Source organism: Bacillus cereus group sp. Bc010, from assembly GCF_027716745.1.
In the GTDB taxonomy this organism is placed as follows: domain Bacteria; phylum Bacillota; class Bacilli; order Bacillales; family Bacillaceae_G; genus Bacillus_A; species Bacillus_A pacificus.
Window position 1 is genome coordinate 403699 of record NZ_JAQFUY010000001.1, and the last position, 115343, is coordinate 519041.

The following is a 115343-nucleotide window of genomic DNA, read 5'->3' on the forward strand; positions in this document are numbered from 1 at the left end:
GGAACGTAATCAGTAGATGATGTTTCAGCACTTGAAGTATTCGTGTTAAAGAAGAAACCACCAATAATAAATGATAAAACAGATAGGAAAACAATGATTTTGTTTTTCAAAAGATTTTTCCTCCCTTTTCTTGGATGAGTTTTTCAGCGACACTTTAATGTCGCATTCCTTTTCAACTATATAGTTAGACCATACGATTTATGACATTTATGTGAAAAACTTTTAGTGGAATAAAAAAGAGAAAGATTTATATAAATATATTTTTAATGATATTTACTGAGTAAGAAAACGAAAAAAGGAATGCTCATTATGTATGAGTCATTCCTTTTTTTAGATTAACTTGCTTGTTTTTTATGGTTTTCTTTCAATTTCTCTGCTTGTAAAAAGCGATTCGTTTCAGCAACAACAATACCACTTAACCCAATAAGACCAATTAAGTTTGGAATCGCCATAAGTCCATTTGCAATATCCGCAAATGTCCATACGATGCCTAATTTTAAATTCGCACCAATAGCAATCATGACAATAAAGATTGCTTTATAATATTTAACGGCATTTTCTCCAAATAAATAAGCTACACATTTCTCACCGTAATACGACCAGCCTAAAATAGTAGAGTAGGCGAATAAAATAATGGCGATACCAAGAATCATACTACCAGCAGTACCGAATACAGATTGGAACGCAAGTGTTGTAGCTTCAACCCCAGTTTTACCAGACTTCCATGCGCCTGTAGTAATTAAAACTAGTCCTGTAATTGTACATACAATAAACGTATCTAGAAAAGTACCAGTCATTGAAACTAAAGCTTGCTTTGCAGGGGAATCAGTTTTTGCAGCCGCCGCGGCAATAGGGGCACTCCCTAAACCAGCTTCGTTTGCAAATACGCCGCGCGCCATTCCAATTTGAATAGCTGATGCAACTGTTGCACCGATAAAACCACCAGCAGCTGCAGTACCATTAAACGCACCAGAAAAAATAAGTGAAAATGCTTCAGGAATTTGATCGTAGTGATAGAAAATAATGATAAGACCAGCAATGATATAAAAGAAAGCTTTAATAGGAACAACATATCCTGTTACTTTCCCGATTTTTTTTACACCGCCTAAAATAACGATAGCGATTAAAAATGACATTACTATACCAGTTAAAGCAGGAGGGAAAGAGAAATTAATTCGCATTGCCTCTGCAACTGAATTAGATTGCACCATATTCCCGATACCGAAAGAAGCAGTTGTACCGAATATAGCAAATAAAACTGCAAGCCATTTCTTACCTAAACCACGTTCTAAATAGTACATTGGCCCACCTGAATATTCACCATTTTCATTACTAACACGGTATTTCACCGCAAGAATTGCTTCGGCATATTTTGTTGCCATACCGAATAAAGCAGTAATCCACATCCAAAAGATTGCACCAGGCCCACCAATCGTCACAGCAGTTGCAACACCAGCTATATTTCCCATACCGATCGTTGCCGCCATAGCTGTCATAAGTGCTTGGAAGTGGCTAATATCTCCGGAGGAAGATGTATCTTCTGATTTTTTAAAAGCTAGTTTGTGAGCGTATAATAGTTTACTAAACTGTAAACCTTTTAAACGCACTGTGAGAATGATACCAGTACCAACGAGTAACAACAACGTTGGTAATCCCCACACATAGTGATTGATTTGTTCTAATACTTTACTTACTGTCTCCATCTTTATTCTCCTTTTTTAGAAAAAATAAAAACCACTTCAAGTAAATGAAATGGTCTCTGGAGAAACAAGGGATAGAAAAATAAACCGATACAAATCGGCATTTTCTTTCGCTTGTCTCTGTCCTTTTACCTGAGAGATTATCCGCTATAGTAGCGGATTTGCTCCTTCGGTGCTCGTTTTCCTCTACGCTATATAAAGCGAGAGGGAGTCTCTCCAGAGATTCGTCCCCATGCAGTTCTACTTGTAAACAAGACCTGAGAGTTTCAAAGTCGGTTAACAACTTTTTGCCCCGTCGGTAGATCAATAGACCTTCTCCTGAATGGTTCATCCGAATTATAAAATTAATAACCTATACGCATTGAATGTGTATAAGATCAATAAAAATATTATAGATATACAATTAGTGAAATGCAATCATTTTTTATTTTAAAATAGTAAAGAATTCTATTTTTTCGAAAGTCCTAATTTCTCTTCAACTTCAGTTAAAGTAGATAAAGCAATAACAATATGTTGATCCGCAAGCCCTAAAGCATGTTTCGTATTTTCAATTGTTGCACTGTTTAGAGTAGAGTTAGTGGCTCCATCTATAATTAAATCTGCCGCGTTTTTCATAAATTTAGAAGCAGCCTTAAATTCAGTTGTGAAATAAAGAAGTTGTTCTTGTATTTGTACTTCCGATATATTTTCTTTAATTTTCAAAATGTCTATTTCATTCATAATGTTTTCATATTGTTTGGAAACAGCATTCATTGTAACTAATAGTTTATCTCTGTCTACTGAATCACCGTTCGTGTTAATCTCTTCCCAGGCAGGCAACCAATCCTTTTCGATGATATCATTATAATTAGTAGTCAATTCATTAATTTTAGGCTGTAATTTTGTTTTGAAAGTTTTTGTATCCGCTGTTTCTACAAGGGCTTTTTCGGTGTTATTTTTACCATTCGTAACGTAGAAAATTGTACCGAAAATGATGAGAATAGAAATAACAACTGTCCATTTAGTAAAAAGTAATTTTTGCAATATGTAACGCCTCCAAAATTTAAAAACTTATAATTATAATATATAACAATAATGTTGTTTAAAGTAGAGAAAATAGGTTAGAAATGATTTAAATTATATCTTTTCTATACACGGAGGGTGATTATAAAAATATTATGTGAACTAATTATTGTGAGAAGAAGATAAATTATATGCTAAAGGGGAAATTAAAAATGTTGCTAAAAACAATCTATTGTAAAGTAGAAGAAGAGAAAAAAGAGTTATTTTCAATGGCACAAGAAAAATGGCGTGATATACAGCATCTAGATGGATTTCATTGGCAATTTGGTGGATGGAATGAAGATGAGGCGTGTGTATTTACTTTATGGGAAGATAAAAGTGCATATCAATCATTTATGAATGGTGCCCACGATACAATTTATTTAAATAGTAATCAAGAGGATACGTTTCTTTCATGTGAAATTGAATTATTTCAAACTTTGTATGATATAACTGATACGCCTCTGAAAGACGTTGTTACAGAGGGATCATTCGTAAGAGTTGCTATATGTGATATTAAAGTGGAAAAAGAAAAGTATTTTTTACATAAACAAGAAACAATTTGGAATAAAGGGATGGAAAAAGCAAAAGGAATGTTAGCTGGCGTTGTTGGGAAGTCTTTAAAAAATGAAAATCATTACATAGTGTTAACTTATTGGAAAGATGGAATGGCGCATCAAAATTATGTAGAAGAGATTTTCCCTGAGTTGTATAAACTAGCTAATATTCATGAAGATATAGAAGATATAAGAGGTAAACAAGCTATATGTAAGGAAGAATGGCTTGTATATTAAGCACAGAAAAAGTGCATAAATGAATGTATAATAAAGATAATTTCTTATAAACAAGAAATTAATAGAAGACGTTATATACCCTTTCATGTTAATATATTTAAGTTATAATAGGAGGCTTACCCTTTTGTATTGTACGGTAGAAGCAGTGTGAGCTTGAAATTTTTTTAGAAAAGGATGTGCCTAATTTGCGTATCAATAAATTTATTAGTGAAGCTGGAAAAGCGTCTCGACGCGGAGCAGATAAATTAATTAATGAGAGAAGAGTAATTATTAACGGTAAGGTTGCAAAAATTGGTGACCAAGTGAATCCAGGTGATGATGTACGCGTAAATGGAGAGCAACTTCGTATTGCTCGAGATCACGTATATATCGCTTTAAATAAACCAGTAGGTATTACATGTACAAGTGAAAAATCAGTAAAAGGTAATATTATCGATTTAGTGAATCACCCTTTACGAATTAGCCATATTGGACGTCTTGATAAAGACTCAGATGGTTTAATTTTGTTAACGAATGATGGTGATATCGTTAATGAAATTTTACGTGCTGAAAACAAACATGAGAAAGAATATATCGTTTCAGTAGATAAGCCAATTACACCTGATTTCTTAGAAAAAATGGCAGCGGGTGTTAAAATTCTAGGTACAAAAACACTTCCTTGTGAGATCACACAGTTATCAAAATATGAGTTCAAAATTATTTTAACACAAGGGTTGAATCGCCAAATTCGTCGTATGTGTGAAGCTTTAGGTTATCAAGTATACACGTTAAAACGTACGAGAATTATGAATATCGAATTGAATAATTTACCTGTTGGACAGTGGAGAGATTTAACGAAGAAAGAGAAACGACGTCTATTTGCAGACTTAAATTACGAACCACAAGATTGGTAAAATTGAGAAGGAGAAACCAAAAACATTTTTTGGTTTCTTTTTTTATTAAATAAAAAATCTTTTCCAAACACTTGCAAAAATAAAATGAATAAGATATAGTAAATAACAATTAATGGATGTATTTAAAAAAAGCAAAGAAAAGGACACGAGTTATTTTCCCCGGTTATACAGAGAAGGAAGGAAAGCTGAGAACTTCCTAACGCAGAAAAATAACTTACCACCTTAGAGCTGCACTGGGGAAACGAAGTATCTAGTGCCGTGTAAGCGACGTTATCGCAAAAGAAGCCATTATGTTTTTTGTAATGGGAATCTGGGTGGAACCACGAATATAAGCATATTCGTCCCTAATTTTTAGGGATGAATATGCTTTTTTGCATTCAATTTCATAATAAGCGAAGAAAAGGACACGAGTTATTTTCCCCGGTTATACAGAGAAGGAAGGAAAGCTGAGAACTTCCTAACGCAGAAAAATAACTTACCACCTTAGAGCTGCACTGGGGAAATGAAGTATCTAGTGCCGTGTAAACGACGTTACCGTAAATGAAGCCATTATGTTTTTTATGATGGGAATCTGGGTGGAACCACGGGTATAAGCACGCTCGTCCCTATTTTAGGGATGAGTGTGCTTTTTATTATGAAATGGAGAGATGAAAAATGAAAGAACAAATGATTGAAATTAAATTTCCAGATGGTAGTGTGAAAGAATTTGTAAAAGGAATTACTTTAGAAGAAATTGCGGGATCCATTAGCAATAGTTTAAAAAAGAAAGCAGTTGCGGGGAAAGTAAATGATGGGTTATATGATTTACGCCGAAATATTGAAGAAAATGCGGAAGTAGAAATCATTACTATAGATTCAGATGAAGGTGTAGAAATTGCAAGACACTCCGCGGCACATATTTTAGCGCAAGCTGTAAAAAGATTGTATGGTGATATAAATCTTGGAGTAGGGCCTGTTATTGAAAATGGATTTTATTATGATATGGATCTTCCAAGTAGTGTAAACATAGAAGATTTACGGAAAATCGAAAAAGAAATGAAAAAAATCATAAATGAAAATATAAAGATAGAACGAGTTGAGGTTTCTCGAGAAGAAGCAGCTAAACTGTTTCAAGAAATGAATGACCGTTTGAAATTAGAACTTTTAGAAGCAATTCCTAGTGGGAAAAGTGTAACACTATATAAACAAGGTGAATTTGTAGATTTATGTAGAGGACCACATTTACCATCTACAGGTTATTTGAAAGCATTTCAATTAACTCACGTTTCCGGTGCATATTGGCGAGGTGATAGTAATAACCAAGTGCTTCAGCGCATATATGGTGTTGCGTTCGCTTCTCAAAAAGAATTAGAAGAGTATTTACATTTCGTTGAAGAAGCAGCAAAAAGAAATCATCGTAAATTAGGTAGTGAGCTTGAGTTATTTATGTTTTCTGAAGAGGCTCCGGGAATGCCGTTTTATTTACCGAAAGGTCAAATTATCCGAAATGAGTTAGAAGCATTTTTAAGAGAAATTCAAAAAGAGTATAAGTATCAAGAAGTACGTACTCCGTTTATGATGAACCAAGAGTTGTGGGAGAAATCAGGACACTGGGGACATTACAAGGACAACATGTATTTCTCAGAAGTAGATAATAAGAGCTTTGCATTAAAGCCAATGAACTGTCCTGGTCATATGTTAATGTTCAAAAATAAATTACACTCTTATCGCGAATTGCCAATCCGTATGTGTGAGTTCGGTCAAGTGCATCGACATGAATTTAGCGGTGCATTAAATGGACTATTAAGAGTTCGTACTTTTTGCCAAGATGATGCTCATTTATTTGTAACTCCAGAACAAATTGAAGATGAAATTAAATCCGTAATGGCGCAAATTGATTACGTATATAAAACTTTTGGATTCCAGTATGAAGTAGAGCTTTCTACACGTCCAGAAGATTCAATGGGCGATGATAAGTTGTGGGAACAAGCAGAATCGGCGTTAGCAAATGTATTACATTCATTGAATTATAAATATAGACTAAATGAAGGTGACGGTGCATTTTACGGACCAAAAATTGACTTCCATATTAAAGATGCTTTAAATAGAAGTCACCAGTGCGGAACAATCCAGCTTGATTTCCAAATGCCAGAGAAATTTGATTTAAATTATATAGATGAGAAGAATGAAAAGAAAAGACCAGTTGTCATTCATAGGGCAGTATTAGGATCTTTAGATCGTTTCTTAGCAATATTAATTGAGCACTTTGGAGGTGCATTCCCGGCATGGGTGGCGCCAGTTCAAGTGAAGGTCATTCCAGTTTCGAATGCAGTCCATGTACAATACGCAGATGAGGTTGCGGATAAATTAGCACAAGCTGGTGTTCGTGTCGAACGAGATGTACGAGATGAAAAATTAGGATATAAAATTAGAGAAGCACAAATGCAAAAAATTCCTTATGTACTTGTTATTGGGGATAAGGAACTGGAGAACGGAGCTGTGAATGTACGTAAATATGGAGGAGAGAAGTCAGAAGTTGTTGCGCTAGATGTATTTGTCTCAAGTATTGAAGAGGAAATAAAGAATAGAGGATATTGAGTGTAAAGAAAACACACCATTAAAAATTGGTGTGTTTTCTTGTTTACCTTACAAAAATGTAAGGTAAATGTAAGCGAAATCGAAGGAACGAGTTGTAGAAAGATGAGAATATGAAGTAGGAAATAGGTTCATGTTATCTGTATAACCTTTTTAGTTAGAATAATTAAAAAATATTAAGAATTTACATGAGAAAAAGATAAGAAATGTGTGAGAAATTAAATTTATACAAAAGGGATGGAGTGAAAGAGATGTCAACAAATGTAGTTACTGTAGAAAGTGTAGAAAAAACGTATGGGAAAAGAAATGAGAATCAGTCAAAAGCATTAAGGGGTGTGTCATTAAATATTAAAGAAGGGGAATTTGTCGGGATTATGGGTCCTTCTGGATCTGGAAAAACAACTTTATTGAATGTGATTAGTACATTGGATCAAGCGACAGGTGGTAGTGTGACAATAGCTGGTACAAATATTACTTCTATGAAGGGGAATGCATTATCAGATTTTCGATCTCAAAAATTAGGGTTCATCTTTCAAGATTTTAACTTACTAGAAAACTTATCAATTTATGAAAATATTGCTTTACCACTTTCTCTGCAAGGTGTACCTTCAAGTGAGATTACTGGAAAGGTAAATGAGGTGGCGAAGAAATTAGGAATTACTGAAATTTTAACAAAATATCCAACTGCTGTTTCTGGTGGGCAAAAGCAAAGAACAGCGGCAGCTCGAGCTTTAGTACATAATCCAGCAATCGTTTTAGCAGATGAACCGACAGGAGCGCTTGATAGTAAAAATGCAAAAAGCTTATTAGAAGCGATGCAAGATTTACATGAAAATCACAATGTAAGTATTTTGATGGTAACACACGATGCATTTAGTGCAAGTTATTGTGAGCGTATATTATTTATTCAAGATGGTCTTCTATATAAAGAGTTAAAGCGTCAAGGAACGCGAGAAGATTTCTATCAAGATATATTAGGTGTGCTTGCTCATATGGGCTCAGCTGCAGAGTCTAAGTAGGGGGCGAGACTATGTTATTCAAATTATCACGTCATAGTATGAAAAAGATGTTAAAAGATTATATGGTTTTACTTATCGGTCTCGTTATTAGCATTAGTATTTTTTACATGTTCCAAACGATGGCGATGAATAGTGAATTTACGAAAGATAATAGTCTCATTAGTAGTATTAGACTCGTATTTTGGGTAGGTGCCATACTATTATCTTTCATTACTGTATTTTATATTATATATGCCAATTCTTTCTTACTCACATTAAGAAGAAAAGAACTCGGTATGTACATGATGCTCGGAGCGAAAAAGAAAAAAGTAGCACAGTTATTATTTATTGAAACATTCGGTATGGGTATTGTTAGTATTATTATAGGAATTTTAGTAGGGATGTTACTTGCAAGTGTAGCAGGAAATTTTTTAATGAATGGTATGGAAATTTCAGCAAAAGGTAGTTATTCATCTGTATATACACCAGCAATCTTAGTTACAGCTATTTTCTTCGTAATACTATTTTTTATTACTGGTTTAATGAATAGTATCCGTTTATTACGAAAAACAGAACTAGAATTAATACGTGAAGATGAAACACTAGATGAAGTGAAGAAAAGTAAAACTCGCATTATTATAATGACTGTACCTGGTGTATTACTAGTAAGTACAGGATACTATTTTATGATAAATATAAAAACGTTTGCTGAACTCGGTTTTATAATAGCAACAATCGTTACAACACTTGGAACATATTTTATCTTTAGTTCATTGCTCCCATTTTTTGTGATGAAAATTAAAGGGAATAAAAAACGAAATGAAACGGGCTTAAATAGTTTTACATATGCACAGCTACGTTTCCGAGTGAATAGCTTATCGAGAGTACTAGGTACTGTAGCAATGTTAATTGCATTGGGCGCAGGTGCGATGACTGCAGGTATGGCATTCCAAAAAAATGTAGGTATTATGACAGACTTCTCACGTGTATATGATGTCGTAATTCATGATCCAAATGAACAAGATACAGCTGCATTAAAAGAAATGGAAATTGTTGAAGAAAGCCAGTACAAGTATAAAGTTGATGGAGAAGCGGTTTATTACTTACGTAACGATTTAACTGCGAAACCACCACTTGTTTCAGACCACTTTGATACAAAAACTTTAAAAGAGCCTGTTCGTAAACGTGTGACTGAACCTTTAACTGAACCAGTATATTCTGCTTTAGAGTCTCCTGAATTAGCAAAATTTCCTCGTATGCCGAGAGATTGGGAAGATGCAATTGTAAGAGAAATACAAATTACACATAATCAATTTAACGGAAAACCTGTAAGAATTGCAGATGAAGCACATTATAAAGGAATTCAAGGAACAGAACACACTGTAACATTAGCAAAAGTAGACGATATGAAAAAATATAAACCGTTGTTGATTGATATAGATAAGAGACAAAAAGAACAAATTGAAAAAGCAACAGGTGTAAAAGTAGACTTATTTACGAAAATGACAATTTATCAATTTATGAACAGCTTCATGAGCGGAACAATGTTTATGGGATTTTTCCTCGGAATTGCATTTTTAGCAATGATGGCAAGTTCCCTTATGTTCAAAATATTAACAGGTGCTTCTCGTGACGTACGACGTTATGAAATGTTACGAAAAATTGGTGTGAGACGTAGTATGTTAACAAAAAGTATATATAAAGAAATTTCATATTTATTTATCTTCCCAGCGGTTATTGGAATTTCCCACGTGTTAGTAGGGCTAAACTTATTTAGCTTCATATTAGTTGACCCGTTTGTAAAAGTGTGGGTGCCAATTGGGATTTTCTTAGTCATTTATTTCATCTATTACTGGATAACTGTTCAACTTTATAAAGGTATGGTAATGCCGAAAGAAGAGGTAGCTAAGTAGTTTATGAAAAGAGTCCTTGTTTGAAAACAAGGGCTTTTTTTTCTATATTTGTAATACCAGTGATCAAGTTTTTCTACGATTAATGTATTGAAAATTAAGAAAATATTAAGGGTTTATATAGCGGAATGTTAAGAAGTGTATAGGATATTAATAATGTAGTTTTATAGAATTAAATTGTTATTTTTACAAATTTATAAGAAAGGATGCGTCTTATGAAGAAGATAAAAAAATTAATAACATTTATTGGAGTCATAACTACACTAACACTAATGGTAGCGCTAGTATTTCCTACATGGACCTCGCAAATAAATAGGGAAAATAGTATAAGTACATTAGAGCAAGTAGAGATAAATGGAAGTGGTCATGAAATTATGATACGCGGCAAAGATAAGAACAATCCGGTAATTATTTTTGTACATGGTGGACCAGGTACTTCAGAAATACCATATGCTCAAAAGTATCAAAAATTATTGGAAGAGAAATTCACCGTAGTTAATTATGATCAAAGAGGAAGCGGGAAATCGTATCATTTCTTTGAGGACTATTCAAATCTTACATCAGATCTTCTTGTAGAGGATTTATTAGCTATGACAGAATATATTTCAAAACGTATGGGAAAAGAAAAGGTAATATTAATTGGTCATTCTTACGGTACATATATCGGAATGCAAGCTGCTAATAAAGCACCTGAAAAATACGAAGCGTATGTTGGGATAGGGCAGATGAGTGATACAGTAGAAAGTGAAATGGATAGTTTAAACTATGTAATTGAACAGGCACAAAATGCTGGGAATACAGATGAAGTTTCCTATTTTAATGGATTGACTGAAAAAATTAAAAATGGCGATACATACACTCCGCGAAATTATGTTGCGAAATATGGTGGAACATCAAGACTCATTGAAAACCCAGATGGTGATAACATCGGAATGTTACTCAGTAATGAATATAACTTGTTTGACGTAATTCGTTATAACGTTGGATTATCAAAATCTCAAACAATCTTATTAGAAAAGGATTTAAAGAATCCATTGCCTACTAAGGTGACGAAACTGAAGCTACCGTTTTATTTCCTTATGGGGAAATATGACTATAACACTTCATCTCATGCAGCAAAAACATATTTTAATACAATTGAAGCAGAGAAAAAAGAATTTATTACTTTTGAAAAATCCGCGCATTATCCGCAATTTGAAGAGAAGGAAAAGTTTTATGAGTGGATGTCCGATACATTTGTAAAATAAATAAAGTGTATCCGAACTATAGAGAATTAAAAAAAGCGAAGTTAAATAAAAAAGACTCTTCTATAAAAAAACAAGAGTCTTTTTATAATGTTCTCTATATAGAAGGAAAAGATTGGATAATAGTCGAAAAATATAATATAACTTCTGAGAAATGACTAAAATAATACTATTTTGTCGAGAGAAAGGATACGAAGTATGAAAGAAATGTTACAGTTATTTCGCAACAAAGTGTATGCGCGTTTTTTTCTAGCGAATATTTTAGAGCGACTCGGTTCTATGATTGCTGGAGTTTCTTTAATGTTTTATTTGCTAGATCAATATGGAAAACAACCAGTTTACGCAACGATGACACAAATTATGATGGCATTACCTGCATTAATCTTTTTTCTATTAGTAGGGACAGTAGTGGATCGTTTTGATAGACAGCGTATTTGTACGGTAAGTAACATATGCTGTTCGTTCTGTAATATTGGAATTCTAATTTCGCTTTATTACGGGATGATTATACTTGTCTTCATATTTTTATTTTTGGAAAATGCATGTATACAATTTTTCTCTCCATCAGAACAGTCGATGATACAGGGTGTAGTTGAATCAGACCAATACGGTGCAGCAGCAGGTGTGAATCAAATGGTAAATAGTTTGTATGCTTTGTTTGGTGTAGGAATTGCAACGATGGTGTACTGGACTTTTGGAATTTACGGGAGCATTTTAGTAAATACGCTCACTTTTATTATGAGTGGTATTTTAATTCAAACGATCTCCATTCCAGAAAAAGTTCGTTTACCAAATGGGAGAACAAAATGGAAAGAAGTTAATTTGAAGATGTTAATAACAGAGTTTCAAGGAGGGATCAAGTATATATATCGAAATGAAACTTTAAAAAAATTACTTTTAGGATTTATCGTGTTTGGACTATTAAATGGTATTTTAAGCGTATCTACTACTTACATATTAAAATACAAATTGGCACCAGCAACTTATGAAAGTTTAGCGATGGTGGGCGGTGCAGTTGGAGGGATTTCATTACTAATTGGAAGTATAGTAGCAACAAGTGTAGGTAAGAAATATGCACCCAAACCTATTATTGTATTTGGTATGGCGGGCTCAGGGGTCTTTTTCGGTATGTGTTACTTTGTAAACCACGTATGGTCTTTTTACGTATGTATCGCTTTTGCGACATTCTTTTTACCGTTTATTAATGTTGCAATCATGGGCTGGATGTATGAAATTGTAGAAGAGTCATTCATGGGGCGTGTACAAAGCTTACTTAGTCCATTAACGACAGGATTCCAGCTTTTATCTCTCGGTGCGATAGCAATGTTATTCCCAAAATGGATTCGTGCAGATACATTGTATATTATTTTATTTGGTTTATTATTATTTGTTACATGTTTATATCAAGCTATTCTACCTAGTGGGCAAAAGCGAGTACATGCTGTAGCTGAAGAGATGTGATATATTTAGTTTTTGTTTCTGAATATTCTATCGAACGGTAAGGGGAAATCGTTATGTTGATGAGAATGGTTAAGTGGTGTGGGATTACTTGTTTACAACTAGTAGCTGCAATTTTATGTATAATCTGCCTAGGAGTAAGGATAAAGAAGTAAAGGAAGAGAAACAAGTACAATCTACTGTGAATGATTTTTCTTTCTATAGAGATATACAAAAATAAAAAAGATAGCTGAAGACAAATCGTTTTCAGCTATCTTTTTTGTTTATAGTGGAGGTAAATCAATCTTACCTTCTTCAAATAATTCTTTTATCATATGCTTCGTATAACCAGCTGCTTGACCAAATGTGATTTTTGCTGGCATTGGTGCTTCATTAGCATCTACAACTACATCGATAATACATGGTCTACTTTGTTTTACCGCACTTTCGAAAGCAGGAAGTAGTTCATCTAAATTTTCAACGCGGTATCCAATACCTCCGCACGCCTCTGCGTATTTTGCAAAATCAGGGTTTGTTAAGTCTGTACCAAATTCGATATTCCCCATAACTTCTTGTTCGAATTTGATCATGGCGATTTTATTATTGTTTAAAACGACGACAACGATTGGTAGTTTATATTTAACAGCTGTTACGAAATCGTTCATTGTCATTCCAAAACCACCGTCTCCACAAACCGCAAATACTTGTTTATCCGGGAAAGCAATTTTTCCAGCGAGTGCACCAGGTAAACCGCAGCCAAGAGTTGCAAGCCAGCTAGAAATGATAAATTGTTGATTTGTCATACGGAAGTGCCTTGCTGTCCATACTGTTACATTTCCGACATCGACTGATAATATTGCGTCATCTTGAGCTACGTGTTGCAGTGCATGCATAACGCGTTGTGGCTTAATAGGAGTAGAAGAATCGTCTTCTTGATTGTGTAATTTTTCTTCCCACTTTTTCATCATTTCTTGATGATGCTCTAAGAAGGAATGGTCCTCATGTTTTTCTACATTTTCAAGTAACCATTTTAATGTTTTATCAGCATCACCAGCTAAGCCGATATCTGTTACATACCGTTTTCCGATTTGGGCTGGATCGGTATCGATATGGAGTGTTTTTGCTTTTTCAGGTAAGAAACCAGTGAACGGATAGGAAGTACCAACCATAATTAAAGTATCTGCATGTTTCATTGCTTCATAAGAAGGTTTCGTGCCAATTAATCCTAATCCACCAATACAAAGAGGGTGTTCATCAGGAATAATTCCTTTAGCTGGCAATGTAAGTACGATTGGAGCACCAATATGTTCTGCCAATGCAAGTAAAGATTCTCTCGCATGTTTCGTACCTTTTCCAGCTAAAATCACAGGCTTTTTCGCTTCATTTATTGCGAGTTTCGCTGCATCTAAATCTTCTTTTTGCGGAAATAATTCAGGTAAAGTAAAAGAAGTGTTTGTAACACGAGCACCATTTTTTACTTCAAATTTTGGAACATCATCTGGAATCGTAAGAACAGATACACCTTTTTTCGTATAAGCCATTCGAATTGCTTGATTCACGACAGCTGGTAGTTGTTCTGCTGACATAATGCGCTGATTATAAACCGCGACATCATCGAACATTCTTTCCAAGTTTACTTCTTGGAAAAAATCCGTTCCGAGTAAATCAGTTTCTACTTGACCTGAAATTGCTAGCACAGGAGCCTTATCGAGTTTCGCATCATATAAACCATTTAATAAATGAATAGCTCCAGGTCCTGCAATTGCCATACAAACACCAAGTTTCCCTGTTAATTTCGCATAAGCAGCAGCTGCTAATGCGCCAGCCTCTTCGTGGCGAACTTGAATAAATTTGATTTTATCTTGTTTTTTTCTTAAAGCTTCAATAATAGAGTTGATAGAATCTCCAGGCATTCCGTATATGTGTTCTACTCCCCAGTCAATTAACAAATCAACTAGTGCTTCACCGGCCGTTTTCCCAAACATAATTGTTCCTCCTTATAGTAGGTAGATAACATTATGTTTTGGAGAAACAGGAAAAATATACAAATGATTATATTTTTAACTTTAATGATGGCCAGTAAATAGTGTAAATACTGTTATTAATAAAAATCCACTAGTTGCCCACATTAAAAATGTAAGGAAAGAAAGCTGTTTCTTTGCCTTCCAAAGCATTTCATGAATTGTAACATAGCCAAGGGAACCGATAGCACTCCCCATAATGAGTCCTTGTAAATGAAGCGCTTTTCCTTCCATTAAAATACCAAAAACCGTACCGGTACCGAGAATAAGAGAAAGTAATAAAGTTGTTAATAAAAATGAAATATATTTATGTTTTGTAAAGAGAAAGGGGATGATTAATGCTAAGCCTTCAGGAATATGGTGAACGACGATCGCTATTAAAAAAGGTATGGCAGAGTCAGCATGATTAATAAAAGCAGTACCTAAAGCAAAGCCACTCGGCAAATTATGAATAAATATAGCAAAAGAAAGAAAAAGGAAAGTTTGCCATGCTTGTTGATCTTTTTTATGTATGGTTGGATGGTGACAATAGTTATCTAATAAGCTCATAACTAAAATACCAATAGCTATACCAAGTATAGGCCCAATTATTTCATAGCTTGCAAATGTTTCAGGAATAATTTCAAGGGATAAAAGACCAAGCAAAATTCCACCACATAATGCATATAAACGATGCATTTTTTCTTCAATTAGCTGGCGCGTAGCAATGCCAACAGCACCGCCTAATAATAAGCCACCAAATGAAAAAAATGTAACTATCATAGGAATCCATAATCGTTCCATATTATCACACTCCGATTCTTCCACCTTATTTTTAGCTTACGAAAAGGAAAGTTAGATTAGTCCAAGTAATTATGTTTGATTATAGAGAAAAAACTAATAATTCGTTATAATTTATATATTAAATTTAAGTGGAAATATGAAATGGGGAGTAAATTTTGCAAACAAAGTGGAGTCTATCGGAATATGAAAATCCAAAACGATATGATATAGAAAATAAAAGTTTATCAGATTTTCCGTTTTTACTATCATGGGCACAAAAACTACATATACAAATGAATGGATTCCAGCATTTCCTTACGAATACAGATCAAGATCAGTTATTAACATCTATTCATCACGTATTAGCTGAGAATGGTATATTCATATTCGATACACGTTTCCCTTCAAAAGAAGAATTAATACAGCCATCTGCAGAAGAATATTGGACAACTATTAGTGATGAAAAGGGAAGAAAATGTGATTTATATACTGAAATGATATACGATTCAATTCAGCAAATACAGCATTACATAACAACAAGAAGGTTTTATGAGGACGATGTACTAGTAGAAGAACTGAAAACAACGATAGATCTTCGCTATACGTACCCGCAGGAGTTAGAAAGATTATTAGTAGCGAATGGTTTTGAATTATTACATATATATAATGATTGGGAAGGCAATGAGTTAGGGGAAGATTGCTATTCTATGGTAGTAGTTTGCCGGAAGAAAAAATAGTATTATTTTAAAAGTATGAGTGTAAAAAGCCTTTAAGGAGAGAAAAAGATGTCTTGGTACTTAGATAATGTTTATGAAATAAATAAAGAAGCGCCCTATACATTCTATCTTCCTAGCTCAGAAGTGTTGGAGAAATTAAAGATTGGAGATTTGGTAAAGCTAATTTTTGTATCTAAAAATGAGGAAGAAGATGGATTTAATGGTGAAAGAATGTGGGTTGAAATCATTGAAAGAAATGAGAAGAAGTTTGTAGGGGAACTGAGCAATGAACCATATCGCTTAGATTTAAAAATAGGTGATAAAATTTCATTTGGAATTGAAAATATATGTGATACGGAATATAACGACCCATCTTCAAAAGATTGGGATTTTTATTTTGATACGAAGGTAATTGTTAGTAATGATGTACTTGAAAGAAGAGAATTTAACTTTATGCTTAAGGAGGATTCGAGAGAAGAAGGCGACTCTGGTTGGTCAATTTTAAGTGGCTATGAAAGTGATGACTATGTGAATGATCCTAAAAACTTTCAAATTATTTCAATTGGAGTCATATTGAATATAGATGATACTATTTTGAAATTTCTTGAGGAACCACCATTATGTGCATATGAAAGAAATGATGAAGGTAGATTCTATAAAATTGAAGACTACGATTGGGATGCATATTTAAATGGATAGAAAAATTTACTATGTTTTAAAGAAAAGTATATTTTGTTTCGGAATCGTATTTATGTTTTTATTAAGCGGATGTATTAGTTTTGGTAAAGAAACTACAGATACTATATACTTAATTCCTGAAGAGTACGAAGGGGATTTGATTGTTGTGTACAACGTACCTGGTGCTAAGTTGTTACCGAAGGAAGAGGAGTTTAGTATTGTCACTTTTGCAGCCGACGGGACTGCTTTGACATCTACAAAAAATATGAAATATGGCACGGTAAACGATTTATATTACACAGTAAATAAAGAAGGTCAGCGTACAAAAATTGATTCGAGCTGTATACACTTTGCTTCAACTGGAAGTAGAAGCGAAAATTCGTGGGAATTTCCAGTTGCAAACTTAGAAGTAACTCGTACAGCATGTTCTCAAAAATTTTCAGCAAATGGCAGAGAGGTACCAGAGAATCAAGAACATCCTGCTGAAAAGAAGATGAGAGATTTAATGCAGCATGTACAAGAACAGTATATGAATAAAGTGAAATAGTTATTATGTTAGATTGCAGAAATTTAAAGTGGTGGAAATTGAAGAGAGTAGTAGTAAATGGAGGGTTTTGTAATGCAACAAATTAAAAAAATAGGAAACTCATTTTGGTATATGACACCAGTTTCTGAAACAGATAGACCTATATTAGGAATGGTCGTTGGAAAAGAAAAAACTTTAATGATCGATGGAGGGAATTCAGAGGAACATGCACAATTATTTTTAGAAATGTTAAAAGAAAAAAATGTATCGAATCCTGATTTTGTAGCACTAACGCATTGGCATTGGGATCATATTTTTGGATTATCTGTATTACAGAATGCATTAACTATTTCGCACGCTGAAACGAAAAAAGAAATGCAGTCAATAGTATCTTATGAATGGACAGATGAAGCGTTGGATGCACGCGTGAAAGAGGGTACTGAAATTGTATTTTGTGCGGATTGCATTAAAAAAGAGTTTGAAGAAAAAGCGAGAAATATTAAAATTATTCTTCCAACCTTAACGTTCCAGGATCAAATTGAATTAGACCTTGGTGGGGTGACATGTGTGTTAAAACATGTGGGCGGAGATCATGCACATGATTCAGTTGTTATTTACGTGAAAGAAGAAAAGATATTATTTTTAGGAGACTGTATATATGCAGATATCTTTTCTTCAAAGTGGAACTATACGACGAAAAGAACGTTTGCATTAATAGATGAATTAGAAAAATTTGATGCTGAAACCTATATCCTTTCTCATGGGACAGCTATAAATCGGGAGGAGTTTTTACAAGAAATGCGTTTACTAAAAACAGTAGGAACTTATACTGAAATACATAAAGGCGATGAAGAGAAGATAAAGGAAGCGTATAAACGAGACATAGATAGAGAATTAAATGAAGATGAATTAGAAACAATAACGTTTTTTGTAAATGGTTATGAAATGAATAATCTGTAAAATACAAATCTAATCAAATAGCATTAAATTACACAAAAAGAGTATTGAGAGTAAGTGCAATACTCTTTTTGAAATTAAATTTGAAGTTATGAAAAGTCATCAATAATCTCGACTACTTCAATTTCGCCATTAATGAGTAGCTCAGGGAGTTCGTTATTCACATTTCCTTTCCAATATTCTCTAGCTTGTTCCATTTTTTGAGAAAAAGGAATAGCATCTTCTTTCGGTAAAAGATTCCCGTCACCTTCAAAAGAATTTCCGATTACTCGTAGTTTAACAATCTGCAAAACTTCTCGATTGTAAGAATCAAATAATGCTTTCCATTTTAAAGCATCTTCATAGCTTTTAGCAGCATATAAACAAGACAATCTTGACGGATAATTAGGATATTCTTGCAGTCTAATCATTTCCACAATCGTTTCTCTAATGGCTCTAATTGTTTGATCCATGTAATTCATAACTACTGTAGCATTTTCATTCTTTATATGTAATTCTTCATTTGTATAATGCTCTTTTAAAATTTGCATAGAATCTTTACCACTAGAATTTAAATGTTCTCTTTCAAAAAAGAAGTGGAATAGGGTATTTGTTTGATTTTTATTAAATTGAATGATCTGTCCGATCTTCATTTTCTTCCTTGTTACGATATGATATACGAAAAATCCTTGTTCATTCATGGTTCTCCTCCTAGTAGTAATGTTTCAATGTAGTAATTCAACATTGAAATATATAAAACCTTTATAAGTAAAATTGAGAATTTGGGATGAAAGTAAAGGGAAAATGTGAAAGCGTTTTAAATTTGTTCACAAAATGTTCACTTACGAAGGGGTTTCCAATATCGATATAATGACAAAGACTCAAAGAGAAAGGATGATGAATTTTGCCAACAACAAGAAAGGAAAACCTCCAATTTGGTATGATGATGTGCCTTGGGATGGTTATCGTAATGACGTTTTACAATTTACTAATGAATGGATCAGGAGGGCCAATTCATATTAAGGAGATCGCATTAGAACTATTAATCGGATTCATTATTGCACTATTAATTGAAATGTGTATCGTTGGACCTTGTGCGAAAAAAATTGTATTCATGTTACCGTTTGATAAATCGAAGAAAATAAATATTATTATTGCAATGGCGACAGCAATGGTAATTGGAATGGTGTTCTTTATGTCATTTTTCGGTATGGCTATGATGTATTTACATAATGGGCTACATGGTGACTCATTCGTTTCAATGTATTTCTCAATTTTTATTAAAAACTTTATGATGGCGTATCCGTTGTAATTAATTATTATGGGGCCACTTGTGCGTTTCTTATTTGCAAAGTTTGTTTTAAAGAATAAAGTTGTAAAAGTAGTGTAAAATGATTCCTGTTATTCGATTATAAAAATTTAATAATATTAATATACTCTGTGGCATGCAAAAAGAGGGTTGCAAATGCAACCTTCTTTTTACGTTTCTATAAGCTATACCGTGCCAAGGAATATAATATATATATAAGAATATGTGCATTGATAGGATTATTGTTTGGATTGAACCAAATCAAAAAAGGATTGTACGTTTTGAGGGCTTGAAAAATTGTCAAATACAATAAAATCATCTCCATGGTTCATAGTTATTTTTTTGATAAAGGGGATCGCAGACATCTCTAATACAACTCCATCCGTATGACTGAAATCTTCTATTTCAGTGTATTCGAATTCCCATTTTAGCCCTTTTCCAAACATGGCATCAGAGCAGAACAATAATTTTTTATTTGTAGCAGCTAAAATACCAGATCTGCTCATATAACCAAAATGTATTACGCAGTAGAGAGTAGAAAGAATATCTTCCTCACTGTTTAAGTGTTCTTTTATTGTTCCTAGATTCGCCTTCATGATCAGGCCTCCTTATTGTTGAAAGTAAAGTGTAAAGTTTTCATATCTATTTTATCATATATTAATCTTTTTTGATTTCACATCCTATAATCAAAAAATCCCTTTAGAATGGAAATATGTAGTGCTGATTTTTATGTAAGGAATGAAAAGAGAGGGAAGCCTTCTAGTTTTTGTACAATAAAAAGTAAGGGGTAGTGGTGTATGTGTGTGTACCATAATGCAAAGATATTTTAGTTAGAAGCGATGAAGTTTGCGGAACATGTTACAAATAAAATTAGCTGAGCCTTTCTATGACAAATTCGTTGGTAGTTATAAGGAACTTTGAACTGAGAAAAGCCCCCACTCTATTAAGCTCGTTAAGAGATACTAAGTGGGGGAGTTGACTATATAAGGTATTAATATGTTACTTCTCAAACCGCAAATGAACAAACTTCAACATCTTTATTAAGTTTACAATTTGTATCATTATACGCGTACTTCCATCCCAACCTTTATTTGTAGGTATATTTTTAAAGAAAGGGGAGCAGCTTAATACTTTTATGTTTGGAGACCATTTTTCTAATGTCTTTGGATTATTTATATAAAAATACATTAGAGCGCCATTATTACCAGATTTTTTTACTGTAGCATTTGAAAGATTTAGGGCAAATTTTGATTCAGCGTCAAAGTATAACTCGCCTCCAGGAAAACGTTTTGACATAGCAACTACAATCTTTTTTAAATCTTCTTCTTTAAAGTAATAAAACACGCCTGCTGATATGAACAGAATACCGTCATTTGGATCATATTTTATATCGTCAAACCAAGAAGTATCAAAAAATGATTTAGCTATACTAGTATTCCTCGATGTATCTTCAATTAAAGTTTTGCGAAAGGAAATGGCATCGGGCAAATCTAGATTATACCAATGTATCGTTCCATTATCAATTCTAGAAAAAGTAGTGTCTAGTCCGGAACCGATATTTACTATAGTAGCATTAGGGTGTTTTGTTATGAATTGTTTTATCGTATCGTCAATTTTTCGTGCACGGGTAATGTAAGTAATACATCCGTATTCGCCAAATGTATTTTCTATTGTTGAAAAGTCAAAATCAAATTCTTTAATAATTCGAATTGCTTCTGTATCATCTAAAATATTCTTATTTTTCTCACTACCGTATGCCCGTCCCCATAAGGGAATAAGCATCGTACCTTGTACTGATTGTAAATTTAATTTTTTAATCATAAAACATCCTCCGTTTAATAATAAACAATATATTTAGTCGTTATTTAACATTTTTGATAGCAGCATATTTGTTTTATATAGTCCGTAAGTTAAATCCCGCTGATCTTCTTCACTTAGTTTTTCAAGATTGTGAGTGAAATTATTATATATTTGTTTCCATCTCTCATAATGTACTTTTTCAGCTTTTTCTGTCAGAGAGATTAATATAGCTCTTTTGTCCACCGTATCTTGCTTTTTTACAATGTATCTGTTTTGTTCTAAGTTACGTACTGTTACGCTTAATTGCTGTTTAGGTATGTTTAAATAACTAGCAATCATTTTTAAATTTACAGGCACCTTTTGCTGGGCGATATACTCTACTACGTGTTGCTCTAAATGTGTAAATTCAGAGGATTTCACCGATAGTAATTTGAAAGTACTCGACATATTTAATAATAAATTCATGTATTCATTTAATAATTCATTTTGGGTCATTGTTTCACTTCCTTTATGCGTTTAGTAAATATTTTATTACTATTTTTGTTTTTGAAACTAAATGAATTAAAATAAAAGAGCATAAGGGATGCTTTTAGGGGAGGAGAATATGAACGGAAACAAAATATTACTAAATACATATAACTAATGAATCCAATGTCTTTTTCAGTTATTATGTTGTAAATCATTTTATGATAAAATCTTTTACATAATTTAATAAAGGGGTAGTATTCAATGGGTTATTTCTCAAATGGTTTATTGGTTTTGTTTGTGCTAATCGTATGCAGTTGTATAATTTTTGGTTAATAATATAATGAGAGTCTTATATAAAAGAAGTTATCTCTAGTGAGATAACTTCTTTTTATTTTATCACGCTTTAATGGGCAGTAAGAACCCCCTCAAAATTCAGCGAAAGCAAAGAAGTTAGGTGGGGGTGGGGCTGCCCGTAAAAGTCCGATTGTTGAGGGTTGATTAAAGTTTCACTATATGTTGAGAAGGAATTCTATCTTTCTTATTGAAGTTTGTTCTAGTTATTTTCATGCCAATCGCAATTTTCATAAGAGGAATTTTACTGAATATTAACAAAATATAGAATAAGGGAGTGTTTACATGAAAAATAGTATACACTATACAAGTGAACATCCTACAAATTTTACTGAATTATTAGATTTATATGAATCTTTAGGATGGAATTCTCTTAAATTAACAGTGAATGAATTAGAACAAATGTGTAAACAAAGTTGGTATGCAATTTATGTATTTGATGATAAAAAGTTAGTAGGAATGGGGCGTATTATATCAGATGGTGTAATAACAGGCGTTATTTGTGGTGTTTGCGTGTTGCCAGAGTATCAATCTAAAATGGTAGGGCGGTTAATCCAGCGGTGTGAACAAAGAAAAGTTATTCCTCAACTTATCTGTGTAGAATCGTTACAATCTTACTATGAATCTATAGGATTTGAGGCATTCTCGATTGGGATGACAAAACATATTAAACGATAGCGGTATTAGAAAGGAGAATATAAAGATTCAACTTAAAAATTTGTAAAAGTTGAAGATAATATTTGTTTGATAATAGATGCTAAAGTGTAGTCTAATTGTTGACATATAAATAAAACACTTAAATGATAAAAAAGCATGTTTGAAAAAATTCAAACATGCCCTTTTATTAAAGGAAAGCAGTTTAATATTAGTGAACTAGACCGTTCCAATAAAACGAAACGATTTCTTCTGCTAATTCATCTATATTTACAATAATAGGATTGTCATTTTCATCTTTAAAATTTCCAATTGATAATAAAGATACGAATGCATGAGCAGTGAATTTAGCATTTCTTTTCGGTATTTCTCCAAGTTGCATTGCATTATCGAGTGCTTTTTCTAATACTTCATACATGTTGTCTTCAGCATGTTTTAATTGTTTTAATTGTTCTTCAGATAAAGATAGTTTTGCATCTTTCATAAAATTCTTCATATCAATATCCATCGTTGCGTGTAAGTATACTTTAGCGAAGTCCAATAATCTTTCTTTTAAAGTCTTATTTGTAGAAAGGATTTGAGACATATTCTCGCGTATACGTACCATCATTTGAATCATGGTAGCGGTAAATAAATCTGCTTTTGTTGAATAGTAATAGTAGACGGTTGCTTTCGTAACACCACAAACTTTTGCGACTTCATCCATGGAAACGACTTGATAATTTTGAGTAAGAAATAACCGAGTTGCCACTTCTAAAATGGTTTCTTTTGTAGATTTTGTATTTTTATTTTGACGAGGCCTTCCGAGAGGACGTTGTTTTTGTTCCAAATCTATTCGCTCCTGACATGTATGATTGAGATAATTATAACATAATTTTTATTCATTCTTGATTAATTAACCAACCAGTATATATAATTAATAGTGGAGGAAAAAAGGAAGGTGGGTTTTTTATGAAAAAGCACCCGTTACATATGTTAGGGAGGCTTGTAGCAGGGAAAAATACGCAATGGATCACTTTATCGGTATGGATTCTTATTACATTATTACTTTCATTTACGTTACCACAAGTAAATAGTACGAAAGAACCGAACCCGAAAAATTTACCCGAAACAGCTATGTCGCAGCAAGCGGAAGCACTTTTGAAAAAAGAGTTTCCGAATAATGCGGGGAATCCTTTGTTAGTAGTATGGTATAGGGATGGTGGATTACAGTCGCAGGATTATAAACTCATACAAGACGTTTATAAAGAGTTAAAAGCTAGTCCTTTAAAGGAGCAATCAACATTACCACCATTTGATACAATCCCGGAACAAGTATTATCAAAAAGTGCATCAAAAGATGGTACATCATTTGTTACACCAGTATTCTTCAACAAGTCGGCTGGAACAGATATATTAAAAGGAAATCTTGAAGATTTAAGAAAGCTAGTGAATAGTAGGGTCGATGAAGATCCATTTAAACAAAAAATAAGTGATTCTGGATTACATGTTCGATTATCTGGACCAGTAGGTATTCAAACAGATGCAGTTAGTTTATTTAGTCAAGCAGATGTAAAATTATTAGTTGCTACTGTATTACTCGTATTAGTCCTATTAATTTTGCTATACCGTTCACCAATTTTAGCAATTTTACCTTTACTTGTTGTTGGCTTTGCATACGGTATTATTAGTCCTACACTCGGTTTTTTAGCTGATCACGGATGGATTAAAGTCGATGCCCAAGCGATATCAATCATGACAGTGTTATTGTTTGGTGCTGGGACGGATTATTGTCTATTTTTAATTTCGAGATATCGAGAATACTTGCTAGAAGAAGAAAGTAAATATAAGGCATTGCAACTTGCAATTAAAGCTTCTGGCGGGGCAATAATAATGAGTGCGTTAACTGTTGTACTTGGATTAGGAACATTATTACTTGCTCAGTATGGTGCCTTTCATCGATTTGCAGTACCATTTAGTGTTGCTGTATTCATTATGGGAATCGCTGCTTTAACAATTTTACCAGCGTTATTATTAATTTTCGGTAGAGCTGCATTCTTCCCATTTATACCGAGAACAACTTCGATGGATGAGGAATTAGCAAGAAGGAAAAAGAAAGTAGTAAAAGTAAAAAAATCAAAAGGCGCCTTTAGTAAAAAACTTGGAGATGTAGTAGTACGAAGACCGTGGACAATAATTATGCTCACTGTATTTGTATTAGGTGGATTGGCTTCATTTGTACCACGTATTCAATACACATATGACCTATTAGAATCGTTTCCAAAGGATATGCCTTCACGCGAAGGATTTACGTTAATTAGTGATCATTTTTCAGCTGGTGAACTAGCGCCAGTAAAAGTTGTTGTTGATACGAAAGGAAAAGATCTTCCTATTAAACAAGAACTCGAGAAGTTTTCTTTCGTAAAAACAGTGAAAGATCCAAAAGAGGGGAAAGAAAATAAGCAAATACAAATGTATGAGGTTTCTTTAGCTGAAAATCCATACTCCATTGAAGCGTTAGATCAAATCCCTAAATTGAAAAACAGTGTAGAAAAAGTATTAAAAGATGCTGGGATTAGTAATGCAGAAGATCAACTATGGATTGGCGGAGAAACAGCTTCATTATATGATACTAAGCAAATTACGGAACGTGATGAAGCAGTTATTATTCCAGTAATGATTAGTATTATAGCTTTATTATTACTTGTTTACTTACGATCAATTGTTGCAATGATTTATTTAATTGTAACTGTTGTATTATCATTTTTCTCTGCATTAGGAGCAGGGTGGCTATTACTTCATTATGGTATGGGAGCGCCGGCCATTCAAGGTGCGATACCGTTATACGCATTCGTATTTTTAGTTGCTTTAGGTGAAGATTATAATATCTTTATGGTTTCAGAAATATGGAAAAACAGAAAGACACAAAATCATTTGGATGCAGTAAAAAATGGCGTTATACAAACAGGTAGTGTCATTACATCAGCAGGTTTAATTTTAGCTGGAACTTTTGCTGTGTTAGGAACACTTCCAATTCAAGTGCTTGTTCAATTTGGTATCGTAACAGCAATTGGTGTATTACTAGATACGTTCATTGTAAGACCACTACTTGTACCGGCAATCACAGTCGTTTTAGGTCGCTTTGCTTTTTGGCCAGGGAAACTTTTAAGAAAGAATGAAGAGATACAAAAAGTGGATGCCTAGTTGGAAAAGCCAAGGATATTTTCCTTGGCTTTTTTCAATGTAATTCATTTTTTGAAGTTAAATCGTCAGATGCAGTATGATCAGCATCTTCAATATCGGTTTCTGGCATTCCATATAAGCCGTTCATTGCTTGTTCTTCGATAGTAAGATTTGCAGTATTATTATTTTGAATAGGTGTAGCGTTTTCGATAACATTTTCTTTTTTATTTACATTTTTGTTATTCATGTATGAATCCTCCAAATTTCATTTGATTTATTTATAGTATGTGGATGGCTTTCCAGAAATATGTGAATGGATTCTTATAGATGTAATATAATTAAATAAACAATTAGGGTGAAATGTAAACTGTTAGGAGTGAACAATTATGGTGAAAGCAAGGAAATTAGCCTTCTAAAATAAAAAGAAAATTTTAGGAGGCTATTAAAATGACGTTTCACGTAATTGATAGAGAAAATTGGAATAGAGAGCAGTATTTTGAACATTATTTAGAATTAAAATGTACGTTTAGTATGACAGTGAATGTTGATATTACGCTTCTGATAGAGAAAGTACATCAAAAGGGAATTAAATTTTATCCGACTTTTATTTATATAATTTCGAGAATAATAAATAAACATAAAAGAATTTCGAACATGTTTTAATGAAGAAGGAGTTTTGGGCTATTGGGAGGAAATGATACCGAGTTATACAATCTTTCATAAAGATGATAAGTCTTTTTCAAGTATATGTACGGATTATTCAAGTGATTTCCGCACTTTCTATAAAAATTATGAAGACGATATGAGATGTTATGCTAATGTTCATGGTCTTTTCACGAAAGAAAATATTCCGCCTAATGTATTTCCGATTTCTAGCATACCTTGGACTAGTTTTACTGGATTTAATATTAATAATGATGCTGATTATCTATTACCTATTATAACTTGTGGGAAATATTTTAATGAAAAAAATAAGGTTATGCTACCAGTTTCATTGCAAGTTCATCATTCGGTTTGTGATGGATATCATGCAAGTCGATTTATAGAGGATTTACAGGCGTTAAGTAATAGTTGCAACGAGGAGTGGCTGAAATAAAAACTAATTTTTAATTATATACAAGTGAAAATAAATAATAGAAGAGATCATGTTTATATTGCATGGTCTCTTTTTTATTTATCTAAAGAACAGTGGAAAATATAGGTTAATTTGTAGTTTAATAATAAGTAGAGTGATTAATTTTAATTTTCTTTATTTTATAACTGTATTGTTTACAAAAAAATATTATCTTGTAATAATAAAGGAGAAAACAAAAATGACAATAATATCTATAGAAAAAGCTACAATTTTAGATGCAGAAAAGTTAACAGAAATAATGACAAGAACATTTGATGAAGAAGCAAAACGATGGTTTTGTGGTCAAGGTGATGTTATTGACTATAACATCCAACCACCAGGGTATTCTTCAGTAGAAATGATGAGATATTCAATCGAAGAATTGGATTCTTATAAAGTAATAATGGATGGAAAAATAATCGGGGGAATTATAGTTACGATCTCAGGTAAGTCATATGGCCGGATTGATCGTATTTTTGTAGAGCCTGTTTATCAAGGGAAAGGAATTGGATCGAATGTTATTAAATTAATAGAAGAGGAATATCCAAGCATAAGGATTTGGGATCTTGAAACATCGAGTAGACAAATTAATAATCACCATTTTTATAAAAAGATGGGCTACCAAACAATTTTTGAATCAGAAGATGAGTATTGTTACGTGAAAAGAATAGGGACGAGCTCAAACAAAGAAATTGTATTTAAAAATAAAGACATGAAAAATAGCCAATACGAAAACTGTAACTTGGAAAATACAGAGTATTATCAAGTAAATTTAAAAAATAGTGCATTTGTTGGTAGTAATATAATGCATATGAATATGAGTAATTGTAATGTAAGTAAATCTAAGTTTAGAAATATAAACTTTAAAAGATCTTTATTTGCAGATTTAAATCTTTCCGGTAGTAAATTTAATTTTGTGACATTAGGTGGAGTGCAATTCAAAAATACAAGTCTTAGAGATGAGAAGGAATCTATTTTATTCGATAGTTGTGATTTGGAAGGTACTGTAATACATAATAGTAATTTGAAAAATATTGAAATAGAAAATTGTGATATAACCGGTATGAAAATAAATGGTATTCCAATTGAAAAACTGCTTGCGTTATATAATAAAGTAAAAAGTTAATGAATGTAGATAAGGAGTTTGTAAATCTAATATTATTCCGGAATAATTATGTAAAAATAACATAAAGAAATCCAGAAGAGAAGGGGTTTCATACAGGAGGATAGAATGTATTATTGTAAATATGGAGGAGGGGAAATATGGCGATCATAGTAAGAGCGGTAGAAATACAAGATGCTAGAGCGATTCACCGTATATGCATACAAGATGACGTTTTACCTTATATGGTTTTCTTACCTAGCATGCGTGTAGATGCGATGGAAAATAGAATTCGAAATTTAGCTTCAAATCAATTTGAATTTGTTGCAGAATATAATGGGGAAGTTGTAGGATTTGTTGGGTTAACCCAAAGCCCTGGACGTAGATCTCATTCGGGTGATTTGTTTATAGGGGTAGATAGTGAATATCATAATAAAGGCATTGGAAAAGCTCTTCTTACAAAAATGATTGATTTAGCGGATAATTGGTTAATGTTAGAGAGAGTAGAACTAGGTGTTTTAGAAACGAATCCGAAAGCGAAATCTCTATATGAAAAATTAGGATTTGTAGAAGAGGGAGTAAAGATAGGAAATTTGAAGGCTCACGGAAAGTTTATTAATGAAATTATGATGAGTCGTTTTAGACCTGACGGTTTAATCGTACATAATGGATAGTGAAAGCATGACAGTATAATGTCATGCTTTTTTATTAGAATTTGGTTGTAATAAAAATAATGCAAGACCAATAAAAATAACTGTAATGCCTAGTCCTTGTTGTAAAGAAATAGTCTCATTTAATATAAAGTACGCTAGTATACAAGTCCCAATTGTTTCTCCTAAAATGCTCATGGAGATTACAGTAGCACTCATCCATTTTAATAACCAATTAAAAATCGTTTGCCCTAAAATCGTAGCAATAAACGCCAAACCAATAAAGCATAGCCAAGTTTGTGTAGAGTAATGGATAAAAGATTCGTGTTTCATATAAGAAAATATACCAAGAAAACAGGCGCTACTTCCATAACTAATGAGCGAATACGGTATAAGTGACAAATCTTTACGAACATGTTGGCTAATGAAAAAATAAGCAGTAATAATTCCTGCCGCAATAAATGCTAAAATATCTCCGTATAAGGCTTCCCCGCTCATTTGGAAATCTTGCCAGCCAATGATGATACTTCCTGAAATAGCAATGAGACAACCGATAACCGCGCCTCTCGCAAACTTCTCCTTGAATAAAAAATAACCACCAATCATTGAGAATAAAGGTTGTAACGTTACGATAACAGTAGAGCTTGCTACAGAAGTATATTGTAACGATTCAAACCATAGTACATAATGTACAGCTAAAAATAGCCCAGAAATGAATCCGAATGTCCATTGTTTTTTCGTTAAAGTTTTTAGCTCATTTCGACTATTTTTACTAAATAGTAATAACGGTAACAGAATTAGTGTGGCAAAGAATAATCGGTAAAAAGCAATGATTGTCGCAGGAGCATCTGCCAATTTTACAAAAATCGCTGAAGTTGATAAGGCGAATACACCGAAAAATAAGATGCAATATGAAAGAATAGGTGATTTCAAAGTTTGTCCCTCCGATAGATTGTCTATTATAATGAACTAAATACGATAAAATGTACAAAGGTAAGTATATAAGTCTCGGAGACGATAGAAAAGGATTATTTGCCTTTGTTTAGTAAGTCAGCACAAAAGCGATGAAATATATATTATGATGGACGAAGGAAGGATTTACTATGATACATGATAGACTTGGACAAACTGTATTAAGTTATCGTAAGAAAAATAAAATGACTATTCGCGAATTTGCGGATTATGCAGGGATTAGTACTTCATTAATTAGCCAAATTGAACGAGGACATGCGAATCCCTCGTTAAGTGTATTGGAATTAATAGCGAAAGCATTAAATGTACCGCTATTTACACTGTTTATTAATGAGATTGATACAGATTCGCTCATTTCTAAGAAGAAAGATAGAAAGAAAGTATATCGAGAAAATAGCGATCACATAGTTTACGATGTATTAACACCAGATTTTATGAAAGCGCGTATTGAAATGTTAATGATGGACCTAAATAAACAAGCAAATACAACGGAAAATCACTATTCACATGAAGATAAAGAAGAAATTGCTGTTGTTATGAAAGGAGAAGTTTATGTGGAGTTAGAAGGCAAAGAGTACTTCTTAGAAGAAGGAGATGTTGTACGTATCCCGCCAAATGTGAAACATCGTTTTTTGAATAAGAGTGATGAATCCAATCATATTTTATTTGTATTGACGCCATCTTTAGGATGAGTAAAAAGTGGTTTTTTACGGGGGATAGAAAGATGGAAAATAAAACTGTTTTAAAAGGTGGCTTGTCAATTATTTCTCAATGTAAAAAAGAAACAAATGATATTTGGCATGCACATTTCGGAGCAGCTGCAATTGCTAGTTACTTTTTCATGAAAGATATCAATATGGAAGAAGAGATAGCTCGAAGTATGTTTTCTCAAACTAAAATGATGCTAAGCAAGCAAAACTTAGGTGAAATCATCGATCATAAAGAAGAAATTGATTTTCAAAGTGCTGAAAAAATGATTATAAGATCATTAGAGCATACAATTGATGAACTTCATTGGGTCGGACATAATGTCATTTATGCTGCATTAAGTTTATTAGCTATGAAAGAGTTACAAAAATGGGGCGATAATCAAGCAATTGAAGGGATTACGAACCTTATATTATCGTTTCGAAAAACAATTCCAGGTAGATCGTGGATTGGTTTTACGACGAAGGAAGTAAAACAATTAAGTATAAAAGATGAGATAGAAAGTGAATTGAAAAATCCGAAACAACTATCAAAGTTTATTTTAAAGGAGCTATCGCAATTTAATATTATTTATAGAGCGGAATCTCATCATGATTTAATTGGTCATTTACTTACATTTTCTCATGCAATTAATATTATGTATGACTTAGGGCATATAGATATATTCCATCGAGGGATACGTCCACTATTAAAACTAGTATACGTGTTACGTGCTAGTCAAAATCTAACGTCAAATAGTGAAATAACTCTACACTCACCGATAGATTGTTTACCTTTAATCGAAACGAAACGTGCTCATATTTTACCAACAGAAAATCAGTTTTGGCTAAAAGACTACAGTACATTTGATTGGGATTTTGGACATGTCTTTAAATTCTCATATAGTTACTTTGATCATATTAAGAGGGCTCCAAAATATAAAGATATAACTTTAGAGAAATTCCGATTTGTTATGAATACGTAATGAAGCCTAATGGTCTGTATTAAGGTACAAAAATATAAATTTATTTGTTGTTAGTATATTATTTTAAAATATGTAAGATTTTACATGAGTATTTTACTTTTACTAATTATGTAAATAGGCTATACTAAAATACATATATTTTAGTATTGGAGAGAGAAGTAAAACGACATGGAATTAGTGAAATTGGAAAAAGTAATTGAAATAAAGAAAGAAGAACTTTTATATTTAGTATCAGATTACGGAATTCAACATGAAAAAGTATTGGCATTAAGTCAAGAAATAGACAAATTAATTAATTACTTTATGTTTTTAAAATAGGAAGAACTATGACATGATGTGAAAATGTTATAGTTCTTTTTTATTTGGAAATTTAGATGTATATTCTATATACTAATAATAGATGGAATATTCTGTTTTATGAGAGGGGAATATATGATATTACATGCACACATTTCAGGTGAAGGAGAACCAATTGTACTTTTACACTCTGGAGGTATGACAGGTTTAGTAGAATATGAAGAGCAGGCAGCACTTTTTGGAGAACAAAATTATCAAGTCATTCGCCCTGATTTAAGAGGACATGGAAAATCAGGGGGGACATTGGAGAATTATTTCCTACGTTCTGTAAAGGATTTATATGATACGTTAGAGCATTTACAAATTGATAGATGTCATATCGCTGGTGTTTCACTAGGAGGATTAGTCGCTTTATTATTTGCAAAAAAGTATCCAGAGAAAGTGAGAACATTAACTTTTTCAGGTATATTTCCGGTTAAGAGGGATAATTGGGAAGAGTCGTTGGAGTATGAAGCGAAGTGTCATCAGCAATTGATGGAAAATGAAGAAGTTGTAACTTATATGAATCAAATTCATGAAAAAAGTGATTGGAAAGCATTGCTTGAATCGTGGCAAGTTAAAGATTGGTACCCTTACGATGAAACTGGTGAAGTAGCGAATCTTCAAATACCTACACTTTGTATTGCTGGGGGAGATTCAGAAGATGAAGTTACAGCTGCTACAACGTTCAAACAATTAAACAAAAATATTTATATTGCCGTTATTCCGTTTGCTGGTCACTTAGTGCATAGTGATCAACCAAAAATTTATTCGAATATATTGTCTAATTTCTTACAGAACGCGCAAGTTGCTAGTCGAATATAAGGACTTTTGGGTATAATAATAAAGGAATTATTAATTGTATCGGTTAGGAGCGCAATACATATGAAAACAGTTGTTGTCATCGGTGGAGGTATAACGGGACTTTCTACTATGTTTTATTTAGAAAAATTAAAAAAGGATTATAATATAGATTTAAATTTAATCCTTGTAGAAAAAGAAGAGTACTTAGGTGGGAAAATCCATAGTATAGAAGAAAAGGATTTTATTATGGAATCCGGAGCAGATTCTATCGTTGCTCGTAATGAACATGTCATGCCGCTTATAAAGGATTTAAATTTAGAAGAAGAAATGGTGTATAACGAAACGGGTATTTCTTACATATATTCTGATAATACTTTACATCCAATTCCTTCTGATACTATATTTGGGATACCGATGAGTGTCCAGTCGTTGTTTAGCAGTACGCTAGTATCAACGAAAGGGAAAATTGTTGCTTTAAAAGATTTCATAACGAAAAATAAAGAGTTTACAAAAGATACTTCTCTTGCTGTATTTTTAGAAAGCTTTTTAGGGAAAGAGTTAGTAGAAAGACAAATTGCTCCGGTGCTTTCAGGTGTATATTCTGGTAAATTGAATGAGCTTACTATGGCGTCTACACTACCGTATTTATTGGATTATAAAAATAAATATGGAAGTATTATTAAAGGTTTTGAAGAGAATAAAAAACAGTTTCAATCAGCAGGAAATAAAAAGTTCGTATCATTTAAAGGTGGATTATCTACGATTATTGATCGTTTAGAAAAAGTGCTGACTGAGACTGTTATTAAGAAGGGGGCTGTAACGACCGCTGTAAGCAAACAAGGTAATCGCTATGAAGTCTCCTTTGCAAATCACGAATCAATCCAAGCTGATTATGTTGTTTTAGCAACTCCGCATGATATCGCAGAAAGTTTATTACAGTCTAATGAGTTAAACGAGCAGTTTCATACATTTAAAAATTCATCACTTATAAGTATTTACTTAGGATTTGACATACTAGATGAACAATTACCAGCGGACGGCACAGGATTTATCGTAACAGAAAACAGTGATTTACATTGTGATGCTTGTACATGGACAAGCCGGAAGTGGAAACATACATCTGGAAACCAAAAGCTATTAGTGAGAATGTTTTATAAGAGTACGAATCCGGTATATGAAACGATTAAAAATTATAATGAAGAAGAATTAGTACGAGTCGCTTTATATGATATTGAAAAGAGTCTCAGAATTAAAGGTGAACCAGAAGTAGTTGAAGTGACAAATTGGAAAGATTTAATGCCGAAATATCATTTAGAACATAATCAAGCAGTTCAAACATTACAAGAAAAAATGACGGATCTATATCCTAATGTATACTTAGCGGGTGCCTCATATTACGGTGTCGGAATTGGTGCGTGTATTGGAAATGGAAAGAACACTGCGGATGAAATCATTGCAACATTAAATGAACCGGCAAATTAATATAGCATATATAAATAAAATGTCCCTCCGTTATATTGGAGGGACATTTTATTTATTTTACTTGAATTGAGATCTTTTTATTCGTTGTATGATTTTCAGTAATCGTTAATGTTATGTTACCGGATTCTTTAAATGAATATGATGAGAGTTGATAAAGCTCTTTTATACCATGTTTCTCTTTTAATTTATTGACAGGAAGTAATGTTATGTTCGGTTTCCATGTTTCCTGTTTACCGGAAGGATAGCTTACTATTATTTCTGGATTATTTAATTGCATTGGTTTCCAAGAGGCAAAATGTAGCTTAACTTCTGTATCTTTTTTTAGTAATTCTTCTGAGAAATATCCAAGCTCTCCAATGTTACCGAAAACCGTAAAGTTTTGATTTTGTAATGTGATGTCTAAATGTTTAGGTTGATATGTTGCTGCGTGATAGATTCCATATGAAAGAGAAAGAGTAGCGGCGATTAAAATGCTGATTGAAAATGTCTTAAAGCTATTACCTTTAAAACTAGTGATCATGAATGAGTTTGGGGCGAACTTTTTTGCAAATAAAAATATGAGTAATATGAGTAAGAGGGATAAGCTGATGAATATATACAAAGGAAATTTACACCTCCACAATAAAATAATGTATTGACTATATTTTACCATAAATGTATGGGGTAGGGTGTTGTTTTAGAAGGGAAAAGTGAGTATGGAATCGAAATGGTAAGGTATATCAATTCGAACGGAGTGATGGCAATGAGAATAATACAATTACTTTTTAAAAATGAAGATAAGAACAGGATAATAGGAGGGAATGTGATTGTTACGTACTGTTGAAGCAACGCAAAAATTATTTGACGAATGGGCAAAAACTTACGATGAAAATTTACAAGAAGCAACAGGTCCATTATATGGATATAACAATAGTTTGATTGAAGCGGAAGAAATGATTCAACTATATAAGAAAGAAAAAATTATTGATATTGGAATTGGAACAGGTGCATTCGCTTCATTAGTGAGTGAAAATAATGAGAGTGTAGTAGGGGTGGATGTATCAGAAAAGATGTTAGAAACATGTAAAGAGAAATATCCAATGTATCATTTAGAGGTAGGATCATTTACAAATACGAATCAAGCAGATGAAGCTTTTGATATAGTTATTTCCAGTTTTTGTTTTCATGAGGTGTTACCTTCAGAGAGGAAAAAAGCTTGTGAAGAGGTTTATAGAATAGTGAAGAAAGAAGGGAAATTTCTTCTTTTAGATATTATGTTCATATCTGATTTTGCATTAAATGAAGCGCGAGAACGAATTGGGAGGAAGTGGGATAGTACAGAAGTATATCCATTTGTGAATGAGTTAGATACACTTCTTAGAGAAACTGGTTTTTCAAGTATAAATTGGAGACAAACAGCTCCATGTCATTGGGCATTAGTTGCAAATAAATAGGGAATAAAGAGATGATCAGTGTACTATGATCATCTCTTTATTTTTCGCATCATGTAAATGCAAGAAGGGTTACTCTTAGTTCGTATTGAATTAAGAGGGTAGGCTACTCTTGAAATATTTGATTAATGGGACATTGAGGACTTTCCTAATTATAAATATTTTTTCTGCTATAATGAATATGTAGAAAGAAAGGAGTGATCCTATGGCATTTCCTATATTAGAAACAGAACGTTTGCGTTTAGTTGAAATAGAACAATCTTATTGTCAAAAAATATATGAAATCTTTTCATTGGATGAGGTAACATGTTATTACGGTATGAATTCTTTTACGGAGTTTGGACAAGCTTCACGTATGATTGAATCTTTTTCAAAAAATTACTTTGAGAAAAAGGCAATACGATGGGGGATTGTATTAAAAGAAACGAATACTTTAATAGGTACAATTGGATTAAATAATTTACAATTATGGAGTAAACGATCTGAAATTGGATATGACTTACATCCTCGTTATTGGGGGAATGGTTATGCGTCAGAAGCGGCTAGGGAAATTATTCATTATGGATTTCAAGATTTAGGTTTATTTAGAATTGGTGCTATTACATACCCTGAAAATGTTACTTCTTGTAAAATGTTATCTAAAATAGGCTTTCATAAAGAAGGATTATTACGTGGATATATTCATCAAGGAAATAAGCAACATGATGCATTATTGTATTCTATAGTTCGAACGGATGTTGAACATATAAATTTATAATAAAAAACCCCTCTTAAATAAGAGGGGTTAAGCTAAAAATTAACCTAACTTAGGTAATAAACGTTCTCCGCTTTTCATGCTACTTTTACATAAAGGGCATTTAGGCTCTTCTTCAAATGAAAAGTTCTTTCTCATCCATCCTAAACAATCCTCTGCTTCACATTCCCAGACAGGGGTTTGTTCTGGTGGTACTTCTGCTACATCGTTCTTTCGATTGCGATACATGTAACCACTCCTTTTATGTAAAAAATTTTAGTTATATATTAAAAAGGTTGTTAACCGTGCTGGTAACAACCTTTTTATTGTTTGAATTATAGCTTTACAACGTTTTTAGCTTGAGGTCCACGGTTACCGTCTTCAACTTCGAAGCTAACTTCTTGACCTTCGTCAAGAGATTTGAAGCCGTCGCCAGTGATAGCTGAGAAGTGAACGAATACGTCGTTGCCACCTTCAACTTCGATGAAACCGAAACCTTTTTCGCTGTTAAACCATTTTACTTTACCTGTTAATGTCATGGTAATGCCTCCTAAAAATTAAAAAGATTACAATATGTTCGGCCTTATTTGAATGAAAAATAAAATTTCACATATTATCAAAAACCCATAAGGAATATAAAATGTTCCTCATTGATACTTGATAATATGCAAAGAAAATATACTGTTAAATTGACCTTAATTACTATCTTACAACAAATGGTGGGAAATAGCAAGTGCTGGTAATACCAGTGTGAAATAGGATGGTAAAAGACACAAAAACATCTCTTTTATTTATATATTATTCCTAATTTTGGTTTATGCTAAACTAAGAACATTTTTATTAGGAATTTGTATTAGTAAATCGATATATAGTATAAGAATAGTGTTGATGTATTTGTTAAGGAGGCGAGAATATTGCAGTCTAATCAATTTAAAATAATTGAAGCAGCCAAAGAAGGAAGAAGAAAAGTTCATCCAGTATTCGCTGTTATACTTGCAATTGTATTTTTAACTTTAGGTGAATTGTTCATGTTATTTATGTTGTTTTTACCGAAAGCAGAAACGCTTTTAATGAAAGCAATTTATAGTGATATTGAAATGATATTGACGTTTGGCGGAGCTATATTTTTTGTTTTTTTATGGATTAGATTTGTAGAGAAAAGATCAATTTCATCCATTGGGTTTTGGAGAAATCAGTGGATAAGAAAATATTTAAGAGGTGCATTAATAGGTTTTGTTTTTATTTCAATACCAGTCATGCTACTTTTATTAAATGGAAATGTACAACTACAAATGCAACACATTACACCAACCGCTATACTTGGAATTTTGGGATCTTTAGTTGCTTTTTTGGTACAAGGTGCAACAGAAGAAATTGTTGTTCGGGGTTGGTTATTTCCAGTTCTTTCTGTTAGAAGCCGTATATGGATCGGTATTGTTGTAACTTCATTTTTATTTGGTTTTCTTCATTTACTAAATCCAGGTATTACAATTCTTTCAATATCGAATATAATATTAGTTGGTGTGTTTGCAGCTTTTTACGTTTTGAAAGACAGTAGTCTTTGGGGGATATGCGCATGGCATTCCATTTGGAATTGGGCACAATATAACGTATTTGGTTTTGCGGTTAGTGGAATGACAATGTATTCTACACCACTTTTTAAACCTGTAACAAGTGGATCGGAATTCCTTCATGGAGGCTCGTTCGGAATTGAAGGGAGTATCATTACAACTATAATGCTCTCCATCGCTTCAATTGTTTTATGGAAACAGTTATGGGGGAGAAAAACGAAACAAAGAGATTTTAGTTAATGAAAGAGGGAGAAACTATGGGGATTATAGCGTTTGAGGGAGCGAGTGCGGTTGGTAAGAGCACAACGTGTCGTGAGTTAGAAAAGAATTATGGTGCTTATATTATACCTGAAGTGAATTTATTATTTGAAAGACCAAAAAATGAACATAGAACATGGTATTTTGAAAAGCAAGTAGAGCGCTGGAAAATAGCAGTGCAGAAGTCAGAGCAATATAAATTAATAATACTTGATGGAGACATTTATCAGCCACTTAGCTATAATTGGTGTTTCCATTTTGAAATATTTGATCAGCCATTATCTTTAATAGAAAACTTTTATAAAGATAAGCTGGTTAATAGGGAAATTGGTTTTCCAGATCAATATTTTTATTTATATACAAATGATGAAGAACTTAGAAAACGGAAAGAATCTGACGAGACTAAAAGAAGAAGAAATTTTGAAAAACATTTATATATATCAAAATCGTTTCAACGTTATTATGAAAATTTAAATAACGTTACAGACGGGTATTGTAAAATAATTGAAGCGAAAAGTGTGAAAACGAATGAACTAGAAATTGTAAATAACTTAAACAGTTTACATGTGTGTGAAGAGAGTCGTTTTGATGTTTCGAGATTAGATGCGATTACGAAGTGGTTAAAAGAAAATCGCGCATAAAAAGAACGAGTACCTTATAAGGTACTCGTTCTTTTTATGCATATTGAATATGTAAGTTCGTTTCATAAATTGTTTTTAAAATTTGTAAGTTTGCTTGTTCATTTTTATGGATAGCATTTTTATATTTAGGTAAGAAAAGTTGAGAAGGATAAACTGGGAGTTCACCGCAAATATCAATACCATAGATAGATTTATTCATAATTAGAGAATGAATAAATTGTAAAAGTCTAGATAATTTCATGTGCCCTTGATCCCAATTGGTAATAGTAACTTTTGGATCTAACACATCTTTATCAATGCTTACATATATTGTTTCTGTATGAATATGTGAAAGTATTGTATGTATGGATACTTCATGTGATATATCAATTGGAAAAATTTCTACGTATGGACAATCATTAGAATGAATTGTAAGAGAAGAAGGCCCAATAATGATTACCTTCTTTAAATTATCATTATTTCGAAGAGAAAATGATACCCAAGATCCACAGGAAATAAGAGTCTGTTCATTCGCTCCCTGTAAGTTCATATCAGTATGATGATCAAATAGTATAAGGGTAAAAGGCTTGTCCATTTCTTCTAATAGTAAATAAGATACATAATGATAATTCCCAGAACCTATAAAAGTAATCCCCTTATTTTTTCTACGATTTAATGCTCTTTTTATTTGCATTAAAGAAGTGTTTTCGCAATATAGATTTGTGTGTGTTAAATGAGTAAAATCAATATCTTCATGTGAATAAGAATGTAGTTTATTTTGTAATAAATACGTATCATCAAAGTTTAAAAAAGTTAAACCGTTATGCAATAAACTCATATTTATTCATCTCCTTTATAGGTAGGCTAGCACATATTTTTATAAAATTAAAATGAAATGCTTAGAGGTGAAGTTGCATTTGAAAAAGATGGTTTTTTTTGACAGAATAATCTTTCAATTTGTAAAAGAAAGAAATATAATATAAGGAAATACATATGTGGTTTAGGGAATAGAAAATATGAAATGAGATATGCGGGAGGAAACAAGCAAGATGAAAACATTCTTTAAAATAATTGGAATTATAGCTGGCATGGCGGTAATCGGAGTAGGTTTAACATATGGTATGCTGTATTATTTGAATAATAGTAAACCAGCTGCGAAAAAGGCATCACCAGCTGCTCCAGCAGCAGAAGTGCTGGCTGATAGTAATGTAAAAGCTGAAGATGCAAAGCTTTTAGAAAATGGCAATCATTCATTACCGAATAGCGGTTTTAATAAAAATTTTAAATGGACAGATGAGAACATACAGACAGCGTTACATGAAATGGCACATCAAAAAACGAAGGCTGATCAAAAATGGGGTTATATTTTTATTACACAAGAACGAATTGAAAGTTTGCTTGATATTGTAAAAAGTAATGATCTAGTACAAGGAACTACATATGCAGACATTTTAGAGAGATGGAAACAAGGAAAATATGAAAAGATGGATGAGGATCATAATAAGATTTGGAAATTACAAAGCGGGAATTTAGGAGAAGGAAAAGGAGTAATGTCAGAAGCGGAACAAAAAGAGTTAATTAATCAAGTGTTTATGCAAAAAGGTACATATTCAGGTAGTAAATTAATTGCAGGTGGAGAACAGACTAATAAATAAGAAGTATGTTGATTTTGAAACACCTTTGTTGTTATACATACAAAGGTGTTTTTGTTGACACAAGAAATAAATGGCTTTCCGTTTTCTTCTTTAGGAATAATGTGTGCAATTGCTAGTTTACTCGTCCTTCCAATTATATTTGTTCTAGTTAAAGGAAAAGCATTATCTAATAAAAAGAAGGTGACTATATAAGTAGTATGAAAGAAAACGTGGATTGATATTTTTCAAAGGATTTCAATTCATGTTTTCTTTCATATTCTTTTTATACTTTCATCACTTTTAAGAGTGAAAGAAACGACTGTACTACAGGGGAAATCCATCTAGATTTATGATAGATTATATGACTTTGAATAACAGTTGACGTTTCGATAGGCTGAAAACAGAGTTGCTCTTTTTGACAACTTTCTTGTACAACGATGTAAGGAAGAATTGAAATTCCTAACTCACACATAACGGATTGTTTAATAACTTCAACGTTGGAAGTTTCAAATGTTTTAGCTGGAATATTCCCGCTTTGACGTAAAAAACGATCTACCATTGGTCTATAACCGCAGCTTTGTTCAGTAAAAATAAACTGAGTATCCTTTAATAAACAAAACGGATTAGATTGTGTAGAATAATGAGGTGGTAAAATCCATCCAAATGTTTCATTACTAAATGTACGCGTAATAAAATCATTATGTTCTATACATTCTCCAATTATGAAGACAATGTCTGTTTCTCCTTCACGTAATTTTTGTAATGCTTGTTCATTTGTATTTGTTTCAAGTACGATATTTACTTTCGGATTTTTCTGTTTGTAAGTACGTAATAATTGTGGTAAACGGTACACTGCTAATGATTCGTTTGATGTAATACTTAATGTACCTTCTAATTGATCGGTATTTTGAGGGATTTCTTGCGCTTTTTCATAAATTGCAAGTAATTCTAAAGCATAAGGATGAAATTGATGACCTGCTTTTGTAAGAAGTATTTTTTTCCCTAATCGATCAAAAAGAGGGAGGTGTAAATCGTTTTCTAATGCTTTCATATGCGCTGTTACAGTAGATTGCGCATAACCTAACGCGTGAGCAGCTTTAGAAAAGCTACCATACTTAACGATGGCACAAAAAGTTTTAACATGTCTCATTTCCATAAAAAATCCCTCTTTTATTATCATGATTTGTGAATGATTATATCACGTATTTCAATTTTCCAAATGATTAAATTCCTTATAAAATGAAATTGTAGAAATATTTATTCATTTAACATTGGAGGAGAAAAGATGAGTGAAAAGGGCTATCATGTAGCTGTTGTTGGGGCTACGGGTGCAGTAGGTCAGAAAATTATTGAACTGTTAGAAAAAGAAACAAAGTTTAATATAGCTGAAGTTACGTTACTTTCGTCAAAAAGATCGGCTGGTAAGACAGTACAATTTAAAGGGCGAGAGATCATTATACAAGAAGCAAAAATAAATAGCTTTGAAGGGGTAGATATTGCCTTTTTTAGCGCTGGAGGAGAAGTTTCTAGACAATTTGTAAATCAAGCTGTCTCTAGCGGTGCAATCGTAATTGACAACACTAGTGAATACCGAATGGCACCTGATGTACCGCTTGTTGTTCCGGAAGTAAATGCGCACACTTTAAAGGAACATAAAGGTATAATAGCAGTTCTGAATTGTTCAGCATTACAGATGGTAACAGCTCTTCAGCCAATACGAAAAGTATTCGGATTAGAACGAATTATCGTTTCAACTTATCAAGCTGTATCGGGTTCTGGTATTCATGCGATTCAAGAATTAAAAGAACAGGCTAGGTCAATACTTGCAGGTGAAGAAGTGGAGAGTACCTTATTACCAGCGAAAAAAGATAAAAAACATTATCCAATTGCATTTAATGTACTTCCTCAAGTAGATATATTTACGGATAATGATTTCACCTTTGAAGAAGTAAAGATGATTCAAGAAACAAAGAAGATTTTAGAAGACCCCAACTTGAAAATGGCAGCTACTTGTGTGCGCGTTCCGGTTGTATCAGGTCATTCAGAAGCGGTTTATATAGAACTTGAAAAAGAAGTAACTGTTGCAGAAATTAAAGAAGTACTGCTTGATGCACCAGGTGTTATTTTGCAAGATAACCCTAGTGAACAGCTGTATCCAATGCCATTATATGCAGAAGGGAAAATAGATACATTTGTCGGAAGAATTAGAAAAGATCCTGATATGCCAAACGGATTCCATCTTTGGATTGTCTCCGATAATTTATTAAAAGGTGCGGCGTGGAACTCGGTTCAAATTGCAGAAACGATGGTGGAAGAGGGAATCATTTAGTATTAAAAAACTAGGGAACTGTTAAAGGTTACAGTTTCCTAGTTTTTATTTTATAACTGTTCGCTTTATTCCAATCGCATTTGATTTGAAAGCCAGTAGTAAGTGGTTTACAATGTTTTGCAGTAATTCGACTGTTGTTGGAGAAAGTCTTTTGAAAAGCGTATAAGTGGAGAAGAAATTAATACGAAGGAAAGACTTGAAGGGAAAAAATAATAAAAAATATTTTTTTATAAATGGTGTATTTCTATGAGTAAAAACGAAGTAGAAAGCACTATTTTTCTATAATAAACTCATTAATATTCAAAAATCCTAATATTGTTTTATTCGACTTATTTTCGAATAGTCAAAACATAAAATTAATTAGACTCTTTTTTTATATTTTATGATAGTATATTGATTGGTAAGACCTATTACTTTAAGGACAGGTCCTACAACTATATCTAATTGGACGGAATTAACGTATGGAGGGACAACATGGGGAATGTTGAAATTTTTGAAAAACTTCTTTTAGAAGAACCGAAAAGAGAGCAGTTATTTCCTTTATTTGAAGAAGTGTTTGGAATTACAATTCAAACATTGAATGATTTCTCAGAGAGAGGTTATTGGGATGATACATACAAAGCTTTATCCTTTTTACATGACGATAAAGCGGTTGCAAATGTTGCGGCATTCTCGCTACCATTGCTAGTAAATGGTGAAAGAATAAATGCAGCGGGCATTCAATCGGTAATGACACACCCTAATTTTCGTGGACAAGGACTCATGACGCAATTAATGAGTAAAATGATAGAAGAAATCGATAAAACATGTGAATGTACATTATTGTTTACGGAAAAACCTGAACTATATGCATCATTTGGTTTTAAAGTTGTGCAGGAATATTTGATGACTATTCCATATGATAAAAAGAATAATAATGATTTCTCACTTAGAGAGCTAGATTATTATATGGAAGAGGATAGAAAGCTAATACATGAGACTATAGATAGTAGCCAAAGACTTTCAAATAATTTTTCAACATTAAACTTCCGCCCTTCGTTTTATTTGAATATGTATGATTCGGAATGGAGTGGAAAATTGTATTATTCAGAGAAGCTAGATGCTCTAATTGTGTATGAAGTAGATAATGAAAAGTTGAAATTATATGGAGTGTTTGCACCAGTAATTCCAGTTTTAGATGAAATATGTGGGGAGATCGCTGAAAGATTTACAGAAATCAAATTTTACTTCTCTCCAGATCAATTAGGGGTTGAGGATGTACAGTTTACAGAATTACAATCAAGTAAGTATTTAATGGTTCGAAGTAATAGAGAGTTGGATTTGAAAGGTTATAAATTCCCAGTATTAGTAGAATTTTAAATGTGCATATAGATGCTTTATTATGGAGGAACTATGAAAATATCACATATACCAGAACATATTGAGCAACTTACTATAATGAATGTACCTGAGTATTATAAGCTTAATAACAATCATGCGCTTATTGTCCGCTCGAAAGCCGAAACAGATTTTTGGCTTAAAACACATTATGGATTCGAAGTAATGAATGGTCATGTATTTTATACAGAGACGATGACAGATTTTCAAGCTGAAGTTCAATTGCGTATGAATCCAAATTCAAAATTCGATCAAGCTGGTCTTTTTGTTATGGTTTCGGAAAAGTGTTGGCTGAAAACTTCATTAGAATATATTCCAGATGGTCCATCTCATTTAGGAGCTGTCGTAACGAATAATGGATATTCCGATTGGTCCACGCAAGACTTTCCGACAGAATTAGCTAACGAGCAACTTCGTTTTCGAATTGTTCGTAAACGTGGTGATTATACAATATATGTAAAGAAAATCCACCAATGGGAACAAATCAGAATCGCTCATTTGATGGAAGATATAGGGGATAAGCCTATTAAAATAGGTTTTTACACGTGTAGTCCTTCTAAAAATAATGGATTTGAGACTGAGTTTTTAGATTTCACAACTGAAAAAATATAGATGAAAAACCGTATTCTTTTCATTGAGAATGCGGTTTTTATTTTTATATAATACAAAGCACATTTATTGACCGAAAAGTCATTCATGCTTATCATTTAATAATGTTAAATATTAATTTACATAATATAATAAAAGTAAGAAAGAAATTACAAACTATATCACTTAAATAAGGGGGGATATGAATTATTCATTGGTAATTTCATAGAAAAAGGAGATTATGTATGAAATCATTTCGCAAATTATTACAGTATTTAAAACCATACATGTTCTTCGCTATTATTGGACCACTATTTATGGTACTTGAGGTTGCGATGGACTTAATTCAACCGACTATTATGCAACATATTATTGATGTTGGGATAGCAAATCGGGATATGAATTATGTAATAAAAATGGGACTTCTTATGATAGGAGCTGCAGCACTCGGTTTAGTTGGAGGACTTGGGTGTATGATGTATTCTACAAAAGCAGCTGTTAATTTCGCTACTGACATACGAAAAGATGTGTTTGCGAAAATAGAAACATTTTCTAGTGAAAATCGTGATTCGTTTGGAACGGGAAAGTTATTAACAATTGTTACAAATGATATTACTTCTATTCAATCGGCGATGACGATGACATTACGTGTTCTTGTTCGTGGACCTTTGTTATTTATCGGAAGTATAATCATTGTTTTTATGACAGCGCGTGAGTTATTTCCTATATTACTCGTAGTCGTTCCAATTTTATTACTTGCAATTATATTCATTGCGAGTAAAGCAAGCGGGACGTTCAGAAAAGTGCAAGAAGCATTAGATAAAGTGAATACAAAGTTACAAGAAAATTTATCTGGAGTACGTGTGATTAAAGCGTATGTAAGACAAAAATATGAAATTAATCAGTTTGGAAATGTTAATACAAATTTAACGAAGATAAATATTCGAGCGGTGCAGCTTATTTCCTTAATGATGCCAATCATTATGTTAGTTGTAAGTGGCGGAATTGTCGCAACATTATGGGTTGGTGGAGAGAAAGTATTTAATGGAACCCTTCAAGTAGGGGCTATATTAGCGTTTATAAACTATTTGAATATTATTTTAATGTCACTTATGTCTATAAGTATGGTATTTATGCAAATCGCGCGAGCATTTCCGTCAGCGGATCGTGTACAGCAAGTTTTAAATACTGACGTTGATATTATGACCCCAAAAAATGCGCTTGCACCTAAGCAAATTGAGGGACAAATTGAATTTAAAAATGTTAGTTATAGTTACACGAAAAATAATGAATATGTTTTAAAAGATATTTCATTTCGCATAAGTAAAGGTGAAAAAATCGGGATTATTGGTTCTACAGGGAGTGGTAAATCTACTTTAGCAAAATTATTACCACGCTTATATGATGTTGATCAAGGGGAAATATGCATTGATGGAATAAATGTTAAGGCGTATGATTTACAAAAACTTCGTGCGTCAATCGGTTTTGTACCTCAAAAGGCATTGTTGTTTTCTGGTAGCATAGAAGAGAACTTACGTTACGGTAAAGAAGATGCATCAAATGACGAATTAGAAGTAGCAGCTTCATCAGCTTGTGCGACTGAGTTTATTAACAAGCTGGAAGATTCATATCAATATCATTTAACACAAGGTGCGACGAATTTGTCAGGTGGCCAAAAACAACGTGTATCAATTGCAAGGGCGCTTGTGAGAAAGCCATCTATTCTTATATTAGATGATTCTACATCAGCAGTGGATGCAAAATCAGAATCTAACATTCAATCGGCATTAAGAACACAATATAAAGGAACAACAACCTTATTAATCGCTTCTAAAATCTCATCTATAATAGATGCTGATAAAATTCTCGTTTTAGATAACGGTGAATTAGTTGGTGATGGTACACATGAAGAACTGTTAGAACAATGTGAGGTATATAAAGAAATCTATCTTTCCCAAGGTGGTAATTTATATAAAAAAGGTGGGAAAGAACATGCGTAATTTTCAAGGACAATTTGCTAATAAAGGTGGGCGTAACGCATCAAAGATGGGGAAGGCTAAAAATACGAAAGGAACTGTGATGAGAGTATGGAACTATATGGGCTACCAAAAGGCTGCCCTTACGTTCGTTATATTCTTAGTGTTTGTTACGACGTTACTTGGGTTATTAGGTCCGTATTTAATGGGAGTAATTATCGATCAATATATTGTACCGAAAGATTTAAGCGGTACGGCGAGAATGTGTTTGGTACTTATCGCGATTTATGGTGTAACAGTATTATTAACTTGGTTACAAACATTTGTAATGGTTAATGTTGCATTAAAAACGATACAAAAAATACGACAAGATATTTTTGAGAAAATCCAAACGCTTTCTTTACGGTTCTTTGATGTACGTTCTCAAGGGGATTTAATGAGTCGTGTAACAAATGATATAGATAATTTGAATCAAGCGTTGACACAAAGTGTTGTACAAATTATTTCATCAGCGCTAACTTTTATAGGTGTGACGATTGCGATGTTCGCATTAGATTGGATTTTAGCGATTGTTACTTTAATTACAGTACCTATTATGTTTTTCGTTACAAAAAAACTAGTTGCTTATAGTGGTAAAAACTTTGCAAAGCGTCAAAAAGATTTAGGAGAGTTAAATGGATTTATTGAGGAAGCTATAACAGGTGCGGATGTTACAACGTTATATGGGAAAGAAAAAGAAACCGTACAAAATTTCAATAAAATTAATGAACAGCTAAGAGTTTCTGCAACGAAGGCGGATACATTTTCAGCTTTTATTTTTCCGAGTATGAACTTTATTAACAACTTAGGTATGGGACTTGTAATTGGGACTGGGTCAGTAATGGTTTTAAATGGAATGACAACAGTAGGTGTCATTGCAGCATTTATTAATTATTCTCGTCAATTCTCAAGACCACTCAGTCAATTCGCAACTTTAATGAATACGATTCAAGCGGCAGTGGCTGGTGGGGAACGTGTCTTTGAAATTATGGATGAAGTACCGGAAATCAAAAATAAAAAAGATGCATTCGTTGTACAAAATTTACAAGGACATGTTGCACTCGAGAATGTTTCATTTGGGTATGAGGAAAATAAAACGATTTTAAAAGAAGTGAGTTTTAAAGCGCGGCCAGGGGAGACAATTGCTTTAGTAGGTCCAACTGGATCGGGCAAAACAACAATCATTAATTTGCTAACGCGCTTTTACGATATACAGCAAGGGCAAATTCATATTGATGGAAAAAACATAAAAGAATATGATATGAATTCGTTGCGAAGTAAAATAGGAGTAGTTTTACAAGATACGTATTTATTTGCTGGGACGATTATGGATAATATACGTTATGGTCGATTAGATGCTAGTGATGAAGAGGTAATCAATGCAGCTAAGGCAGCATCTGCACATTCTTTTATAAAACATTTACCGAATCAATATGAAACGAAAATTGCTTCAGAAGGATCGAATTTAAGTCAAGGACAAAAACAACTTCTTGCGATTGCACGGGCAATTTTAGCAGATGCAGATATATTAATTCTCGACGAAGCAACATCTAATATTGATACGAGAACAGAATTACAAATACAAGAAGGACTAAACAATTTAATGAGAGGTCGAACAAGTTTCGTAATCGCTCATCGACTGAAAACGATTGAAAAAGCAGATCAAATCCTTGTTATAAAAGATGGAAGTATTTTGGAAAAAGGGAACCATGAATCTCTCATGGAAGATAGAGGATTTTACTTTGATCTGTATACGAGTCAGTTTAAAATTTAATAAGAATTTTTGATAGGGTGCGGTTTCTCTAGAAAGGAGAACCGCATTTTTATATTTATCCTTTTCGGCAAGAAAACTCCATCTGATTTGTGTTACGGGTGAAACCCAACAATTCAGGTGGAGATGAATTGCCGTCAGAAGGTAGGCTGAACTCTGTTGTTTCGCTCATAGTAATTTTCCCAGTGCTAATGTTTTTTTCGTTTTACGATATAATCTGCGTAGATAAGGAGGGAATGGATTGTAAGACAACGAAATTAAATAATGATAATAATTATCATTATCATTATCATTTATCTACTTGAGTCAAAAGGAATTACGATGAAGAACATGTTCGCATGTTGTTTCATTTCGTTCCCAATATTGATTTATCAAAAGTAATGAACTCTCTAAGAAAGGTGGTGAAAACAATGGCTAGAAAGAAAGCAGTGAAAGTATTACGGAAACAAAAGAAAAGAGAAAACATGCAACGATTCACGCAGAAACAGAATATTGGACGAGCTTGTCTGACTACAAAAGAATTTCGTTTACTGCAACGTATGTCGCATAGTTCAAAAGCGTTGCGAAATGTTGGCTTGTACACGATGAAACAAAGTTACTTGAATCATAACAGGATGGCTACTGTCAAAGAAGTGGACACTGCCATGCAAAATGATATGAACTACTCGGGCATTCAATCAAACTCTGTTCAAGCGATTCGTAGATCCTTATTTACAGAAGTGAAGAGCTTTTTTAAGGCATTGGAACAAATGAAGAAACCATCCACGACTACGAGTAACGCTTTGAGTTGCGATTTAGGTGTAGACAGATTGTTAAGTTGCGTAACCAATACAGGTGATACTTTCTTAATTGATGGAAAAAAACTAAAATCCATAAATCAATACTTCAACAAAATGATAGGTAACCTCCAACAGAAAAATATGGACAATGGAATTTCAAAACGTATTGTAACGAATAAAATGGCCGCACTTTGGCATAAACGAGAAAGACAAATAAACGGTTACATTGCACAAACAGTAGGTCTGTTGTTCAAAAAAGTGAAAGAATTCGATATAGATACGATTATTGTAGGGTATAACGCTGGTTGGAAACAAAACTCTCATATGGGGAAAAAGAATAATCAAAAGTTTGTTCAAATCCCATTTCAGAAATTGATTGCAGCGATTGAGAATAAATGTGTAAAAGAAGGCATTCGTTTTTTAAAACAAGAAGAAAGCTATACTTCAAAAGCTAGTTTTCTTGATAAAGATCCGGTTCCAGTTTGGTCTAAGGATGATAAGACGGCGTATCGCTTTAGCGGCAAACGAATTACTCGTGGTTTGTACCAAAGTAAAGCAGGAACATGTATCCATGCTGATATGAATGGTGCGCTGAATACATTGAAAAAATCAGGAGTTGTAGAATTGGATGACAATCTCAAAGTGAAAACGCCGATTCTATTAGAAGTGCAAAAACGTAAGGCTATTGCCTCACGCATAGCTTAGTGGGTGTGTCAACCATCCATGTGTACGCGACTTGTCGGGGCAAGTGGGGAAACAATCGTTCGTTGTCAGTACCAACCAAAAACAGACTTGGGGTGTTACCATAAGGTAGCATGAATGCTAGAGCGTCAACCTGTCTAGCGATAGACGAAAAGACCTAGTGTTCGAACTCAAGCTCCCACTGAAAGGCTTTATCTCAGTGGGGGTAGTTGACAAAGATAATTAGAAATATAGACTTGAATTTTTTTAGATACACGAATTGCTAGCAAAGACTAGCAACTTCAGTGCCAGACGGGAACAATAATTTACGAGGTATTGTAATAATCTCAAGAGCCATCTGGGCTGAATGGAGAAGTATTGGAGTTAACTCTAAAGCGTGTGTTAATAATAATATAAAGCTTGTTAGGATTGCAAAGCTTCCCCAAAAGAAACTTTTTGAAGTGTTACGGAAATCTTTTATTAAGGAAAAGAAAGAAAAAAATGCTGTAACAACAAGAATTAAAAATTTATACTTATCAGCCATTAAACCCCTCCTAAAGAACAATAATTTATATTATAGCGTATTTTTCTGCATTATTATAAAGAGATTTTAAAATGAATGATAAAAAGTAGAGGCCGCAACTTAAAGGAATGACGGATTACCTTGAGCGTAGAGGCTGGTGGTATGAAGTTAAGTAAAGATTTTATTTTAGTGAAACAGAAAAATCACTCGGCCTAAAAAAGAGGATACTTTTATTGAGTAATCCTCTTTTTTTTAATAAAGGAAATTTAATTGGTTATAATGGAAAGCGCACTGAAAACTAATAAAACGGCCATAATGATGTTAAATGATTTAGTATGCTTCAACAAAAGTTTTTGAAACATGGAACCGAATAATGTCCAACTAAATGTGCTCATTAATCCAACTACACCTAGAAATAATGAAAAAAGTAGATAACTTGAATATGAATTGTAGTAAGGAAGAATAAAAGTTGATACTACAGTTAGTCCGAATAGTATTCCTTTAGGGTTAATAAACTGAAGGAAAATCCCAACTGTAAATAAATTTTTATTATATTTTTCATCGGGATTTGTGCTAGTTTTACTTGTGAGTATTTTAAGAGCTAAATATAGCATATATGCTACACCTAAGATTTTTAAAGGAAATTCGATTATGGGTAGGATTTTAATTAGTACAATATTAAAGAAACTACATAAGGAAGTTAGGATGAAAAAACCGAAAGCTACTCCGAAGCAAAATGGCATACTCCTTTTTAAACCATGTTGATTAGCGTATGTCATAGCTAAAAAATTGTTAGGTCCGGGTGTGAAGCTACTTATAAAAACAAATAACAAAAAAGAAAATATAGGCATTTCAAAACCCCCCTAATTATTTTGTATGTTATAATGACTGAAAAGAACAATATAACGTGTGCTTTTTATTATACATAACGGTCGTTATATTGTATATAGTGTAGGAGTGTTTCTTATGGAAGAAATTCAACTTATTCTGGCGAAAAATTTAAAAACAATTCGAGAAAAAGAAAAATTAAGTTTAGAAAAGGCTTCCCAATTAACAGGGGTGAGTAAAACAATGATTGGACAAATTGAACGTGGAGAATCAAGTCCAACATTAACAACGATATGGAAAATTGCGAATGGTTTGAAAGTGTCTTTTACTTCTTTAATCAATAATCCGCAATCAGATACGAAAGTTGTTTTACGAAATGATGTTCAAGTATTATCAGAAGACAATGGAAGATATAAAGTGTATCCTTCGTTTCCTTTTCAAGATGATAGGAACTTTGAAATCTATACGGTTGAAATTGAAACAGAAGGAAAATTAAATTCGGAAGGTCATAAAGAAGGGACTGAAGAATTTATAACGGTGTTTGAAGGGGAATTGACAATTGAAATAAATGATTGTCAATATAAATTAAATAGTGGGGATTCAATTCGCTTTAAGGCGGATAGACCACACTCTTATCATAATTTCGGAAGAACGCTAACTAGGTTAAGTATGACCATATATTATTCGGTTATATAAATTTACTATTGCATGAAGAATATAAAGAAAAGTGCGTTGATAAACCATCTATAAAAGATGGTTTTATTTTTGAAATTCATAAAAAAGGACACTCGTTTGAGTGTCAACATAGTATTGCTCTCGCGTATAGGATTGGAGTTTGTTTCTCATATACGTATTGAGATGGTTCGCATTTGAGAAACTACCTTCACCTTTAATGTAACATTGGCAGAGAGCAGTGTAAATTGATAATGTATATACGGAAAATTTAGTATAGATACTTTGTACTATGAATATAGTACAAAGTGTTTCTTATTGCAAAATCACTGTCGTGAAGTTATTAATATATAAGCTTAAGGAATGATGTAACAGTTACTATTTTAGCATTTAAGAATGATTATTATAAAAAAGAACGAATCATTTTTTAATCGATTCGTATAATTGTTAAAGAGGCACCTGTTAAACCACCCCAAACTAAATTAACTATGGATAATACGCCGAATAGTTGAAGTGAAATTGTATTACCAGCAATTAAATTGATTATTAAATTATTATTATAATTTGAAGTTGATATTGCGGGTGAAAAGATAGATCCGGAAAGTGGAGTCGAAGAGTTTAATAGTAGCGATTTAGTATTTTGGAATGGAACTATCATTTTATTATATTAATACTACTAGTTATAGTAACGGTAAAAAGTTTACTTTGTGTAAAATCATTTGAGTATGAAAAAGTAGTTATGGAATTGTACTAAAATGATAGAGGTTTTATTTTGTTAATCAGTAAACAAAATGTGGAATGAGGTAGTAAATTGAACAGTAATGAAAAATTATCTTTGAATAAAGGGATGGTAAGACCAGAGAATATTGGACCTACTTTTCCGGTTCTTCCGCCAATTTATATTCCAACAGGAGCAACAGGAGCGACAGGAGCAACGGGTCCAGCAGGGACTGGAGGAGGAGCAACAGGAGCAACAGGAGCAACAGGAGCAACAGGAGCAACGGGAGCAACAGGCCCAACAGGAGCAACGGGAGCAGCAGGCCCAACAGGTCCAACGGGAGACACAGGTCTAGCAGGAGCAACGGGAGCAACAGGTCCAACAGGAGCAACAGGAGCAGCAGGCCCAACAGGTCCAACGGGAGACACAGGTCTAGCAGGAGCAACGGGAGCAACAGGAGCAACAGGAGCAACAGGCCCGACAGGAGCAACAGGCCCGACAGGCCCAACAGGTCCAACGGGAGCAACAGGTCTAGCAGGAGCAACCGGTCCAACGGGAGCAACAGGCCCGACAGGAGCAACAGGTCCAACGGGAGCAACAGGTCTAACAGGAGCAACAGGAGCAACTGGTGGTGGAGCTATTATTCCATTCGCTTCAGGTACAACGCCAGCTGCGTTAGTTAATGCAATAGCAGCTAATACAGGAACTCTCCTTGGATTTGGTTTTAGTCAGCCTGGCGTAGCTTTAACTGGCGGAACAAGTATCACATTAGCGTTAGCAGTAGGTGATTATGCATTTGTAGCGCCACGTGCAGGGACTATCACGTCATTAGCTGGTTTCTTCAGTGCAACAGCTGCATTAGCTCCATTAGCACCTGTTCAAGTACAGATACAAATATTAACTGCACCTGCAGCAAGTAATACGTTTACAGTTCAAGGAGCACCTCTATTATTAACACCAGCATTTACTACAATCGCTCTATTTGACACAGCATCAGGAATCATACCTGAAGCTATTCCAGTAGCAGCTGGAGATAAAATATTAGTATATGTTTCCTTAACAGCAGCAAGTCCAGTAGCTGCGGTAGCTGGATTTGTAAGTGCAGGTATTAATATCGTCTAACTTGTAACAATGTCTGTTTGAAATTTGAACTGACATTTGTATATAGCCCTTCCTAATTTTATTAGGAAGGGCTATATTTTTTTGCGGGAAATGGGTAATAAATCAATTGAACAAATATGTTTTATAATTTTATGAAATAAGTTAATGAGCTTTCAATATTCCACATACATAAGAAAGGCTGAACTCTATTAAAAATAGAATTCAGCCTTATACTAGGGGAGTAAACAGTTTATTGTGAGTGATGAAATTTCATTGCCAAAATAACTATTTGTTTTTATTACAGTTACATCCTTTTTTCTTTACATAGCCTTGATTGGTTAAATCTCTTTGCGATTGAGAATTCGAAGACTGAGAGGATGCTGATGAACTACTATTTTTATTATGAGAGTAGTTTTTTCGGTAATTATAATTACTCATAGTACTATCACCTCCAATTAAATATATAAATATTATATGTATGAACTCTATTAATTGTTACGATAATAAATAGGAATGAGGATTATTCAATAAAAAATCTCCTACGTATTTTCCGAGGAGATAAATAATTGTCTATTAATGATATAAATTAATATCCCCAGTAAAGAGGGAAATAGTATGAATCTTGGTAATATAAATCTTGTTGTAGATTAGGAGGTTGAGTTGCAGGGTTTGTCGTTCCGCGGTTTTTATTACAATTTGCTGGAGGGCCAATTACTGTAGTGGATTGAATAGGGGATACCGCTTGTTTCCATTGTTGTTCATCGAGACAGTAAGTATGAGCCATTATATTAGCAGGAGTTAATCGTAAAATATCAGAACCAAAAATAACTTCTGGCGTTGGGGCGTCGAAAATAGCTAATAAATGGGTACCATCTGCTGTCGCAATTTCATAATGCCACCAAGCTTTTGGAATGTTGGCAACTTGCCCTGGTTTTATCGGTAAGTTTAATATTTGATTTGTAAAAGGATTCAGTAAAGAAACAACAGCAGATCCTGAAATACAGTAAACAAGTTCAGCTGCATTTTGATGTATGTGCGGCTCTACAACATTTCCTGTACTTAAATAGATATCTAATAAAGAAGTATTTTCTAACGTATTTAATTGATTCACGCCAAGTACGTTTATATAATTTTGAGCATCTTTCTGAAAAAAATTACTTCTATTTAAATCATGAGTGAAGTTAGTTGAGGGGGAAGTGTAATCGATATTAGAGGTCATTTGTATTACCCGCCTTTCTATTAGTAAGTAAGGTTACAAAATTAGGATATGTGTCTAGTGTTTGTTATGTGCAGTTGTTGGTATCATAATAAATTTGCCTATTCCATACGAAATATGGGTTATTTAAGATATTTTTTGCTGAATAATTAATTGTGCTTTAGCGGTATTGGCATAATTGGGTCACTCTAATACCAAGTTTTGTTTTAAATCAAAATGGATTTCTATGACATCAAAATGAGATACCTTTTTTAAGTGGAACAGGTATACCATTTATTTCGCTTTTTTCATGTTATGTGCAATGTTTGGAAATGCAGAGAAAGTAAAATCACTAATTGTAGCACCATCTGGTAAATAAATAGGGTGTAAATCTGAAGTATAAGCCGTTAGGGTATTTTCAAATAGTTCATACGATACTAGATTTTGGAACGCAATTGGATCTGTAGTTAATAAACTGTTATTCACAATTGTATCATTCATTATTTTATATGATGGTTAATCCGGAAAAACTTATACGCTTAAATATAATAGTATAAAAAAAGACGCATTTCTTTAGAAGTGCGTCTTTTTCATTATTTCTCTAACATTTCAAGAGGTACGTCTTTTTCGCCAGCTACCTCAAATTTAATTTCCCCGTCTTCTTCATAAATACGTGAAATAATCGGTATAGTAATCATTAATTTTTTATGCTGCTTTCGCTTTCGAGCGGCATCTAAGCTAATCACGTTCATTATAAGCATCCTTTCTTCTAAAAATATATAAACAAAAGAAAATGCGTCCGGAAAGGGCGCTTAATTGAATTTGAAATACCGATTCATTTAAATGAGGGTTATATGATTTAACAACTGCAATTGAATTAAAAATAGTATGAATGGAATAATTGCACGTAGAAATTAACTTTACCAAAAAACGAAACAATATGCTATAAAAAATTTCAAATCTTTATCATATAACGAGAAAAAGGTTTTCGTTTCGCATATAATGAAAGTAGACGGGCAACGAGAGCTTTTTCATCATATTGCTGTGGAAAGGCGATGAAAAGAATGGATACGTTAGATTCATTATTATTTCAACTTGAACAATATGGAGAAGAGCATGATCGAAATAAAAAAACACGGGAAGAAAAATTACGGAATATTTCTCGTGAGATGGGGCAATTTTTATCAATTTTAGTAAAAGGGTGTAGTGCAAAAAATATTTTGGAAATTGGAACTTCTAATGGTTATTCTACATTGTGGTTAGCTAATGCAGTAGAAGAAACAAATGGAAATGTAACAACTGTAGAACTTTCTTCAGAACGAGTGGGAGAGGCACTTGCCAATTTTGAAAAGGCAAATCTTTTACAAAGGATTGATGTTCACAATCAAGAAGCAGGGGCATTTTTAGATTCACAACTAGATCATTCATTTGATTTTATTTTCCTAGATTCAGAGCGTACGCAATACATGTGGTGGCTGGAGCATATAAAACGCATTTTACAACCAAAAGGTCTTCTTGTTGTCGATAATGCTACTTCTCATGCGAGTGAATTAGTTGAGTTTATAAAAATGATTGAAGAAGATGAAATGTTTGAAACAGTATTATTGGCATTTCAAAATGGTGCATTTGTAGCGCGTAAGAAGAAATAGATTTTAGCGTAATATAATTATCACATTGAAAAAGGGTGTATGTCAAAAGATTGAGTGCAGTAGTATGGGAAGGACGTAATTTATATACGTAACATACGAAGAATCCGCCTTCAGCATGTCGGTCTCTAGGTCTTAAGTCTGAGGAAAATTATGTTGTTTACAGGTATACTTATAGTAAGAAACAGGGAATGACTGCATAAGCAGGTATTTCTTGAAAATTGATTTCATATAGGCTGTTTGCAAATGAAATACAATATATTAGATGAAATATAGTGCACATAAATTCGCACATATAAATAAAGGAGCGATTTTGTTGACTGAACTCGAGAAAAAAGAACCCGTATCAATTGTGAAAGATAATAATGTAGAAGTAGTAGTTGATACAGTTATAAAAGATGAAGAACTTGATGAATTAAACAAAGAAGCCGATCTTTATGTACAAAAGTTGAATAGCGAGCAAAATACAGATTTATCGAAAGTATTGTCTCAGCTAGGAGATTTAGGGGATAAAGAACAGCAAGCAGCAGGACAAACGCTATCAGCATTAAAACGTCCTGTCACAGCGATGATGAATGGAAAGAATGAAGAAATTCCAAATACGTTGTTAGAATTACGCAAAGTAGTATCAGAGCTTGATCCAAATTCACTAAAAGCAAGTGGTATGAAGAAAATTATGTTTAAAGTATTCAAGAAAAATCCACTTGAAACATACGTGCATAAATATCAATCTATAGATAAGCAAATTGAGGAGATTATAAGATCACTTCTAATTGGTCGTGATAATTTACAAGAAGATACAGTTGGTCTTGAAATGCTTAAAGAGCAATCACACGATAAAATTCACGCGCTTGATAAGCAAGTATACTTAGGGAAAAAACTTGCTGGCATGCTGGAAGCTGAGAAACAAAATCCAGAACGTCAAAGGGATATTCCATTAATTAATGATGCATTAGAAAAGATTTTAGTGCGTACGCGCAATATGCAGCAAGCGAAAAGTGTGTTATTACAATCCATTGCATCTGTAGACATTATTAAGAAAAATAATGAAAAGTTAACAGAGGCAATTCGTAATGCAATTACGATGACGCAAAACGTTGTAACAGTTTCTGCTGCTATCCAGTTAGCATTAACAAATCAACGTAAAACAATTGATGCAGTGAATGCAACAAATGAAGCAATTGAGTCTATGGTATTAAGTAATTCTCAGGCATTAAAACAAAATACAGAAGAAACAACGAAATTACTTGAAAATCCTGCAATTAGCATGGATAAATTACGTGAATCATTCCAAAACGTATTCGCTGCAATTGAAGCTTCTGAAAAATCGTCAGAACGTATTATCGAGTCAAGTAAGAAGTTTGTTATTGAACTAGACACATTTAATGATGAAATGAAACAAAAACTCATTCAGCGCCCAAGAAAATAGCAGACTTTTAGAGGAGGTGAAAAAATGAGTTTTATTCAAACTGTATTATTACTACTCGGTACATTGTTTTTAATCGCATTTACTGTCGTTGTTTTAGTTGTATATTTCGGACGTAAACTGTATTTTTCGTGGACGAAGCCATATAAAAGAGCACACGATTCTTTAGATAAGTTATCGAATAAATCATTACCGTTTCTACAAGAATTTACACAACATCCACTCTTTTATCGTTGGATTCGTACGGAAGGAAAGAAAGAACAACATATATTAAACACGCTTTTCTGTGCATCGGGTCAACGTACGAGAGAGCAAGTATTCTCAATGTTACCGAAAGAAAAACAGAAAAAAGTACATGTAATGGCAAAAACGACGAAAAAGCTTACTAATGAAGATATTGATGTAGCAGCGATGAAAGTAAAAGGTTTTTTAAGACAAGAAACGCAGCAAACAGTAAAACCGACAGATTTATCGTTTTATAAATTGTATTTTTATGATCGATATCCAGATGCATTAAATACAATTCAAGCGTATAAACGCTCAATAAATCCTTCATTACAACGAACGGTTGATGATATTACAATTTCAGTATTAAATGCTTTGCCATATTATCAAGAGCAGCGTATGTTTGAACAGCAACATAAACTTGAAACGTTCTTAATGAAAGATTTAACGGCGATGCTATCGTTAGTCGTACAATTACCACCTTCACAACGACCAGAAAAAGAAGAAGAGTTAAAAATCTACTTGCAAAATTTCCAAAAAGAAATGGAAGAAGTAGAGCGAGATATTCGTGACTCGATTGATCACGATTTGAATGTGAAGATGAGAGCAGCGACAGAGAAGTTTAAAAATAAGTAAGAGAGATTTCCTTAAAAAAGCTGATAAATATAGCTTTTTTGAGGGATCTCTTTTTATTTTGATAAAAATTATAGTTTAATCAGAAATTGCGGAATTAGTTGAAGTATTAATAAGTAAGTAAAAAGCTTTTATTATGATATTATTATTGCTATACTGACAAATGTTGAAAATGTAAGATTCCAAAAGCAAGTGTTTTTATATAAAAATATCCAAAAAACATGTATAGATAACTAGTTTGGATCTTATGAAATACATAGGTAGAGGAGTATATTTAAATAGTGGATACTTTGTTAATGTTTATTGGGATGATTGCTTTAATTGGAGCAATAGTGTTTTTTATTGGGATGATAGGGACGTTAGTTATAAAGAAATATCGTTCACGCTTGAAAAAATTTGCTATTATTTTTGGTTCATGTTTATCGGTATTTATAGTTTCATTAACCTTAAGTCATATCTTTTATCCAATAACTGCGGAACAACAAGCTGAAATGGATAAGAAAGCAGAAGAAAAGAAGCAATTAGCAGCTAAAAAAGAAGAGGAAAAGAAATCGGAAAAAGAAAAACTAGAAGAAGAAAAAAATGCTGAAAAGACGAAAAAAGAACAAGAGAAAAAATTAGCAGTTGAGGCAAAGGAAAAAGAAAAAGCTGAAAAAGAAGCAGCCGAAAAAGCAGAGGAAGAAAAGAAGATTAAACAAAAGGAAGAAACAGATAGGTTAAAAGCAGAGGAAGCAAAGAAAAAGGCAGAAGAAGAGCAACGTAAGCAAGAAGAGGAAGCAAAGAAAAAAGCAGAAGAAGAGCAACGTAAGCAAGAAGAGGAAGTGAAAAAGAAAGCTGAAGCGGAGGCACGCAAGGCAGAAACACAACAAAAAGTGTTGGAATCAAATTATAGATCAGCATATGCTACTCATAGTAAAAAGCTTACAGATTCTTTAAATCAGACGGGGAATCTATTAATTAATAATAAGATCGGGAATGAAGAATGGACGATTAAATTAGCTGCTAGCTTAATCATGTTACAAGATGTAACTGAAAATCCACCGAATGTTCAGGTGCCTGATAAATTTAAAGAAGTTAATAGTTTATATATGCAGGCTTTAGAGAAATTTAATCAATCTGCGAAATTAACTCCAGAAGCTTTAGATGAAGGAAACACAAATAAAATGCAAAAAGCTACGAATTTAATGAATGATGGCGGAGAAATACTTAAAAGTGCTAACACTTTATTAAAAGAAATTATGTAGTTTAGTATTTAAATGATAGTATGAAAACTACCTATTCTTTTATGAATAGGTAGTTTTTTGTTGTATACTATTTTGCTTTTACAATGGCCTTACTAGAAGCAACACTTTCATTATGCAATCGATCAACCGCAGTTACTACATACGTATATGTTTCTCCAGGAATAGCCGTTTTATCTACATAAATTTCTCCAGGCTTTGTCTTTCTTACAGTAGTAAGTAAATTTTTCGGATTTTGTATATCCACTTCACTTTTTCCATTCACGCGGTAAATAGCGTAATAAGCAGAATCATTCTCTCTATTATCAATGATACCTACAGCAACCCCTTCATCTCTTGGAATGGCACCTTTTAAAGTAGGTTGTTTTGGTGGTTCATGATCAAGCCAAGGCATAGGTGGGACTAATGCAGGATGTTTATATATGTCTTTTGAGAGTCTATCTTTCACTCCAAGTGGATTATTATTAATGTCTTTTAAGCTAAAATGCATACTACCTTTAATTTGAGGGAATAGCCGGTTTAATGCAATCTGTCTTGGATATTCTTCAGGATCAGACCAAGCGGGGACAGAATTATTATTAATTTTATAGGCTGCCTGACCAATGTATAGGTGGATCGGTTTATTATTTGTTTCTTTTACCCACCAATCTACTAATATGTCATACGCAGCAGGAGTGAAACCTATATTCCAATATATTTGCGGTGTGATGTAGTCAATGTAACCTTTTTGTATCCACTCACGTGTATCAGCATAAAGATCATCAAAGTTTCTTTGGCCGGCAGTTGTGTTAGAGCCAGTCGGATCATCAGCTATATTTCGCCATACGCCAAATGGGCTAATGCCAAATTTCACATATGACTTTTCTTGTTTAATAGCAGTATTTAAATCTCTTACAAGTTCATTTACATTGTCACGTCGCCAATCTTCTATATTTGTAAATCTACCGTTATTATATAATTCGTACGTTTTTTGATCGGGGAATTGTTCACCCGCCACTTTATATGGATAAAAATAATCATCCATATGTAATGCATCAACATCGTAATTTTGTACGATTTCTAAAGCACCTTCAGTTATAAACTTTTTTACTTCTGGAATACCGGGGTTGTAATATAATTTTCCGCCATAAGGTACAACCCAATCCGGGTGCTGTCTTGCAGGGTGATTATTTGATAATCGATTTATATCAGTGTGATTCATCGTTATTCGGTATGGATTAATCCATGCGTGGAATTCTATATTTCTTTTATGTGCTTCTTCAATCATAAATGCTAGTGGGTCGTATCCGGGATCTTTTCCTTGTGTACCGGTAATATATTCAGACCAAGGGCCGTAATTGGAAGGATAAAAGGCATCAGCAGTTGGTTTTATTTGTACAATGACTGCATTCATACCAGTGTTTTTTACATCGTCTAATAATTTAATAAATTCTTGTTTTTGATTTTCAATTGGTAAACCAGTTTTTGAGGGCCAATCAATATTAAGAACAGATGCAATCCATACAGCACGTAATTCGTGTTTTTTGTACGTAGTAGTTACTTCAGCATAAGTAAAGTGAGGGGAAATGAAAGAGAAAGGGATGAACAAGATGACGATGCAACATATCATAAATAAACGTTTAACGATCATGTATACGCCTCCCTATCATATGATTATCTAAGATAATATACGAGGCAAGGTTGGCCTTGCAATAGAGAAAATTGTATATTGAAACATTAATTTAATAGGAAAAATATTTTTAATGAAATTTACTTTCAGTATAACTAAATTCTTTTACTTCTTCATATGCTTGTTAGTAAAGTGAAACTTCCTTTCATTTGAAGGGTAGTAAATTATAAGTATAGGAGGATTCATAAATGAAGGTTTTGTTCGTTTGTTCTGGAGGAATGTCCAGTGCAATTGTTGTAAACGCTTTAAAAAAAGAGGCGGAGAAAAAGGGTATGAACATGGAAGTGCATGCGATTGGAACAAATGAGGTAGAGGAAGAAGTAAAGAATGGTTGGGACGTTGTAATGGTTGCACCTCAAGTTAGACATCGATTTGATTCTGTTAAAAAATTCGCAGAAGAGGAATCTATCCCGTGCGGTATTATACCGCCGCAAGCATACACGCCGCTTGGTGGACCGACTTTATTAAAGACTGTAAATGATTTAATTCGTTAGGGGGAACCGTTATGAATAAGTTTGTCACGTTTCTTGATAAAAACTTATCTGGACCGATGGCAAGACTTTCTGAACAGAGACATTTACAAGCAATCCGTGATGGAGTTATTTCAGCATTACCGTTTATCATCGTAGGAAGTTTCTTTTTAATCGTAGCATTTCCACCATTACCGAAAGATAGCTTCATATCCGTTTGGGCATTAAAGAATCAAACAAGTATATTAATACCATATCGGTTAACTATGTTTATTATGTCTTTATATATAGCATTTGGAATAGGATATAATTTGGCGAAAAGTTATAAACTAGATGCTTTATCAGGAGCACAGCTTGCAGTATGTTCACTGCTATTAACATTAACTCCTGAATTAATTGATAAAAAAGGATTTATGCTTCCGATGACAAATCTCGGAGGTCATGGATTATTCGTGACGATGATTGTTTCTATTTTATCCGTAGAGATTTTAAGGTTTTGTAAGAAGAAAAATGTAATGATTAAAATGCCAGAACAAGTACCGCCATCTGTGTCGCGTTCATTTGAAGCACTTATACCTGCTGCATTCGTTATTATTATAATGAGTCTAGTAACTGTCGTTTTTAGCATTGATTTACACCATGTTGTTGATAAATTAGCAGCACCATTAGTAAAAGCTGGGGATAGTTACTTTGGTGTAATGATTCCAGTGTTTTTAATTACGTTTTTTTGGTCATTCGGAATCCATGGTGTGTCGGTTGTTGGAACTGTTGCTCGGCCATTATGGGAAGTATACCTAGGGAAAAATGGAGAAGCTGTTGCTAGTGGAGCAGATCAATTGCCATTTATTTCACCAGAGCCGTTATATCAATGGTTTATATGGATTGGTGGTTCTGGTGCGACATTAGGGCTTGTATTAGCTATGATTGTATTTGGTCGATCAAAATATTCGAAAGCATTATCAAGAACTTGTATTGTTCCGGGGATTTTTAATATAAATGAGCCAGTCATATTCGGATTACCGATTGTACTAAATCCAATTTTAATTATCCCATTTATCATTACACCACTTGTAACGGCAACTGTTGCATATTCTGCAACTGCAATGGGATTTGTAACACCAACGCATATTATGCCACCGTGGACATTACCTGCTCCAATTGGTGCTTATTTAGCAACAGGTGGGGATTGGCGTGCGATTGTATTAGTTTTTATAAATATAGCAATATCGTTCCTTATATATTTACCATTCTTTAAAATGTACGACAAAAATATGCTTGAAATTGAGAAGAATGGTGAAGGGGAATCTGTTAATCCATAATCTTTATGCTTTAATTTATGAGTGATAGGTATTTTGCCTATCACTTCTTTCACATGAAGTCCAGAGAGGATGAAATGGAATGAATATAAAATTTAGTTATAAAGGTGTATTTTTATTATTATTTGGAGTGATATGTGCGAATTTACTTTTTGTGCCTTTATTAAGAATGCTACATTTATCACAAATGTATAGTATATGGCTCGTTACAAGCATTGCGGCAAGCATTTTGCTTACAATAGTTGTTTCTTTTATTGATGGATCGTTTGCATCGAAAGCTCAGTTGTTTTTTAGATTTATATTATTTTCAATTGGCTGTACGTTTGTAACTTACATGATTGTTTTTTAATAAAGAGGAGGTCATACATGTTATGTATGTTGCAGGGGTAATGTCTGGTACTTCGTTAGATGGTATAGATGTAGCACTCGTTCATATAGAAGGAAGCGGTGTAGGTTCTAAAGTTGAATTCATCCATTTTACTACTGTGCCATTTCGTAATGATATAAAAAATGAGATTCAGCAAGTATTATCAATAAAAAATTCAAATGTCCAACTCATATGTAGTTTGAATTTTAAGTTAGGTTTATGTTTCGCTAAAGCCGTAAAGGAAGTTTGTAAAGAGGCCAATTTTTCTTTGGAACAATTAGATTTGATAGGTTCTCACGGACAAACGATTTACCATCAGCCAAAGCCAGAAGGTAATATGATATCTTCCACATTGCAAATTGGGGAACCTGCAGTAATAGCATATGAAACGAATACGACGGTTATTTCTAATTTTCGAACGATGGACATGGCAGCTGGGGGACAAGGTGCACCACTTGTACCATATTCAGAGATTATTTTATATCGTCATCCAACTAAAAATAGACTACTACAAAATATCGGTGGGATTGGTAATGTTACCGTAATACCAAGTCAAAAAAGTGATCAGAATGTTATAGCTTTTGATACTGGTCCGGGTAATATGATAATTGATGAAGTATGTCAAAGGTTATTTCAGTTGCCATATGATCAAAATGGTAAAATTGCAGAACAGGGTGAAGTTGTAGATGAAATTTTGACATATTGTATGAATCATTCATTTTTGAAAATGAATCCACCGAAATCAACTGGTAGAGAACAGTTTGGTGAAGAGTTTGTAAGTCAGTTATTGAAGCGGTATGAAAAGCATAGTAAAGAAAATATATTAACGACTGTCACGATGTTTACAGCAAGTTCAATTGTTCATCATTATAAGGAGTTTATTCTGCCATATTATGAAATTGATGAGGTAATTTTAGGCGGTGGCGGCAGTTATAATGACACACTTGTTGAAATGATACGGTATGGATTGAAGGATGAAAAATGTACAATATTCATTCAAGAAGATATAGGCTATTCTTCAGAGGCGAAAGAAGCAATCGCCTTTGCCATTTTAGCAAACGAAACGTATCATCGTAATCCGAGTAACGTGCCGAGTGCAACAGGTGCAAAGAAATCTGTAGTTTTAGGGAATGTAACGTACCCTTCAATATGAAGAAAATGAGGAGAACGTATATGAAGTATATGATTGGAATAGATGGCGGGGGAACGAAGACAGAAGCAATTGCATTTGATAAAGACGGAAATGAACTTGTAAGAGCTACTAGTGGATTTGGGAACATATTAATAGATTTTGAAGAAGCTCTTGTGCATATTATGGAAGCAATTGATCAATGCCAGAAAAGTGTAGTGAAAGAGCGTTGCGTTTGTATTTGTTTAGGATTAGCAGGTATAAGCGGAGTAAATACAAATGAATTAACATTACGTCTAAAAAAGAAGTATGGAATACAAATTGAAGTTTTTAATGACGCAATGATCGCACATGCAGCTACTTTAAAAGGCAAAGATGGAATTTTAACGATTGGCGGTACAGGTGCAATTTGTATTGGAAAGAAAGGAGAAGTGTATGAGTATAGCGGCGGATGGGGACATATTTTAGGAGATGAAGGAAGCGGATATTGGATTGGATTACAAGCTTTAAAGAGAATGGCAAATCAATTGGATCAAGGAATTAGACTCTGTCCATTAAGCATAAGAATTCAAGACGAGTTTCAACTTTTGACAGCGTCTCATATAAAAAGGCTAGTATATAGATCTTCAAAAGATAAAGTTGCAGCAATCACACCATTCGTTATTCGAGAAGCTAGAAATGGAAATGATGCTGCACATGAAATTATGATGCAAGCTGGAAAGGAATTAGCAAGGATTACGATAGATGTTTATAACAAGATGCAGCTTGATTTATTAGTTTCAATTGCGGTAAGTGGCAGCATATTGCGTTTCGTTCCTGAAATATATGATGAATTTAAGAAATGCTGTGAGAAAAGTGTAGGAGAAGTTACATTTGTATTACAATCCGAACCAGCAGTGAAAGGAACATATTATTTAATGAAAAATATGTATTTTAAAAAATAGCTGTATGAGAATTTTTGTATGAATTGTAAATATATGATGTTAAAATGTATAAAGGGATGTGGATAAAAAGTACAATATACATAGTTTTTGAATATTGTATAAGTACTCCTACGTAGAAAGTGAATGATTATATGATTAATAGTATGCAGTTTTTGTATTTGGTCGCTTCTTATTTATTTGGAAACATATTGACTGCTTATATAGTAACGAAATGGAGACATGACGTTGATATTCGGAATGAAGGAAGCGGAAATCCCGGCGCAAGAAATATGGGACGTGTATATGGAAAAGGGTATTTTATCGTTACATTTTTAGGTGATGCAATTAAAGGGGCAATCGTAGTTTCTATTGCAGAATACCTTTTTGGAGATTCTACATTTGTAATGTTAGCTTTACTAGCTGTTTTACTTGGACATATTTATCCAATTGTATTTAAAGGCAAGGGTGGAAAAGGCATATCAACTTTTATTGGAGGATTAATCGCATTTGATTACTTGATAGCGCTTACCCTTGTTGCTGTTTTCATTATATTTTATTTAATCTTTAAAGGATTTACTAAGCCAGGGTTAATTACAATTGCTTGTTTACCAGTTTGCATGATTTTGTATTCTTATTCTATTGTTACGACTATTTTAAGTGCTCTTATCATTGTGCTTATTTTATATGTAAATCGAGACTGAAACGAACTTTTAATAAGTGGAGGAAATCTCCACTTATAATTTTTATCAAACACATAAAGGAGATAAGGCATGGGGTTAATTTATAAAGTTGCTGATCAAGATTGGGAATTTGAACGTATACATAAATTGAATTATAAAACATTTGTAGAAGAAATTCCGCAACATGAAGAAACGAAAGATCGTGTTCGTATAGATCGGTTTCATGATGAAAATACATATTTAATTTGTTTAGAGGAAGATAAGTTAGTAGGTATGGTTGCATTGCGAGGAAAACGACCATTCTCGTTAGATTATAAAATTTCAAATTTAGATTTTTATTTGCAAGAACATGGAGAAAACATGTATGAAATTCGTTTACTTTCAGTAGAACGTGAATATCGAAATGGAAGAGCATTGTTAGGATTAATTCGCTTTTTACATCGTTATTTGCTTCTAAACGGATATGAATTGGCACTCATTTCTGCGACAACACGTGAACTACCTTTATATGAGCAAATGGGGTTCAAATCTTTCCATACGTTATTTGGTACAGAAGAAGCAGCCTTTCAGCCAATGTATGTTACTCCTGCTATGTTTGAAGAGTCGAGTGTTGGGGGGATTATGACGAAAGAATATACATTTTTACCTGGTCCAGTAGATATTGAAGAGAATGTTCGAAAGGCTTTTTCTACTAAGCCGATTTCACATCGTTCTAAGTCATTTCATGTGACGATGGAAAATGTAAAAAAACGTTTACTACAAATGACAAAAGCAAAACGTGTGCAAATCATGTTAGGAACAGGGACGTTAGCAAATGATGCCATTGCTTTACAGTTACGCTCTTTAAAAGGAAATGGACTAGTATTAACGAATGGGGAATTTGGCAATAGATTAGTTAGACACGCAACACGCGCGCAATTACATTTTGATACGTATAAAAAGGAAATGGGACAACCATTTATTTCTACAGAATTAGAACAAATAATGGAAGCTGGAAATTATGAGTGGCTTTGGTTTGTTCACCATGAAACATCTACCGGAATGTTAAATGATTTAGACGAGTTAAATGCATTATGTGAAAAGTATAAAGTGAAACTATGTGTAGATTGTATTAGCTCAATTGGAGCGATACCGATAGATTTAAAGAGTGTATATTTTGCGAGCGGCGTTAGCGGAAAGGCAATTAAATCGTTTACTGGATTATCTTTCGTTTTTCATAATCATAATGTGAAAGTAAACGAGACTTTACCGGCCTATATGGACATTGGTATGTATGAAGAAAATGAAAGTATTCCATATTCACATTCATGGAATTTAATTTATGCATTGCAAGAAGCGTTGAAGAGATTTGAAGATGAAAAAGCATTTGTAAAAATTAAAGAGACATATGATTATATGGAAGAAGCTATTACTAGTATAGGCTTAAAACTTGTTTCACCTAAAGAACATGCCGCACCAATTATACTTACGATTCAATTAAATGGAGATCTTTCTTCTAAAGCGGTCGGTGATGCGTTAGCGTTACAAGGATATATCGTCCATTATGAATCAGCGTACTTACAAAATAATAACTGGATCCAAATTGCATGCCTGAATCATTATAAAGAACGTGATATGAAAAGGATGTTGAATTGTTTACAACTGTGTGTATTACAGAGTGAGGTACATATTTAAAGACTTTTTCTTAATATAGAGGGTTTCGTATAAAGGGGCTACGACTTACGAAAACTTAGGAATAGAACATTGGAAGAGGTGTTAGTATGATAACTAAAAAACTACCATTACATATAGACGATATTAAAAAAGCGCAAAACATTTTGGATAGAAATGCTCGTAAAACTCCATTAGTAAAATCATTTTACTTGACTAGTAAAACAGGCGGAGAAATTCACTTGAAATTAGAAAATATGCAATTAACAGGTTCGTTTAAATTCCGTGGTGCGTTTAACAAAATGTCACAGCTGACAGATCAAGAAAAAGAGAGGGGAGTAATTGCTTGTTCTGCTGGTAATCATGCGCAAGGAATTGCTTTATCAGCTCATTTACTCGGTATTAAAAGTAAAATTATTATGCCAATTTCTGCACCTCAGGCGAAAGTTGAAGCAACAAAAGGATATGGATCTGAAGTGATTTTACATGGTGAAACCTTTGATGATGCAAAGGCAAAATGTGAAGAGATAATAAGAGAAACAGGTGAAACATATTTACATCCATATGATGATGTAGAGGTAATGGCTGGTCAAGGTACAATTGGATTAGACATTCTTGATGATATGTGGGATGTAGATACTGTCATTGTACCAATAGGTGGAGGCGGAATTATTTCTGGTATTGCTGTAGCATTGAAATCTTTTAATCCATCAATCAATATAATTGGTGTACAAGCAGAAAATGTTCATGGGATGAAGGCTTCTTATGACAAAGGTACGATTGTAGAGCATTATGAGGCACCTACAATAGCAGATGGTTGCGCAGTTAAAATACCTGGTAACTTAACTTTTGAAGTAGTAAAAGAATTAGTAGATGATATTGTAACAGTATCAGAAGGTGAATTAGAAGTAGCGATGAAAGACTTATTACAACGTGGTAAAGCTGTTGTAGAAGGGGCTGGCGCATTAGCTACTGCTGCTCTACTTGCAGGGAAAGTTGATAGTTATATAAAAGGGAAAAAAGTAGTAGCTGTTATATCTGGTGGGAACGTGGACTTACAGCGCATATCAAGTGTATGTGAGCACTTTTTTGTCGCTAATGAAGTGAAATAGTTTTATAAAAGAAGAGCTAAGAGAAATAGTCTTAGCTCTTACTTTTTGTCTACCGTTTACTGTAAGTAGCAATAACCTTGCAGAATTTGCTTTTTAATGAATTGTTTTATTTAAGCCCCTATTTTTACACATATCTTTAATGTCACAATAATTATTTCAATATTGTCGAAACGTAAGTAGAAATTTAATATAATAGTTGTAACGTGCTAATGAGCGGTGAGGAGGGCAGGTCATGAATAAAGAAGAACAGGTCATGAACGGTTTTAGGGAATTATATAATAAGCTGGTTTGGCTTAATAAAGATAAGATGGAAGACGGTCTTAAAGGTTTTAAATCTTCTGAAGTCCACTGCATTGAATATATTGAAAACAATGCAGATTCTAACGTGACACAACTCGCAGAGGCTTTTTATGTAACTCGTGGTGCTATAAGTAGGATGACTAAGAAGCTCATGAAAAAAGGCCTTATTGAAAGCTATCAAAAGTCAGAGAATAAAAAAGAGATCTATTTTAAGCTTACTGAACAAGGGAAAGAAATTTATAAAATACATGAAGACTTGCACAAAGAGTTTCAAGAGCGGGATAAAGTCGTATTTGAGCAAGTAACTGAAAAAGAATTCGACAGTATAATTAGCTTTGTGGAAAAGTATAGTAGACATTTGGATGCAGAAATAAAGAAACAGGGTATACATATTAAGTCGTAATAAATTTAAATAATAAAAAGGTAGCCTTACTCCTGAGAATAGGCTGCCTTTTTATTATTGTGTTTTTGTTGACTAATCAACAAAACAGAGTTATTATTTTGTTGACAAAGCAACAAAATTTTTAAGGAGAGAAATTAAATGTCTATATTTAGATCACAAAATGAAAGGAAAACTGAAAAAAGCATAGATAAACATGCTTTACTATTCGGACTTATTTCTGTATTTCTTTGTGGTATAGGTTTCAGTATCATCATGCCTGTAGTGCCATTCTTAGTGCAACCTTATATAAATAGTACGGAAGAACAGGCTTTATTTGTTACACTACTGACCTCTGTTTATGCGGTCTGCGTATTTTTTGCTGCTCCTGTACTTGGAGCTTTGAGCGATAAATATGGCCGTCGCCCCTTACTTTTAATATGCCTGTTCGGTTCTGCAATTGGGTACTTAGTTTTTGGAATAGGAGGAGCTTTATGGGTACTATTTGCTGGACGCATAATAGAAGGAATAACAGGCGGGAGCATAAGTACGATCTTCGCATATTTTGCAGACATTATCCCCCCAGAGCAGAGAACGAAATACTTTGGATGGGTGAGTGCAGTTGTAGGTGCGGGGACTATTATTGGACCAACTCTTGGGGGGGTACTTGCAAAGTTTGGTCATTCTGTACCTTTATACTTTGGAGCGCTCATAACTTTATTAAATGTTTTATATGGCATGAAATATATGCCTGAGAGTCTTGATAAAAATAATAGGTTAACAGAGATTACTTTTGTAAGGTTGAATCCTTTTGCACAGCTAGCAAACATACTTTCCATGAAAAATTTAAAATGGTTACTTGTCTCAGCGTTTTTACTATGGATACCTAACGGATCTTTACAAGCAATTTTCACTCAATTTACGATGGATACTTTTAATTGGCAGCCTGCACTAATCGGAATTATGTTTTCAATTATGGGCTTTCAAGACATTATTTCACAAGCTTTTATAATGCCAAAACTTTTGATCAAGCTTAGTGATAAACAAATAGCGATACTTGGAATGGTATCGGAGATTATTGGCTACAGTTTTATTGCAGTGTCTGCTTTGTTTTCCTTATATCCACTTTTAATCGTTGGGATGTTACTGTTTGGTTTTGGTGATTCAATTTTCGGGCCTTCATTCAATGGGATGCTCTCAAAGTCTGTCAGTTCTAGTGAACAAGGAAGGATACAAGGTGGTAGTCAATCTATTCAAGCTTTAGCAAGAATGATTGGTCCAATTATTGGGGGACAAATCTATGTATCACTCGGCCATGCAGCACCTGCTTTTATGGGGATGATTCTTATAGTAGCGGCAATAGTAGTTTTATATAGGGGGACGCATGTAACTGCATAAAAACGAATGATAGGGTGTCGGAACTTAAGAATAAGTGCTGGCACCCTAATTTTCTAAGGGTAAAGAGCTAAGAGAATTTCTGTTGTTTCTGACACGATTTATCCTGTAAAAGTGCAATTCATGCAGGATAATATTTAGTGGCTGCAAAGAGTTTACCTTAATTAAAGATTGGTTGTCGTTGAAACTAGAAAAGTTAGGGTAAATGACTAACTATTTTAAGTCACGCCTGAGCTCAAGTAAATAATGACTCCATTTTTATTTTACTCTTTTCTCGAATTTCAGCGTCGGCATGGCGCATTACAAATTTATGCGCAATAGCAATTGCTAAAACATCATCTAATAAGCCAATCCCAATAATAGCAGCTATATCTGGAATGAAGTCGATTGTTAGCACGTAATAGGATAAAGCGACTAATATGATAAATTTCGCTTTAGTAGGTAGCTCTTTTTTTCTCATTGTGTAGTATAAAATAATACTTTCATATACGCTAGATTTACCGAGATCTGCTGAGCTTTTCTTGAATTTTTTCCAAAGTGTTTGTTTCTCCATATAAACACTCCTTTTACAAAAAATAGATTTTTTAAAAGGATAGACAAAGAAGTGAGGAAATAATCAATTGTATTGGTTTTCTTATTGTATATTTCCATAAAAATAAGGAATTACCTGTTCAAAATAATAGAATGTTGGTTATGTAACGACTCACAGTGTTTTGTTACATAAGTATGTACAGTAAAATGTATGTGGATGATTTATTAATTATTAAACATTAAATAATGGGTATGGGGGAGGAAAAATGAAAATAATAGAACTACCAATTGAATTCGAATTTAATGGACAAAAACAATGTATTTATCCAAGTTTAATTATATTACATAATGAATTAACATTAGTCGATACAGGATATCCAAGTTTTTTACCTTTAATTGAAAATGCAATTTTAAAACATGAATATGAGATGAAAAACTTAAAAAATATAATTATTACTCATTATGATGACGATCATATAGGGGCTTTATATGATTTCAAAGTGAAATATCCTCACGTTAATATTATTGCTAGTGAAATTGAATCCCACTACATTGAAAGTAGGTAGTTCAACTCCATCTGTTACATATGACCTCATTAATTTTTTATCATTTTTCAGTAAAGCTTGTTTAAATTCACTTATCACATTTGTTTGAGCTTTTGCCATAATAATTGAGGTCGATTGAAAATATAGTAAGAAAAATACGCAAAAAATCTTTATGCATGTATTGGTCAATTTCATCACCCTGTAACTATATTTCCATAACATTGAAATATATATGTATAGGAGGGGAGAAAATGAGTTTATTGTTTGATGTAATTGCAGATATCATTTTATTTTACCCTCGAAATGACATGAAATTAAAACATAATATTGCAAAATTAAGTGAATTAGAGTGGTTTCGAAAGCTACACGAAGATACAAAGTATACAAAATTAATTTGGAGTAATAGAAAAATTAAGAAGTTTATTTTGTCTACTATTAATATGGAGGCATTAATTAATTCCGAGAAAAAACAAAAAGAATTTGTCCACCTAGTACACGATGAATATAAAAAAAGAAGATAAGAATTTTTTTATTTTTCATATTTAGCGAAACAAATGGTACAATGAAAGCTAATGTGAAAAATAAGGAAAAGAAGTGGTCTATTTGAAAAACTTTTTAGAATTAGGAATTAGTGAAACGTTTAATCATACATTACGTGAAAATGGAATTACAGAAGCAACACCGATTCAGGAGAAGGCAATTCCTGTTATTATGTCTGGTAAGGATATTATTGGGCAGGCAAAAACAGGCACGGGTAAAACATTAGCATTTGTGTTACCGATTTTAGAAAAAATCGATCCAGAGTGTAGTGATGTTCAGGCTTTAATTGTTGCGCCAACAAGGGAACTAGCACTGCAAATTACGAATGAAATTAAAAAAATGCTTGTTCAAAGAGATGATATTAATGTTCTAGCGATTTATGGTGGTCAAGATGTAGCACAGCAATTGAGGAAATTAAAAGGCAATACACATATTGTTGTTGCGACACCAGGACGATTATTAGATCATATACGACGTGAAACAATTGATTTAAGTAATCTTTCAACGATTGTATTAGACGAAGCGGATCAAATGCTTTATTTCGGTTTCTTATATGATATTGAAGATATTTTAGATGAGACACCTGGTAGTAAACAAACGATGTTATTCTCAGCAACGATGCCAAAAGATATTAAAAAATTGGCGAAACGTTATATGGATGAGCCGCAAATGATTCAAATACAAAGTGAAGAAGTAACGGTAAATACAATTGAGCAGCGTGTCATTGAGACGACAGATCGTGCAAAGCCGGATGCACTTCGTTTTGTTATGGATCGTGATCAGCCATTTTTAGCAGTTATTTTCTGTCGTACAAAGGTTAGAGCAAGTAAGCTATATGATGATTTAAAAGGGAGAGGTTATAATTGTGCTGAACTTCATGGTGATATACCTCAAGCGAAACGTGAAAGAGTTATGAAGAGTTTCCGCGAAGCGAAAATTCAGTACTTAATCGCAACGGATGTAGCAGCTCGTGGACTTGATGTAGATGGTGTAACACACGTATTTAACTATGATATCCCTGAAGATGTAGAAAGCTATATTCACCGCATTGGCCGAACAGGACGTGCAGGTGGATCAGGTCTTGCAATTACGTTCGTTGCAGCGAAAGATGAAAAACATTTAGAAGAAATTGAAAAAACGCTTGGTGCACCACTGCAAAGAGAAATAATCGAACAACCGAAGATAAAACATGTTGATGAAAATGGAAAACCGGTACCAAAGCCGGCTCCAAAAAAATCAGATCAATATCGTCAAAGAGATAGCCGTGAAGGTTCAAGAAGTGGTTCTAAAGGTGGCCGAAGAAACGATTCAAGAAATAGTTCGAGAAATGATAGTAACCGATCATTTAATAAGCCAAGTAATAAGAAAAGTAGTGCAAAGCAAGGTCAGCAAAGACGTGGCCGTTAAATAGTTAGTATTCAAAAATAGTCGCAAAGCGTTGCGGCTATTTTTTGCTTTTATGCAACGAAGTCGATATAAGCACAAGAGTGATTGCATAGAAATAATCTTTGAAATTTCATTTACCGTATTAATAAATTTAAAATTCATAAAGGAAATAGAAAGTAAGATGGTGTATATGTACAATAACAGGAAACTTTTTACTAACTAAGCATATAATTTAAATAGACCAACAGTCGGTCTAGCGGGAAGGAGAACTTGAATGCGAATAGTAAAGGAGTATGAGGAGCGTAGAAAAGAAATTTTAGAAACGGCTGAACGCTTGTTTGTTACGAAAGGTTATACGAAAACAACAGTAAATGACATTTTAAAAGAGATAGGGATAGCAAAGGGGACGTTTTATCACTATTTTAAGTCGAAAGAAGAAGTAATGGATGAAATCATTATGAGGATCATTAAAGAAGATGTTGCTAAAGCGAAAGTAATTGTCTCTAATCCCAATATCCCAGTGTTAGAAAAGTTATTTCGAGTTTTAATGGAGCAATCGCCAAAATCAGGGGATGTAAAAGATAAAATGATTGAGCAATTTCATCAACCAAATAATGCGGAAATGCATCAAAAAAGTATAGTGCAATCCATTATTCATTTATCTCCTGTTTTAGCAGAGATTTTAGAACAAGGAATCGATGAAGGTGTATTTTCTACACCATACCCACAAGAAACGATTGAACTATTACTATCCTCCGCGCAAGTCATATTTGATGATGGGTTATTCCAATGGAAACCGGAAGAAATGATGAGAAGAGCGAAAGCTTATATTAAAATGATGGAAGTATCTGTTGGAGCGAAAGAAGGATCCTTTGATTATATGATGGAGGTTTTAATGAAGCAGAAATAATGCTTTTTTGTTTGTTTATTATAGACCGACAGTCGGTCTAAATTAAGGGAAGGGTGTGATTATAATGTCTATTAGTATAAAACCTTCGATGAAAGATTTTTATTTAATGGTGAGTGGACAAATTATTACTATTTTAGGTTCAACACTTTTACGTTTTGCTCTGTCATTATATGTGCTAGATATAACAGGGCGTGCTGATATATTCGCAGGATTATATGCGGTAACGAGTATTCCGTTTTTGCTAGCTCCTCTTGGCGGTGCGATAGCAGATCGTTTCAATCGCCGTAATGTAATGGTTATATTTGATTTTATAAACGCTGCGATTGTATTAAGCTTTATAGTTTTGTTATTTACTGGATCTGTATCTATTTTATCGATTGGAACAATTATGTTTTTACTAGCGATTATTAGTGCAATGTACGCACCGGTAGTAATGGCCAGTATTCCGCAATTAGTTCCAGAGAAAAAGTTAGAACAAGCGAACGGTATCGTAAATGGTGTGCAAGCGTTATCTAATATAGTTGCTCCTGTATTAGGAGGAATATTGTACGGCATAATTGGTTTGAAAATGCTCGTCATAATAAGCTGTCTTGCTTTCTTTTTATCTGCGATTTTAGAAATGTTTATTACAATACCTTTTATAAAGAGAGTGCAAGAAAGTCATATCATACCGACAATTGTAAAGGATATGAAAGAAGGGTTTATATACGTTTTAAAACAGCCATTTATTTTGAAATCTATGCTTTTAGCCGCATTACTAAATTTAATACTGACGCCGCTATTTGTTGTTGGTGCTCCAATTATTATACGAGTCACAATGGAAAGTAGCCACACGTTATATGGAATTGGAATGGGATTGATCGATTTTGCTACTATAATAGGTGCATTATCAATAGGTTTTTTTGCGAAAAAGCTACAGATGAAAACATTGTATTATTGGATGATTTTAATAGCTTTATTAGTAATACCAATGGCACTATCAGTTACACCATTTATTCTTAATTTAGGATACTATCCACCATTTATCCTCTTTATACTTTCTTCTATTCTAATTGCAATGATCATGACAATTGTATCCATCTATGTGATTACTGTAGTTCAAAAGAAAACACCAAATGAAAACTTAGGAAAAGTAATGGCAATTATAACAGCGGTATCCCAATGTATGGCACCGATTGGGCAAGTCGTTTATGGTTTTATGTTTGAAGAATTCAGTATGAAAATTTATTTACCTATATTAGTTATTAGTTTCATAATGTTATTAATAGCGGTTGTGACGAAGAAAATACTATCGAATGAAGGGAACTAGCTTAATATGATTAGGAGAATGTTAAAAAGAGATTTCTCTCAAAATAAAATGATAATTACCATTTTATTTATGTTTATCATGTTATCAAGTCTTTTAATGGCTAGTGCTTCAAGTAACGTTATAAATCTATTGAACTCAATGGAGCAATTGGTTAAAGTATCAAACGCACCGCATTTCGTACAAATGCATGCCGGAGAAGTAAATCAAAAGTCAATTGATTCCTTTGTAGAAAAAACTCCGTTTGTAAAAAAACAACAAACGGCTGAGATGGTCCAAATAAACGGATCTAACATTTTTATAAAGAAGAAAAATGAAGCGGAACATAATAGTGTAATGGACATAAGCTTCGTTAAACAAAATAGTAAGTTTGATTTTTTATTAAATTTAAATAATGAAGTGGTTGATGTTAGGAAAGGGGAAATAGGTGTACCCATTTATTATATGCAAAAATATAATTTGCGTATTGGAGATAAAATATGGGTTGATAAAAATAAGAATGAACTAGAATTTACTATTTCAGCATTTGTTCGTGATGTTCAAATGAATCCATCAATTGTTAGTTCAAAACGATTCGTAATAAGCAATGAAGATTTCAAAAGAATAAAAAGGAATTTTGGAGAAAGCGAATATCTTATTGAATTCCAGCTAACTGATGTAAATAAAATAAATGAATTTGAAAATCTATACGAGTCATCGAACTTACCCCAAAAAGGTCCCTCTATTACGTATTCACTATTTAAAACACTCAATTCATTAACAGATGGAATAATAGCTGCGGTACTTATCATAATAAGTGCATTATTAATGTTAATTGCAATGTTATGTATTAGATTTACGATTACTACTTCGATGGAAGAAGATTATCGGGAAATTGGTGTTATGAAAGCTATTGGCATTACAAGTAAAGATATTCAAAAACTATATGTAACAAAATATGTTGTTATTTCAGCTGGTGGGTGTATATGTGGATATATACTTTCCCTATTTGTTACAAAGATATTCACTTCGAATATCACTCTTTATATGGGGGCAGCAGATAAAAGTATTTTACACAATGTTGTGCCATTCATAATTACAACACTGTTATTTTTAGTCGTTATCTTGTTCTGTCGTATCATTTTACGGAAATTTAGGGGAATTACAGCAATAGATGCTTTACAATCAAGAGATAAAATAGGGAAAAGAAAGATTAGAAACTCTTTTTCACTCAATCGATCTAAATTTAAAAATGTAAATATATTTATTGGTATACAAGATGTTATAAAAAGATTTAAGTTATATCGCGTATTAAGTATCGTATTAATAATAGCTGTGTTTATGATTGTTGTACCTGTTAACTTTTTGTATACGATTCAGTCACCGAAGTTTGTTAATTATATGGGAACAGGAAAAAGTGATATTCGAATAGATTTACAGCAAACTGAAAATATAGAGAAACGATTTAAGGACGTTATATCATATTTACGAAATGATGATGAAGTAGAAAAATATGCAACATTTGTAACGAGTACATTTAAAATGGTAAGCGCTGATGGTACACATGAAAACTTACATGTAGAAGTGGGAGACTTCACTACATTTCCATTAGACTATATGCAAGGTAGGGCACCAAAAAATGAAAATGAAATTGCTCTTTCTTATATGAACACAAATGAATTAAAAAAGAATGTAGGGGATTCTATCGTTTTATTTGTTGATGGGAAAGAGAAAACACTTACGATTAGTGGTATGTATCAAGATGTAACAAATGGCGGGAAAACAGCTAAAGCGAGCTTTTCTTATAATAACGAAAACATATTATGGTATGTAGTAAATGTAGATTTAAAGTCTAATGTTGATTTGCAAGAAAAAGTGAAGGAGTATAAACAAAATTTTAGTTCTGCAAAAATAACAGATACGGATGATTATTTAACGCAAACTTTAGGAGAGACAATTAAACAATTAAGACTCGTGACTCAAGTGGCTATTTTGATTGCGATATTGATATCAGTTTTAATTACTGCAATGCTTTTTAAAATGTTATTAGCAAAAGATTCTTCGCAAATTTTAATTATGAAAAATATCGGTTTTTCTAGTAAAGATATTCGTATACAGTATATAACACGTTCTATCGTCATTGTATTATTAGGCATTGTGATAGGGACATGTATAGCTGCTACGTTTGGTGAAATGTTAGTAAGTCGGTTAGGCTCATTTATGGGAGCAGCTCATATAAAGTTTGTCGTAAATCCTATCGTTTCTTATATAATATGCCCAGCGATATTATTTATATGTGTGACTGCAACAACACTTTTCAGTAGTTTTACTATAAAGCACACAAACGATGTAAAGCCAAATGGGGAGTAGGGGTGTAAAACTTGAAAAAAATTGTAGAAGTAAAGCAAGTAAACAAAACATATTCAATAGATGGAAATGCAAATTATCACGTGCTAAAAAATATAGATTTAGAGGTTTATGAGGGAGAATTTGTATCGGTTATGGGGCCTTCTGGTTCTGGGAAATCGACGTTACTATATAATATTAGTGGAATGGATCAAATGTCATCAGGAAGTGTGAAAATTGGTGGTAAAGAAATATCTTGTATGAAAGAAGAAGCGTTAGCCAAGTTGCGCCTTACTGAAATAGGATTTATTTTTCAGCAGAGTAACCTTCTTAGAAACTTGAATCTATTTGATAATATCATTTTGTCAGCATATTTAGCGAAGTGTGAGAGTAAGAAAATAGTAAATAAACGTGCTCTAGCGCTAATGGGGAAAATGGGGATAAGTGATATAGCGTCTCATTATATAACCGAAACATCTGGAGGGCAATTACAAAGAGTTTCTATTTGTAGAGCGCTCATTAATAATCCAAATATTATTTTTGCTGATGAGCCAACGGGTGCTCTAAATTTAAAATCAACAGAAGAGGTAATGCAAATTTTATTAAATATTAACCGTGATGGAACGACTATTATGTTAGTGACTCATGATGTAAAGGTAGCAGCGAAAACAGAAAGAGTTCTTTTTATGGCGGACGGAGAAATTGTGAGTGAAATACAGTTAGGTAAGCTTAGGAACGATGATTTAAAAGCGCGAGAAGAGAAGTTGTTAAAATGGTTAGCTATACTTGGATTTTAAAAAGAAAAACTCCTATTGAATGTAGGAGTTTTTCTTTTTGTCTGAAAGTTCTAAAAGATGTATAATGATTTTCTGACTATTTAAATTTGGAGGGATACAAGTGAAAAATGAAACGTTGCATAATCAAGAAGATATTATTAAAATGCTTGATTCATTATTAAGACCAGCAGAACCATTTTGGAATGAATTTTATGCGAATAGAGAAAAAGATGTTCCGTTTTTTGAAAACGTTCCAGATGAGAACCTAGTTTCGTATATAAATAAAAATTGGGTTTCAAAAGGAAAAGTACTAGAACTTGGATGTGGTCCGGGTAGAAACGCAATTTATCTAGCAAATGAAGGGTTTGATGTAACGGCAGTGGATTTATCTATAGAAGGCATTAAATGGGCGAAAGAGCGGGCTTTAGCAAAAGGGATAGAAATTGAATTTATTTGTGATTCAATTTTTAATTTAGAGGTCCAAAATGAATTTGATTTTGTATACGATTCGGGTTGTTTACATCATATTCCACCACATAGAAGAATAAATTATGTGGATTTAATTAAAAACTCATTGAAATCAGGTGGTTATTTCGGATTAACATGTTTTGCGGCAGGCGATTTAGATGAGCGAAATGGCTCAGAAATAACAGATTGGGACGTATATAGAGGATGGAGTCTGCAAGGTGGTCTGGCTTATTCGGAAGAGAAATTAAGAGAGGTATTTAAGGGATTTGAAGTGATTGAAATTAGAAAAATGAAGCAAATTGAACAACCGAATATTATGTTTGGAGAATCATTTCTTTGGACAGCATTATTTAAGAAGAAATAAGGAAGTAGATAATTGACAAACTCATCGTTTTTATAGACAATACACTTACGGGAAAATACGTTCGGTTTTGCTGGCCGATGTATATTTTGCATAAATACATAACAAGGGGTTGTCTCTGTATGAGTAACACAAATCAAAAAATCACTACATTTTTAATGTTTGAAGGCAAAGCTGAAGAAGCGATGAATTTTTACACATCACTATTTGATCAATCAGAAATTGTAAGTATCTCTCGCTACGATGAAAATGGACCTGGTAAAGAGGGTACTGTAATTCAGGCAACATTTACGTTACACGGGCAAGAATTCATGTGCATAGATAGTTATGTAAATCATAATTTTACATTTACACCAGCTATGTCTCTTTATGTAACTTGTAATACGGAAGAAGAAATTGAAACGGCTTTTAATAAACTAGCGGAGGATGGAGCAGTACTTATGCCTTTAGGTGCCTATCCGTTTAGTAAAAAATTTGGTTGGTTAAATGATAAGTATGGTGTGTCTTGGCAGTTAACGCTTGCGGAATAAATTGTAATTGATTTGTTTAATGAGTGTAGTTAAGAGGTTAAAAATTTAAATAACAAATAAAAAGGTGTTCCAACCATCAACAGGTTTGGAATGCCTTTTTATTTGTTTAAACGAATTTGTATTTTTCCTATTTAGAATATTTTGTTTTTATTGCTGCTTTTTATCTGTTAATATAAATATAGAAAAATATGTATTAATTATTGGTTACGTTAATAGAAAAAGGAAAGCTTTTATAGTAAATGATCTTACATTTAAAATATAATAAGATAGCTAGGGGGAATAGTTATAATGGATACAACTCAACAAAACAGTAATGCATGGGATAAAAAGGTTGAAGAAGGTTCTAGATATACACAACCTGTAAGTCGCGAGGTTATTGAAAGAAGTAAATCAGGTGAATGGGAAATCACAGTTACCACAGAAAAATCAGTTCCTAGAGAGTGGTTTCCAAAATCATTAGATGGATTAAAGATACTTTGCTTAGCGTCAGGTGGAGGGCAACAAGCACCTGTTCTAGCTGCTGCTGGAGCAGATGTAACAGTTACTGATATATCAAGGAAGCAGTTGGAACAAGATAAAAAGGTAGCAGAACGGGACGGGTTAACTTTAAAAACAGTTCAAGGGGATATGTCAGACCTTAGTGATTTTGAAGATGAATATTTTGATATTGTCGTAAATCCCGTTTCTAATTTGTTTGTAAAAGATGTTAACCTTGTATGGAATGAGATATCAAGGGTACTAAAGAATAGAGGAATTCTTATTTCAGGATTTACAAATCCGTTACTATGGATTTTTGATGACAATCAAGAGCAAAAGGGTATACTTGATGTTAAACATTCTATACCTTCATCAACACTAGACTACTTACCAGAGGATGAAGTTCAAGATTATGTAAATTCCAATCAAACAATAGAATATGCACATACTCTTGAAGACCAAATTCAAGGTCAAATTGAAGCTGGTTTAGTTATAAGTGGTTTTTATGAGGATGATTTTGGTGGAACTAGAATATTAGATAAGCATATTAAAACTTTTATTGCCACAAAAGCTATAAAGTTAAAGATGGATTAAAAATTATTACTTGTTATACCGGGATTAGTTGAAGAATGGTCTTCAAAATAGGGAAAGTTCAATATATGTCAAAAAGGATGGCAATGGCCATCCTTTTTCTTGTGTATTTTGAGTATATAAACAAATTTTACAACTCTCAGCTGAACCTGTTATTATTTTTTGCTACACGTTGCCTTATTAAGAATTTTGCATGCCGAATCTTTTCCCAAGTTTAGCTAACAATTCAGGCTGATCCCCTTGGCTCATTACAACTTCAATAAAGATAAGTTGATTGTTATTTACAGTTATATTCGTTAAAACTTCTGCTAACTCTGTTTCATTTTCCACTTTCCATGTTAGACTTTTTTCTTCTGTTCCGAATACGTTCGCTAGTTTTGTGTAATCCCACATTTGTATGTCATTATACGTTTCATTTTGACCATGAATTGCACGTTCAACAGTGTATCCATTGTTATTAATTAAAAATATAATCGGTTTTAAATTTTGCCGAAGTATAGTTGATAACTCTTGAACAGTTAATTGGAAAGAACCATCACCAATAATTAAAATGTTACGCCGCGATAAATTAGCGAGCTGTGTACCAAGTAGAGCAGGTAATGTATAACCAATTGATCCCCATAATGGTTGTGCTACATAAGTGGTGTTATTTGGTAAAGGGATAGTGGCACTACCGAAGAAAGGCGTTCCTTGCTCTGCAATTAAAACATCGTTTTCTTGTAAGAAATGATATATTTGTTGCCAAAATCGTTTTTGTGTAATCATTTGTGCTTTTGGATTGAACTCTTCTGTTATAGGTAGTGATTCTGAAATAAACGGCTTAATTTCAAGTGTGTCTTCTTTGCGATGTTCGATTAAATCATTTAATTGTTTTAAAACATCTTTCATTACAACGGGTCCATATTTTTTATCCATAATTTTCACAGTATAGGGATGGATTTCTATTACTTGCTCTTTTTTAAATCCTTGTGTAAAGCCACCGGTAATAGTATCAGTTAATTTCACGCCAATACTAATAATACAGTCAGATTCATCAATTCTTTTTCGTAAGTATGAAGGACTAACGTCACCAGTATAAATTCCTATAAATTGGGGGTGTTTTTCAGGGAATATTCCTTTCCCCATACTTAATGTCGCGATAGGAAATCCAGTTTTTTCTACGAATTGATGCAAATATTCTTCAGCATGAAAACGAGCCACTTCAAAATCAGCTAAAATAACAGGTTTTCTGGCACTGTTTATTTTCGAAGTTGCATGTAAAAGCATTTTATCCAGCGCATCTTTATTACTTACAACTGGTTTATGTAAAATGGATTCCGTAGGTTTATTAATTGGTTTATTATACACATCAATCGGTAATTGAATATGAACAGGGCGTTTCTCACTCCAACATGCACGTAACACACGATCAATTTCCTCAGCAGCATGTTCGGGGGTTAAATTTGTTTGCGCTACAGTAATTTCTCGATACATATTGGAAAAGTGATCGAACTTTCCATCACCTAACGTATGATGAACGAGTGCTCCATTCTCCATTACTGTTGTAGGTGGTGTCCCCGTGATTTTTATAACAGGTACATTTTCTGCGTATGAGCCAGCAACACCGTTAATGGCGCTTAATTCTCCAACACCGAAAGTGGTAATAAGAGCAGCGATTCCTTTTATACGAGCATATCCATCAGCAGCATATGCTGCATTTAATTCATTACAATTGCCAACCCACTCTAACTTTTCATGTGCTACTACATCATCTAAAAAAGCCAAATTATAATCACCAGGGACACCAAAAATATGCTCAATTCCTAATTCGCTTAGTCTGTCTAATAAATATGTACTTACAGTATATTGCGTTTTCAAATGAATCATCTCCTAATTGTGCAATGAATATTTCAATAGACGAAAGAAGTTCAAATGCGTTCATTAAAATATTGATTACTGGATTGTGGTATAATTTACATACAGGGGGAAAGTAGATGACACAACATAAAGAAGAACAGATGAATGAAGCATTAGCATTATTTTACTTTGCATATAAAACATTTACTGAAAAGCCAGATGAAATTATAAAAGAGTATGGCATACAACGAGTACACCACCGAATTTTATTTTTTATCGCACGCTTTCCAGGTCTAAGCGTAAATGAGTTATTATCACTGTTAGAAATAAGTAAACAGGCTCTACACGGACCATTACGACAACTTGTGGAAAAGGGTTTAATTGAGAGTAATGAAGCTACACATGACCGTCGTGTGAAACAGTTATCTTTAACAGAAAAAGGTACCGAATTAGAGAAAAAATTGAGCGATGTACAAAGGCAACAAATGGGTACTATTTTTTCAAAATTTGGTGAATCGTGTGAAGAAAATTGGCATCAAGTTATGAATGAAATGGCAAATAGCCGATCAGGTTTTGATGCTTGGATGTCGAAGCGAGAAGTTGTAATCGATCAAAAATAATAAGAAATATATCTGTTTTATAGTTTGAAAAAGAACAAATTTTATCCATACATTTGGCAACTATGATTTGGTCATAGAGTGAATGGATAAAAAGATACATTACTAGATACTTTATACGTGTACGCGATGGAACAATAAAATTCACATTTCCGAAAGGGGAATTATAATGATAAAACTTGTACTTATTCGTCACGGACAAAGTTTATGGAATCTTGAAAATCGTTTTACTGGTTGGACTGATGTAGATTTATCAGAGAATGGATTAAGTGAAGCGAGAGAAGCAGGAGCAATATTAAAGAAAAATGGATATACTTTTGATGTTGCTTATACATCTGTATTAAAACGAGCAATTCGGACGTTATGGATTGTACTTCATGAGATGGACCTTGCATGGATCCCAGTACATAAATGTTGGAAACTAAATGAAAGACATTACGGTGCATTGCAAGGATTGAATAAAGATGAAACGGCGAAAAAATATGGTGAGGAGCAAGTTCATATTTGGAGAAGAAGTATTGATGTAAGACCACCTGCTCTTACTGAAGATGATCCTAGGTATGAAATGAATGATCCAAGATATAAAGCACTTAAAAAAGGTGAGCTTCCATTGACTGAATGTTTAGTGGATACGGAGAAAAGAGTACTTGCTTATTGGCATTCAGAAATCGCGCCATCATTAAAAAGTGGTGAAAAGGTAATTATTTCATCACACGGTAATACGATTCGTTCGCTAGTGAAATACTTAGATAACCTTTCAAGTGATGGTGTTGTTTCATTAAATATTCCAACGAGTATACCACTCGTTTATGAATTAGACGATAATTTACGACCAATTCGTCATTATTACTTAAGTATGGACGGAGAAGTACCAGAAGGGGAAATTCCGAAACATATTTCTTTTTAACATGAAAATTTGAAACGCGTGCTTGTCTACATATACAATGTAGATTCAGGATAAAGTGAAACTTTAATCAGTGGGGGGTTCGTCCCACTGATTATTAGTTGAACCAATCGGGCTTTTATGGGCAGTTGATCCCCCACCTATTTTCTTCGCTTTTGCAGAATGTTGAGATGGGGAGCTTACCGGGGTAAAAGACGTGGCACCTTCTAATGTATATGCAATGTAGCTCAATTTAGAAGCTTGTCCACGTCTTTTGTCATAAAGAGAGCTGCTTGTGCATGTAATGATATCGTGAGTAGTTTTTGAATGGAGGGTGATGTCATTGGTGATCTCTAACATTCGAATCGGCTTATTTATTTTAGCAATCGTTTTTCTAGTACTTGTTTTCTTTTATTGGAAAAACGAAGAGTTGTACGAGGAGAAGAAGCAACGAATTAGAAAGACTTGGTATGGGTTGTTTATAATATCAGTCACCGTGTATTTCATGGTAAAAGGAATTGATTTAACCCTCTGGAAAAATCTTTTAATGTTCACTGCAATGGTTATTTTCGTTGATATTGCATTTATTTTAACACCTAATATTTCAGAAATATGGGGAGCAAAATTTAGCGATATCGGCAAGACTGTTCAATCGATAAAACGGTCATTAATTGCTTCTAAAGCAAGAGGAGAAATATACACAACAATTATTCAAAATGTCAATCCGGCAGTATTCGGTACGATGGAATGGCATACGGAAGAAGAATATACAAAAAGCTTAAACGTATTTTTAGATTCGTATGGTGAAAAGATTGGGGCAAAAATTGTTGTATTTGAAGCGGCAAAGGAATTAAATACCAACTTTCGCGGTATCCGTTCTCAATTTAGTATCATCGTTCCGTTTGAACATATTGAGCAATTGAATGAGCAGAAAGCGGTGCAAGTAGAAAATGTCGGAATTATACCAGCAAAAATAGTGAGTGATGTTTTCATTGTTATTGATGGTAAGAAAAATAACCTGCAAGATCGAGATTTTGAAAATGTATATAATTTAACAATACATCATAGTTATTTTAGTAAGTAGGACAGAACTTTCTGTCCTACTCTTTTATACATAAATTCGGAATAAATCGGAAAAAGTTGAATAAAATCGGACAATCATCCCTACACTAGCACGTAGAGGTGATTGTAGTGATAAAAGATTATGACAATGATTTTTTTAAAAAAGATAATGAAGATACAACAGATTTCTCGTTAATAAAAGGAGATACATTACAGCAAGTAGAAGAGCTAGAAGAAGAATTAAAAAGAAAATCATAAGTGTACACTCTTTCTGCATTTGCTATATAATATAAATAGAAGATTGTATCTTTTTGAAGAGGGGGAGAAGAGATGGCTGAAGTAAATATACAAAAGTCTTCATTTTTTAAAGAAAAAAAAGAAGAACCAAATACAGATTTCTCTCTTGTGAAAGGTGCGTTAACGGAAAATATAAATCGCTTAGAGAAACTGATGAATAATAGCAGTTCAAAATATATACGAGTGAAAAAAACAAAAGAAAATGCATAGTGCATTTTCTTTTGTTTTTTATTTAATATTAAACTTTTCTTTTATTTTTTCAGGTAAATCTGCTTTCTGAATCTCTTCATAGGATTTTACTTCAATTGATGATATTTCATTTTTGTTATTATCATCTTGATTTACAAATAGGCGTAAAAGTGCGTCTTCATTTAATTTATGGTCGTTTTCTTTTTTTGTACTTCTAAATGTAATTTGTTTTTTTACTCCGTTTTCATCATAAGCAGGGAGTGTGTAGTTACGTAAGTTTCTACCTTCTACTTTTTCGATAGTTCCTTCGCCTTTTATCTGCACGTAATATACATCTTTACCAATTCGATTGAGCGATGCTCTCTCACAGCCAATAGTAAAACTAGAAAATAATAAACATAGTGTAATTATACGGCTATTATGAAGTGAGAAAAATCGATATAGATTACAACATCCTTACAATGTTGTAAGAGTGTTGTACATAAAATGAATAATATATTAAAAAGTTAAAAGAAAAGTAAAATAACGAATCATGGTATAATGATAAAAGACTTACATATTATTTTGTCATTTTGAGAGGAGCTTAAAAATGTATTCTACTTTAGAACAATTAACAAAGCACCCTGTATTTTATCATTTTGCAGAAATTTCAAAGATTCCTAGAGGATCGGGTAATGAAAAGGAAATTAGTGATTATTTAGTTGGTTTTGCAAAAGAGCGTAATTTAGAAGTAATTCAAGATGAAGCAATGAATGTCATTATTAAAAAAGAAGCAACTGCTGGCTATGAAAATGTACCAGCTATTATCATTCAAGGTCATATGGATATGGTATGTGAAAAAAATCAAGCAACCGTACATGATTTTGAAAAAGATCCAATTGAATTGCGAATCATTGGGGACATGTTATATGCAAATCAAACAACTTTAGGCGCTGATAATGGTATTGCAGTGGCGTATGCGATGGCTTTATTAGATTCGAAAGACATTCCGCATCCAGCACTTGAAGTAGTTATTACTACTGAAGAAGAAACAACAATGGGCGGTGCTTTTGCTGTTGATTCAAATCATTTTGAAGGAAAGATTTTTATAAATATTGATTCTGAAGAAGATCATAAATTACTTGTAAGTAGCGCAGGTGGTGCGAAAGCTGTTGAAACAATTCCAGTAATTTGGGATGAAGCGTCAGCGAATACGGATGCATATCGTCTATATGTTGGTGGTTTAAAAGGCGGACACTCTGGTATGGAAATTGATAAACAACGTGGTAATGCAAACAAAGTATTAGGACGAGTATTACGCGATTTATCAGCAAATATTCAATTTGATATAAGTGAAGTTCACGGCGGGTTAAAAACAAATGCAATTCCGCGTGAAAGTGTAGCTACAATTTTATTACGTCAAGAAGATGTAGAGAAGGTAGAAGAAAAGCTAGAGTCATGGACACGAGTATTACAAGAAGAAATGCGTGCTGTTGATCCAGATGTTCATGTTACACTTACAAAATTGGATGAGAAAGTAGAAAAAGTATTTGCTAAAGAGACGCAAAAACAACTTATTTCATCATTATTCTTAATCCCAAACGGCATTCAAAGTATGAGCATGGATATTAAAGGTCTTGTAGAAAGTTCAACAAATTTAGGTGTTATTGAAACGTTGCAAGATGAAATTAAATTACGTAACGAAGTGAGAAGTTCTGTAAGTAGTTTAAAACAACATGTTGCAGATGAGATTAAATGTATCGCCGATTTAGTTGGTGCAACATTTGAAATCGAGTCAGAGTATCCAGAATGGCCATACAATCCGAATTCACAAATTCGTAATTTGTTTGAAAAAGTGCATCAAGAAAAATACAATAAAGATGTTGAAATCTTTGCTGTACATGCAGGAATCGAATGTAGTGTATTCGTTCAAAAGATGCCTGAATTAGATGCAATTTCATTCGGTCCAGATATATTTAATGTTCACACTCCAGATGAACATATTAGTATTTCTTCTGTTGTGAATAACTGGGGATTCTTTGTTGATGTAATGAAGGGTACGAAAGAATTAGCTAAGTAATAATGATGAAATGAAAAGTAGCCTATAAAAATTTATAGGCTATTTTTTTGTATAGAGTTTTATTAGAGATTCCTTTGTAATAAAAGAAAGGCTTGAAGACAATGATTCGTCGTTTGAGAAAGCTAAAAAATGTAGCAGTCATAGTAAGCTTCTAAGTAAATTGTAAAAACCTACACTACTTAGAAGCGAGGAATAAAGTTATGAAGCATCCATTATGTAATCATTGGTCGGAAACAAAGTATATAAAAGATATAGTAACAAATCCACTCATTGAAGTAGGAGAGTACTCCTATTATTCAGGGTATTATGGTCATCAAAATTTTGAAGATGGCTGTGTAAGGTATTTGTGGGGGATGCTAAGTCCCGAGCACTTTTCAATCCAATTGAACAGATGGGATGGCATCTTGATAAACTCATTATTGGGAATTATGTTTGTATTGCCAGTGGAGTAGTCATTTTAATGGGTGGTAATCATAATCATCACTCAGAATGGATTACAGTATATCCATTCGCTGAGCAAATTGAACAGTCATATCAATTATAATGCCTGGCGTTACAATCGGTGAAGGCGCAATCATTGCAGCAGGATCTGTCGTAAGTAAAGATGTTCCGCCGTATACAATAGTGGGGGAACTCCAGCTAAAGAAATAAAGAAACGATTCACTGATACAGAAATAAATTTGCTGATGGAAATGCGTTGGTTTGATTGGGATAGAGAATTAGTTGAGAAGGCAATGCCTATATTATCTAGCTCATCTATCAATCTATTATATGATTTTTATAAAAAGGAAGTAAAAAATAGATAAGTCTGTGAAAAAACTACATTCTATATAGGATGTAGTTTTTTATTATAAGAGATTAATAGTCTAGACTAAGGAGAATTTATCTCTGGTATGAGTCTAGCAAATAACTGAATTGAATAATTAAACCTTTATAGTTAATAAAACCAGTGTGTCTCGATATTTAATCGAACACACTGGTTTTATTTTTTGTAAATGTGGAACAATTTCATTACTTGCACTGTCTATTAAGTGTTACAACATTTTTTATTCAATATATCAAGAAAGAAATAAATATTTTTAACTAAGGGAGAAGATTGAATTGAAAAAATTATGGATGCTGCTTTTCTTTTGTTCCGTAGTTATATTGGTAGGATGTAATAAAAACGAATCGCCAAAACAAGCATTTGAAGAATATATAAATTTATGGAATGATAAAAAATTTGCAAATATGTATGATCATTTATCAGAACATGCCCAAAAAACGATTTCTAAAAAGGAATTCACAGAGAAATATCAAAAAATTTATGAAGGTATTGGCGTTAAGAATTTAAAAGTTAAAACGAAAGGAGAGAATGCAAAAGATAAAGAACTTTTACTTTTTGAAGTTAAGATGGATACAGGTGGAGGAACAGCTTCATTTATCCATGAGGCAAAACTTGTAAAAGAGAAAGAATCTTGGAAAATAGATTGGACACCAGATTTTATTTTTCCAGGTATGAAAAAAGATTACAAAGTACGTATGCAAATAGAACAAGGAAAACGTGGGGAAATATACGATCGAAATGGGAAAGGTCTAGCAACGAATGGTAAAGCGACTGAAGTTGGAATTATTCCAGAGAAACTAGGCGAAACGGCGGCGCAAACAAAAGAAATAGTAGCACAGTTACTGGATATGTCTATAGAAGAGGTCGATCAGAAGCTTACAGCGAAATGGATAAAGCCGGATTCCTTTGTACCAATTGGTATTTTAAAAGAGGGAACTAGACAGAATGATTATATTGAATTAGAAGGAGTATCATCTCGTCCAGTCAATATTCGTACGTATCTATTAGGTGAAGCAGCTGCACATTTAATTGGATATATAGGAAAGGTGAATGCAGAGGAATTAAAATCGCTTCAAAAAAGAGGTTATCAAGCTGATGATTTAATAGGTAAGACAGGTTTAGAGAAAGTACTGGAGAATAAATTGCGTGGTGAAAAGGGTGGACGCGTATTTATAGAAGATGAAAACGGGAAAGAAATTAAAAACGTAGCTAAAAAAGAAGCGAAAGCAGGGGAAAATGTTACGTTAACAATTGATGCTGCAATTCAAGAAAAAATCTATAATGAGATGAAAAATGAAGCCGGCTCTAGTGCAGCTATCAATCCTAAAACAGGTGAAACAATCGCGCTTGTAAGTAGCCCTGCGTATAATCCAAATACAATAGTTAGAGGAGCATCAAAGGCCCAACGAGAAGCATGGAATAACGACTCGAAACTACCAATGATGAATCGCTTCACACAAGCATTTGTACCAGGTTCCGTATTTAAAACGATTACAGGTGCAATTGGTTTGGAAACAAACGCAATAAAACCTAAGGAAGAATTTAATATTCAAGGATTAAAGTGGACAAAAGATTCCTCTTGGGGAAATTATTATGTAACACGTGTGAAGGATGCAAGTCCAATTGATTTTGACAAGGCAATGAAGTATTCTGATAATATTTATTTTGCTCAACAAGCTTTGAAAATGGGAAAAGATCAGTATGTAAATGAATTTAAGAAATACGGATTTCATGAAAAATTACCAATTGAATACGAATTTCCTATTTCAATCATTGCAAGAGATGGGATAAAAAATGATATTCAACTAGCAGACACGGGATACGGACAAGGACAAGTATTAATGACACCACTTCATTTAGCATTAACATATGCACCGATTGTGAATGAAGGGAATATTCCGTCGCCTCATCTTTTAAAAGAAGCAAAAGTTACGGGGAATTGGAAAGAAAATGTGATTTCTAAAAAGAATCAAGACATATTAAAGAGTGCATTAATCAAAGTCATTAATGACGCTGATGGCGCGGGGAGAATTGCTAAGATTGATGGTGTAACTCTTGCTGGTAAAACAGGTACAGCAGAATTGAAAGAATCGAAAGAGGCAGACGGAAAAGAACTCGGATGGTTTGCAGCTTTTGATGCAAATGAGCCAGACATGATTGTAACCATGATGATTGAAGATGTAAAAGGAAGAGGAGGGAGCAATGTTCCAGGCGAAAAAGTAAAACATGTTTTTCAGAAATAATAGCTTATCATAAGGTGAAATCTTCTAGTAAATTCACTATATGTTTGCTTAACTCAAAGGTATAAATTGCGTGAGATATAGAACAAATATATTTTGAAAAAGCATTCTTGCTAGTCGAGAATGCTTTTTTACTGTGGCTACAGAAAGTTGATAACTCATCTTCATTTTTGAAAGGTTGATATTGTAAATAGTAAATAGAAGAGTAAAACAAAATGAAATGGACAAGTTTTAAAATTAAACAAAACAGTTATTTAGTAAAACATAAATAGAGCACACAAATAAGCATGCTCTAAGAAAAAATGTGATATAAGTGGAGTGTTGTATGAAATTCACAAATAATAATCAAATTTTTATGAGTGTATTTTTAACATTGTATGCTTTACTTGTTTTTTAGGAGCCTGTCATGTAAGAGAATGTATAGGGGATTATTTTATGAAAGTAATTGCACACCTTTACATTCTCAAGAGGATTTTTCTATCAAAAAAAGATAAACAATGGAACAAATGAAACTTGTATCTTGTCTATATATTGAAACCATAATAAAAGTGAGGGCAGTTTTATGTTTATTCAAATAAGTTTGAGGTGTGGAAATGGAACAGACGTTTATTGAAAAGTGTAATCATGATGAGCTGGACTATGTTATAAAAGACTATTGGCAAGATGTATGGAATTATTCATTTATTATTACGAAAGATCCACACTTATCAGATGATATCACGCAAGCCGTATTTATAAAGGTATTTAAAAATTGGAATTCATTTCGAAAGGAGTCATCTATTAAAACGTGGATATTAAAAATCACAAGAAATACGGCAATAAACTATTTGAAATCATCTTATTTTAAAAAAATATCTTTAGTAGGTTTTTTTAGTGACGATAAGCAAACTGTGTCGGCAGAACAAGAATTTTTTAAGCAAGAAGAAATGAATGATGTGTGGAAAGTTGTATTAAAACTACCTAAAAAGCACCGTGAAATAATAATATTGGATGCAAAATATGAATTATCTTATGAAGAAATGGCTGAAACACTAGGAGTATCCATTGGAACTGTAAAATCTAGATTAAGTAGAGCAAGAAGTAAGGTTTCAAAATTAATAGGGGAGGGTAGTAGTGATGAACAATAAACAAAATCCTGACTGGTATAGAAAATTAAAAAAAGGCCCAATGGAACACCGTAAAAACGAAGAAGAATATATTTATAAAATAAAGCAATCTATATATGAAAGTAATGAGGGAGGCTCTCTAAAACAAACAAGACGATTTCGTAAAAAAGTATTGCCAATTGTTGTGGTTTTAGCTTGTACATTTTTATTTTTTATTGTTCAACAACCTTGGCTTGATGATAATAAATCACCGGTACAAAGTAGTACACAAATTAAGCCTAAAATAAAAGATGAGTCTGCTCAAGATCCAACATTAAAACAATTCATGAATGAGTTATATCAAAGTACAAATGTAAAAAATAAAAATGAATTGTATAAAGCGTTAAACGATGAAGTTCAATTTAAAGGGAAGAGTTATAAGAAGGATGAATTGAATTTTGATGAAGATATTTTTCATGAGTTGCAAGTCGCACTTACAATGGGGGGAGAATTTGCAAATGATACAAAACATGTATATAAAGTACCAAGTGGATTGACAGAAAATAACCAACCAAAGCAACCTCATTTTATATATGCGACTGTTACTGGGAATAAAACGAAAATTTTAGCTGAACCAAAGCGAGAATCACAAGTTTTATATGAAGTATCGAATGAAATGGTAAAAGCTTGGATTCCAGAAAAAGTGCAGAAGGATGAATATATAAAAATATCGACAATTAACGGTAATACTGGATATGTACAAAAAGAGTATGTTTTAACTGACATTAAATACTCATTTATGTTTGAAAAGAATAATGAAGGTGAATGGAAAATAATAAATATAGATTCTATTTGGTAAAAAAGGAAGGTTCATTAAAGTGAACCTTCCTTTTTGTTTTTATTCTCTTTTTGAAGAGTATTCCAGGACTCTAAAATTTCTGATGTAACGAGAGCAGCAATGTTTTTTTCTGAATTACTACCAGGAATAACGACAGAAACGGCAACTTGTGGATCTTCGGTAGGAGCATATGCAATGAATAGAGAATGATTGATCATTCTTGCTTGCTCATTCGGAAAACCTGTAATACCTGTTTTACCAGCGACGTCGAAGGGCAACTTTTTAATCTCCTCTATATTTTGACTCATTCCACCTTGTACGACACTCCAAAAGTTCATTGGGTAACGATTTGAACTTTCTAAAATTGGTTTAAACTTTTTTGTTTCTTTACCATCTTGAACAATAATAGCACTTGCCATTTGTGGTTTATATTTATCACCTTTACTTGCTAAAGTTGCTGCATATTGAGCAAGTTGAAGAGGAGTATGCACTTCATTTCCTCCCCAAGAGGCATTTAATAAAGCGGAAATTCCATTTTCAAACTTATTAGAGGGATGGAATTCATATTGTCCGTCTTCTTCAAAGGGTAAATCAATCCCGGTTTTAGAACGTAGGCCGAATTGCATTAAATAATCTGTCCATATATGTGCCACTTTTTCTATATTTCCATTATTTTGGTTAAATAAGGGCAAAGCTACTTTTGCTGTCATAAATGTGTTAGATGAATTAATGATAGCCTGCCTCGGTGTAATCTCACCTGTTGGTGTTCCAGGTGCATTCGTAATATTATTTTGATTATCATACTGAAAAGTACCCTTATCTAAGTAAGTATCTTCAGGTTGAAAAAGTTTTTCGTTTAATCCAATTAAAATAGTAAGTGGCTTTATAGTAGAAGCCATATTTACATAAGATTCACCATACTTTAATTTTTGAATTGCTTTATTTTGCGAAAGTGATTTTATGTTATTTATTTTAGTTGATACATGTGTATGTAATATATTTGGGTCAAAAACTGCCGAGTTGGCCATAGTTAAAATTGCGCCAGTTTTTGCATCGCTCACTACAGCATAACCAGCTTTAGCATCAGGTGTTTTCTTAATTTGAGATCTTAATGCTTCCTCTGTTTTTTGCTGCAACTCAGAGTCTAAAGATAGCCGGACATCTTTTCCTTTTTGTACTTTTTGAATGTTCCATAAGAACTTTTTATTATTCAATTTAAAAATAAGAGTTTTACCTGGTTTTCCTTTTAAATCATTTTCATATTGCAACTCAATCCCGCTTTTTCCAACAACCATATACTTTGAATTAAGGTCATGTTCTACATACCCAATTACCTGTGAACCAATTTCGTGTTTAGGATAATAACGTATTACTTCATCTTTAATTATTACATTTTTGGGTTTGTTTTTGTTTATGAATGCAAGTTCGTTCTCAGTTATGTCAGAGTATAACGGTATATCATTCATAGTTTGCTTTTTACAAGATTGTTGTAATTGAGATTTTATATTCTCTGTAGAAATATGATGTTGAAACTCGTTTGAAAATTGATTGAAAAAAGCTAATGTGTTTGCTGTATCTTGTTTTGATAGCTTGTCCTCATTAGAAGTGCAATATAAAGACTTAACTTTCTTATTTGTAGCTAGTATTACACCATTTTGATCAAGTATTTCTCCTCTTTCAGCTGAAGAAGTTTCGGTAGTAATTGAAACGAAATGGCTTTTTAATAAAATGATTAAAATAACACCTACAATAGAAATAACCGCTATAAATCTCCATCTTTTTATTTTTGTATGTAACATAAAATCCTCCCTTTTTAGCCTATTCCATATTATAGTTAATTATTTTTTTGTAAATGTGGAACAACTTTATTATTTAGATTGTCTATTAAGTATTACAGCATGAAGAAAGGAATAATTAACATGAAAATTTACTAGCAAGCCTATATGTAAGTTTAATAAGAGTCATTATACAGTTTAGCACTTCTGATACAAGCGGAAAAAATAGAGAGAGAACAGGAAGGCAGAGTTATTAATTACGTAGCTAAACGAAAAGAAATAGATGCTTACAAGCATTAAGCAAAAAATTGTGGCGATATTTATAACCGATTATTGTTATCTAATATATAAGGAATGCTTTTGGTATTTGTAGCAATTTCTGAAAGGATTAAATGGAGGATTTATGAAAGAACAAAAAGGTAAGAAGCAGAAGACATATATATATATATTCGATTAAATATAATGTTCCTTTGCATATTTTTATTATTTTCAGCTATTATTATGCAGCTAGGAAAAGTACAAATCGTTGAAGGAGAGGCTTATAGGAACCAAGTGGAAAACAGTCAAAATGCAATAACTAGTATTTCAGTTCCACGTGGACAAATTTTAGATCGAGAAGGGAAAACAGTCGTTAATAATAAACCTCTTCGCACAATTACGTATACAAGGGTAAAGGGGATTACGAGTGAAGCTATTTTAAAAACAGCAAAAGACTTGGCGGAAGTACTTGAAATGCCCGAACAAGATATAAATAAATTAACTGATATCGATAAAAAGGATTTTTGGATGCAGTTGAATACGAAGCGTGCGGAAACAATGATTACGAAAAAAGATATAGAAAAGTTTAAAGAAAAGGGAATAGAGGGAAAAGAGTTAGATAAAAAAATAGAAGATTTAAGACGAAGTCGCGTTACAGAAGTAGAATTGGGTGAGTTAACAGAACAAGATTTAAAGGTGTTAGCTATTAAAAGTAAAATGAGTTCAGGTTATCAACTAACACCACAAATTATTAAAAAAGATGTAACAGATGAAGAGTATGCGCGGATAAGTGAAAATCTTGCGGATTTTCCAGGGGTAGATGCAACGGTTGATTGGGAGCGCAATTATGTAAATGGTGATTTATTTCGTTCCGTGTTAGGTAATATTACGAGTAGTGAAGAAGGTTTGCCAAAAGAAAATTTAGATTCTTATTTAGTACGCGGATATAACCGTAATGATCGTGTAGGGAAAAGTTACATTGAACAACGATATGAAGATGTGTTACATGGCACAAAAGAAGAAGTGAAAAATATTACAGATAAATCAGGAAATATTATAAACACAGAAATAATTTCTAAAGGAAAAAGTGGTAATAGTTTAACATTAACGATTGATATGGAATTACAACAGAAAGTGGAAGAAAGTTTAGAGAAAAATTTGAGAACTTTTAAGAGTTCAGAGCCACTATTGGACCGAGCTTTTGTTGTTATGACGAATCCAAATAACGGACAGATTTTATCTATGGCAGGCAAAAGGATTGTAGAAAAAGAAGGGAAAATGGAAATCGAGGATTTGGCATTAGGTAATATGACAACTTCGTATGAACTAGGATCAGCTGTAAAAGGTGCAACTTTATTAACTGGATATGAGACAGGGGCAATACAACCAGGAGATCAATTTTATGATGCGCCGATGAAATTTAAAGGTACACAAGCTAAGAAATCGTGGAATGTATCCGGATTTGGTAATATTAATGATTTACGAGCTCTACAAGTATCTTCGAATGTATACATGTTCCAAACAGCTTTAAAAATTGCGGGCGTTCATTACGTACCAAATGGTTCATTGGATATAAAACAAGAAGCATTTAATACGATGCGCTATTATTTTAAGCAATTTGGTTTAGGAGTTCCTACGGGTATTGATTTACCGAATGAAATAATTGGACAAACTAGAAAAGTAGATAGCCAGCCTGGGTTTTTACTAGATTTTTCTATCGGGCAGTATGATACGTATACGCCATTGCAATTAGCACAATATATTTCAACAATTGCTAATGGCGGTTATAGAATGCAACCTCAAATTGTACAAGAAATACGAGAGCAATCAATAAAAGAAGAGGTTGGAAAAGTTATTCGCTCAATAGAGCCTGTCGTATTAAATCGAATTGATATGAAGACAGAACATATTAATCGGATAAAAGAAGGCTTTAGATGGGTATTCCAAGAAGGTGATGGAACTGGCGTGAAGTATTTCAAAAATGCTCCATATAAACCAGCAGGAAAGACAGGAACAGCTCAAACTGTATATGGTGGAGATGATCCAATTGGTAGAAATGCAAAAGGAGAACGTATGGAATGCTACAACTTAACGTTAGTTGGATATGCTCCATACGATAATCCAGAAGTAGCGTTCTCAGTAGTAGTTCCGTGGCTTCATAATGATAAAAGTGGAATTAATTCTATAATTGGAAAGGAAGTTTTAGATGCATACTTTGATTTAAAACAGAAACGTATACATGGTGAAGCTGCTAGTACAGATAGTTCTAAGTAAAATTAGTAATATTCGAGTGCTTTTCTCAGGGAAGAGACCTTGTTTATATAAAGGTATTTATAAGTGGAAAATGAGATGTGAAATAAGAGATAGCGGCGATCATAGCTACTATTTCTTATTTTGTTAATAACTCTCATACTAATTATAAATTTTTTAGTTTATGGAACAAATTTGTTTCGGTGATTGTCTATTATGTGTACGTATAAAGAGGTATTAAGAATTTGAAAGGAATGATGATTTTGAAAAACAAGAGGATGCTAAAAATAGGAATATGCGTTGGTATATTAGGTATAAGTCTTACAAGCTTAGAAGTTTTTAAAGGAGAGACATTGCAAGTTGAAGCGAAAGAAAAGACTGGAAAAGTGAAACATAAAAATCAGGCGACGCATAAAGAGTTCTCTCAACTTGAGAAGAAATTTGATGCACAATTAGGTGTATATGCGATTGATACTGGTACAAATGAAACCATTGCTTATCGACCTAACGAAAGATTTGCCTTTGCATCAACTTACAAAGCTTTAGCGGCAGGAGTATTGCTACAGCAAAACTCAATTGATACATTAAATGAAGTTATCAAATTTACGAAAGAAGACTTAGTGGATTATTCACCTATTACAGAGAAACATATAGATCCTGGAATGACGCTAGGAGAAATTGCAGAGGCTGCAGTTCGTTATAGTGATAATACTGCAGGAAACATTTTATTTCATAAAATAGGCGGACCGAAAGGGTATGAAAAAGCGCTTAGACAGATGGGGGATCGGGTTACTATGTCTGATCGCTTTGAAACAGAGTTAAACGAAGCTATTCCAGGAGACATTCGTGATACTAGTACAGCGAAAGCAATTGCTACGAATCTTAAAGATTTTACGGTCGGAAATGCGCTTCCAGATGATAAACGTAAAGTACTTACAGATTGGATGAAAGGGAATGCAACTGGAGACAAGCTTATTCGTGCGGGCGTACCAACTGACTGGGAAGTTGGAGATAAATCAGGAGCGGGAAGTTATGGAACACGAAATGATATTGCTATCGTTTGGCCACCAAATAGAGCACCAATTATTATCGCAATTTTATCTAGTAAAGATGAGAAAGAAGCTACCTATGATAATCAACTAATTAAAGAGGCGGCTGAAGTTGTAATTGATGCTATTAAATAATAATCTCTTAGTTATTTCAATTATTTACCATATGTTATTGGATGTATAAAATTAGAAAACGATTCTTTTTCGTATGAAAAGAATCGTTTTTGTATTTTTATTATTAAGAGGATAAAGGTAAAATAAATATATATGACGTATTCGATATGAAATTTCATGTACTGTACTATATTCAATAAAAACCAAAATGTATCATATAATTCTGTTAACATAAAATAAGTGTTTTATAAAAATAAAAGGAGAGAATATGAAGAGAAATATTAATAGAATCATATTGTTTATTGGCATATTAGTAGCTTTTATTACTTTTTTATATTTACAGAACAATTTAATAGGTATAACTGAGGTTAAAATAACCTCTAGTAAAATACCCTCCTCTTTTAAAGGGTATAAAATTCTACAAATTTCAGACTTACACAATAAACAATTTGGCAATAAGCAAGGTGTGTTAATTCAAAAAATTGAAAGCATAGACCCAGATATTATTGCGATTACGGGTGATTTAATTGACAGTAAATCATACGATGCAGAAGTTAGTATGCAATTAATACGAGAAATTGTAAAGGAGTATCCTGTATATTTTGTGACAGGAAACCATGAGAAATGGTCAGGAAAATATAATAATTTAGAGAAAGAATTAAAGAATCATCATGTTACTGTTTTAAGAAATGAACATGTTACTATTCAAAAAGGAGAGCAAAAAATAAATTTACTTGGTATTGATGATCCGGAGTTTGTAACTGGAAACCGTGATGAAGGAAATATTGTAAAAGATGCAATTTTAAAAGCGAAATTTGAAATGCCTCCAAATACATTTGATGTATTACTATCCCATAGGCCTGAATTTTTGACAGAATACGCTGATGAGCAACTAGATTTAGTATTATCGGGTCATGCTCATGGAGGGCAAGTTAGATTGCCATTTATTGGCGGGTTAGTTGCTCCGAATCAAGGGGTATTCCCTACATATACAGCTGGTTTATATGAAGAACAAAATACGTCTATGGTAGTAAGTAGAGGATTAGGTAATAGTATCATTCCGCAAAGAATTTTTAATAGGCCAGAACTTGTAGTCGTGCAGCTAAATTAAGCTGTACGATTTTTTTTATACAAAAATGAGTAAAGGGGCTTTCTGTATTTTGCAGGAGTAAACATTACAATTTTGTTAAAAATTTTCTACGTTACATAAAGTAACAAAATTTGACCCGAAGAGTTTGTTATAGTGTAAATAATCAAAAAACTTAAAAATTAGTCGAGTGAAAAATGTGATAAGTAACTCATGTGAAAAAACTTAAAGGGGTGTACACATGCATAAAGAATATGAAATTGAAGAATATACGGCGATTGAGGAACAAATACATTATTATTGTAAATGTTTATTAGTAAGTCATCCTGATCAAATAATTAAGTATTTAGAAAAAAGGTTAGAAAAATACGCAGAAACATTACAATATGCCCATTTATATCCTGATACAGTTATATTACCGTTACAGCAGTTAGTTATCGAGTATTCTTTAGATGTTGCTAGAATTAGAAAATATATGAATTTAAAAACGTAAAATAAAATATATAATTTAAATGAAACAGAGTCGGCTTTAGGAAATGAAATTCTAATGTTGACTCTGTTTCATTGTTTAATATTGTGGATTGAAAATATATACTAATCAATGAAGTTTGACATATAATTACGCAAGAGTAAAATAAAAGTGAGTACTCACTCATTTTGAAAAGGGGGAAGAAAACGTGCAGCAACCTGCAATTATTTTACGAACCGTGTCAAAAAGTTTTGGAAAAAAAGAAGTTTTACACAATCTTTCATTACAAGTTGAAAAAGCAGAGATATTTGGTTTAGTTGGGCCTTCTGGTTCAGGGAAAACGACACTTATTAAATTGATTGCTGGTATTAATGAGCCGACTAAAGGTGAGGTGCTTGTTTACAACACGAACATGCCTAATTTAAATGAGATGAAAAGAATTGGTTATATGGCTCAGGCTGATGCATTATACGAAGAATTATCAGCATATGAAAATGCAGATTTTATGGCAACAATGTATGGATTAAAGGGAAAGCATAAAAAAGAAAGAATTGAAGAGGTTTTTGATCTTGTTCAATTATCACAACATATGAAAAAGCAAGTACAGCATTTTTCGGGAGGTATGAAGAAGCGTTTATCATTAGCGATAGCACTCATTCATGAGCCTGAAATATTAATTTTAGATGAGCCAACAGTGGGGATAGATCCACTTCTTAGAAAAACGATTTGGGAAAAATTTTATGATTTGAAAAAGAAAGGAACTACCATTATTGTAACAACACACATTATGGATGAAGCTGAGTTTTGTGAGCGTCTAGGGTTGATTAGAGAAGGAAAGCTAGTTGCGACTGGAGAGCCTGAAGAATTGAAAAAGCTGGTATCATCAGGACGGATTGAAGATATCTTTTTGTTGGAAGAGGTGGCCCTATCATGAGAGTTACTGGTGTAATTATTCGTATTATTCGCCAATTTTTTCGAGATAAGCGTTCGTTAGCCATGATGTTTGGAGCACCTATGTTATTACTTTGGTTATTATCGCTAGTGTTTACACAAAAAGACTATGTACCGCATATCGCAGTTGTTGATATGCCGGTTCAGGTAGTAAAAGTGATGAAAAATCAGGAAGCGTCAATTTATGAATATAGTAAAGAAAAGGCAATGTCTGAGCTAGAAAATCAAAAGGTAGATGCAGTAATTCGTTTAGAAAATGGAAAAATGAATATTGTATTAGAAGGTAGTGATTCGTCAAAAAATCGTGCTGTACTTCAAATATTACAAAAAAGTACAGAGAAGAACGATGTATCGATAATGAAACCTGAAGTGAATTATTTACATGGCTCTAAAGACTTTACAATGTTTGATGGGCTTGGCCCTGTATTGATCGGTTTCTTTACATTTTTCTTTGTATTTATTTTATCAGGGGTGTCTTTCGTAAGAGAACGTTTAAGCGGTACGTTAGAAAGGTTATTATCGACTCCAATTAAAAGATGGGAAATAGTTGTAGGATATATTATTGGTTTTGGAATCTTTGCATTTATACAATCCATTATAATCGTAAGTTTTTCAGTTTATATTTTAGATTTGTATGTAGCTGGCTCTATATGGCTAACCCTACTTATTACATGTATGCTTTCTTTAACGGCACTAACTTTAGGGACGTTTTTATCAGCATACGCAAATAATGAATTTCAAATGATTCAGTTTATACCGCTTGTCATTGTGCCGCAAATATTCTTTTCTGGTTTGTTTCCAATTGAATCGATGAATAAGTGGCTCCAAATGTTAGGGAAATTATTTCCGCTCACATACGGCGCTGACGCAATGAGACAGGTGATGATTCGAAATCAAGGATTTACAGAGATTGCATTAGATTTAACTGTTTTACTATTTTTCTCAGTATTATTTGCAGTAGGGAATGTGTTTGCATTAAAGAAACATCGAAAAATATAATGATGATACAAAGGGGCATTATAGATGAAGAAGGATTGGCTGGAAGAATTAATTGCCGCAACAAATACAGACCAACGAAATGAACGTCAAATGCGTATATTAGAGGCGGCTGTTGATATGTTTGGAGAAAAAGGCTATGCTTCAACTTCAACAAGTGAAATTGCAAAACGGGCTGGTGTAGCGGAAGGAACAATCTTCCGCTACTATAAAACGAAAAAAGATTTATTGTTAGCAGTTGTCATGCCGACATTAACGAAGTTTGCTGCACCATTTTTCGTGCAAGCATTCGCAAAGGAAATATTTGAATCGGAGTATGAATCATATGAAGGGCTTCTAAGAGTTGTTATTCATAATAGATTTGAATTTGCAAAAAAGCATTTTCCAATGATAAAAATATTAATTCAAGAAGTGCCATTTCAGCCGGAACTGAAAAATGAAATACAGCAGTTAGTTGAAACAGAATTACTTTCACATTTTAAAAAGTTGATTGAAAAGTTTCAAGAAAAAGGGGAAATTATTGAAATGCCCCCAGTTACTGTTTTACGACTTACTTTATCAGCTGTATTAGGTTTATTATTAACACGATTTTTATTATTGCCAGAAGAAAAATGGAATGATGAAGCGGAAATTGAAAATACGATTCAATTCATATTGTACGGATTAACGCCACGAATTTAATCGCAGGCAAAAATGTGTGGCAGTGTGAAGTACATATTTTCCATTAAAAAAATAATAAATCGCCTTTAAAAAGGCGATTTATATCCATTATATATTTTTGATAAATAAGTACTGGTTTACTAAAAATGTTCTAAATTAACGTGTTTCTTTGTCTCTTCTTCTAAGGCCTAATAATCCTGCTAGTCCTAATAAACCGAGCCAAGCCCAATTATTATTTCTATCACGATTATCATTTAAATCATTTGTTGTATTTACATTTCGAGTTCTTACATCATTATTAACTCTGTCTAAGTTATTGTCATTAACTCGAGTTGAAATATCAGTTTTATTAACTCTATTCATATTAGTTCCATCGTATTCAGCTTGTACAGATGTACCTAAAAACATAATAGATAGTGCTAAAACACTTAAAATAGATGATAATTTTTTCTTCATAACGCTCCCTCCTTTCTTACATATTAATTTCTCCAGAGCATGTGTGTATTATTCGTTTCACAGTTTCTAAACCATCATTATAAAGGCCACATTTATAGAAAATAGAGTTGAATGATTGCTAATATATTATTGGCTATATATGTATCATAAAATTAAATGAATCAAACTTTGCTTAAAATGTTAATCTTAGTACAATTTATATTATACGGACTAGCATTAAGGAGGTAATGAAATGCGACAATTTGCAAAACCTACAATCGTTGTAAGTAAATGTTTAGAGTTTGATGCTTGTCGTTATAATGGAGAGATGATTCCCGATGTAACAATACGAAATTTGCAGCCATTTGTTACATTTATACCTGTTTGTCCAGAAGTCGAGATTGGATTGGGGACTCCTCGTGAAACGATACGCATTGTAGAAGAAAAAGGGGTGAATAAACTTATGCAACCGTCTACAAGAGAAGACCTCACTGAAAAAATGGAGCAATTTTCAAATGAATTTTTACAAACGATATCAGATGTGGATGGTTTTATTTTAAAAAATCGTTCGCCAAGTTGTGGTACGCGTGATGTGAAAATTTATTCTGGTTTTGAAAAAGCACCAGCAAAAGGAAAGGGACCTGGTTTATTTGGCGGAGCAGTAATAAAAAATTTTTCGCATCTTCCAATTGAAGAAGAAGGTAGATTGTCGAATTTTATTATTAGAGAACATTTCTTTACAAGGTTATTTACAATCGCATATTACAAGATGATGAAACGGAATAAAAATATGAAAGACCTCGTATCGTTTCAGTCGGATAATAAATATTTATTTATGGCATATAATCAGGTAAAACAAAAGGAATTAGGGCGTATTATTGCAAATCACAAAAATGAAAAGATTGAAGTTGTATTTGAAAATTATGAGAAGACTTTATATGAATTATTTATGCGCACACCCCGCTATACATCGAATGTAAATGTATGTGAGCATATTTTTGGATACTTTAAAACAAAGCTGAAAAAACAAGAAAAAGATCATTTTTTAGATTTGATACAAAAATATAAAGAAAAGAAAATTCCGCTTAGTAGCTTACTTGCAATTTTAAAATCATGGGCTCTTCGATTTGATGAAAAGTATTTATTAAGACAAACATATTTCGAACCATATCCTGAAGCTTTAGTAGAGATTTCAGATTCAGGTAAAGGTAGAGATTATTAAACAAAAAATTACATAATTCGACAATAAAACTCCTATGTTGTTGTAGAACAATGTAGGAATTTTTTTGTGCATTAGTACAGAATCTGTTTTAAAATTAAATTATGACAGAATTATAACAATTATCTAACTAATATTCTTGTCTTTTCATTCGTAATGTTTGTAGTAGAAACTCGCACGCTGTCGAAACTCAATATTCGATAAGGGGTGTGTAGCGGAATGGAATTTACTCTAACTCGCGAAAAACAAATGATTAAAGAAATGGTACGTGACTTTGCTGAAAAGGAAATCGCACCGAAAGCTGTATATTATGACAAAACTGCAGAATTTCCATATGAAACATTTCAAAAAATGGGCGAACTAGGATTATTAGGTATCCCATTCCCAGAAGAGTATGGAGGTTCAGGTGGCGATACTGTATCGTACGCGTTAGCAGTTGAAGAAATTGGTCGTGCTTGTGGTGGAACAGGATTAAGTTACGCTGCAACAATTTCATTAGGTGCTTCTCCAATTTATTATTTCGGTACAGAAGAACAAAAACAGAAATATTTAGTTCCAATGGCATCAGGCAAAACGTTAGGTGCTTTCGGACTAACTGAGCCGAATGCTGGATCTGATGCAGGCGGTACACAAACGAAAGCTATATTAGATGGAGACGAGTATGTTATTAGTGGTGAGAAGTGTTGGATTACAAATGCAGAGTATGCAAACACAATTATTGTAACCGCTGTCAACGGTGTTGAAGAGAATGGTAGAAAACGTATTTCTGCATTTATCGTACCGACTACTAGTGAAGGGTTAACGATTTCAAGCCCTTACGATAAGATGGGCGTACGTGCTTCTAATACATGTGAAATCGTACTTGATGGTGTACGTGTACCGAAAGAAAATATACTTGGTGATGTAAATAAAGGGTTTAAACAATTCTTATATACACTTGATGGAGGACGTATTTCAATCGCAGCATTAGCTGTTGGTATTGCGCAATCTGCATTTGAACGTGCACTGCAATATGCGAAAGAACGTCAACAATTTGGAAAGTCAATTTCTAATTTCCAAGCGATTCAATTTAAATTAGCTGATATGGCGACTGAAGTAGAGCTAGCGCGTAATTTAGTACATAAAGCAGCTTGGTTAAAAGATAACGATAAACCTTTCGGTAAAGAAGCGGCTATGGCAAAACTTTTCGCATCTGAGGCTGCTAGTCGTATTGCCAATCAAGCGGTACAAATTCACGGTGGATACGGCTATATGCGTGAATATGAAGTAGAACGACATATTCGTGATGCAAAACTATTAGAAATTGGTGAAGGAACTTCTGAAATTCAACGTCTTGTAATTGCTAGACATTTAGGATGTAGATAAAAAGGAGGAATCACTATGTTTCAAAAAATATTAATTGCTAATCGCGGGGAAATCGCAGTTCGTATTATGAAAACTTGTCAAAAACTTGGCATTCGCACTGTTGCTATTTATTCTGAGGCAGATGAAAATGCCTTGCATGTAAAAATGGCAAATGAAGCTTACTTAGTAGGTGGGCCGCGTGTCCAAGAAAGCTATTTAAACCTTGAAAAAATTATTGAAATAGCTAAGAAGACAAATGCTGAAGCAATCCATCCGGGGTATGGATTATTATCTGAGAATCCATCTTTTCCGGTTCGTTGTAAAGAAGAAGGAATCGTATTTATCGGTCCATCAGAAGAAATCATTACGAAGATGGGAAGTAAAATCGAATCACGTATTGCGATGCAAGCTGCAGATGTGCCAGTAGTTCCGGGTATTACTACAAATATTGAAACTGCTGAAGAAGCAATTGAAATTGCTAAACAAATTGGTTATCCATTAATGTTGAAGGCATCCGCAGGAGGCGGAGGCATTGGAATGCAGTTGATGGAAACTGAGCAAACGCTCACCAAAGCATTTGAAAGTAACAAAACGAGAGCACAAAACTTCTTCGGTAATGGAGAAATGTATTTAGAGCGCTATATTGCAGATGCACATCATATTGAAATTCAGCTTTTAGCAGATACACATGGTAACACAGTGTATTTATGGGAGCGTGAATGTTCAGTGCAGCGCCGAAATCAGAAAGTAATTGAAGAAGCACCTTCACCATTTTTAGATGAAGGTACACGAAAAGCGATGGGTGAAGTTGTTGTACAAGCTGCTAAAGCTCTAGGGTATACAAATGCTGGTACAGTTGAGTTTCTAGTAGATGATCAGAAGAACTTCTATTTCTTAGAGATGAATACGAGATTACAAGTAGAGCATCCAGTTACAGAGGAAATTACTGGTTTAGATCTTGTAGAACAACAACTTCTAATTGCATATGGTGAAAAATTATCGTTTACACAAAATGATGTAAAACGTAGTGGTCATGCCATCGAGGCACGTATTTATGCAGAAGATCCGAAAACCTTCTTCCCATCACCTGGGAAAATTACAGATTTAACGCTTCCAACAAATGTACGTATTGATCACTTTTTGGAGAATCAAGTAACGATTACACCTTTCTATGATCCAATGATTGCGAAAGTCATTGCTCATGGTGAAACGCGTGAAGAAGCAATTTCCAAATTACACGATGCATTAGAAGAATTAAAAGTAGAAGGTATTAAAACGAACACGCCAATGCTACTTCAAGTATTAGAGGACGAAGTGTTTAAAGAGGGCATTTATACAACAGGTTTTGTAACGAAACAACTTGTTAAAAAATAAGATTTAACAATACTAAGGGGGAAAAAATGATGACGAAAGTATATGCATCGATGGCAGGAAACGTTTGGAAGATTGTTGTAGGAGTAGGGGATACAGTAGAGGAAGAACAGGATGTCGTCATTTTGGAATCTATGAAAATGGAAATTCCAATCGTTTCAGAAGAAGCTGGCACAGTTATGAAAATTAATGTGCAAGAAGGCGATTTTGTAAATGAAGGAGATGTATTACTAGAAATTGAATAGGGAGATATAGGGGGAAGCGAATTGAAACTACCTAATTTTGCTGTCATTAAAGAAGTCGGGCCACGTGATGGCTTACAAAATGAAAAAAAGATTGTTGGCACAAAAGATAAAGTAAAATGGATTCAACTACTTACAGAGGCTGGATTATCGTACGTTGAAGTTTCCTCATTCGTTCACCCTAAATGGGTCCCTGCATTAGCAGATGCAAATGATGTGTTTTCTGAGCTGAAAAGGGATCCAAATGTTACATATGCAGCGCTTGTTCCAAATCAAAATGGTTTGGAGCGAGCTTTTTTGCAAAATGTAGATGAGGTGAATGTTTTTTTATCAGCAAGTGAATCTCATAATAAAAGCAATATTAATAAATCAATTCAAGAAGCATTAGTTGTAATTGAAGATATAACAAAACAGGCATTATTCGAAGGGAAAAAAGTAAGAGGCTATGTTTCTACTGTATTTGGATGTCCTTATGAAGGCGATATAAGCGTCATAGCAGTTGACGAATTATGTGATCAACTATTTTCATACGGCATTTATGAAGTGTCTCTTGGTGACACAATCGGAGTAGCGAATCCGTTACAAGTAGAGCGAGTATTAGAGCATTTATTAAAGAAATATAATGCTTCACAGTTTGCAATGCACTTCCATAATACGTACGGAATGGCTCTTGCGAATGTAGTAAAGTCTTTAGAATATGGTATTACAACATTTGATAGTTCTTGTGGTGGTCTTGGCGGCTGTCCATATGCACCAGGAGCATCGGGCAATGTTGCAACTGATGACTTAGTTCATATGCTCCATAAGTTAGGGGTCCAAACGAATATTGATGAAGAGAAGTTATTGAGAGCGAGTCAATTTATTCAAAGTAAATTAAATATCCAATTACCGAGTCATGTGTATAGAGCGCTTCAACATAAAACGATAAGTAGGTGAGAAGATGCTACAATTACAAAATATTTCAGTTGATTATGTAACACCGCACGTTGTAAAGATTTCATTAAATCGTGAAAGACAAGCAAACTCATTATCTTTAGCGTTATTAGAAGAGTTACAAAACATATTAACTCAAATAAATGAAGAGGCAAATACTCGTGTAGTTATTCTAACAGGTGCTGGTGAAAAAGCGTTTTGTGCTGGTGCTGATTTAAAAGAACGCGCTGGTATGAATGAAGAACAAGTTCGCCATGCTGTTAGTATGATTCGTACTACTATGGAAATGGTTGAACAATTACCACAGCCAGTTATTGCTGCTATAAATGGCATCGCACTTGGTGGTGGTACGGAATTAAGTTTAGCTTGTGATTTTAGAATTGCGGCTGAATCTGCAAGTCTTGGTCTTACTGAAACTACACTTGCAATTATACCAGGAGCGGGTGGTACTCAGCGATTGCCAAGATTAATTGGTGTTGGTAGAGCGAAAGAATTAATTTATACAGGAAGACGTATTTCAGCAAAAGAAGCGAAAGAATATGGTCTAGTAGAATTTGTTGTACCAGCTCATTTACTTGAAGAAAAAGCAATTGAAATAGCAGAGAAAATTGCTAGTAATGGCCCTATTGCTGTTCGATTAGCGAAAGAAGCAATTTCAAACGGTATTCAAGTTGATTTACATACCGGATTACAAATGGAAAAACAAGCGTATGAAGGTGTAATCCATACGAAAGATAGATTAGAAGGATTACAGGCATTCAAGGAAAAACGCACACCAATGTATAAGGGGGAGTAAATATGTTAGATCAAAAACAACAATCGAATACATTTGAAGAACGAGTTGAAACGATTAAACAAGGCGGCGCACCAAAATATCATGAACAAAACAAAGCGAAAGGTAAACTATTCGTTCGAGATCGCTTAGCTCTTTTATTTGATAATGGTGAATATGTAGAAGATGCATTATTTGCAAATTGTGAACAAACAGGGTTACCCGCTGATGGTGTTATAACAGCAACGGGTAAAATACATGGTCGTACAGCATGCGTAATGGCGAATGATTCAACAGTAAAGGCTGGATCATGGGGTGCACGTACAGTCGAAAAGATTTTACGTATTCAAGAAACGGCAGAAAAATTACGTGTTCCGTTATTTTATTTAGTTGACTCTGCTGGAGCACGTATTACTGATCAAGTTGAAATGTTCCCAGGGCGCCGCGGTGCAGGAAGAATCTTCTATAATCAAGTGAAATTATCAGGTAAAGTTCCTCAAGTATGCTTGTTATTTGGACCTTCTGCAGCTGGTGGTGCTTATATTCCAGCCTTTTGTGACGTTGTAATGATGGTTGAGGGAAATGCATCTATGTATTTAGGATCTCCTCGTATGGCTGAGATGGTTATCGGTGAGAAGGTAACGTTAGAAGAGATGGGCGGAGCTCGTATGCATTGCTCTGTATCAGGATGCGGAGATGTTTTATGTAAGACAGAAGAAGATGCAATTACACAAGCAAGACAATACATTTCATATTTTCCAAACAACTACTTAGAAAAGACTCCATTAGTTACACCTCAAGAACCGAAACAATTCGATAAAACGTTAGAAGAAATCATTCCAGAAAATCAAAATGCTCCTTTCAATATGAAAGATCTTATTAATAGAGTTATTGATGAAGGTTCTTTCTATGAAGTGAAAAAATTATTTGCTCAAGAACTCATTACAGGTTTAGCACGTATTGATGGTAAGCCAGTTGGTATTATTGCAAATCAACCGCGTATGAAAGGCGGCGTATTATTCCACGATTCAGCTGATAAAGCAGCGAAATTTATTAATTTATGCGATGCATATCATATTCCGTTACTATTCCTTGCAGATGTACCTGGATTTATGATTGGTACAAAAGTAGAACGTGCTGGTATTATTCGTCACGGTGCAAAAATGATTTCCGCAATGAGTGAAGCAACTGTACCGAAAATTTCTATCGTTGTTCGTAAAGCATATGGTGCTGGTTTATATGCGATGGCAGGTCCAGCTTTTGAACCAGATTGCTGCCTAGCATTACCAACAGCTTCTATTGCGGTAATGGGTCCAGAAGCCGCGGTCAATGCTGTATATGCAAATAAGATTGCAGCTTTACCTGAAGAAGAGCGTGATAGCTTCATTGCTGAAAAACGCGAAGAGTATAAGAAAGATATTGATATTTACCATTTAGCATCAGAGATGGTCATTGATGGTATTGTTCATCCGAACAATTTAAGAGAAGAGTTAAAAGGACGATTCGAAATGTATATGAGTAAATATCAAGTGTTTACGGATCGTAAACATCCTGTTTATCCAGTTTAAAAGCCCTATTTAGGGCTTTCTTGCTCAAAAAGTCAAGGAGGGGAAAACATTGAAACAAGCAGTTTGGTTTCCAACAGAAGAGTATAAAGAAAAAACGCGTTTATATGGTTGGATGAAATCATTGGGCTATGAAGATTATGAAACGTTTTATAATAAGTCAATCGAAGAAACAGCTTGGTTTTGGGGAGAAGCTGAGAAAGCAGTTGGCTATCAATGGATGAAACCTTATACAGAAGTGCTAGATTTAGAAAATGGTACGCCATTTGCACAGTGGTATAATGGCGGAACATGTAATGTTGTAGAATCGGTTTTATCACGCTGGCTTGCAGATGATGAAACGAGGACACAACCAGCACTTCAGTATGAAGGGGAAAATGGAACTTCAAAATCATTTACATATGAGGAGCTTGATAGCTGGGTAAGTCGCGTTGCAAACGGTTTGAAACATGCGGGTATTGAAAAAGGTGATCGTGTCACAATTTATATGCCGATGATTCCAGAAACCGTTGTTGCGATGCTAGCGGTTATGAAGATCGGAGCAATTATTTCACCAATATTCTCAGGATTTGCATCTGATGCAGTCATGACACGTGTACAAGCGGCAGGGTCTAAAATGATTATTACTGCAGATGGTTTTTCACGCCGAGGTAAAATTGTTTCATTAAAAGATGAAGTAGATAAAGCTTGTGAGCATTGTCCAACTGTTGAAAAAGTTGTTATCGTGCGTCATGCAGGAAATGATTTTACACCGCATAATTATGATTTCTCATGGAGTACGTTAGAAAAAGAAAAACCATTTGTACATGCTGAAGAAATGCATAGTGATGATCCATTAATGCTCATTTATACATCAGGTACTACTGGAAAACCGAAAGGGACAGTACACACTCATGCTGGATTTCCTTTAAAAGCAGCTTTTGATGCGGGATTTGGAATGAATATCAAACAAGGTGACCGCGTATTATGGGTAACTGATATGGGATGGATGATGGGACCATTTTTATTATTTGGCTCTCTCATTAATGGAGCAACGATGGTTATGTATGAAGGTGTTCCGGACTTTCCAGAAGCAGATCGTTTATGGGAGACAGTTGATAAATATGAAATTACACATCTCGGTATATCACCAACATTAATTCGTGCGTTAATGGCAAAAGGTGATAAGTATGTAAATAAACATTCACTCAAGAGTTTAGAAGTATTTGCTTCAACAGGTGAGCCTTGGAATCCAGATCCTTGGATGTGGCTATTTGAAACAGTTGGAAAAAGTAATGTACCAATTTGTAACTATTCAGGCGGGACTGAAATTTCTGGTGGGATTTTCGGGAACGTCCTTATTAAACCAATTGCACCGATTAGCTTTAACGCTTCTTTACCAGGAATGGCAGCGGTTGTGCTCGATGATCAAGGCAATCCGATTCGTGATGAAGTTGGAGAATTATGTTTAGAGAAACCTTGGGTTGGTATGACGAAAAGTTTCTGGGAAGACGATGAGCGTTATGTGAACACATATTGGTCACGTTTTGAAAATAAATGGGTTCATGGTGACTGGGTTGTTTACGATGGTGAGCAATATATTATTACAGGACGCTCGGATGATACGTTAAACATTGCTGGGAAACGTATTGGACCTGCTGAATATGAATCAATTCTTGTAAAGCATAATGATGTCATAGAAGCTGCCGCGATTGGTGTACCAGATGATGTAAAAGGTGAAGTCTGTCATTGTTTTGTAGTATTAAGAGATAATGTAACATTTACTGAAGAATTAAAGAAAGAATTAATGAGTTTAGTAAACTCTCATATTGGAAAAGCATTATGTCCAAAAGATATTCACGTTGTAGAAGATTTACCGAAAACACGTAATTCTAAAGTAATGCGACGCGTCATTAAAGCCGCTTATTTAGGAAAAGAATTAGGCGATTTATCGTCACTTGTGAATCCTGAGGTAGTTCCGTTTATTCAGGGGTTGCAGTCTAGTAAATTATAAAGTTAGAAAGGAGCTCTATATAAATAGTGCTCCTTTTTTATTTTTATGAAAAGAGAAGAAGTGCAGTTGATGAAGAAGAAAAATTCTACTATTGGTGTTAAGTATGTTTTATAGTTTTAATCTAAATACGATATTATGGGATGTTTATTCAATGGAGAAATATTAATTTACAACAACAAGGTGATGACAAAGCGTGACTGCTTATATGTCTGTTTAAACCTTTACGCGTTAATATATAAAAAGCTGACTATACTCAGTCAGCTTTTTATATATTACATTCTAGTATTTATCTTGCTATTTGCCAGACAGTAATGCCCCCACTTCAAAATTCAGCGAAAGCAAGGAAGTAGGTGTGGGATCAACTTTCCGGAAAAGCCCGATTGGTTCTAAAAGACATATTCTTGCCTTTAAGTTGACATCGAAAATATTACCAATTCTTCCTTTTACAATGGCAACAAATAAAGAAACATTTACAACGACACTTATTTCGTTTAGAACTCCAATCATCATCACGATGACACTTTTCTTTAGATTTCCACCAATCATCATTACAATGTTTTTCCTGAGAACTCCAATCATCATCACAATGACACTTTTCTTTAGATTTCCACCAATCATCATTACAACGCTTTTTCTGAGAACTCCAATCATCATCACAATGATGTTTTTCTTTAGATTTCCACCAATCATTACAACAATGCTTTTTTTGAGAACTCCAGCAATCATTTTTCCAGGACATTCATTTCTACCTCCTTTCAATAGTGTTCATATTATTCTATGTTTTAATAAAAAAATGGCTTGTTTATTAACCTACTATTTTACCTTTATATGATAGAGTGCTTTCTACTTGATATAGAGTTCATACAAACTATGCTAATTTTCAAGAGATAGTAGAGAGAACTTTTATTTATGATATTGTTCAATAAACACTTGTTGAAGAAAACGTTATGTTTATAAATAATATCTTATTTTGGAGTACGCTTTTCTGAATGTATATTTCATAATAGCGAAGGAAAAACCTACTATATTAGCGCAAACAAAGTCTATGTATATGTGAAGCAATGGGGAAATCTGGTGCACCTTTAAGGGGCGACTTATTTAAAAGAAAAAAGATTTTTTTAGAAAGTGGTGCTTAAACATTAAATGAAGTAGGAATAAATTCACGGCTTCTAATGAAACAAGCTTTTAATTAGGAGAGGTATGTTTTTATAGTTAATAATGCAAGAAGAGTTTAGTACAATCGTTTGTTTTTTTCTTTCTATGTGTTTGCCTCGTACCCTTTTTAGCTAGTGGACATACTTTACTAATAGAAAGGATTAGGGGGTGAGGTATTGGGTTCTCGATTTAATAATTGTAAAAAGAAGTGTACATGTAAACAGGATGATTGTTGGGAAGTATTCGAAGAGTGTAAAAAAGAACAGCATGAGAAATGTGATAATTCTTGTGTACAAGGAATTAGAGATGAACTTAAGAAATTAATTAATCGAACAGTTCAAATTAATACAGAGGGACGTACTTATGTAGGTACTGTTTCGTCTGTAAGTTGTGATGTAGTTAAGCTTGCAGCTATTCCTGGATCGGTTGGAGTAATTATTTCCATTTGCAAAATTGAAGCAATTTTCCCACCTGTTACAACGGTTACTGCTGAGTTTGATTTTAATGGTGTCGATGTAGCAAATAAAGCATAATTAT

Annotated in this window: 108 protein-coding genes, 13 pseudogenes, 1 riboswitch and 2 other annotated features (1 of these 124 running past the window's edge); of the genes and pseudogenes, 90 read left to right on the top strand and 31 right to left on the bottom strand. The window is 33.3% G+C overall.

The window, feature by feature from the left end:
• The 3 genes from PDQ68_RS02045 to PDQ68_RS02055 form a co-directional block, all read right to left on the bottom strand.
• On the bottom strand, positions 1-110 hold the beginning of the coding sequence (locus tag PDQ68_RS02045; RefSeq protein ID WP_016717443.1) for a S8 family peptidase. Its footprint begins 1084 nt before the window's first position; 110 of the gene's 1194 nt are visible here — the first part of the coding sequence; it begins with the start codon at positions 108-110; its stop codon lies off the left edge, out of view.
• 225 nt (positions 111-335) lie between these two features.
• Complete coding sequence (locus tag PDQ68_RS02050) at positions 336-1703, bottom strand: alanine/glycine:cation symporter family protein (protein ID WP_061182859.1); 1368 nt, start codon at positions 1701-1703, stop codon at positions 336-338.
• A gap of 107 nt (positions 1704-1810) precedes the next feature.
• A riboswitch (glycine riboswitch) is annotated at positions 1811-1930 on the bottom strand.
• Positions 1931-2147: 217 nt separating this feature from the next.
• Entirely contained in the window at positions 2148-2723 is a 576-nt protein-coding gene (locus PDQ68_RS02055; RefSeq protein WP_061182860.1) for a hypothetical protein, read from the bottom strand.
• A gap of 191 nt (positions 2724-2914) precedes the next feature.
• Between PDQ68_RS02055 and PDQ68_RS02060 the strand changes: the two genes are divergently transcribed.
• The 9 genes and pseudogenes from PDQ68_RS02060 to PDQ68_RS28845 all read left to right on the top strand — a co-directional run.
• Positions 2915-3535 (top strand): YdbC family protein, encoded by a 621-nt coding sequence (locus tag PDQ68_RS02060; RefSeq protein ID WP_061182861.1) that lies wholly within the window; start codon positions 2915-2917, stop codon positions 3533-3535.
• 185 nt (positions 3536-3720) lie between these two features.
• Positions 3721-4428 carry a 23S rRNA pseudouridine(2604) synthase RluF gene (gene rluF, locus PDQ68_RS02065; RefSeq protein WP_001222167.1) on the top strand — a complete coding sequence of 236 codons (708 nt, stop codon included), beginning with the start codon at positions 3721-3723 and terminating at the stop codon, positions 4426-4428.
• Between the two features lie 125 nt (positions 4429-4553).
• Positions 4554-4777, top strand: a binding site (T-box leader).
• 37 nt (positions 4778-4814) lie between these two features.
• Positions 4815-5038 (top strand) — a binding site (T-box leader).
• A gap of 44 nt (positions 5039-5082) precedes the next feature.
• A complete protein-coding gene (gene thrS, locus PDQ68_RS02070) occupies positions 5083-7005 on the top strand; it encodes a threonine--tRNA ligase (protein ID WP_061182862.1) in 1923 nt (640 codons plus the stop codon).
• A gap of 248 nt (positions 7006-7253) precedes the next feature.
• On the top strand, positions 7254-8021 hold the full coding sequence (locus PDQ68_RS02075) for an ABC transporter ATP-binding protein (RefSeq protein WP_000106418.1): 768 nt from the start codon (positions 7254-7256) through the stop codon (positions 8019-8021).
• A gap of 11 nt (positions 8022-8032) precedes the next feature.
• Positions 8033-9913, top strand: coding sequence for an FtsX-like permease family protein (locus PDQ68_RS02080; RefSeq protein WP_270786568.1), 1881 nt, complete (start codon positions 8033-8035; stop codon positions 9911-9913).
• Between the two features lie 212 nt (positions 9914-10125).
• Entirely contained in the window at positions 10126-11157 is a 1032-nt protein-coding gene (locus tag PDQ68_RS02085; protein ID WP_016717450.1) for an alpha/beta hydrolase, read from the top strand.
• A 195-nt stretch (positions 11158-11352) separates the two neighbouring features.
• Positions 11353-12615: an MFS transporter gene (locus PDQ68_RS02090; protein WP_016717451.1), complete on the top strand. Its 1263-nt coding sequence runs from the start codon at positions 11353-11355 to the stop codon at positions 12613-12615.
• A 53-nt stretch (positions 12616-12668) separates the two neighbouring features.
• Positions 12669-12749, top strand: a pseudogene (locus tag PDQ68_RS02095) (ABC transporter permease); the annotation flags it as partial.
• Positions 12740-12832: pseudogene (locus PDQ68_RS28845) on the top strand (ABC transporter permease subunit); the annotation flags it as partial. The pseudogenes PDQ68_RS02095 and PDQ68_RS28845, both read left to right, overlap by 10 nt.
• A 43-nt stretch (positions 12833-12875) precedes the next feature.
• On the opposite strand, the gene PDQ68_RS02100 reads toward PDQ68_RS28845, so the two are convergent.
• Together PDQ68_RS02100 and PDQ68_RS02105 are read right to left on the bottom strand one after the other, a co-directional pair.
• On the bottom strand, positions 12876-14576 hold the full coding sequence (locus PDQ68_RS02100; RefSeq protein ID WP_000467237.1) for a pyruvate oxidase: 1701 nt from the start codon (positions 14574-14576) through the stop codon (positions 12876-12878).
• An 81-nt stretch (positions 14577-14657) separates the two neighbouring features.
• The gene (locus tag PDQ68_RS02105) at positions 14658-15395 is read right to left on the bottom strand and encodes a ZIP family metal transporter (protein ID WP_061182505.1); all 738 of its coding nucleotides are present in this window, start codon (positions 15393-15395) and stop codon (positions 14658-14660) included.
• 155 nt (positions 15396-15550) lie between these two features.
• On the opposite strand from PDQ68_RS02105, the gene PDQ68_RS02110 reads away from it, so the two are divergent.
• The 4 genes from PDQ68_RS02110 (at position 15551) to PDQ68_RS02125 (ending at position 18254) form a co-directional block, all read left to right on the top strand.
• Positions 15551-16111, top strand: a complete 561-nt coding sequence (locus PDQ68_RS02110; protein ID WP_061182506.1) for a hypothetical protein — start codon at positions 15551-15553, stop codon at positions 16109-16111.
• 48 nt (positions 16112-16159) lie between these two features.
• Positions 16160-16789, top strand: a complete 630-nt coding sequence (locus PDQ68_RS02115) for an immunity protein Imm33 domain-containing protein (RefSeq protein ID WP_000119251.1) — start codon at positions 16160-16162, stop codon at positions 16787-16789.
• Positions 16782-17315 (top strand): DUF6843 domain-containing protein, encoded by a 534-nt coding sequence (locus PDQ68_RS02120; protein WP_041184529.1) that lies wholly within the window; start codon positions 16782-16784, stop codon positions 17313-17315. The genes PDQ68_RS02115 and PDQ68_RS02120 overlap by 8 nt, the downstream gene beginning before the upstream one ends.
• A gap of 72 nt (positions 17316-17387) precedes the next feature.
• On the top strand, positions 17388-18254 hold the full coding sequence (locus PDQ68_RS02125; protein WP_061182507.1) for an MBL fold metallo-hydrolase: 867 nt from the start codon (positions 17388-17390) through the stop codon (positions 18252-18254).
• 86 nt (positions 18255-18340) lie between these two features.
• Here PDQ68_RS02125 and PDQ68_RS02130 read toward each other — a convergent pair whose 3' ends face one another.
• Positions 18341-18931, bottom strand: coding sequence for a DUF2441 domain-containing protein (locus tag PDQ68_RS02130; RefSeq protein WP_001005237.1), 591 nt, complete (start codon positions 18929-18931; stop codon positions 18341-18343).
• Positions 18932-19134: 203 nt separating this feature from the next.
• Between PDQ68_RS02130 and PDQ68_RS02135 the strand changes: the two are divergent.
• Positions 19135-19620, top strand: a pseudogene (locus PDQ68_RS02135) (DUF2798 domain-containing protein).
• 158 nt (positions 19621-19778) lie between these two features.
• Here the strand turns inward: PDQ68_RS02135 and PDQ68_RS02140 are convergent.
• The 3 genes from PDQ68_RS02140 to PDQ68_RS02150 form a co-directional block, all read right to left on the bottom strand.
• A complete protein-coding gene (locus PDQ68_RS02140) occupies positions 19779-20135 on the bottom strand; it encodes a PH domain-containing protein (protein WP_000646616.1) in 357 nt (118 codons plus the stop codon).
• A gap of 403 nt (positions 20136-20538) precedes the next feature.
• Positions 20539-21360, bottom strand: coding sequence for a class I SAM-dependent methyltransferase (locus PDQ68_RS02145; protein WP_061182508.1), 822 nt, complete (start codon positions 21358-21360; stop codon positions 20539-20541).
• Positions 21361-21393: 33 nt separating this feature from the next.
• Positions 21394-21834, bottom strand: a complete 441-nt coding sequence (locus PDQ68_RS02150; protein ID WP_270786569.1) for a MarR family winged helix-turn-helix transcriptional regulator — start codon at positions 21832-21834, stop codon at positions 21394-21396.
• Positions 21835-22443: 609 nt separating this feature from the next.
• Here PDQ68_RS02150 and PDQ68_RS02155 point away from each other — a divergent pair.
• Positions 22444-22836 carry a GNAT family N-acetyltransferase gene (locus tag PDQ68_RS02155; RefSeq protein ID WP_061182463.1) on the top strand — a complete coding sequence of 131 codons (393 nt, stop codon included), beginning with the start codon at positions 22444-22446 and terminating at the stop codon, positions 22834-22836.
• 187 nt (positions 22837-23023) lie between these two features.
• Here the strand turns inward: PDQ68_RS02155 and PDQ68_RS02160 are convergent, their stop codons facing one another.
• Positions 23024-23647 (bottom strand): TetR/AcrR family transcriptional regulator, encoded by a 624-nt coding sequence (locus PDQ68_RS02160; protein ID WP_080444053.1) that lies wholly within the window; start codon positions 23645-23647, stop codon positions 23024-23026.
• Positions 23648-23763: 116 nt separating this feature from the next.
• Between PDQ68_RS02160 and PDQ68_RS02165 the strand changes: the two genes are divergently transcribed.
• A complete protein-coding gene (locus tag PDQ68_RS02165) occupies positions 23764-25995 on the top strand; it encodes an MMPL family transporter (protein WP_061182461.1) in 2232 nt (743 codons plus the stop codon).
• Between the two features lie 34 nt (positions 25996-26029).
• On the opposite strand, the gene PDQ68_RS02170 is transcribed toward PDQ68_RS02165, so the two are convergent.
• The gene (locus PDQ68_RS02170; RefSeq protein WP_061182460.1) at positions 26030-26221 is read right to left on the bottom strand and encodes a DUF4021 domain-containing protein; all 192 of its coding nucleotides are present in this window, start codon (positions 26219-26221) and stop codon (positions 26030-26032) included.
• Between the two features lie 200 nt (positions 26222-26421).
• Here PDQ68_RS02170 and catA point away from each other — a divergent pair.
• The 3 genes and pseudogenes from catA to PDQ68_RS02185 all read left to right on the top strand — a co-directional run bounded on the left by catA (position 26422) and on the right by PDQ68_RS02185 (position 28864).
• Positions 26422-27070: pseudogene (gene catA / locus PDQ68_RS02175) on the top strand (type A chloramphenicol O-acetyltransferase).
• Between the two features lie 217 nt (positions 27071-27287).
• Positions 27288-28214, top strand: coding sequence for a GNAT family N-acetyltransferase (locus PDQ68_RS02180; protein WP_073530884.1), 927 nt, complete (start codon positions 27288-27290; stop codon positions 28212-28214).
• 137 nt (positions 28215-28351) lie between these two features.
• Complete coding sequence (locus PDQ68_RS02185) at positions 28352-28864, top strand: GNAT family N-acetyltransferase (protein ID WP_061182458.1); 513 nt, start codon at positions 28352-28354, stop codon at positions 28862-28864.
• A gap of 21 nt (positions 28865-28885) precedes the next feature.
• On the opposite strand, the gene PDQ68_RS02190 is transcribed toward PDQ68_RS02185, so the two are convergent.
• Positions 28886-29773, bottom strand: coding sequence for a DMT family transporter (locus tag PDQ68_RS02190; RefSeq protein ID WP_061182457.1), 888 nt, complete (start codon positions 29771-29773; stop codon positions 28886-28888).
• Positions 29774-29943: 170 nt separating this feature from the next.
• On the opposite strand from PDQ68_RS02190, the gene PDQ68_RS02195 reads away from it, so the two are divergent.
• The 5 genes from PDQ68_RS02195 (at position 29944) to PDQ68_RS02215 (ending at position 34106) form a co-directional block, all read left to right on the top strand.
• The gene (locus tag PDQ68_RS02195) at positions 29944-30504 is read left to right on the top strand and encodes a helix-turn-helix domain-containing protein (RefSeq protein ID WP_000581024.1); all 561 of its coding nucleotides are present in this window, start codon (positions 29944-29946) and stop codon (positions 30502-30504) included.
• A gap of 32 nt (positions 30505-30536) precedes the next feature.
• Positions 30537-31484, top strand: coding sequence for a hypothetical protein (locus PDQ68_RS02200; protein WP_061182456.1), 948 nt, complete (start codon positions 30537-30539; stop codon positions 31482-31484).
• 168 nt (positions 31485-31652) lie between these two features.
• Entirely contained in the window at positions 31653-31802 is a 150-nt protein-coding gene (locus PDQ68_RS02205) for an aspartyl-phosphate phosphatase Spo0E family protein (RefSeq protein WP_000424361.1), read from the top strand.
• Between the two features lie 114 nt (positions 31803-31916).
• Entirely contained in the window at positions 31917-32645 is a 729-nt protein-coding gene (locus PDQ68_RS02210) for an alpha/beta fold hydrolase (protein ID WP_061182368.1), read from the top strand.
• Positions 32646-32705: 60 nt separating this feature from the next.
• Complete coding sequence (locus PDQ68_RS02215) at positions 32706-34106, top strand: protoporphyrinogen oxidase (RefSeq protein ID WP_061182367.1); 1401 nt, start codon at positions 32706-32708, stop codon at positions 34104-34106.
• A gap of 52 nt (positions 34107-34158) precedes the next feature.
• Here PDQ68_RS02215 and PDQ68_RS02220 read toward each other — a convergent pair whose 3' ends face one another.
• Entirely contained in the window at positions 34159-34707 is a 549-nt protein-coding gene (locus PDQ68_RS02220) for a hypothetical protein (RefSeq protein WP_061182366.1), read from the bottom strand.
• 205 nt (positions 34708-34912) lie between these two features.
• Between PDQ68_RS02220 and PDQ68_RS02225 the strand changes: the two genes are divergently transcribed.
• Together PDQ68_RS02225 and PDQ68_RS02230 are read left to right on the top strand one after the other, a co-directional pair.
• Positions 34913-35539: a class I SAM-dependent methyltransferase gene (locus tag PDQ68_RS02225; RefSeq protein WP_000946614.1), complete on the top strand. Its 627-nt coding sequence runs from the start codon at positions 34913-34915 to the stop codon at positions 35537-35539.
• A gap of 202 nt (positions 35540-35741) precedes the next feature.
• Complete coding sequence (locus tag PDQ68_RS02230) at positions 35742-36293, top strand: GNAT family N-acetyltransferase (RefSeq protein WP_061182365.1); 552 nt, start codon at positions 35742-35744, stop codon at positions 36291-36293.
• A 39-nt stretch (positions 36294-36332) separates the two neighbouring features.
• Here PDQ68_RS02230 and PDQ68_RS02235 read toward each other — a convergent pair whose 3' ends face one another.
• Positions 36333-36518 (bottom strand): cold-shock protein, encoded by a 186-nt coding sequence (locus PDQ68_RS02235; RefSeq protein WP_000286198.1) that lies wholly within the window; start codon positions 36516-36518, stop codon positions 36333-36335.
• A gap of 86 nt (positions 36519-36604) precedes the next feature.
• Positions 36605-36808, bottom strand: a complete 204-nt coding sequence (cspD, locus tag PDQ68_RS02240; RefSeq protein WP_000176368.1) for a cold-shock protein CspD — start codon at positions 36806-36808, stop codon at positions 36605-36607.
• Positions 36809-37183: 375 nt separating this feature from the next.
• On the opposite strand from cspD, the gene PDQ68_RS02245 reads away from it, so the two are divergent.
• On the top strand, positions 37184-38080 hold the full coding sequence (locus tag PDQ68_RS02245) for a CPBP family intramembrane glutamic endopeptidase (RefSeq protein ID WP_061182555.1): 897 nt from the start codon (positions 37184-37186) through the stop codon (positions 38078-38080).
• On the top strand, positions 38080-38739 hold the full coding sequence (locus PDQ68_RS02250) for a nucleoside/nucleotide kinase family protein (RefSeq protein WP_141114919.1): 660 nt from the start codon (positions 38080-38082) through the stop codon (positions 38737-38739). The genes PDQ68_RS02245 and PDQ68_RS02250 overlap by 1 nt, the downstream gene beginning before the upstream one ends.
• 34 nt (positions 38740-38773) lie before the next feature.
• On the opposite strand, the gene PDQ68_RS02255 is transcribed toward PDQ68_RS02250, so the two are convergent.
• Positions 38774-39556: an arginase family protein gene (locus PDQ68_RS02255; RefSeq protein WP_016717481.1), complete on the bottom strand. Its 783-nt coding sequence runs from the start codon at positions 39554-39556 to the stop codon at positions 38774-38776.
• Between the two features lie 211 nt (positions 39557-39767).
• Here PDQ68_RS02255 and PDQ68_RS02260 point away from each other — a divergent pair, with 211 nt between their 5' ends.
• Both PDQ68_RS02260 and PDQ68_RS28850 read left to right on the top strand, forming a co-directional pair.
• Complete coding sequence (locus tag PDQ68_RS02260) at positions 39768-40373, top strand: PRK06770 family protein (RefSeq protein ID WP_016717482.1); 606 nt, start codon at positions 39768-39770, stop codon at positions 40371-40373.
• 69 nt (positions 40374-40442) lie between these two features.
• A pseudogene (locus PDQ68_RS28850) lies at positions 40443-40565 on the top strand (MFS transporter); the annotation flags it as partial.
• A 70-nt stretch (positions 40566-40635) separates the two neighbouring features.
• Here the strand turns inward: PDQ68_RS28850 and PDQ68_RS02265 are convergent.
• A complete protein-coding gene (locus PDQ68_RS02265; RefSeq protein ID WP_016717483.1) occupies positions 40636-41508 on the bottom strand; it encodes a LysR family transcriptional regulator in 873 nt (290 codons plus the stop codon).
• 129 nt (positions 41509-41637) lie between these two features.
• Here PDQ68_RS02265 and PDQ68_RS02270 point away from each other — a divergent pair, with 129 nt between their 5' ends.
• The 7 genes and pseudogenes from PDQ68_RS02270 to PDQ68_RS02300 all read left to right on the top strand — a co-directional run bounded on the left by PDQ68_RS02270 (position 41638) and on the right by PDQ68_RS02300 (position 49916).
• The gene (locus tag PDQ68_RS02270) at positions 41638-42681 is read left to right on the top strand and encodes an aspartate-semialdehyde dehydrogenase (RefSeq protein ID WP_061182556.1); all 1044 of its coding nucleotides are present in this window, start codon (positions 41638-41640) and stop codon (positions 42679-42681) included.
• A 138-nt stretch (positions 42682-42819) separates the two neighbouring features.
• Positions 42820-42894 (top strand): annotated as a pseudogene (locus PDQ68_RS02275) (MOSC domain-containing protein); the annotation flags it as partial.
• Between the two features lie 261 nt (positions 42895-43155).
• Positions 43156-44040, top strand: a complete 885-nt coding sequence (locus PDQ68_RS02280) for a GNAT family N-acetyltransferase (protein WP_061182557.1) — start codon at positions 43156-43158, stop codon at positions 44038-44040.
• Between the two features lie 33 nt (positions 44041-44073).
• Complete coding sequence (locus PDQ68_RS02285; RefSeq protein WP_000703152.1) at positions 44074-44670, top strand: DUF1349 domain-containing protein; 597 nt, start codon at positions 44074-44076, stop codon at positions 44668-44670.
• A 221-nt stretch (positions 44671-44891) separates the two neighbouring features.
• Positions 44892-46646 carry an ABC transporter ATP-binding protein gene (locus PDQ68_RS02290; protein ID WP_016717486.1) on the top strand — a complete coding sequence of 585 codons (1755 nt, stop codon included), beginning with the start codon at positions 44892-44894 and terminating at the stop codon, positions 46644-46646.
• On the top strand, positions 46639-48435 hold the full coding sequence (locus PDQ68_RS02295) for an ABC transporter ATP-binding protein (RefSeq protein ID WP_016717487.1): 1797 nt from the start codon (positions 46639-46641) through the stop codon (positions 48433-48435). Before PDQ68_RS02290 ends, PDQ68_RS02295 begins: the two co-directional genes overlap by 8 nt.
• A 407-nt stretch (positions 48436-48842) precedes the next feature.
• Positions 48843-49916, top strand: a complete 1074-nt coding sequence (locus PDQ68_RS02300; RefSeq protein ID WP_061182558.1) for an RNA-guided endonuclease TnpB family protein — start codon at positions 48843-48845, stop codon at positions 49914-49916.
• Between the two features lie 259 nt (positions 49917-50175).
• Here the strand turns inward: PDQ68_RS02300 and PDQ68_RS02305 are convergent, their stop codons facing one another.
• On the bottom strand, positions 50176-50436 hold the full coding sequence (locus tag PDQ68_RS02305) for a hypothetical protein (protein ID WP_061182559.1): 261 nt from the start codon (positions 50434-50436) through the stop codon (positions 50176-50178).
• A 95-nt stretch (positions 50437-50531) separates the two neighbouring features.
• On the opposite strand from PDQ68_RS02305, the pseudogene PDQ68_RS28940 reads away from it, so the two are divergent.
• Positions 50532-50591, top strand: a pseudogene (locus tag PDQ68_RS28940) (N-acetylmuramoyl-L-alanine amidase C-terminal domain-containing protein); the annotation flags it as partial.
• A 90-nt stretch (positions 50592-50681) separates the two neighbouring features.
• On the opposite strand, the gene PDQ68_RS02310 reads toward PDQ68_RS28940, so the two are convergent.
• Positions 50682-51266 (bottom strand): LysE family translocator, encoded by a 585-nt coding sequence (locus tag PDQ68_RS02310; RefSeq protein WP_270786570.1) that lies wholly within the window; start codon positions 51264-51266, stop codon positions 50682-50684.
• Positions 51267-51324: 58 nt separating this feature from the next.
• On the opposite strand from PDQ68_RS02310, the gene PDQ68_RS02315 reads away from it, so the two are divergent.
• Positions 51325-51939, top strand: a complete 615-nt coding sequence (locus PDQ68_RS02315) for a helix-turn-helix domain-containing protein (RefSeq protein WP_141114937.1) — start codon at positions 51325-51327, stop codon at positions 51937-51939.
• Between the two features lie 403 nt (positions 51940-52342).
• On the opposite strand, the pseudogene PDQ68_RS02320 reads toward PDQ68_RS02315, so the two are convergent.
• A pseudogene (locus tag PDQ68_RS02320) lies at positions 52343-52543 on the bottom strand (BclA C-terminal domain-containing protein); the annotation flags it as partial.
• Positions 52544-52726: 183 nt separating this feature from the next.
• Here PDQ68_RS02320 and PDQ68_RS02325 point away from each other — a divergent pair.
• Positions 52727-53755 (top strand): exosporium glycoprotein BclB-related protein, encoded by a 1029-nt coding sequence (locus PDQ68_RS02325; RefSeq protein ID WP_270786571.1) that lies wholly within the window; start codon positions 52727-52729, stop codon positions 53753-53755.
• A 565-nt stretch (positions 53756-54320) separates the two neighbouring features.
• Here PDQ68_RS02325 and PDQ68_RS02330 read toward each other — a convergent pair.
• From PDQ68_RS02330 to PDQ68_RS02340, 3 genes and pseudogenes are all read right to left on the bottom strand, one after another.
• Positions 54321-54953, bottom strand: coding sequence for a cupin domain-containing protein (locus PDQ68_RS02330; protein ID WP_016717495.1), 633 nt, complete (start codon positions 54951-54953; stop codon positions 54321-54323).
• A 180-nt stretch (positions 54954-55133) separates the two neighbouring features.
• Positions 55134-55442, bottom strand: a pseudogene (locus tag PDQ68_RS28855) (ubiquitin family protein); the annotation flags it as partial.
• A gap of 80 nt (positions 55443-55522) precedes the next feature.
• Positions 55523-55681 carry a hypothetical protein gene (locus PDQ68_RS02340; protein ID WP_001100983.1) on the bottom strand — a complete coding sequence of 53 codons (159 nt, stop codon included), beginning with the start codon at positions 55679-55681 and terminating at the stop codon, positions 55523-55525.
• 303 nt (positions 55682-55984) lie between these two features.
• On the opposite strand from PDQ68_RS02340, the gene PDQ68_RS02345 reads away from it, so the two are divergent.
• From PDQ68_RS02345 to PDQ68_RS02360, 4 genes are all read left to right on the top strand, one after another.
• A complete protein-coding gene (locus PDQ68_RS02345; protein ID WP_029141122.1) occupies positions 55985-56578 on the top strand; it encodes an O-methyltransferase in 594 nt (197 codons plus the stop codon).
• A 313-nt stretch (positions 56579-56891) separates the two neighbouring features.
• Positions 56892-58004: a toxic anion resistance protein gene (locus PDQ68_RS02350; protein WP_000137402.1), complete on the top strand. Its 1113-nt coding sequence runs from the start codon at positions 56892-56894 to the stop codon at positions 58002-58004.
• A gap of 24 nt (positions 58005-58028) precedes the next feature.
• Positions 58029-58862 carry a DUF3974 domain-containing protein gene (locus tag PDQ68_RS02355; RefSeq protein ID WP_061182749.1) on the top strand — a complete coding sequence of 278 codons (834 nt, stop codon included), beginning with the start codon at positions 58029-58031 and terminating at the stop codon, positions 58860-58862.
• Between the two features lie 278 nt (positions 58863-59140).
• Positions 59141-60103 (top strand): hypothetical protein, encoded by a 963-nt coding sequence (locus PDQ68_RS02360; protein ID WP_227585512.1) that lies wholly within the window; start codon positions 59141-59143, stop codon positions 60101-60103.
• A gap of 67 nt (positions 60104-60170) precedes the next feature.
• Here PDQ68_RS02360 and PDQ68_RS02365 read toward each other — a convergent pair whose 3' ends face one another.
• Positions 60171-61730 (bottom strand): glycoside hydrolase family 10-like protein, encoded by a 1560-nt coding sequence (locus PDQ68_RS02365; RefSeq protein ID WP_061182750.1) that lies wholly within the window; start codon positions 61728-61730, stop codon positions 60171-60173.
• Positions 61731-61957: 227 nt separating this feature from the next.
• Here PDQ68_RS02365 and PDQ68_RS02370 point away from each other — a divergent pair, with 227 nt between their 5' ends.
• From PDQ68_RS02370 to PDQ68_RS02415, 10 genes are all read left to right on the top strand, one after another.
• A complete protein-coding gene (locus tag PDQ68_RS02370) occupies positions 61958-62263 on the top strand; it encodes a PTS sugar transporter subunit IIB (protein ID WP_000865887.1) in 306 nt (101 codons plus the stop codon).
• An 11-nt stretch (positions 62264-62274) separates the two neighbouring features.
• A complete protein-coding gene (locus PDQ68_RS02375; RefSeq protein ID WP_001032281.1) occupies positions 62275-63558 on the top strand; it encodes a PTS sugar transporter subunit IIC in 1284 nt (427 codons plus the stop codon).
• Positions 63559-63637: 79 nt separating this feature from the next.
• Entirely contained in the window at positions 63638-63904 is a 267-nt protein-coding gene (locus tag PDQ68_RS02380; RefSeq protein ID WP_016717502.1) for a hypothetical protein, read from the top strand.
• A 22-nt stretch (positions 63905-63926) separates the two neighbouring features.
• Entirely contained in the window at positions 63927-65075 is a 1149-nt protein-coding gene (gene anmK / locus PDQ68_RS02385) for an anhydro-N-acetylmuramic acid kinase AnmK (RefSeq protein ID WP_270786572.1), read from the top strand.
• A 20-nt stretch (positions 65076-65095) separates the two neighbouring features.
• Entirely contained in the window at positions 65096-65995 is a 900-nt protein-coding gene (locus tag PDQ68_RS02390) for a BadF/BadG/BcrA/BcrD ATPase family protein (RefSeq protein ID WP_061182752.1), read from the top strand.
• A 131-nt stretch (positions 65996-66126) separates the two neighbouring features.
• The gene (gene plsY / locus PDQ68_RS02395) at positions 66127-66675 is read left to right on the top strand and encodes a glycerol-3-phosphate 1-O-acyltransferase PlsY (protein WP_000610849.1); all 549 of its coding nucleotides are present in this window, start codon (positions 66127-66129) and stop codon (positions 66673-66675) included.
• Positions 66676-66744: 69 nt separating this feature from the next.
• A complete protein-coding gene (locus tag PDQ68_RS02400) occupies positions 66745-68328 on the top strand; it encodes an aminotransferase class V-fold PLP-dependent enzyme (RefSeq protein ID WP_270786573.1) in 1584 nt (527 codons plus the stop codon).
• A gap of 86 nt (positions 68329-68414) precedes the next feature.
• Positions 68415-69416 carry a bifunctional threonine ammonia-lyase/L-serine ammonia-lyase TdcB gene (tdcB, locus tag PDQ68_RS02405; protein WP_000628902.1) on the top strand — a complete coding sequence of 334 codons (1002 nt, stop codon included), beginning with the start codon at positions 68415-68417 and terminating at the stop codon, positions 69414-69416.
• A gap of 232 nt (positions 69417-69648) precedes the next feature.
• Positions 69649-70119, top strand: coding sequence for a MarR family transcriptional regulator (locus PDQ68_RS02410; protein ID WP_001030893.1), 471 nt, complete (start codon positions 69649-69651; stop codon positions 70117-70119).
• Between the two features lie 138 nt (positions 70120-70257).
• Complete coding sequence (locus PDQ68_RS02415) at positions 70258-71493, top strand: MFS transporter (protein WP_061182754.1); 1236 nt, start codon at positions 70258-70260, stop codon at positions 71491-71493.
• A gap of 232 nt (positions 71494-71725) precedes the next feature.
• Here PDQ68_RS02415 and PDQ68_RS02420 read toward each other — a convergent pair whose 3' ends face one another.
• A complete protein-coding gene (locus PDQ68_RS02420; RefSeq protein ID WP_061182755.1) occupies positions 71726-72043 on the bottom strand; it encodes a YkvA family protein in 318 nt (105 codons plus the stop codon).
• Positions 72044-72287: 244 nt separating this feature from the next.
• Between PDQ68_RS02420 and PDQ68_RS02425 the strand changes: the two are divergent.
• Positions 72288-72575, top strand: a pseudogene (locus PDQ68_RS02425) (MBL fold metallo-hydrolase); the annotation flags it as partial.
• Here the strand turns inward: PDQ68_RS02425 and PDQ68_RS02430 are convergent.
• Positions 72576-72788: pseudogene (locus PDQ68_RS02430) on the bottom strand (hypothetical protein); the annotation flags it as partial.
• Positions 72789-72817: 29 nt separating this feature from the next.
• Between PDQ68_RS02430 and PDQ68_RS02435 the strand changes: the two are divergent.
• The 9 genes from PDQ68_RS02435 to PDQ68_RS02475 all read left to right on the top strand — a co-directional run bounded on the left by PDQ68_RS02435 (position 72818) and on the right by PDQ68_RS02475 (position 82239).
• Positions 72818-73087, top strand: coding sequence for a hypothetical protein (locus PDQ68_RS02435; protein WP_061182377.1), 270 nt, complete (start codon positions 72818-72820; stop codon positions 73085-73087).
• Between the two features lie 73 nt (positions 73088-73160).
• The gene (locus tag PDQ68_RS02440; protein WP_016717510.1) at positions 73161-74513 is read left to right on the top strand and encodes a DEAD/DEAH box helicase; all 1353 of its coding nucleotides are present in this window, start codon (positions 73161-73163) and stop codon (positions 74511-74513) included.
• A gap of 253 nt (positions 74514-74766) precedes the next feature.
• Positions 74767-75402 carry a TetR/AcrR family transcriptional regulator gene (locus PDQ68_RS02445; RefSeq protein WP_016717511.1) on the top strand — a complete coding sequence of 212 codons (636 nt, stop codon included), beginning with the start codon at positions 74767-74769 and terminating at the stop codon, positions 75400-75402.
• A gap of 61 nt (positions 75403-75463) precedes the next feature.
• A complete protein-coding gene (locus tag PDQ68_RS02450; RefSeq protein ID WP_116733357.1) occupies positions 75464-76711 on the top strand; it encodes an MFS transporter in 1248 nt (415 codons plus the stop codon).
• A gap of 6 nt (positions 76712-76717) precedes the next feature.
• Positions 76718-79057, top strand: coding sequence for an ABC transporter permease (locus PDQ68_RS02455; protein WP_270786574.1), 2340 nt, complete (start codon positions 76718-76720; stop codon positions 79055-79057).
• An 11-nt stretch (positions 79058-79068) separates the two neighbouring features.
• On the top strand, positions 79069-79830 hold the full coding sequence (locus PDQ68_RS02460) for an ABC transporter ATP-binding protein (RefSeq protein ID WP_061182526.1): 762 nt from the start codon (positions 79069-79071) through the stop codon (positions 79828-79830).
• A 100-nt stretch (positions 79831-79930) separates the two neighbouring features.
• Positions 79931-80641, top strand: a complete 711-nt coding sequence (locus PDQ68_RS02465) for a class I SAM-dependent methyltransferase (RefSeq protein WP_061182525.1) — start codon at positions 79931-79933, stop codon at positions 80639-80641.
• A 119-nt stretch (positions 80642-80760) separates the two neighbouring features.
• Positions 80761-81168, top strand: a complete 408-nt coding sequence (locus PDQ68_RS02470; RefSeq protein WP_000072497.1) for a VOC family protein — start codon at positions 80761-80763, stop codon at positions 81166-81168.
• 288 nt (positions 81169-81456) lie between these two features.
• On the top strand, positions 81457-82239 hold the full coding sequence (locus PDQ68_RS02475) for a class I SAM-dependent methyltransferase (RefSeq protein WP_000381776.1): 783 nt from the start codon (positions 81457-81459) through the stop codon (positions 82237-82239).
• Positions 82240-82416: 177 nt separating this feature from the next.
• On the opposite strand, the gene PDQ68_RS02480 is transcribed toward PDQ68_RS02475, so the two are convergent.
• Complete coding sequence (locus tag PDQ68_RS02480; RefSeq protein ID WP_062822446.1) at positions 82417-84102, bottom strand: alpha-keto acid decarboxylase family protein; 1686 nt, start codon at positions 84100-84102, stop codon at positions 82417-82419.
• Between the two features lie 107 nt (positions 84103-84209).
• On the opposite strand from PDQ68_RS02480, the gene PDQ68_RS02485 reads away from it, so the two are divergent.
• The 5 genes from PDQ68_RS02485 to spoIISB all read left to right on the top strand — a co-directional run bounded on the left by PDQ68_RS02485 (position 84210) and on the right by spoIISB (position 87141).
• Positions 84210-84692 carry a MarR family winged helix-turn-helix transcriptional regulator gene (locus PDQ68_RS02485; RefSeq protein WP_016717517.1) on the top strand — a complete coding sequence of 161 codons (483 nt, stop codon included), beginning with the start codon at positions 84210-84212 and terminating at the stop codon, positions 84690-84692.
• Positions 84693-84858: 166 nt separating this feature from the next.
• The gene (gpmA, locus tag PDQ68_RS02490) at positions 84859-85596 is read left to right on the top strand and encodes a 2,3-diphosphoglycerate-dependent phosphoglycerate mutase (RefSeq protein WP_000594137.1); all 738 of its coding nucleotides are present in this window, start codon (positions 84859-84861) and stop codon (positions 85594-85596) included.
• 322 nt (positions 85597-85918) lie between these two features.
• Positions 85919-86656 (top strand): type II toxin-antitoxin system SpoIISA family toxin, encoded by a 738-nt coding sequence (locus PDQ68_RS02495; protein WP_014893739.1) that lies wholly within the window; start codon positions 85919-85921, stop codon positions 86654-86656.
• 107 nt (positions 86657-86763) lie between these two features.
• A complete protein-coding gene (locus tag PDQ68_RS02500; protein ID WP_000588714.1) occupies positions 86764-86892 on the top strand; it encodes a hypothetical protein in 129 nt (42 codons plus the stop codon).
• 72 nt (positions 86893-86964) lie between these two features.
• Positions 86965-87141: a stage II sporulation protein SB gene (gene spoIISB, locus PDQ68_RS02505; RefSeq protein ID WP_000852590.1), complete on the top strand. Its 177-nt coding sequence runs from the start codon at positions 86965-86967 to the stop codon at positions 87139-87141.
• An 18-nt stretch (positions 87142-87159) separates the two neighbouring features.
• Here the strand turns inward: spoIISB and PDQ68_RS02510 are convergent, their stop codons facing one another.
• Positions 87160-87531 carry a YxeA family protein gene (locus tag PDQ68_RS02510; RefSeq protein WP_270786578.1) on the bottom strand — a complete coding sequence of 124 codons (372 nt, stop codon included), beginning with the start codon at positions 87529-87531 and terminating at the stop codon, positions 87160-87162.
• A gap of 178 nt (positions 87532-87709) precedes the next feature.
• Between PDQ68_RS02510 and pepD the strand changes: the two genes are divergently transcribed.
• From pepD to PDQ68_RS02535, 5 genes and pseudogenes are all read left to right on the top strand, one after another.
• Positions 87710-89179, top strand: a complete 1470-nt coding sequence (pepD, locus tag PDQ68_RS02515; RefSeq protein WP_000287562.1) for a beta-Ala-His dipeptidase — start codon at positions 87710-87712, stop codon at positions 89177-89179.
• Positions 89180-89379: 200 nt separating this feature from the next.
• Positions 89380-89985 (top strand): annotated as a pseudogene (locus PDQ68_RS02520) (CatB-related O-acetyltransferase).
• Between the two features lie 295 nt (positions 89986-90280).
• Complete coding sequence (locus tag PDQ68_RS02525; protein ID WP_061182467.1) at positions 90281-92248, top strand: penicillin-binding transpeptidase domain-containing protein; 1968 nt, start codon at positions 90281-90283, stop codon at positions 92246-92248.
• Positions 92249-92838: 590 nt separating this feature from the next.
• Positions 92839-93372, top strand: a complete 534-nt coding sequence (locus PDQ68_RS02530) for an RNA polymerase sigma factor (protein ID WP_061182466.1) — start codon at positions 92839-92841, stop codon at positions 93370-93372.
• On the top strand, positions 93362-94189 hold the full coding sequence (locus PDQ68_RS02535; protein ID WP_061182465.1) for a hypothetical protein: 828 nt from the start codon (positions 93362-93364) through the stop codon (positions 94187-94189). The genes PDQ68_RS02530 and PDQ68_RS02535 overlap by 11 nt, the downstream gene beginning before the upstream one ends.
• A gap of 14 nt (positions 94190-94203) precedes the next feature.
• On the opposite strand, the gene PDQ68_RS02540 is transcribed toward PDQ68_RS02535, so the two are convergent.
• Positions 94204-95967, bottom strand: a complete 1764-nt coding sequence (locus PDQ68_RS02540) for a peptidoglycan D,D-transpeptidase FtsI family protein (protein WP_062822445.1) — start codon at positions 95965-95967, stop codon at positions 94204-94206.
• Positions 95968-96346: 379 nt separating this feature from the next.
• Here PDQ68_RS02540 and PDQ68_RS02545 point away from each other — a divergent pair.
• The 7 genes and pseudogenes from PDQ68_RS02545 (at position 96347) to PDQ68_RS02575 (ending at position 103798) form a co-directional block, all read left to right on the top strand.
• Positions 96347-98475 (top strand): annotated as a pseudogene (locus PDQ68_RS02545) (peptidoglycan D,D-transpeptidase FtsI family protein).
• A 212-nt stretch (positions 98476-98687) separates the two neighbouring features.
• A complete protein-coding gene (gene bla, locus PDQ68_RS02550) occupies positions 98688-99635 on the top strand; it encodes a class A beta-lactamase Bla1 (protein ID WP_410973846.1) in 948 nt (315 codons plus the stop codon).
• Positions 99636-99882: 247 nt separating this feature from the next.
• Entirely contained in the window at positions 99883-100725 is an 843-nt protein-coding gene (locus PDQ68_RS02555; RefSeq protein ID WP_016717525.1) for a metallophosphoesterase, read from the top strand.
• 217 nt (positions 100726-100942) lie between these two features.
• Positions 100943-101194, top strand: coding sequence for a hypothetical protein (locus tag PDQ68_RS02560; RefSeq protein WP_000548621.1), 252 nt, complete (start codon positions 100943-100945; stop codon positions 101192-101194).
• A 184-nt stretch (positions 101195-101378) separates the two neighbouring features.
• A complete protein-coding gene (locus PDQ68_RS02565) occupies positions 101379-102104 on the top strand; it encodes an ABC transporter ATP-binding protein (protein ID WP_061182330.1) in 726 nt (241 codons plus the stop codon).
• Positions 102101-103120 (top strand): ABC transporter permease, encoded by a 1020-nt coding sequence (locus PDQ68_RS02570; RefSeq protein WP_001266750.1) that lies wholly within the window; start codon positions 102101-102103, stop codon positions 103118-103120. Before PDQ68_RS02565 ends, PDQ68_RS02570 begins: the two co-directional genes overlap by 4 nt.
• Positions 103121-103144: 24 nt before the next feature.
• A complete protein-coding gene (locus tag PDQ68_RS02575) occupies positions 103145-103798 on the top strand; it encodes a TetR/AcrR family transcriptional regulator (protein WP_016717527.1) in 654 nt (217 codons plus the stop codon).
• A 135-nt stretch (positions 103799-103933) separates the two neighbouring features.
• Here PDQ68_RS02575 and PDQ68_RS02580 read toward each other — a convergent pair whose 3' ends face one another.
• The gene (locus PDQ68_RS02580; protein ID WP_016717528.1) at positions 103934-104233 is read right to left on the bottom strand and encodes a WGxxGxxG family protein; all 300 of its coding nucleotides are present in this window, start codon (positions 104231-104233) and stop codon (positions 103934-103936) included.
• A 232-nt stretch (positions 104234-104465) separates the two neighbouring features.
• Here PDQ68_RS02580 and PDQ68_RS02585 point away from each other — a divergent pair, with 232 nt between their 5' ends.
• From PDQ68_RS02585 to PDQ68_RS02620, 8 genes are all read left to right on the top strand, one after another.
• Positions 104466-105434, top strand: a complete 969-nt coding sequence (locus PDQ68_RS02585; protein ID WP_061182900.1) for a YbgA family protein — start codon at positions 104466-104468, stop codon at positions 105432-105434.
• 216 nt (positions 105435-105650) lie between these two features.
• The gene (locus tag PDQ68_RS02590; RefSeq protein WP_000397274.1) at positions 105651-106796 is read left to right on the top strand and encodes an acyl-CoA dehydrogenase; all 1146 of its coding nucleotides are present in this window, start codon (positions 105651-105653) and stop codon (positions 106794-106796) included.
• Positions 106797-106811: 15 nt separating this feature from the next.
• Complete coding sequence (locus PDQ68_RS02595) at positions 106812-108149, top strand: acetyl-CoA carboxylase biotin carboxylase subunit (RefSeq protein WP_270786575.1); 1338 nt, start codon at positions 106812-106814, stop codon at positions 108147-108149.
• Between the two features lie 26 nt (positions 108150-108175).
• The gene (locus PDQ68_RS02600; protein ID WP_001985297.1) at positions 108176-108391 is read left to right on the top strand and encodes an acetyl-CoA carboxylase biotin carboxyl carrier protein subunit; all 216 of its coding nucleotides are present in this window, start codon (positions 108176-108178) and stop codon (positions 108389-108391) included.
• A 21-nt stretch (positions 108392-108412) separates the two neighbouring features.
• On the top strand, positions 108413-109324 hold the full coding sequence (mvaB, locus tag PDQ68_RS02605) for a hydroxymethylglutaryl-CoA lyase (RefSeq protein ID WP_016717531.1): 912 nt from the start codon (positions 108413-108415) through the stop codon (positions 109322-109324).
• 4 nt (positions 109325-109328) lie between these two features.
• Positions 109329-110117 (top strand): enoyl-CoA hydratase, encoded by a 789-nt coding sequence (locus PDQ68_RS02610; RefSeq protein WP_000939803.1) that lies wholly within the window; start codon positions 109329-109331, stop codon positions 110115-110117.
• A 2-nt stretch (positions 110118-110119) separates the two neighbouring features.
• Positions 110120-111661, top strand: a complete 1542-nt coding sequence (locus PDQ68_RS02615) for an acyl-CoA carboxylase subunit beta (RefSeq protein WP_000886752.1) — start codon at positions 110120-110122, stop codon at positions 111659-111661.
• A 49-nt stretch (positions 111662-111710) separates the two neighbouring features.
• Positions 111711-113651, top strand: a complete 1941-nt coding sequence (locus PDQ68_RS02620; protein WP_000806485.1) for an AMP-binding protein — start codon at positions 111711-111713, stop codon at positions 113649-113651.
• Between the two features lie 294 nt (positions 113652-113945).
• On the opposite strand, the gene PDQ68_RS02625 is transcribed toward PDQ68_RS02620, so the two are convergent.
• A complete protein-coding gene (locus tag PDQ68_RS02625; RefSeq protein WP_201027244.1) occupies positions 113946-114410 on the bottom strand; it encodes a hypothetical protein in 465 nt (154 codons plus the stop codon).
• 572 nt (positions 114411-114982) lie between these two features.
• On the opposite strand from PDQ68_RS02625, the gene PDQ68_RS02630 reads away from it, so the two are divergent.
• Positions 114983-115339, top strand: coding sequence for a hypothetical protein (locus tag PDQ68_RS02630; protein WP_000535574.1), 357 nt, complete (start codon positions 114983-114985; stop codon positions 115337-115339).
• Positions 115340-115343 lie beyond the last annotated feature (4 nt).

Bases quoted from the DNA above. Each gene is read 5' to 3' on its own strand.
- PDQ68_RS02050 (WP_061182859.1), bottom strand. From the start codon at position 1,703: ATGGAGACAGTAAGTAAAGTATTAGAACAAATCAATCACTATGTGTGG.
- PDQ68_RS02060 (WP_061182861.1), top strand. From the start codon at position 2,915: ATGTTGCTAAAAACAATCTATTGTAAAGTAGAAGAAGAGAAAAAAGAG.
- thrS (WP_061182862.1), top strand. From the start codon at position 5,083: ATGAAAGAACAAATGATTGAAATTAAATTTCCAGATGGTAGTGTGAAA.
- PDQ68_RS02075 (WP_000106418.1), top strand. From the start codon at position 7,254: ATGTCAACAAATGTAGTTACTGTAGAAAGTGTAGAAAAAACGTATGGG.
- PDQ68_RS02080 (WP_270786568.1), top strand. From the start codon at position 8,033: ATGTTATTCAAATTATCACGTCATAGTATGAAAAAGATGTTAAAAGAT.
- PDQ68_RS02085 (WP_016717450.1), top strand. From the start codon at position 10,126: ATGAAGAAGATAAAAAAATTAATAACATTTATTGGAGTCATAACTACA.
- PDQ68_RS02090 (WP_016717451.1), top strand. From the start codon at position 11,353: ATGAAAGAAATGTTACAGTTATTTCGCAACAAAGTGTATGCGCGTTTT.
- PDQ68_RS02100 (WP_000467237.1), bottom strand. From the start codon at position 14,576: ATGTTTGGGAAAACGGCCGGTGAAGCACTAGTTGATTTGTTAATTGAC.
- PDQ68_RS02105 (WP_061182505.1), bottom strand. From the start codon at position 15,395: ATGGAACGATTATGGATTCCTATGATAGTTACATTTTTTTCATTTGGT.
- PDQ68_RS02115 (WP_000119251.1), top strand. From the start codon at position 16,160: ATGTCTTGGTACTTAGATAATGTTTATGAAATAAATAAAGAAGCGCCC.
- PDQ68_RS02120 (WP_041184529.1), top strand. From the start codon at position 16,782: ATGGATAGAAAAATTTACTATGTTTTAAAGAAAAGTATATTTTGTTTC.
- PDQ68_RS02125 (WP_061182507.1), top strand. From the start codon at position 17,388: ATGCAACAAATTAAAAAAATAGGAAACTCATTTTGGTATATGACACCA.
- PDQ68_RS02130 (WP_001005237.1), bottom strand. From the start codon at position 18,931: ATGAATGAACAAGGATTTTTCGTATATCATATCGTAACAAGGAAGAAA.
- PDQ68_RS02140 (WP_000646616.1), bottom strand. From the start codon at position 20,135: ATGAAGGCGAATCTAGGAACAATAAAAGAACACTTAAACAGTGAGGAA.
- PDQ68_RS02145 (WP_061182508.1), bottom strand. From the start codon at position 21,360: ATGATTAAAAAATTAAATTTACAATCAGTACAAGGTACGATGCTTATT.
- PDQ68_RS02150 (WP_270786569.1), bottom strand. From the start codon at position 21,834: ATGACCCAAAATGAATTATTAAATGAATACATGAATTTATTATTAAAT.
- PDQ68_RS02155 (WP_061182463.1), top strand. From the start codon at position 22,444: ATGAAAAATAGTATACACTATACAAGTGAACATCCTACAAATTTTACT.
- PDQ68_RS02165 (WP_061182461.1), top strand. From the start codon at position 23,764: ATGAAAAAGCACCCGTTACATATGTTAGGGAGGCTTGTAGCAGGGAAA.
- PDQ68_RS02170 (WP_061182460.1), bottom strand. From the start codon at position 26,221: ATGAATAACAAAAATGTAAATAAAAAAGAAAATGTTATCGAAAACGCT.
- PDQ68_RS02180 (WP_073530884.1), top strand. From the start codon at position 27,288: ATGACAATAATATCTATAGAAAAAGCTACAATTTTAGATGCAGAAAAG.
- PDQ68_RS02185 (WP_061182458.1), top strand. From the start codon at position 28,352: ATGGCGATCATAGTAAGAGCGGTAGAAATACAAGATGCTAGAGCGATT.
- PDQ68_RS02195 (WP_000581024.1), top strand. From the start codon at position 29,944: ATGATACATGATAGACTTGGACAAACTGTATTAAGTTATCGTAAGAAA.
- PDQ68_RS02200 (WP_061182456.1), top strand. From the start codon at position 30,537: ATGGAAAATAAAACTGTTTTAAAAGGTGGCTTGTCAATTATTTCTCAA.
- PDQ68_RS02205 (WP_000424361.1), top strand. From the start codon at position 31,653: ATGGAATTAGTGAAATTGGAAAAAGTAATTGAAATAAAGAAAGAAGAA.
- PDQ68_RS02210 (WP_061182368.1), top strand. From the start codon at position 31,917: ATGATATTACATGCACACATTTCAGGTGAAGGAGAACCAATTGTACTT.
- PDQ68_RS02215 (WP_061182367.1), top strand. From the start codon at position 32,706: ATGAAAACAGTTGTTGTCATCGGTGGAGGTATAACGGGACTTTCTACT.
- PDQ68_RS02230 (WP_061182365.1), top strand. From the start codon at position 35,742: ATGGCATTTCCTATATTAGAAACAGAACGTTTGCGTTTAGTTGAAATA.
- PDQ68_RS02235 (WP_000286198.1), bottom strand. From the start codon at position 36,518: ATGTATCGCAATCGAAAGAACGATGTAGCAGAAGTACCACCAGAACAA.
- cspD (WP_000176368.1), bottom strand. From the start codon at position 36,808: ATGACATTAACAGGTAAAGTAAAATGGTTTAACAGCGAAAAAGGTTTC.
- PDQ68_RS02250 (WP_141114919.1), top strand. From the start codon at position 38,080: ATGAAAGAGGGAGAAACTATGGGGATTATAGCGTTTGAGGGAGCGAGT.
- PDQ68_RS02255 (WP_016717481.1), bottom strand. From the start codon at position 39,556: ATGAGTTTATTGCATAACGGTTTAACTTTTTTAAACTTTGATGATACG.
- PDQ68_RS02260 (WP_016717482.1), top strand. From the start codon at position 39,768: ATGAAAACATTCTTTAAAATAATTGGAATTATAGCTGGCATGGCGGTA.
- PDQ68_RS02265 (WP_016717483.1), bottom strand. From the start codon at position 41,508: ATGGAAATGAGACATGTTAAAACTTTTTGTGCCATCGTTAAGTATGGT.
- PDQ68_RS02270 (WP_061182556.1), top strand. From the start codon at position 41,638: ATGAGTGAAAAGGGCTATCATGTAGCTGTTGTTGGGGCTACGGGTGCA.
- PDQ68_RS02280 (WP_061182557.1), top strand. From the start codon at position 43,156: ATGGGGAATGTTGAAATTTTTGAAAAACTTCTTTTAGAAGAACCGAAA.
- PDQ68_RS02285 (WP_000703152.1), top strand. From the start codon at position 44,074: ATGAAAATATCACATATACCAGAACATATTGAGCAACTTACTATAATG.
- PDQ68_RS02290 (WP_016717486.1), top strand. From the start codon at position 44,892: ATGAAATCATTTCGCAAATTATTACAGTATTTAAAACCATACATGTTC.
- PDQ68_RS02295 (WP_016717487.1), top strand. From the start codon at position 46,639: ATGCGTAATTTTCAAGGACAATTTGCTAATAAAGGTGGGCGTAACGCA.
- PDQ68_RS02300 (WP_061182558.1), top strand. From the start codon at position 48,843: ATGGCTAGAAAGAAAGCAGTGAAAGTATTACGGAAACAAAAGAAAAGA.
- PDQ68_RS02305 (WP_061182559.1), bottom strand. From the start codon at position 50,436: ATGGCTGATAAGTATAAATTTTTAATTCTTGTTGTTACAGCATTTTTT.
- PDQ68_RS02310 (WP_270786570.1), bottom strand. From the start codon at position 51,266: ATGCCTATATTTTCTTTTTTGTTATTTGTTTTTATAAGTAGCTTCACA.
- PDQ68_RS02330 (WP_016717495.1), bottom strand. From the start codon at position 54,953: ATGACCTCTAATATCGATTACACTTCCCCCTCAACTAACTTCACTCAT.
- PDQ68_RS02340 (WP_001100983.1), bottom strand. From the start codon at position 55,681: ATGAACGTGATTAGCTTAGATGCCGCTCGAAAGCGAAAGCAGCATAAA.
- PDQ68_RS02345 (WP_029141122.1), top strand. From the start codon at position 55,985: ATGAAAAGAATGGATACGTTAGATTCATTATTATTTCAACTTGAACAA.
- PDQ68_RS02355 (WP_061182749.1), top strand. From the start codon at position 58,029: ATGAGTTTTATTCAAACTGTATTATTACTACTCGGTACATTGTTTTTA.
- PDQ68_RS02365 (WP_061182750.1), bottom strand. From the start codon at position 61,730: ATGATCGTTAAACGTTTATTTATGATATGTTGCATCGTCATCTTGTTC.
- PDQ68_RS02370 (WP_000865887.1), top strand. From the start codon at position 61,958: ATGAAGGTTTTGTTCGTTTGTTCTGGAGGAATGTCCAGTGCAATTGTT.
- PDQ68_RS02375 (WP_001032281.1), top strand. From the start codon at position 62,275: ATGAATAAGTTTGTCACGTTTCTTGATAAAAACTTATCTGGACCGATG.
- PDQ68_RS02380 (WP_016717502.1), top strand. From the start codon at position 63,638: ATGAATATAAAATTTAGTTATAAAGGTGTATTTTTATTATTATTTGGA.
- anmK (WP_270786572.1), top strand. From the start codon at position 63,927: ATGTATGTTGCAGGGGTAATGTCTGGTACTTCGTTAGATGGTATAGAT.
- PDQ68_RS02390 (WP_061182752.1), top strand. From the start codon at position 65,096: ATGAAGTATATGATTGGAATAGATGGCGGGGGAACGAAGACAGAAGCA.
- plsY (WP_000610849.1), top strand. From the start codon at position 66,127: ATGATTAATAGTATGCAGTTTTTGTATTTGGTCGCTTCTTATTTATTT.
- PDQ68_RS02400 (WP_270786573.1), top strand. From the start codon at position 66,745: ATGGGGTTAATTTATAAAGTTGCTGATCAAGATTGGGAATTTGAACGT.
- tdcB (WP_000628902.1), top strand. From the start codon at position 68,415: ATGATAACTAAAAAACTACCATTACATATAGACGATATTAAAAAAGCG.
- PDQ68_RS02410 (WP_001030893.1), top strand. From the start codon at position 69,649: ATGAATAAAGAAGAACAGGTCATGAACGGTTTTAGGGAATTATATAAT.
- PDQ68_RS02415 (WP_061182754.1), top strand. From the start codon at position 70,258: ATGTCTATATTTAGATCACAAAATGAAAGGAAAACTGAAAAAAGCATA.
- PDQ68_RS02420 (WP_061182755.1), bottom strand. From the start codon at position 72,043: ATGGAGAAACAAACACTTTGGAAAAAATTCAAGAAAAGCTCAGCAGAT.
- PDQ68_RS02435 (WP_061182377.1), top strand. From the start codon at position 72,818: ATGAGTTTATTGTTTGATGTAATTGCAGATATCATTTTATTTTACCCT.
- PDQ68_RS02445 (WP_016717511.1), top strand. From the start codon at position 74,767: ATGCGAATAGTAAAGGAGTATGAGGAGCGTAGAAAAGAAATTTTAGAA.
- PDQ68_RS02455 (WP_270786574.1), top strand. From the start codon at position 76,718: ATGATTAGGAGAATGTTAAAAAGAGATTTCTCTCAAAATAAAATGATA.
- PDQ68_RS02470 (WP_000072497.1), top strand. From the start codon at position 80,761: ATGAGTAACACAAATCAAAAAATCACTACATTTTTAATGTTTGAAGGC.
- PDQ68_RS02475 (WP_000381776.1), top strand. From the start codon at position 81,457: ATGGATACAACTCAACAAAACAGTAATGCATGGGATAAAAAGGTTGAA.
- PDQ68_RS02480 (WP_062822446.1), bottom strand. From the start codon at position 84,102: ATGATTCATTTGAAAACGCAATATACTGTAAGTACATATTTATTAGAC.
- PDQ68_RS02485 (WP_016717517.1), top strand. From the start codon at position 84,210: ATGACACAACATAAAGAAGAACAGATGAATGAAGCATTAGCATTATTT.
- gpmA (WP_000594137.1), top strand. From the start codon at position 84,859: ATGATAAAACTTGTACTTATTCGTCACGGACAAAGTTTATGGAATCTT.
- spoIISB (WP_000852590.1), top strand. From the start codon at position 86,965: ATGGCTGAAGTAAATATACAAAAGTCTTCATTTTTTAAAGAAAAAAAA.
- pepD (WP_000287562.1), top strand. From the start codon at position 87,710: ATGTATTCTACTTTAGAACAATTAACAAAGCACCCTGTATTTTATCAT.
- PDQ68_RS02530 (WP_061182466.1), top strand. From the start codon at position 92,839: ATGGAACAGACGTTTATTGAAAAGTGTAATCATGATGAGCTGGACTAT.
- PDQ68_RS02535 (WP_061182465.1), top strand. From the start codon at position 93,362: ATGAACAATAAACAAAATCCTGACTGGTATAGAAAATTAAAAAAAGGC.
- PDQ68_RS02540 (WP_062822445.1), bottom strand. From the start codon at position 95,967: ATGTTACATACAAAAATAAAAAGATGGAGATTTATAGCGGTTATTTCT.
- PDQ68_RS02555 (WP_016717525.1), top strand. From the start codon at position 99,883: ATGAAGAGAAATATTAATAGAATCATATTGTTTATTGGCATATTAGTA.
- PDQ68_RS02560 (WP_000548621.1), top strand. From the start codon at position 100,943: ATGCATAAAGAATATGAAATTGAAGAATATACGGCGATTGAGGAACAA.
- PDQ68_RS02570 (WP_001266750.1), top strand. From the start codon at position 102,101: ATGAGAGTTACTGGTGTAATTATTCGTATTATTCGCCAATTTTTTCGA.
- PDQ68_RS02575 (WP_016717527.1), top strand. From the start codon at position 103,145: ATGAAGAAGGATTGGCTGGAAGAATTAATTGCCGCAACAAATACAGAC.
- PDQ68_RS02580 (WP_016717528.1), bottom strand. From the start codon at position 104,233: ATGAAGAAAAAATTATCATCTATTTTAAGTGTTTTAGCACTATCTATT.
- PDQ68_RS02585 (WP_061182900.1), top strand. From the start codon at position 104,466: ATGCGACAATTTGCAAAACCTACAATCGTTGTAAGTAAATGTTTAGAG.
- PDQ68_RS02590 (WP_000397274.1), top strand. From the start codon at position 105,651: ATGGAATTTACTCTAACTCGCGAAAAACAAATGATTAAAGAAATGGTA.
- PDQ68_RS02595 (WP_270786575.1), top strand. From the start codon at position 106,812: ATGTTTCAAAAAATATTAATTGCTAATCGCGGGGAAATCGCAGTTCGT.
- PDQ68_RS02600 (WP_001985297.1), top strand. From the start codon at position 108,176: ATGATGACGAAAGTATATGCATCGATGGCAGGAAACGTTTGGAAGATT.
- PDQ68_RS02610 (WP_000939803.1), top strand. From the start codon at position 109,329: ATGCTACAATTACAAAATATTTCAGTTGATTATGTAACACCGCACGTT.
- PDQ68_RS02615 (WP_000886752.1), top strand. From the start codon at position 110,120: ATGTTAGATCAAAAACAACAATCGAATACATTTGAAGAACGAGTTGAA.